117 protein-coding genes and 1 riboswitch (1 of these 118 running past the window's edge) are annotated in these 115,343 nt (G+C 29.3%); of the genes, 75 read left to right on the forward strand and 42 right to left on the reverse strand.

Translation table 11 applies throughout. The annotated features are described in order from the left end of the window. The 3 genes from H6553_00320 to H6553_00330 all read left to right on the forward strand — a co-directional run. Positions 1-1,022: DegT/DnrJ/EryC1/StrS family aminotransferase (locus H6553_00320; protein ID MCB9032259.1), on the forward strand; the 1,022-nt coding region annotated here is incomplete at its 5' end. 7 nt (positions 1,023-1,029) lie between these two features. Continuing rightward, entirely contained in the window at positions 1,030-1,602 is a 573-nt protein-coding gene (locus H6553_00325; GenBank protein ID MCB9032260.1) for an N-acetyltransferase, read from the forward strand. Continuing rightward, on the forward strand, positions 1,599-2,441 hold the full coding sequence (locus tag H6553_00330; protein ID MCB9032261.1) for a Gfo/Idh/MocA family oxidoreductase: 843 nt from the start codon (positions 1,599-1,601) through the stop codon (positions 2,439-2,441). The genes H6553_00325 and H6553_00330 overlap by 4 nt, the downstream gene beginning before the upstream one ends. On the opposite strand, the gene H6553_00335 is transcribed toward H6553_00330, so the two are convergent. Continuing rightward, positions 2,435-5,890, reverse strand: coding sequence for a PKD domain-containing protein (locus H6553_00335; protein ID MCB9032262.1), 3,456 nt, complete (start codon positions 5,888-5,890; stop codon positions 2,435-2,437). The genes H6553_00330 and H6553_00335 overlap by 7 nt on opposite strands. A 167-nt stretch (positions 5,891-6,057) precedes the next feature. Here H6553_00335 and H6553_00340 point away from each other — a divergent pair, with 167 nt between their 5' ends. Genes H6553_00340 through H6553_00445 form a run of 22 tightly spaced genes read left to right on the forward strand, consistent with a single transcriptional unit; the run spans position 6,058 to position 26,456 of the window. Further along, positions 6,058-6,810, forward strand: a complete 753-nt coding sequence (locus H6553_00340) for an ABC transporter permease (protein ID MCB9032263.1) — start codon at positions 6,058-6,060, stop codon at positions 6,808-6,810. 2 nt (positions 6,811-6,812) lie between these two features. After that, positions 6,813-8,090: an ABC transporter ATP-binding protein gene (locus H6553_00345; GenBank protein ID MCB9032264.1), complete on the forward strand. Its 1,278-nt coding sequence runs from the start codon at positions 6,813-6,815 to the stop codon at positions 8,088-8,090. Positions 8,091-8,099: 9 nt separating this feature from the next. Continuing rightward, the gene (locus H6553_00350; GenBank protein MCB9032265.1) at positions 8,100-9,098 is read left to right on the forward strand and encodes a sulfotransferase; all 999 of its coding nucleotides are present in this window, start codon (positions 8,100-8,102) and stop codon (positions 9,096-9,098) included. Continuing rightward, complete coding sequence (locus H6553_00355) at positions 9,092-9,523, forward strand: hypothetical protein (protein MCB9032266.1); 432 nt, start codon at positions 9,092-9,094, stop codon at positions 9,521-9,523. The genes H6553_00350 and H6553_00355 overlap by 7 nt, the downstream gene beginning before the upstream one ends. Further along, a complete protein-coding gene (locus tag H6553_00360) occupies positions 9,516-10,268 on the forward strand; it encodes a class I SAM-dependent methyltransferase (GenBank protein MCB9032267.1) in 753 nt (250 codons plus the stop codon). The genes H6553_00355 and H6553_00360 overlap by 8 nt, the downstream gene beginning before the upstream one ends. Positions 10,269-10,277: 9 nt before the next feature. Beyond that, positions 10,278-11,375, forward strand: coding sequence for a DegT/DnrJ/EryC1/StrS family aminotransferase (locus H6553_00365; GenBank protein MCB9032268.1), 1,098 nt, complete (start codon positions 10,278-10,280; stop codon positions 11,373-11,375). Beyond that, positions 11,372-12,589 (forward strand): glycosyltransferase, encoded by a 1,218-nt coding sequence (locus H6553_00370; GenBank protein ID MCB9032269.1) that lies wholly within the window; start codon positions 11,372-11,374, stop codon positions 12,587-12,589. Before H6553_00365 ends, H6553_00370 begins: the two co-directional genes overlap by 4 nt. A gap of 2 nt (positions 12,590-12,591) precedes the next feature. After that, the gene (locus H6553_00375) at positions 12,592-13,449 is read left to right on the forward strand and encodes a glycosyltransferase (protein ID MCB9032270.1); all 858 of its coding nucleotides are present in this window, start codon (positions 12,592-12,594) and stop codon (positions 13,447-13,449) included. 3 nt (positions 13,450-13,452) lie between these two features. Then, a complete protein-coding gene (locus H6553_00380) occupies positions 13,453-14,373 on the forward strand; it encodes a glycosyltransferase family 8 protein (GenBank protein MCB9032271.1) in 921 nt (306 codons plus the stop codon). Beyond that, positions 14,354-15,082 carry an FkbM family methyltransferase gene (locus H6553_00385; protein MCB9032272.1) on the forward strand — a complete coding sequence of 243 codons (729 nt, stop codon included), beginning with the start codon at positions 14,354-14,356 and terminating at the stop codon, positions 15,080-15,082. Before H6553_00380 ends, H6553_00385 begins: the two co-directional genes overlap by 20 nt. 6 nt (positions 15,083-15,088) lie before the next feature. After that, complete coding sequence (locus H6553_00390) at positions 15,089-15,976, forward strand: alpha-1,2-fucosyltransferase (protein ID MCB9032273.1); 888 nt, start codon at positions 15,089-15,091, stop codon at positions 15,974-15,976. Further along, complete coding sequence (locus H6553_00395; GenBank protein ID MCB9032274.1) at positions 15,960-16,961, forward strand: hypothetical protein; 1,002 nt, start codon at positions 15,960-15,962, stop codon at positions 16,959-16,961. The genes H6553_00390 and H6553_00395 overlap by 17 nt, the downstream gene beginning before the upstream one ends. Beyond that, the gene (locus tag H6553_00400; protein MCB9032275.1) at positions 16,954-17,868 is read left to right on the forward strand and encodes a hypothetical protein; all 915 of its coding nucleotides are present in this window, start codon (positions 16,954-16,956) and stop codon (positions 17,866-17,868) included. The genes H6553_00395 and H6553_00400 overlap by 8 nt, the downstream gene beginning before the upstream one ends. Before the next feature lie 7 nt (positions 17,869-17,875). Next, positions 17,876-18,058 carry a hypothetical protein gene (locus H6553_00405; GenBank protein MCB9032276.1) on the forward strand — a complete coding sequence of 61 codons (183 nt, stop codon included), beginning with the start codon at positions 17,876-17,878 and terminating at the stop codon, positions 18,056-18,058. After that, positions 18,045-18,680, forward strand: a complete 636-nt coding sequence (locus tag H6553_00410; protein ID MCB9032277.1) for a sulfotransferase domain-containing protein — start codon at positions 18,045-18,047, stop codon at positions 18,678-18,680. The genes H6553_00405 and H6553_00410 overlap by 14 nt, the downstream gene beginning before the upstream one ends. Positions 18,681-18,682: 2 nt before the next feature. Then, positions 18,683-19,492, forward strand: coding sequence for a glycosyltransferase family 2 protein (locus tag H6553_00415; protein MCB9032278.1), 810 nt, complete (start codon positions 18,683-18,685; stop codon positions 19,490-19,492). After that, a complete protein-coding gene (locus H6553_00420) occupies positions 19,477-20,400 on the forward strand; it encodes a glycosyltransferase family 2 protein (protein MCB9032279.1) in 924 nt (307 codons plus the stop codon). The genes H6553_00415 and H6553_00420 overlap by 16 nt, the downstream gene beginning before the upstream one ends. Continuing rightward, on the forward strand, positions 20,397-21,512 hold the full coding sequence (locus H6553_00425; GenBank protein ID MCB9032280.1) for a glycosyltransferase family 4 protein: 1,116 nt from the start codon (positions 20,397-20,399) through the stop codon (positions 21,510-21,512). The genes H6553_00420 and H6553_00425 overlap by 4 nt, the downstream gene beginning before the upstream one ends. Positions 21,513-21,530: 18 nt before the next feature. Then, entirely contained in the window at positions 21,531-22,427 is an 897-nt protein-coding gene (locus H6553_00430) for a glycosyltransferase family 2 protein (GenBank protein ID MCB9032281.1), read from the forward strand. Then, on the forward strand, positions 22,421-23,347 hold the full coding sequence (locus H6553_00435) for an NAD-dependent epimerase/dehydratase family protein (GenBank protein ID MCB9032282.1): 927 nt from the start codon (positions 22,421-22,423) through the stop codon (positions 23,345-23,347). The genes H6553_00430 and H6553_00435 overlap by 7 nt, the downstream gene beginning before the upstream one ends. A 21-nt stretch (positions 23,348-23,368) precedes the next feature. Beyond that, positions 23,369-25,234: an asparagine synthase (glutamine-hydrolyzing) gene (gene asnB, locus H6553_00440; GenBank protein ID MCB9032283.1), complete on the forward strand. Its 1,866-nt coding sequence runs from the start codon at positions 23,369-23,371 to the stop codon at positions 25,232-25,234. Continuing rightward, positions 25,227-26,456, forward strand: coding sequence for a glycosyltransferase (locus H6553_00445; GenBank protein ID MCB9032284.1), 1,230 nt, complete (start codon positions 25,227-25,229; stop codon positions 26,454-26,456). Before asnB ends, H6553_00445 begins: the two co-directional genes overlap by 8 nt. Positions 26,457-26,467: 11 nt before the next feature. Here the strand turns inward: H6553_00445 and H6553_00450 are convergent, their stop codons facing one another. The 10 genes from H6553_00450 to H6553_00495 form a co-directional block, all read right to left on the reverse strand. Next, positions 26,468-26,857 (reverse strand): acyl-CoA thioesterase, encoded by a 390-nt coding sequence (locus H6553_00450; protein ID MCB9032285.1) that lies wholly within the window; start codon positions 26,855-26,857, stop codon positions 26,468-26,470. A 5-nt stretch (positions 26,858-26,862) separates the two neighbouring features. Continuing rightward, positions 26,863-28,566, reverse strand: a complete 1,704-nt coding sequence (locus tag H6553_00455) for a hypothetical protein (GenBank protein MCB9032286.1) — start codon at positions 28,564-28,566, stop codon at positions 26,863-26,865. Positions 28,567-28,571: 5 nt separating this feature from the next. Further along, positions 28,572-31,241: a methionine synthase gene (gene metH, locus H6553_00460; protein ID MCB9032287.1), complete on the reverse strand. Its 2,670-nt coding sequence runs from the start codon at positions 31,239-31,241 to the stop codon at positions 28,572-28,574. Position 31,242: 1 nt separating this feature from the next. After that, positions 31,243-32,244: a homocysteine S-methyltransferase family protein gene (locus H6553_00465; protein ID MCB9032288.1), complete on the reverse strand. Its 1,002-nt coding sequence runs from the start codon at positions 32,242-32,244 to the stop codon at positions 31,243-31,245. Positions 32,245-32,294: 50 nt separating this feature from the next. Then, positions 32,295-32,407, reverse strand: a riboswitch (SAM riboswitch). 431 nt (positions 32,408-32,838) lie between these two features. Next, positions 32,839-33,498 carry a hypothetical protein gene (locus H6553_00470; protein MCB9032289.1) on the reverse strand — a complete coding sequence of 220 codons (660 nt, stop codon included), beginning with the start codon at positions 33,496-33,498 and terminating at the stop codon, positions 32,839-32,841. Between the two features lie 427 nt (positions 33,499-33,925). Continuing rightward, positions 33,926-34,678 carry a murein L,D-transpeptidase catalytic domain family protein gene (locus H6553_00475; protein MCB9032290.1) on the reverse strand — a complete coding sequence of 251 codons (753 nt, stop codon included), beginning with the start codon at positions 34,676-34,678 and terminating at the stop codon, positions 33,926-33,928. Between the two features lie 221 nt (positions 34,679-34,899). Continuing rightward, complete coding sequence (locus H6553_00480; GenBank protein MCB9032291.1) at positions 34,900-35,805, reverse strand: glycosyltransferase family 2 protein; 906 nt, start codon at positions 35,803-35,805, stop codon at positions 34,900-34,902. 273 nt (positions 35,806-36,078) lie between these two features. After that, complete coding sequence (locus tag H6553_00485) at positions 36,079-36,651, reverse strand: carboxymuconolactone decarboxylase family protein (GenBank protein ID MCB9032292.1); 573 nt, start codon at positions 36,649-36,651, stop codon at positions 36,079-36,081. Positions 36,652-36,742: 91 nt separating this feature from the next. Continuing rightward, positions 36,743-37,291, reverse strand: coding sequence for a peroxiredoxin (locus H6553_00490; protein ID MCB9032293.1), 549 nt, complete (start codon positions 37,289-37,291; stop codon positions 36,743-36,745). A gap of 33 nt (positions 37,292-37,324) precedes the next feature. Then, complete coding sequence (locus H6553_00495; protein ID MCB9032294.1) at positions 37,325-37,756, reverse strand: DNA starvation/stationary phase protection protein; 432 nt, start codon at positions 37,754-37,756, stop codon at positions 37,325-37,327. 85 nt (positions 37,757-37,841) lie between these two features. Between H6553_00495 and H6553_00500 the strand changes: the two genes are divergently transcribed. The 3 genes from H6553_00500 to H6553_00510 are packed head-to-tail and all read left to right on the forward strand — an operon-like array spanning position 37,842 to position 40,955. Beyond that, a complete protein-coding gene (locus H6553_00500) occupies positions 37,842-38,783 on the forward strand; it encodes a hydrogen peroxide-inducible genes activator (GenBank protein ID MCB9032295.1) in 942 nt (313 codons plus the stop codon). 33 nt (positions 38,784-38,816) lie between these two features. Then, positions 38,817-39,272 carry a gliding motility lipoprotein GldH gene (locus H6553_00505; GenBank protein MCB9032296.1) on the forward strand — a complete coding sequence of 152 codons (456 nt, stop codon included), beginning with the start codon at positions 38,817-38,819 and terminating at the stop codon, positions 39,270-39,272. Between the two features lie 36 nt (positions 39,273-39,308). Next, positions 39,309-40,955, forward strand: coding sequence for a metallophosphoesterase (locus tag H6553_00510; protein ID MCB9032297.1), 1,647 nt, complete (start codon positions 39,309-39,311; stop codon positions 40,953-40,955). Positions 40,956-41,166: 211 nt separating this feature from the next. Here H6553_00510 and H6553_00515 read toward each other — a convergent pair whose 3' ends face one another. The 6 genes from H6553_00515 to lptC all read right to left on the reverse strand — a co-directional run bounded on the left by H6553_00515 (position 41,167) and on the right by lptC (position 48,528). Continuing rightward, on the reverse strand, positions 41,167-41,610 hold the full coding sequence (locus H6553_00515) for an Hsp20/alpha crystallin family protein (GenBank protein MCB9032298.1): 444 nt from the start codon (positions 41,608-41,610) through the stop codon (positions 41,167-41,169). Positions 41,611-41,818: 208 nt separating this feature from the next. Continuing rightward, positions 41,819-42,598: a UDP-2,3-diacylglucosamine diphosphatase gene (locus H6553_00520; GenBank protein ID MCB9032299.1), complete on the reverse strand. Its 780-nt coding sequence runs from the start codon at positions 42,596-42,598 to the stop codon at positions 41,819-41,821. 131 nt (positions 42,599-42,729) lie between these two features. Continuing rightward, positions 42,730-44,223, reverse strand: coding sequence for a 2-isopropylmalate synthase (locus H6553_00525; protein ID MCB9032300.1), 1,494 nt, complete (start codon positions 44,221-44,223; stop codon positions 42,730-42,732). Positions 44,224-44,430: 207 nt separating this feature from the next. Continuing rightward, positions 44,431-46,581, reverse strand: coding sequence for a peptidylprolyl isomerase (locus H6553_00530; protein ID MCB9032301.1), 2,151 nt, complete (start codon positions 46,579-46,581; stop codon positions 44,431-44,433). A gap of 101 nt (positions 46,582-46,682) precedes the next feature. Beyond that, on the reverse strand, positions 46,683-47,939 hold the full coding sequence (locus H6553_00535) for an HlyC/CorC family transporter (GenBank protein MCB9032302.1): 1,257 nt from the start codon (positions 47,937-47,939) through the stop codon (positions 46,683-46,685). A gap of 40 nt (positions 47,940-47,979) precedes the next feature. Continuing rightward, positions 47,980-48,528: an LPS export ABC transporter periplasmic protein LptC gene (gene lptC, locus H6553_00540; protein MCB9032303.1), complete on the reverse strand. Its 549-nt coding sequence runs from the start codon at positions 48,526-48,528 to the stop codon at positions 47,980-47,982. Between the two features lie 164 nt (positions 48,529-48,692). Here lptC and H6553_00545 point away from each other — a divergent pair, with 164 nt between their 5' ends. From H6553_00545 to H6553_00570, 6 genes are all read left to right on the forward strand, one after another. Then, positions 48,693-49,394 (forward strand): type 1 glutamine amidotransferase domain-containing protein, encoded by a 702-nt coding sequence (locus tag H6553_00545; GenBank protein ID MCB9032304.1) that lies wholly within the window; start codon positions 48,693-48,695, stop codon positions 49,392-49,394. A gap of 5 nt (positions 49,395-49,399) precedes the next feature. Next, positions 49,400-50,329 carry an NAD-dependent epimerase/dehydratase family protein gene (locus H6553_00550; GenBank protein MCB9032305.1) on the forward strand — a complete coding sequence of 310 codons (930 nt, stop codon included), beginning with the start codon at positions 49,400-49,402 and terminating at the stop codon, positions 50,327-50,329. 239 nt (positions 50,330-50,568) lie between these two features. Then, positions 50,569-51,012, forward strand: a complete 444-nt coding sequence (tnpA, locus tag H6553_00555) for an IS200/IS605 family transposase (GenBank protein ID MCB9032306.1) — start codon at positions 50,569-50,571, stop codon at positions 51,010-51,012. A gap of 12 nt (positions 51,013-51,024) precedes the next feature. After that, positions 51,025-51,936 carry a helix-turn-helix transcriptional regulator gene (locus H6553_00560; GenBank protein ID MCB9032307.1) on the forward strand — a complete coding sequence of 304 codons (912 nt, stop codon included), beginning with the start codon at positions 51,025-51,027 and terminating at the stop codon, positions 51,934-51,936. Positions 51,937-51,957: 21 nt separating this feature from the next. Beyond that, positions 51,958-52,686 carry a nitroreductase family protein gene (locus H6553_00565; GenBank protein ID MCB9032308.1) on the forward strand — a complete coding sequence of 243 codons (729 nt, stop codon included), beginning with the start codon at positions 51,958-51,960 and terminating at the stop codon, positions 52,684-52,686. A gap of 209 nt (positions 52,687-52,895) precedes the next feature. Further along, a complete protein-coding gene (locus tag H6553_00570; GenBank protein ID MCB9032309.1) occupies positions 52,896-54,551 on the forward strand; it encodes an AMP-binding protein in 1,656 nt (551 codons plus the stop codon). 111 nt (positions 54,552-54,662) lie between these two features. Here the strand turns inward: H6553_00570 and H6553_00575 are convergent, their stop codons facing one another. From H6553_00575 to H6553_00585, 3 genes are all read right to left on the reverse strand, one after another. Next, positions 54,663-56,273, reverse strand: a complete 1,611-nt coding sequence (locus tag H6553_00575; protein MCB9032310.1) for a hypothetical protein — start codon at positions 56,271-56,273, stop codon at positions 54,663-54,665. Between the two features lie 61 nt (positions 56,274-56,334). Beyond that, a complete protein-coding gene (locus tag H6553_00580; GenBank protein ID MCB9032311.1) occupies positions 56,335-57,021 on the reverse strand; it encodes a dienelactone hydrolase family protein in 687 nt (228 codons plus the stop codon). Between the two features lie 2 nt (positions 57,022-57,023). Then, entirely contained in the window at positions 57,024-57,602 is a 579-nt protein-coding gene (locus H6553_00585; GenBank protein MCB9032312.1) for a bifunctional precorrin-2 dehydrogenase/sirohydrochlorin ferrochelatase, read from the reverse strand. Between the two features lie 179 nt (positions 57,603-57,781). On the opposite strand from H6553_00585, the gene H6553_00590 reads away from it, so the two are divergent. The 8 genes from H6553_00590 (at position 57,782) to H6553_00625 (ending at position 64,673) form a co-directional block, all read left to right on the forward strand. Continuing rightward, positions 57,782-58,351 (forward strand): fasciclin domain-containing protein, encoded by a 570-nt coding sequence (locus H6553_00590; GenBank protein ID MCB9032313.1) that lies wholly within the window; start codon positions 57,782-57,784, stop codon positions 58,349-58,351. A gap of 144 nt (positions 58,352-58,495) precedes the next feature. Beyond that, positions 58,496-58,888 carry a cytochrome c gene (locus H6553_00595; GenBank protein ID MCB9032314.1) on the forward strand — a complete coding sequence of 131 codons (393 nt, stop codon included), beginning with the start codon at positions 58,496-58,498 and terminating at the stop codon, positions 58,886-58,888. Between the two features lie 4 nt (positions 58,889-58,892). Beyond that, a complete protein-coding gene (nosZ, locus tag H6553_00600) occupies positions 58,893-60,863 on the forward strand; it encodes a Sec-dependent nitrous-oxide reductase (protein MCB9032315.1) in 1,971 nt (656 codons plus the stop codon). A gap of 74 nt (positions 60,864-60,937) precedes the next feature. Further along, entirely contained in the window at positions 60,938-61,528 is a 591-nt protein-coding gene (locus H6553_00605; GenBank protein ID MCB9032316.1) for a hypothetical protein, read from the forward strand. Further along, on the forward strand, positions 61,525-61,956 hold the full coding sequence (locus tag H6553_00610; protein ID MCB9032317.1) for a nitrous oxide reductase accessory protein NosL: 432 nt from the start codon (positions 61,525-61,527) through the stop codon (positions 61,954-61,956). The genes H6553_00605 and H6553_00610 overlap by 4 nt, the downstream gene beginning before the upstream one ends. Positions 61,957-61,959: 3 nt before the next feature. Further along, positions 61,960-63,213, forward strand: a complete 1,254-nt coding sequence (nosD, locus tag H6553_00615) for a nitrous oxide reductase family maturation protein NosD (protein MCB9032318.1) — start codon at positions 61,960-61,962, stop codon at positions 63,211-63,213. Next, a complete protein-coding gene (locus H6553_00620) occupies positions 63,188-63,889 on the forward strand; it encodes an ABC transporter ATP-binding protein (GenBank protein MCB9032319.1) in 702 nt (233 codons plus the stop codon). Before nosD ends, H6553_00620 begins: the two co-directional genes overlap by 26 nt. A gap of 1 nt (position 63,890) precedes the next feature. Then, positions 63,891-64,673 (forward strand): ABC-2 transporter permease, encoded by a 783-nt coding sequence (locus tag H6553_00625; GenBank protein ID MCB9032320.1) that lies wholly within the window; start codon positions 63,891-63,893, stop codon positions 64,671-64,673. A gap of 112 nt (positions 64,674-64,785) precedes the next feature. On the opposite strand, the gene H6553_00630 is transcribed toward H6553_00625, so the two are convergent. Then, on the reverse strand, positions 64,786-65,115 hold the full coding sequence (locus H6553_00630) for a nucleotide pyrophosphohydrolase (protein MCB9032321.1): 330 nt from the start codon (positions 65,113-65,115) through the stop codon (positions 64,786-64,788). A 62-nt stretch (positions 65,116-65,177) separates the two neighbouring features. Between H6553_00630 and H6553_00635 the strand changes: the two genes are divergently transcribed. From H6553_00635 to H6553_00645, 3 genes are all read left to right on the forward strand, one after another. Then, positions 65,178-65,942 (forward strand): SDR family NAD(P)-dependent oxidoreductase, encoded by a 765-nt coding sequence (locus tag H6553_00635; GenBank protein ID MCB9032322.1) that lies wholly within the window; start codon positions 65,178-65,180, stop codon positions 65,940-65,942. Positions 65,943-65,964: 22 nt separating this feature from the next. Next, a complete protein-coding gene (locus H6553_00640) occupies positions 65,965-66,564 on the forward strand; it encodes a NifU family protein (protein MCB9032323.1) in 600 nt (199 codons plus the stop codon). Positions 66,565-66,638: 74 nt separating this feature from the next. Continuing rightward, the gene (locus tag H6553_00645; protein ID MCB9032324.1) at positions 66,639-67,085 is read left to right on the forward strand and encodes a DUF1761 domain-containing protein; all 447 of its coding nucleotides are present in this window, start codon (positions 66,639-66,641) and stop codon (positions 67,083-67,085) included. Positions 67,086-67,271: 186 nt separating this feature from the next. Here H6553_00645 and H6553_00650 read toward each other — a convergent pair whose 3' ends face one another. The 4 genes from H6553_00650 to H6553_00665 form a co-directional block, all read right to left on the reverse strand. Beyond that, positions 67,272-68,204, reverse strand: coding sequence for a lytic transglycosylase domain-containing protein (locus tag H6553_00650; protein MCB9032325.1), 933 nt, complete (start codon positions 68,202-68,204; stop codon positions 67,272-67,274). Between the two features lies 1 nt (position 68,205). After that, entirely contained in the window at positions 68,206-68,706 is a 501-nt protein-coding gene (locus H6553_00655; GenBank protein ID MCB9032326.1) for a DUF2480 family protein, read from the reverse strand. Between the two features lie 251 nt (positions 68,707-68,957). After that, positions 68,958-69,944, reverse strand: a complete 987-nt coding sequence (locus tag H6553_00660; GenBank protein MCB9032327.1) for a DUF3078 domain-containing protein — start codon at positions 69,942-69,944, stop codon at positions 68,958-68,960. 217 nt (positions 69,945-70,161) lie between these two features. Then, the gene (locus tag H6553_00665) at positions 70,162-72,294 is read right to left on the reverse strand and encodes a DPP IV N-terminal domain-containing protein (protein ID MCB9032328.1); all 2,133 of its coding nucleotides are present in this window, start codon (positions 72,292-72,294) and stop codon (positions 70,162-70,164) included. A 55-nt stretch (positions 72,295-72,349) separates the two neighbouring features. On the opposite strand from H6553_00665, the gene H6553_00670 reads away from it, so the two are divergent. Continuing rightward, the gene (locus H6553_00670) at positions 72,350-73,030 is read left to right on the forward strand and encodes a hypothetical protein (protein MCB9032329.1); all 681 of its coding nucleotides are present in this window, start codon (positions 72,350-72,352) and stop codon (positions 73,028-73,030) included. A 1-nt stretch (position 73,031) separates the two neighbouring features. Here the strand turns inward: H6553_00670 and H6553_00675 are convergent, their stop codons facing one another. Continuing rightward, positions 73,032-73,697 (reverse strand): hypothetical protein, encoded by a 666-nt coding sequence (locus H6553_00675; GenBank protein ID MCB9032330.1) that lies wholly within the window; start codon positions 73,695-73,697, stop codon positions 73,032-73,034. A gap of 121 nt (positions 73,698-73,818) precedes the next feature. Here H6553_00675 and H6553_00680 point away from each other — a divergent pair, with 121 nt between their 5' ends. From H6553_00680 to H6553_00700, 5 genes are all read left to right on the forward strand, one after another. Beyond that, positions 73,819-75,150 (forward strand): OmpA family protein, encoded by a 1,332-nt coding sequence (locus tag H6553_00680; GenBank protein ID MCB9032331.1) that lies wholly within the window; start codon positions 73,819-73,821, stop codon positions 75,148-75,150. Between the two features lie 263 nt (positions 75,151-75,413). Next, positions 75,414-75,887: a hypothetical protein gene (locus H6553_00685; GenBank protein MCB9032332.1), complete on the forward strand. Its 474-nt coding sequence runs from the start codon at positions 75,414-75,416 to the stop codon at positions 75,885-75,887. 145 nt (positions 75,888-76,032) lie between these two features. Then, entirely contained in the window at positions 76,033-76,680 is a 648-nt protein-coding gene (locus H6553_00690) for a hypothetical protein (GenBank protein ID MCB9032333.1), read from the forward strand. Further along, positions 76,680-77,198, forward strand: coding sequence for a DinB family protein (locus H6553_00695; GenBank protein ID MCB9032334.1), 519 nt, complete (start codon positions 76,680-76,682; stop codon positions 77,196-77,198). Before H6553_00690 ends, H6553_00695 begins: the two co-directional genes overlap by 1 nt. Positions 77,199-77,259: 61 nt before the next feature. After that, positions 77,260-78,024 carry an Eco47II family restriction endonuclease gene (locus tag H6553_00700; protein MCB9032335.1) on the forward strand — a complete coding sequence of 255 codons (765 nt, stop codon included), beginning with the start codon at positions 77,260-77,262 and terminating at the stop codon, positions 78,022-78,024. Here the strand turns inward: H6553_00700 and dcm are convergent. Beyond that, positions 78,000-79,235 (reverse strand): DNA (cytosine-5-)-methyltransferase, encoded by a 1,236-nt coding sequence (gene dcm / locus H6553_00705; GenBank protein MCB9032336.1) that lies wholly within the window; start codon positions 79,233-79,235, stop codon positions 78,000-78,002. The two genes, H6553_00700 and dcm, sit on opposite strands and share 25 nt — an antisense overlap. Positions 79,236-79,375: 140 nt before the next feature. Between dcm and H6553_00710 the strand changes: the two genes are divergently transcribed. From H6553_00710 to H6553_00775, 14 genes are all read left to right on the forward strand, one after another. After that, complete coding sequence (locus H6553_00710) at positions 79,376-79,711, forward strand: winged helix-turn-helix transcriptional regulator (protein MCB9032337.1); 336 nt, start codon at positions 79,376-79,378, stop codon at positions 79,709-79,711. A 12-nt stretch (positions 79,712-79,723) separates the two neighbouring features. Further along, positions 79,724-80,350, forward strand: a complete 627-nt coding sequence (locus H6553_00715; protein MCB9032338.1) for a methyltransferase — start codon at positions 79,724-79,726, stop codon at positions 80,348-80,350. 14 nt (positions 80,351-80,364) lie between these two features. After that, on the forward strand, positions 80,365-81,774 hold the full coding sequence (locus H6553_00720; GenBank protein MCB9032339.1) for an MBL fold metallo-hydrolase: 1,410 nt from the start codon (positions 80,365-80,367) through the stop codon (positions 81,772-81,774). 185 nt (positions 81,775-81,959) lie between these two features. Then, positions 81,960-82,268: a rhodanese-like domain-containing protein gene (locus tag H6553_00725; protein ID MCB9032340.1), complete on the forward strand. Its 309-nt coding sequence runs from the start codon at positions 81,960-81,962 to the stop codon at positions 82,266-82,268. Between the two features lie 10 nt (positions 82,269-82,278). Further along, positions 82,279-82,848: a YeeE/YedE family protein gene (locus tag H6553_00730; protein MCB9032341.1), complete on the forward strand. Its 570-nt coding sequence runs from the start codon at positions 82,279-82,281 to the stop codon at positions 82,846-82,848. Continuing rightward, a complete protein-coding gene (locus H6553_00735; GenBank protein ID MCB9032342.1) occupies positions 82,848-83,357 on the forward strand; it encodes a YeeE/YedE family protein in 510 nt (169 codons plus the stop codon). Before H6553_00730 ends, H6553_00735 begins: the two co-directional genes overlap by 1 nt. A gap of 10 nt (positions 83,358-83,367) precedes the next feature. Continuing rightward, positions 83,368-83,553 (forward strand): hypothetical protein, encoded by a 186-nt coding sequence (locus H6553_00740; protein MCB9032343.1) that lies wholly within the window; start codon positions 83,368-83,370, stop codon positions 83,551-83,553. Between the two features lie 27 nt (positions 83,554-83,580). Then, positions 83,581-83,886 (forward strand): rhodanese-like domain-containing protein, encoded by a 306-nt coding sequence (locus tag H6553_00745; GenBank protein MCB9032344.1) that lies wholly within the window; start codon positions 83,581-83,583, stop codon positions 83,884-83,886. Between the two features lie 6 nt (positions 83,887-83,892). Continuing rightward, positions 83,893-84,192, forward strand: coding sequence for a thioredoxin (gene trxA / locus H6553_00750; protein ID MCB9032345.1), 300 nt, complete (start codon positions 83,893-83,895; stop codon positions 84,190-84,192). 189 nt (positions 84,193-84,381) lie between these two features. Then, on the forward strand, positions 84,382-87,237 hold the full coding sequence (locus H6553_00755) for a histidine kinase (GenBank protein ID MCB9032346.1): 2,856 nt from the start codon (positions 84,382-84,384) through the stop codon (positions 87,235-87,237). After that, on the forward strand, positions 87,218-87,964 hold the full coding sequence (locus H6553_00760; GenBank protein MCB9032347.1) for a response regulator transcription factor: 747 nt from the start codon (positions 87,218-87,220) through the stop codon (positions 87,962-87,964). Before H6553_00755 ends, H6553_00760 begins: the two co-directional genes overlap by 20 nt. A gap of 597 nt (positions 87,965-88,561) precedes the next feature. Continuing rightward, a complete protein-coding gene (locus tag H6553_00765) occupies positions 88,562-89,614 on the forward strand; it encodes a hypothetical protein (protein ID MCB9032348.1) in 1,053 nt (350 codons plus the stop codon). A 352-nt stretch (positions 89,615-89,966) separates the two neighbouring features. Then, positions 89,967-91,019, forward strand: a complete 1,053-nt coding sequence (locus H6553_00770) for a hypothetical protein (GenBank protein ID MCB9032349.1) — start codon at positions 89,967-89,969, stop codon at positions 91,017-91,019. A gap of 14 nt (positions 91,020-91,033) precedes the next feature. Further along, positions 91,034-91,495, forward strand: coding sequence for a hypothetical protein (locus H6553_00775; GenBank protein ID MCB9032350.1), 462 nt, complete (start codon positions 91,034-91,036; stop codon positions 91,493-91,495). Between the two features lie 526 nt (positions 91,496-92,021). On the opposite strand, the gene H6553_00780 is transcribed toward H6553_00775, so the two are convergent. From H6553_00780 to H6553_00790, 3 genes are all read right to left on the reverse strand, one after another. Continuing rightward, positions 92,022-92,609, reverse strand: a complete 588-nt coding sequence (locus H6553_00780; GenBank protein ID MCB9032351.1) for a hypothetical protein — start codon at positions 92,607-92,609, stop codon at positions 92,022-92,024. 115 nt (positions 92,610-92,724) lie between these two features. After that, on the reverse strand, positions 92,725-93,111 hold the full coding sequence (locus H6553_00785; protein MCB9032352.1) for a hypothetical protein: 387 nt from the start codon (positions 93,109-93,111) through the stop codon (positions 92,725-92,727). A gap of 28 nt (positions 93,112-93,139) precedes the next feature. Further along, positions 93,140-93,649, reverse strand: a complete 510-nt coding sequence (locus H6553_00790) for a hypothetical protein (GenBank protein MCB9032353.1) — start codon at positions 93,647-93,649, stop codon at positions 93,140-93,142. Between the two features lie 169 nt (positions 93,650-93,818). Between H6553_00790 and H6553_00795 the strand changes: the two genes are divergently transcribed. The 4 genes from H6553_00795 (at position 93,819) to H6553_00810 (ending at position 97,873) form a co-directional block, all read left to right on the forward strand. Continuing rightward, on the forward strand, positions 93,819-94,796 hold the full coding sequence (locus H6553_00795; GenBank protein ID MCB9032354.1) for a hypothetical protein: 978 nt from the start codon (positions 93,819-93,821) through the stop codon (positions 94,794-94,796). Continuing rightward, positions 94,775-95,368 (forward strand): DUF3592 domain-containing protein, encoded by a 594-nt coding sequence (locus tag H6553_00800; GenBank protein ID MCB9032355.1) that lies wholly within the window; start codon positions 94,775-94,777, stop codon positions 95,366-95,368. The genes H6553_00795 and H6553_00800 overlap by 22 nt, the downstream gene beginning before the upstream one ends. A 74-nt stretch (positions 95,369-95,442) precedes the next feature. Then, positions 95,443-96,627, forward strand: coding sequence for an aspartate aminotransferase family protein (locus tag H6553_00805; protein MCB9032356.1), 1,185 nt, complete (start codon positions 95,443-95,445; stop codon positions 96,625-96,627). Continuing rightward, positions 96,614-97,873, forward strand: coding sequence for an oligosaccharide flippase family protein (locus H6553_00810; GenBank protein MCB9032357.1), 1,260 nt, complete (start codon positions 96,614-96,616; stop codon positions 97,871-97,873). Before H6553_00805 ends, H6553_00810 begins: the two co-directional genes overlap by 14 nt. Positions 97,874-98,085: 212 nt before the next feature. On the opposite strand, the gene H6553_00815 is transcribed toward H6553_00810, so the two are convergent. The 3 genes from H6553_00815 to H6553_00825 all read right to left on the reverse strand — a co-directional run bounded on the left by H6553_00815 (position 98,086) and on the right by H6553_00825 (position 102,027). After that, the gene (locus tag H6553_00815) at positions 98,086-98,829 is read right to left on the reverse strand and encodes a PorT family protein (protein MCB9032358.1); all 744 of its coding nucleotides are present in this window, start codon (positions 98,827-98,829) and stop codon (positions 98,086-98,088) included. Positions 98,830-98,894: 65 nt separating this feature from the next. Then, positions 98,895-100,610 (reverse strand): hypothetical protein, encoded by a 1,716-nt coding sequence (locus tag H6553_00820; GenBank protein ID MCB9032359.1) that lies wholly within the window; start codon positions 100,608-100,610, stop codon positions 98,895-98,897. Further along, positions 100,600-102,027: an undecaprenyl-phosphate glucose phosphotransferase gene (locus H6553_00825; GenBank protein ID MCB9032360.1), complete on the reverse strand. Its 1,428-nt coding sequence runs from the start codon at positions 102,025-102,027 to the stop codon at positions 100,600-100,602. Before H6553_00825 ends, H6553_00820 begins: the two co-directional genes overlap by 11 nt. Before the next feature lie 227 nt (positions 102,028-102,254). Here H6553_00825 and recA point away from each other — a divergent pair, with 227 nt between their 5' ends. The 3 genes from recA (at position 102,255) to H6553_00840 (ending at position 104,162) form a co-directional block, all read left to right on the forward strand. Continuing rightward, positions 102,255-103,265 (forward strand): recombinase RecA, encoded by a 1,011-nt coding sequence (gene recA / locus H6553_00830; GenBank protein MCB9032361.1) that lies wholly within the window; start codon positions 102,255-102,257, stop codon positions 103,263-103,265. 88 nt (positions 103,266-103,353) lie between these two features. After that, a complete protein-coding gene (locus H6553_00835; protein ID MCB9032362.1) occupies positions 103,354-103,521 on the forward strand; it encodes a hypothetical protein in 168 nt (55 codons plus the stop codon). A gap of 5 nt (positions 103,522-103,526) precedes the next feature. Next, positions 103,527-104,162: a DUF1801 domain-containing protein gene (locus H6553_00840; GenBank protein MCB9032363.1), complete on the forward strand. Its 636-nt coding sequence runs from the start codon at positions 103,527-103,529 to the stop codon at positions 104,160-104,162. Positions 104,163-104,169: 7 nt separating this feature from the next. Here H6553_00840 and H6553_00845 read toward each other — a convergent pair whose 3' ends face one another. The 7 genes from H6553_00845 to H6553_00875 form a co-directional block, all read right to left on the reverse strand. Then, positions 104,170-105,069: an exopolyphosphatase gene (locus tag H6553_00845; GenBank protein ID MCB9032364.1), complete on the reverse strand. Its 900-nt coding sequence runs from the start codon at positions 105,067-105,069 to the stop codon at positions 104,170-104,172. A 77-nt stretch (positions 105,070-105,146) separates the two neighbouring features. After that, the gene (locus H6553_00850; protein ID MCB9032365.1) at positions 105,147-105,473 is read right to left on the reverse strand and encodes a hypothetical protein; all 327 of its coding nucleotides are present in this window, start codon (positions 105,471-105,473) and stop codon (positions 105,147-105,149) included. Between the two features lies 1 nt (position 105,474). Beyond that, positions 105,475-106,233, reverse strand: coding sequence for a TIGR02757 family protein (locus tag H6553_00855; GenBank protein ID MCB9032366.1), 759 nt, complete (start codon positions 106,231-106,233; stop codon positions 105,475-105,477). After that, complete coding sequence (locus H6553_00860; protein MCB9032367.1) at positions 106,227-106,958, reverse strand: PrsW family intramembrane metalloprotease; 732 nt, start codon at positions 106,956-106,958, stop codon at positions 106,227-106,229. The genes H6553_00855 and H6553_00860 overlap by 7 nt, the downstream gene beginning before the upstream one ends. 18 nt (positions 106,959-106,976) lie before the next feature. After that, positions 106,977-108,224 carry a DUF1015 domain-containing protein gene (locus H6553_00865; GenBank protein ID MCB9032368.1) on the reverse strand — a complete coding sequence of 416 codons (1,248 nt, stop codon included), beginning with the start codon at positions 108,222-108,224 and terminating at the stop codon, positions 106,977-106,979. 3 nt (positions 108,225-108,227) lie between these two features. Next, positions 108,228-109,508, reverse strand: coding sequence for a sodium:proton antiporter NhaD (gene nhaD / locus H6553_00870; GenBank protein MCB9032369.1), 1,281 nt, complete (start codon positions 109,506-109,508; stop codon positions 108,228-108,230). 79 nt (positions 109,509-109,587) lie between these two features. Next, positions 109,588-111,183: a S41 family peptidase gene (locus tag H6553_00875; GenBank protein ID MCB9032370.1), complete on the reverse strand. Its 1,596-nt coding sequence runs from the start codon at positions 111,181-111,183 to the stop codon at positions 109,588-109,590. Between the two features lie 362 nt (positions 111,184-111,545). On the opposite strand from H6553_00875, the gene H6553_00880 reads away from it, so the two are divergent. The 3 genes from H6553_00880 (at position 111,546) to H6553_00890 (ending at position 115,009) form a co-directional block, all read left to right on the forward strand. After that, on the forward strand, positions 111,546-112,541 hold the full coding sequence (locus tag H6553_00880) for a type 2 isopentenyl-diphosphate Delta-isomerase (GenBank protein MCB9032371.1): 996 nt from the start codon (positions 111,546-111,548) through the stop codon (positions 112,539-112,541). A gap of 2 nt (positions 112,542-112,543) precedes the next feature. Continuing rightward, on the forward strand, positions 112,544-113,863 hold the full coding sequence (locus H6553_00885; protein MCB9032372.1) for a hydroxymethylglutaryl-CoA reductase, degradative: 1,320 nt from the start codon (positions 112,544-112,546) through the stop codon (positions 113,861-113,863). A gap of 228 nt (positions 113,864-114,091) precedes the next feature. Continuing rightward, positions 114,092-115,009: a GHMP kinase gene (locus tag H6553_00890; protein MCB9032373.1), complete on the forward strand. Its 918-nt coding sequence runs from the start codon at positions 114,092-114,094 to the stop codon at positions 115,007-115,009. 17 nt (positions 115,010-115,026) lie between these two features. Here the strand turns inward: H6553_00890 and H6553_00895 are convergent, their stop codons facing one another. Together H6553_00895 and H6553_00900 are read right to left on the reverse strand one after the other, a co-directional pair. Then, the gene (locus tag H6553_00895) at positions 115,027-115,284 is read right to left on the reverse strand and encodes a Txe/YoeB family addiction module toxin (protein ID MCB9032374.1); all 258 of its coding nucleotides are present in this window, start codon (positions 115,282-115,284) and stop codon (positions 115,027-115,029) included. A 1-nt stretch (position 115,285) separates the two neighbouring features. Beyond that, positions 115,286-115,343 carry the end of a type II toxin-antitoxin system Phd/YefM family antitoxin gene (locus H6553_00900; protein MCB9032375.1) on the reverse strand. It continues 197 nt past the right edge of the window, so 58 of the gene's 255 nt are visible here — the last part of the coding sequence; its start codon lies beyond the right edge, outside the window — the gene reads right to left on this strand; it ends in the stop codon at positions 115,286-115,288.

Here is a 115,343-nt window from a genome sequence, read left to right on the forward strand (position 1 = left end):
CAATAACAAAATGCTTACAACAAGGACAGTTTATTGGTGGTGAACAAGTACTTAGTTTTGAAAAACAACTTAGCAGTCACTTTAATATTAATCATATAATTTCTTGTGGAAATGGTACTGATGCGTTGCAATTGGCATTAATGGCACTTAATTTACCTAGAGGAAGTAAAATTATGGTTCCTGCTTTTTCGTTTATTGCACCAATAGAAGTTATTGCTTTTTTAGGTTGTATTCCTGTTTTTTATGATGTTCACCTTTCAACATATAATGCAGATATTAATACAATAAAGGCAACTTATACAAATGATGTTAAAGCAATTATTCTAGTACACTTATTTGGCGAAAATTGTCTAACAGAAGAAATTCAACAATTTGCTGATGAAAAAAATATTCCAATTATAGAAGATAATGCTCAATCTTTAGGAAGCCATAATAATTTATCAAACAATAAGAATACAATTACAACTTCTTTTTTTCCTACGAAAAATTTAGCTTGTTTTGGCGATGGTGGAGCTGTTTTGACGAATGATGAAGCAATAGCAAATCAAATCAGAACTATTGCTAAACATGGACAAGCAGATAAAAAATACTATCATGGCGTTGTTGGTGTTAATTCGAGATTAGATACTATACAAGCAAGTATTTTAAGTGTTCAATTAAATTATTTAGATGAAAATATTGCATTAAGACGAAAAAAGGCACTACAATATATCAATGGATTAAAAGAGAACAACAATATTCAATTACCTGTTTTTACTACAACACATTCCTTTAACCAATTTGTAATTCGAGTTAAAGGAAATAAAAGATACAAATTAAAACTCTTTTTGAAAGAGCAAGGCATAGAAACTAATATTTATTATCCAATTCCAGCATATCAACAAAAAGCATATTTTGAAGACATTGTTTTAAACAATACAGCAGTATTATGCAACGAAGTTTTAGCTTTGCCAATATATCCAACATTAAAAGAAGAATCAATATCGTATATTTGCGATAATATAAATAAATTTTTTAATTAAAAAGAAAATGGTTTTTATTCACGATACAAGTATAGTAGATAAATCAAGTAAAATTGGAGACAATACTAGAATTTGGCACTTCTGTCATATTATGCATAATGTTATTATTGGCAATAATGTTATTGTTGGACAAAATTGTTTTATAGCAAATGATGTACATATTGGCAATGGTGTAAAAATTCAAAATAATGTATCGATTTATAAAGGCGTTATCATAGAAAACAATGTTTTTGTTGGTCCATCTGTTGTGTTTACTAATGTTATCAATCCAAGAGCTTTTATTGAAAGAAAAGAAGCCTACCAAACAACGCTAGTAAAAAAAGGAGCAAGTATTGGTGCTAATGCTACCATTATTTGTAGTAATACAATTGGTAATTATGCGATGATTGGTGCAGGAAGTGTAGTTACTAAAACAGTGAAAGACTATGCTTTGGTTGTTGGCAATCCTGCGAAACAAATTGCTTGGGTAAGCAAAGCTGGCAATACGCTACAATTTAACGAACAACAGATTGCTTATTGTGATGAGAGCAAAGAACACTATCAAATAGTTGATAATAATTTGGTAGTTTTACAAGAATGAAGAAGCAGTTTGCCATTATAGGTGTTGCAGGATATATTGCTCCAAAACATTTACAAGCAATTTACGATGTTGATGGCGAATTAATTGCTGCTTGCGATTGCAATGATTCCGTTGGTGTTTTAGACAAGTACTTTCCAGAAACTACTTTCTTTTTAAATGAAACCGAATTTTTTGCTTTCATTAAAAATAAGGTTGATTTTGTAGTAGTTTGTACACCAAATTATTTACACGAACAACACATTATAGAAAGTTTTAAAATTGGTGCTGATGTTATTTGCGAAAAACCATTAACAACTAAGATTCATCGTATAAATACGATTAAAGAAGCTGAGAGTAAATATAATCATCGTGTTTTTACGATATTGCAATTGCGATTAGATGAAACTCTACAAAACATTCAACAAGAAATAGCAAACAGTAATGATTATTATACTGTTGATTTAAACTATTTTACACCAAGAGGCGATTGGTATCAAAAAAGTTGGAAAGGAGACATCGAAAAATCTGGAGGTATTTTATACAATATTGGCATACATTTTTTTGATTTATTGTTTTGGTTTTTTGGTGAATTAAAACAACATCAAATAGAAAAAATAACAACGACAGAAGCTATTGGCGTTTTTGAATTTGAAAGAGCAACAATAAATTGGCATTTAAGTATTGACAAGCATAAGTCTGCAACTAGAAGTTTAACAATAAACAATGCGGACTATTTATTTACGAATGAATTTCATCAATTACATACCAAAAGCTATAAAGCCATTTTATCTAATAATGGTTTTGGTATTGATACGGTAAAGAAATCAATAGCAATAATTGAAGCTATTCAAAATCAATGATCTATTCTCATTATTTTATGATATTTGGTAATTCCATCATATTCTATTGAAGCAACATAAACAGCACTTCCTAAAGGAAACAAATCATAAGAGAAAATATTATAACCAGCAGTACCATTAAATGTTTGTTGTGAATATATTTTTCCTAAATAATCTACAATCTTGATTGTAACAACTCCATCTTCTGGTAACATCACTCCAAATTTTGTATTGCCATATGTTGGATTTGGATAAATAGATAGCACATTAAAATCGCCAATCGTAATTTCCTTGCAATTAGTATTATTGTCTATATTCGTTTCAACAGCATTAATATTTACAGATTCAATGCTTGCACAAATAACAGGCACATCATAGTTTGGATTATAATATATTTGTCCAGTAAATGGATAGTTTATAGTTTCACCTGGATTTAAGTTGCCAGTCCAAATTTCTCTAATAATAGAGCCATTACCCAATTGAATGGTTAATCCAAGTTCATAAATATTAATATTACTATTATTTAATACAGATACATATACTTGATAATAGCTACCATTTTGGACAATATTTACACTTACCATTACACCATCTATATTTGCTTGATCGACCAAGACATATTTTACAACAGAATCTGTACAACCTATTGTATTTATTGCTGTCAGTTTTATTGGATAACTACCTAGTGAATTATATATATGGTTTGGCGAATTATATCCATTATAAGTTGTACTGCCATCACCATAATCCCAAACAAAAGAAGAAGTATTTGGCGATAAGTTAGTAAACGAAACATTTAAAGGAGGCAATCCGTAACTTGGAGAAAAAGAAAAATCGACTTCTGGTTTATCGACTACCGAGATAGTTTTAAACTTAGTTCCAGTACAACCATATTGTGTGCTTGCACTTAACTGAATAGTATAGTTGCCTTGATTATTGAAGGAATAAGTTGGATTTTGTTGATTAGAGGTAGCTTGACCTGCAAAATACCAATTCCAAGTATTCATTTGACTTCCGTCAGTAGTAGAAGAATTATCTGTGAATTGAATATCAGCACCAACGCACTGAGTAGGTGATATATTAAAATCTACACTTGGATTATCATAAATAGGAATTGTTTTTACTACGGTATCTCTACACTGGTTGTTAGCAATCACCATGAGTTTTGCGGTATAGCTGCCTTGCGTTTGATAAGTATGCGAAACATTAAAGTTTGTATTGTTTTGATTGCCATCACCAAAAGACCATAACCATTGTGTTATTACAAATGGATTAGACATTGTGGAGGTATTTGTTAAAGTAATTGGAGTTTGTTCGCAACTTGCCTCAAAATTAAAATTGGCATCTGGAGAAGGATTAACCACCGTTGGTTTACTAATTGTATTGTAGCAACCATTAGAATTTGTTACTGTTAAATTTGTTTGATATGTTCCAACACTTGGAAATACAAATGTAGGATTTTGTTGTGTAGATGTGCCTAAATTATTAAAATTCCAATTCCAGCTACTTAAGCTATCAGCGTTTGGTGATGATGCATCTATGAAAGAAGTTGGATTTCCAGAACAACTTAATAAGTTATAAAAATTAGGTGCTGGCTTTGGATTAATTTGAATGGTTTTTGTGATAGAGTCTGAACAAGTTTTATCTGTAGTCACTTTAAGTTGAACATTGTAACTTTGTGTATTGTTATAAGTAGCAACAGCATTCGTTTGATTTGAAGTATTTCCATTGCCAAATTGCCAATCCCAATTGGTAATAAAATCGCCAGGAGCAGCAAAAGAATAATCTTCAAAATTGATAGGTTGGTCTATACATAATGTGTTAGGAATATTAAAATCAACCGAAGGTTTTTGACCGATGATGTTGATGTTGAAAGAATCTTGATAAACACAACCAATATATGATTTAGCATAAACTTTAACAAATTCGTTTGTGGTAATTGAATAGCTTGTATTTGTTGAATTATCTGACCATAAAATAGAATCAAAACCAACGCTGTTGGTTAAATTAATATTTTCAAACAAACAACCATTAAGCGTTTGGTTATTTGGCAGGTTACTAAGTGTAATTTTATCAAACAATACCGTTATTGTGTCAATTATAGTTTTGTTATTAACATCAGTAATAGAAACGGTATAAGTGCCTTCGTTTTTAATAACAATAGAATCTAGTGTACTACCATTAGACCATATTTTATTTAAACTATTATTTGCATTTAAGTAAATGGTTATAGAATCACCATCACAAATATAAAGCGTATCATTATTTAATCTATTGTAAGGATATACTTGTATTTCGTCTGTACTTGTTCTACCAAAGACATCCGTTGTAGTAACAGAATATGTACCACAACTTTGTACTTGAATGGTTTGTGTTGTATCTCCAGTAGACCAAAGATATTTTATAAATCGATTAGAAGCATCTAAAGTATAATTGTCTGAAAAAGTTGATCCAAAAACAATGTCTGAACCAAGATTAACTGGCGGTGCATATTTGGTAAAGAGGTAATGACTAATATTTGAAACCATTTCATCTTGTAAAATAGTATCATAAATTAAAAACTCAGATAAATATCCTTGAAAGAATAAGGTCAAATTATCTATCCGCGATCCAATTCTTCCAAAATTAATTGGATTTGTTATACTTCCAGAACTTTCAATTTTTAAACCATTTTTATATAAAGTTCTATTACTACAAGTAGATATAGTAAAAAAAGAAGTGTCAATATCATTTTTACCACTAGAAATTCTATTCCCATTTTCTAGTATACCAAAACCAACATTATTAAAATCTCTTTCACAAAAAAACCCATATGCATTATTACCTCCTACAACAAATTGAGAAACAACAGTATTATTATCTAAATATCTATATACGCTTATTACTGTAAATGAGTCAAATGTTTTTAAACTATTAAAATCTAAATATTCTTTTGCTTGGTTGGTTGTATTATCTATGTTAAAGGTCAATACAGATTTATTATTTAGTTTTGGATCATTCATTATAAATTTTGGTCGCCTATTTGTATTGTTTTGGGTTGCAATCAAACTATTGTTTTTAAAGTCTGTCCAAGAATTTACCACTCCATTGTTAGTGAGAACACCAGTATCAGACCTGAACCATATATTTAAATTAGGATTAATATTAATATACTTTACATGTACAGTTTGGCTCCAATTATTTGAATGAATAGGTCTTACTCTAATATAAAAATCACCAAAGGAAGGAAAATTAAATGTATAATTGATTGATGTTGTTGATATATTAATAATTGGAGATAAAAACAAAGTATCATTGTCAATTTGAACTTGATATTTCTCTTGATTTACAACTGTTGATTCCCATTCAAAAGTTAAAAAGCTTTCATCATAGTATGTTGCGTTACTATGAGGGTTTAATATTTCAATAGCAACAACATCTTGTAATAAGCAAAAAAAGAAAATAAAGCAAGCTACCTTAAACTTAGACATTTTTAATTTTTTAATTTCATTAAATTTACACTTTTTTTTATCTTCGTGCGTAAAAATATAACAAATTGGATAATAATTATGAAAATTGGAATTTAGTTATAAATCCAGAAAGGCGTTTTTTTAATTTCAGAATTAAAGAAATATATTCATATTATGATCTTTTAGTAATGTTTGTTAAAAAAGAAATAGCAGTACAGTATAAACAAACAGTTTTAGGACCATTATGGTATTTTATTCAACCAATTTTTACAACAATAATATTTGTGTTTGTATTTGGTAATATAGCAAAAATTTCAACAGATGGTTTACCACAGCCATTGTTTTATATGTGTGGAATTGTTATTTGGAATTTTTTTGCCGATTGTTTTATTAAAACATCAGATACATTTACTCAAAACTCAAACCTTTTTGGTAAAGTATATTTTCCAAGATTAATAAGTCCATTGTCTGTAGTAATTTCAAATTTAATTAAGTTTTTCATTCAGTTTGGTTTATTTATCATTATACTAATATATTATAGCACTCAATTAAATTTTACCATAAAAATTACATATTCTATTTTATTTGTTCCATTTTTAATCCTTATAATGGGAATATTAGGGCTAGGTTTTGGTCTTATATTTAGCTCATTAACCACTAAATATAAAGATTTAAAATTTTTACTACAATTTGGAATTCAGCTCTTAATGTATGCAACACCAATTATTTACCCTTTAAAAAGTGTTAGCAAAAAGATGCAAGAGATATTATTATATAATCCAATAACATCAGTTATAGAAGCATTTAAATACATTTTTTTAGGAGAAGGATATTTTAGTGTTCCTTGGGTTTTATATAGTTTTTTTATTGCATTATTAATATTAATGTTTGGTGTTTTGATATTTAACAAAACAGAACAAACCTTTATGGATATTATTTAAATATGGAAAACATTGTTTTAAAAGTAGAAAATTTATCTAAATTATATCGTTTAGGACAGATTGGAACTGGTACCATCTCTCACGACTTGAACCGGTGGTGGGCAAAAATAAGAGGAAAAGAAGATCCATCTCTTCAAATTGGACAAGTTAATGATAGAAATAAAAAAGCAGAAAGTGATTTTGTTTGGTCTTTAAAAGAAATTGATTTTGAAGTAGAGAAAGGAGAAGTTTTAGGCATTATTGGTAAAAATGGTGCTGGGAAATCAACTTTATTAAAAATTATTTCTCAAATTACATCACCAACCACAGGCAGTATAAAAGCAAAAGGAAGAATAGCATCTTTGTTAGAGGTAGGCACTGGAATGCATCCAGAAATGACAGCAAGAGAAAACATTTATCTAAATGGTGCAATTTTAGGTATGCAAAAAAAAGAAATATCAGCAAAGTTTGAGGAAATTATAGACTTTTCCGGATGTACTATGTATGTTGATACACCTATTAAAAGATTCAGTTCTGGAATGCGAGTTCGGCTAGGTTTTGCTGTTGCTGCTTTTTTAGAACCAGAAATATTAATTGTAGATGAAGTATTAGCAGTAGGTGATGCTGAGTTTCAAAATAAAGCTATTGGAAAAATGCAAGATATTTCCAAAGATAATGGACGAACTGTTTTGTTTGTTAGTCATAATATGGGTAGTATCAAGCAACTATGTAATCGTTGTATTTTGTTAAAAGATGGATATGTAAAAAAAATTGGAGAACCTGACGAAACAATTGAAGAATACTTGAAGTTAAACATAAATACAGTTAATCTTAATGAAAGACTTAAATCTTTTGAGTTTAAAAAAATAAAAATTATTGACATTTTATTTTTCAATATTAGTTCCCCAAATAATAATATAAGTACATTTGATACAATAGCCATTGAAATTAAATACAAAACGCTTGAATATATTCAACATCCAGCTTTTGTAATATCAATAAAAGATAAATATCTAAATGAATTAACCAGAATAAGTACTATGCCTATAAGTGGATATAATATAAACGATTTAGGAAAGGGCGGCAGTATAACATTACAGATTGAAAACATTCCTTTTACAAAAGGAATATATCATGTTGATGTTGGGTTTGTTATGGAAAGAGTTGAATGGTATTTTAATCTAGAATCTATTCTTACTTTTAGAGTAGAAAACTCAACACCATATCCGTCTAAATATGAAATAGATAATTCGAAAGGTTTAATCTGTATAAATCATCATTGGAAACTTGAAACTAAGTAGATTGCATATATGAAGTTAGCATTTATCATTTCTCAACCAAGATCAGGGTCTTCTTTGCTACAACAAATACTTAGCAGTAATTCCAATATATTTTCGGTTCCAGAACCTTGGTTTTTGCTTCCTTTAATATACATATATAAAAAAAACATATCAAGCGTTAATATTGTTTCAGACTTTAATTATCAATTTTACCAAAAAAATTTCAATACATTTTTAAATTATGTTTATTCAAAAACACCAGACTTTAGTATTGAAAAACAGATTCAAAAATTAGCTTATGAGTTGTACTATATGTCTTTTAATCAAGCAGAAGGAAATCCAACATATTTTTTAGATAAAACACCAAGGTATTATCATATTGTTTCAGACATCTTATCTCTTTTTCCAGATGCAAAAGTTATATTATTAGTAAGAAATCCTTTGTCTGTCTTTTCTTCAATTTTAGATTATAATTTTAAAGGCAATATTTCTTTTTTGAGTCAAAAAGACAGACAAGATGATTTATTTAAAGCACCATTAAATATATTGAATGTAAAAGGAAAAAAAAATACAATATTTGTAAAATATGAAGATATCATTAATCAACCAGCCATAACACTTAAAAATATTTATAATTTTTTAGAAATAAATGAATATAATGAAAATGGAAATTATTTATTAGATGAAACCTTTCAAAAAGCATTTAACATTGATAATAAAAGTGTTAAAAAACATAATCAACCAAGCTCAAAATATATTAACTCATGGAAAGAAAGCATTAATAATTCTCAAAAAAAACAGTTAGCATTAGAATATATTAATACATTAGGGAAAGATGTGGTTTTAGAACTAGGATATGATTATGATAAAATAATTACACAAATAAAAGAACACAAGGTTCGTAAAAGCTTTTCTTTAATTTCTTTTAATCACATAAACTCTCCAGACTTTTCATTTAAAAACACATTAAAAAGTTTTCATAAGAGAATATTGTTCTCAATTTACAATAAAACAACAAAAAAATGGTAGAGCAAATACTACATAATAATTTACAACTAGCAATAATTATTCGCAATAATTATAAAAAAGAAGGAATTGAATTCTTTACTAGTGATAAAGACTCTCAGCAACTTGGTTATATGAATAGACCTACGGGATACGAAATCCAACCACATCGACATAATTTAGTGCCAAGAGAAGTACATTTAACCCAAGAAGTATTATTTATTAAATCTGGAATTGTAAGAGTTGATTTTTATGATAATAGTCAAGTATATATTAAAAGTACCATTTTAAATTCAGGAGATATTATACTGTTATCAGAAGGAGGACATGGTTTTAAAATATTAGAACAGGCAGAAATTATTGAGGTAAAACAAGGTCCATATTGTGGCAATGAAGATAAAATTAGATTTAATTCAATAAGTGAAGATAATATAAAATTTAATGAGTAATTTTAATAAAGAATACAGCCAATATTATGATTTATTATATTCAGATAAAAACTATGTTGCCGAATCAGAATATATTTTGAATACTTTAAAAGATCATTCAAAAAGTTTAGACTCATTATTAGAATTAGGTTGCGGTAGTGGAAATCATGCACAACACTTAAGTCATTACTTTAAAAATATTGTTGGTATTGATTTAAGTGAGAAAATGTGTGAAGAAGCAAAAAACAAAAAAGTAAAAAATCTTGAGGTAATCAATAATAGTATTGTAGATTACCGTGTTGATAAAAAATTTAATATTGCAATATCATTATTTCATGTAATAAGTTATATTACAGATAATAATGATTTAATTAATTGTTTTAAAAATACTCACACACATTTAGAAAAAGACGGTTTATTTTTATTTGATGTTTGGTATGCACCAGCTGTAAACTTTCTAAAACCAGAAAACAAAATAAAAAAACTCTCAGATGATAAAATAGATTGTATTAGAATAACAGAACCAATAATTAGATACAACGAAAACATTGTAGATGTTAATTTTAAAATAATAGTTACAAACAAAGCTAATAATCAAACTTCAATATTTCAAGAAAAACACCCAATGAGATACTTTTCTTTACCAGAACTAAATCTCTTAGCTCAACTTACTGGCTTTGAGATTATATTAGCAGAAGAATTTCTTACAAAAAAAGAACTTTCAGAAAATACATGGGGAGCATGTGTTCTAATGAAAAAAGTATAACTTAGCAAAATGATTCCTGTAAATACGCCACTTTTAAGCGGAAATGAACTAGAGTATGTTTCTGAGTGTATAAAAACAAATTGGATTTCTAGCGAAGGTCCTTTCATTAATAAATTTGAAGAAGGATTTTCAAATTACATTGGTATGCAACATGGCATTGCTGTTGCCAATGGTTCAGCTGCTCTAGATATTGCAATTAAAGCATTGAACATTTCAAACGGAGATGAAGTAATTATGCCTACATTTACCATCATTTCACCAGCTCAATCTATTGTTACAAATGGAGCCATACCAGTTTTAGTTGATGCAAATCCTAATACTTGGAATATAGATGTTAACTTAATAGAAGAAAAAATTACACCTAAAACAAAAGCAATTTTAGTAGTACACATATATGGTTTACCTACAGAAATGCAACCTATTGTAGATTTATGTAAAAAATATAATTTACTATTAATTGAAGATGCAGCTGAAATGCATGGTCAAACATATAACGGAAAAATGTGTGGTTCTTTTGGCGACATAAGTATATTTAGCTTTTATCCAAATAAACACATAACAACAGGCGAAGGTGGTATGTTACTAACAAACAATGAAGAACTTGCTGAAAAATGTAGGTATTATAGAAATCTTTGTTTTGAAAAAAACGGAAGAAGGTTTGTACATCATGATATTGGATGGAATTATAGAATGACAAACTTACAAGCAGCATTAGGCGTAGCTCAGTTAGAAAAGATTGAAACACATATTCATAAAAAAAGAGAAATTGGAAACTTATACAATAAACAATTAGCTACGCTAAAAAACTTCCAACTGCCTTTAGAAAAAACCTCTTATGCAGAGAATATTTATTGGATTTACGGTTTAGTTGCTTCAAATGAAGAATTAGCGAATGAAACAATCGAAAAATTAGCTAAACAAAAAATTGGTACTCGTCCATTTTTTTGGTGTATGCATGAGCAACCTGTCTTTTTAAAAATGGGCTTATTTAAAAATGAACAATATCCTATTGCTGAAAAAATTGCTAGAAATGGATTTTATATTCCAAGTGGTCTTGGAATTACAGAAAAAGAAATTAATGAAGTTTGTAATGCTTTGTTATTATGAGAAAACTAAAAGTTGGTGTTTGGTTAGAAGAATATTATAATCCAGAAGAAGGAGGTGCTTTTGGCTATTTTCAACAATTAATTGAAGCGTTAAACAATGCAACATTTAAAGATACAGAGCTTTTTTTTATTACAAAAAAAGAAACAACGATAAAGTATAATTTAAAGAACATATACTACATTAAAACAGAAAAACAAAAAAACAAAAGAAGCTCCCTATTATACAGAATTATGAATAAGCTATTTAAAAGCTTTTTAAATATAACACTTATTCAAAATCAGAATAATATAATTCAAAACTACAATGAGGATATAAAAAAAGAGCTAGCTGATATAATTGACATTATTTATTACTTAAAACCAGGATGTCATATCCCTAACTTTCCATATATATATACTCTTTGGGATATTGGTCATCTTTCAATGTATGCTTTTCCTGAAGTTTCAATGAATGGTGTTTTTGAAATTAGAAAAAAACATCATGAGCTATTCCCTCAAAAAGCATTAATGGTTTTTTGCGAATCTGAGTCAGGAAAGAAAGAGGCCTTAAAATATTTAGGATTAAATAAAAATAGAGTTCAGGTTGTTCCTATGTTTCCTTCAAAAATAATTTCTAAGGAAGTATTAGCACATCAACCAAAAGAAATTAAAAAAGGAGAAATATTCATTCATTATCCTGCTCAATTTTGGAGTCATAAAAATCACTACAATTTATTGCTTGCATTTAAAGAAGTAATAATTAAATATCCTAATCTAAAACTTATACTAACTGGCTCTAATAAAGGAAATAAAGCATATATCATCGACTTAATTAATCATTTAGATTTATCTCAAAAAGTAATAGATTTAGGATTTATTTCAAGAGAAGAACTAAAGTGGTTATATTTAAACTCTTTCGGATTAGTAATGCCAACATTCTTAGGGCCTACAAATATTCCACTTTTAGAAGCCGCAGAACTTAATTGTCCTGTTGCTTGTTCTAATCTAGACGGACACAAAGAACAATTAGGAGACTATGCTTATTATTTTAATCCTCAAAATTATATGGAAATTACAGATGCAATACTAAGCATGATTGAAGATAAAAAGAATGGATCAATCAAAACATATGATTCTATATTTAATATAAATAATGCAGTTACAGCAATAGAAACACACTTAAACAGTATAAAAGGTATAAGATTTTGTTGGGGTTCTGAAGATAAAATATTTTAATAATGCTACCTAAAATATCGATAGTAACACCCAATTATAATGGAGCAAAATACTTAGAAGCATGTATTTTGTCTGTTATCAATCAAAACTATACAAATTTAGAATATATTATTATTGATGGAGGAAGTACAGATAACTCTGTTGATATTATAAAAAAACATGAAAAACATATTACTTATTGGATAAGCGAAAAAGACAAAGGAGTCTTTGATGCAATGAATAAGGGAATAAACATTTCCTCTGGAGGTTTTCTATATTTTTTAGGAAGTGATGATATTTTGTGTCCTAATATACTAAATACTATAAATCAGTATTTAGATAAAGAGAATACAAGTATTGTTTATGGAAAAGTAGTACAAAACAACATAATGTATGGAAAAGAATTTAAGTTAAATAATTTAACTCAAGCAGAAAAACTAAATCCGTTTATTCATCAATATATACATCATCAAGCAGCATTCATTCATAAACAATGTTTTCAAATTTTAGGATTATATGATATTCAATACAAAATTGGTGCTGATGTATTTTTCTTTCTTCAGGCATTAGGAAACAATGAAATAAAAAAAACATTTATAGATATTCAAATTTGTATAATGGGAAACGAAGGACTTAGCACCAAATTTGAAGAAATGAAACTAAGAGATAACTTTCCACAATTAGTAAAGAAATATTTAAATATTGATATTAATAAAAAACTATACTATAGAGAACAAGCTAAATACTATTTAAATGATATTCTAAAAAAGAAATACCTAAAAGGAATGTTTGGACTAACAACATATATATATAGAAGCAGAGAATTTCTTTTTTATCTAAAAAATCTTTTTTATTACACCAAAAAATCTTTTAGTAAATAGAATATGCTTCACCTCGCAATAACATTAGATCAAAATTTATATATACAGCTTTTTGCTTTGCTGTCTTCCATTATTCATAATAAAAAAGATACCACTCAAATTACCATACATTGCATTGCAACAGGACTATCAGAAACTCAGATAAGTACTATAACTAAATATTTAGCAATAAACAAAATTGCAATTAAATATTATGAAATAAACAGTGAACTCACTAGTAAGTTTTACATACATAATACAAAGAGCTTTACCATGGCTGCTTATTATAGATTATTTTTTCCTCAGCTAATAAACCAAAATATTAATCGATTATTGTATATAGATATTGATACTTTGGTATTAAAAGACCTAACAGATTTATACACAACGAATTTAGATGATTTTGTTCTTGGTGCTGTTTATGATAACTATGTAAAGACACAACCTTTAATTGGTATAACAAAAGAAGGGCAATATTTTAATTCTGGCGTACTATTAATAGATTGTAACAAATGGAGAACAGAGGATATTACACAAAAATGTATTGACTATCTGCTACAGAATCCAAAAAACATAATATATGTAGATCAATGTGTTTTAAATGCAGTTATACAAAACAAGTATAAAAAACTAGACATCTATAACAATATGATGTATTCTTATTTGCCTACAAAGTCTACCAAAAAAGAAATGAAAAAATTACAATCAAAAATTACAATACTACATTTCACATTGCATAAACCTTGGAAAATGATGTGCATGAATCCATTTAGAAAACTTTATCATTTCTATTTAAAGAAAAGTCCAATGAAAAAAGAAAACACAATTATTGATTTTGAATACTCTAAACTAATGCCTTATTTAAAATTTAGAATTTTAGAACTATATTTGTTTAGTGATTTACTTCAAAAAATATTATTAAAAAATGAAAAGAATAATAATTAAACTTATTGATTTTTTTGCTCAGCTTGTTTTAAAAAGGTCAAGCATATATATATTCTTAAAGGATCGCTATTTTATAAAAAATGATGACCATATTTTTTTAACACTATATTATATTAAAGAAGTACTTTCATCAAACCCAATAATTGTCGATATTGGTGCAGCAAATGGTTCATTTATAGATGCTACTAAATCAGTATTTAGTAATTTTAATTTAATTGGATATGAACCCTTAGATGATTTCTACAGCATATTGAAAGAAAAATATAAGGATAACAAAAATATTATTATACACAATGCTGTAGTTTCTGATTCTTTTGGGAGTACTATACTTTATAAAACAAATAATAATTATTCCTCCTCTCTTTTAAAACCATCAAATATTGTTTTCCAAAATGTAACTTTAGACAAAGAAATAAATGTTTCTAAAAGACATTTAGATGCAGATTTAAGAGACTTGACCAACATAGATTTAATTAAGATAGATGTTCAAGGTGCTGAAAAACTAATCCTTGAACAAAATATAGACACTTTAAAAAAAACCAAATTTATACTATTAGAAATGTCAATCGTTGAACAATATAGTGAAGGAGTATTATATTATGAACTAGATGAATTCTTGCGTATAAACGGTTTTACTCTAATAAATTCATTTTTCAACAAGTTTGCAATGCCTGAATTTGATGCTTTATATTGTAATAAATTATTATAGAAGTTTATGCTAAAGATTAACTCTAGAGGTCAATTAGGCAATCAACTCTTTCAAATTAGCAATGCAATTAATTTGTCCTTGTTAAAGAAAGATTTTTTATTTATTTATAAATCCGATCATTCCTTTAAAGCATTTAAATATTTTAAATTCAACATAAAGTTTTCTGAAAACAATTGGAAAACTGTTATCTCCATTTGGTTATATAAAGTTATTGCATCAACAAACCTTAAGTTATATTATTTAATTTCAAAAAGTATCTCTTTTCATAAAAACAATGTAGAAATAAATGAAGATTTTTATAATCTTATAGAAAAAGATAATTTATCTTCAAAAAACAACAATATAATTGATGGTTATTTTCAATCGTCTTTTTATTTTAATAACATTAAACATATTATTAAAGACTTACTAGAAATTAAACCTGTTTTTTATTCAAAATTTACAGAAAAATATAATGTATTACTTAAATCTAAATTTTTGGTAATGCATTTTCGTAGAGGAGATTATCTTGTTTCTGGAGATGAAACATTAGGGGGAATTAATTTAACCTTACCATATTCATATTATCATGAGGCACTTAAACAAGTTTCTAACATAGAAGAATATAATATTATAATAATTGGTGATGATTTAAATAATGATATATTAAAAGAATTCAATTATCTTCCTAATGTTTCTATGGTTGAAGATAATGAAATTAATCATTTTCAATTAATCCTGAATGCAAATATTGCAATAATATCTAATAGTTCTTTTGCATGGTGGGCTGCATTTCTAAATAAAAATAATAATATTTTTGTGCCTAAATATTGGTTAGGATTTAAAAAAAGAAAAGAATTTCCAAAAGGAATATTTTATAATTTAAACTGGAAAAAGATTGATTTTGAGAACTAATACTACATTTGTTTTTTTTGCTTATGGTAAATTATTTATCCATCACAGAACTTTATTTTGTATTTATTCTCTATTTGCATCGAATAGCATAAAAGCAACAGATACAATACTAATTTATACAGATGATATTCTATTTTATACCGATAAATTTCCATTTAAAAACATTGAGTTTATTAAAATTGACAAAGAATATATTAATACTGTACTCGGAGATATTGACTTAATACATAAATTTAAAATATTTATTATTGATAATGCATTTAAAATTTTTCCTAATAATAATGTTTTCTATATGGACTCAGATACATTTGCAATGAAAAATTTAAGAAATGTAATTGACTCCATTTCATCAAAATCTTCTATAATGCACCTCTATGAATTTAATTTTTTTGAACACAATACTAATAATAAAAAAGATATTTCCTCATTGTTCTTTGCTAATTTCTATGAAATAATAATTAAAGAACACACTCCTAATCAGAATATAAAAAATATTAACTCTTATAATGCTGGAGTTATTGGAATAGACAGTTCTAATAAAAATATTTTGAAAGAGGTATTTGATCTTACAGAAAAATCATATAAAGCAATCCAACATCATGCCGCAGAACAATTTTCTTTTTCTTATTTGCTTTCAAAATATACAACTATTAATTTTTGTAGTGTAGAAGTATATCACTACTGGCCAAAAGTAGAAAAACAAATAATGGATAAATTCCTAAACCAACTTTTTACCAATACTTTTTTTTCTAGCACAACAGAAAAGCAATTATCTAAGGTAAAGAAAGCAACTTTAATGTTACCTAACTACATAAAAAATCACAAGCTAATGCTAGAAGACAATGCTATTCAGTTTTTTTGTACAAAAGAATATAGCAAAGCATATAAAGAAACAATTAAAGCATTGTTTAAAGGTGCTATCTTTGATACTGTTTTTTTGAAAGATGTTATTTATTATACTAAAAAGAAGTTAACACATGAGTAAAATAATTAAGGTTGGCTATTGTGTTGCTTACGATTGGGAATATTTAAAAATAGCGCTTCCTTTAATATATAAATCTGCCGATTTAATTTGTTTATCAATAGATATTAATAGAAAAACTTGGGTCGGTAATAAATATGAAATAGACAATAATGCTTTTCATAACTTTGTTTTTACAATTGATACACATAAAAAAATTGAAATTTATGAAGATGACTTTTATATTCCTTCAAATACTGCAATGCAAAACGAAGTAAGGCAAAGAAAACTAATTGCAGAAAAAATGGGCAAAGGTGGCTGGCACATTCAATTAGATACTGATGAATACTTTCTAGATTTTGATAAGTTTGTAAATTATCTTTTAAAAATTGAAAAAAATCCATCAGGAAAAAAACGACCAATTAATATAAAAGCAAATTGGATTCCAATTATAAAACAGCTAAACAATGGTTTTTTATATGTAGATTTTGAAGATAAACTAGGTGAAACTTTTTCTGTAGCAACAAATTGTCCGAAATACTTAAATGGTAGAAATAATGATTATTTTAATATCCTTTCACCATTTTATTGTATTCATCAAACACAAGCAAGAAGTCCTGAAGATTTAAAACTAAAATTAAACAATTGGGGACATTCAGATAATGAACTCAAACAATTAGAAGTTAGAGAAAGTCTATTTAATCTATGGAATACTATAGATGAGTTTAATTATAATAGAATTAAAAACTGTCATTTTACCAATCCAAAAACTTGGCCAGCATTACACTATGTTAAAGCAAAAAATATTAATGAACTAATACAAAATATAAAACAGCCAAAATTTCCCTTATCTAAAATCCAACTAAAACTCAAAAACTCCATTTGGTATTCTCGTTTATCTAAAATATTTCCTTTCTTACAAATTAAATAGAATATTTATGCTCTATTGTTATTTTGGTCATCATAAAGCAGCGTCAACTTGGTTAATTCAAATTTCTCATGATATTTGTTCTCAGCTTGGGTTAACCGTTTTAGAAAAACAAATATGTTTAATAAAAGACATAGATGCTGAAATTAATCAACAAAAATTTAATTATTATATTTCTAATGAAGGAGGATAGTCAAGTCCAAAAATTAAAGTCATTTAAAGCATTTCATGTAATTAGAGATCCTAGAGATATTATTGTTTCTGGATACTATTCCCATTTATACACACACAGCACAGAAGGTTGGAGTACTTTAGAGGAACATAGAAAAGCATTACAAGACTTAAATAAAGACGAAGGGCTACTAAAAGAAATCGAGTTTTCTTCCTATTTTATAAATTTTCTAAAAGGTTGGAATTTTAATGATGAAAGAATTTTAGAAATAAAATTTGAACAACTTACTAAACAACCAGAACAATACATAAAAGAAATATGTAAGCATTTAAATATTTATACAAACAAAAAAATACCATTATTCATCTCTCTACTCATAAGATATATCAATCTAGTGCTAAGAAAAACGAAACTAGGTAAAATTCCTTTTCATGTATCAGATAATTATATCAATTATATTTGTAAAAAAAGAAGCTTTAAAAACATGAGTAAAGGAAGAAAAAAAGGCGATGAAAACACCAACTCTCATTACCGAAAAGGAGAATCTGGCGATTGGAAAAACCACTTTAAACAAGAACATATTGATAAATTTAAAGAACTATATCCAAACCTTATAGAAAACTTAGGATATGAACCTTTTTAGTTATGGATCTCTCTATAATCATCATCAATTATAATACTTTTGAACTTACCTCAAAATGTATAGAAAGTTTGTATCAATACAATAGTGGATTTAACTATGAAATTATTCTAGTAGACAATGCTTCTGTTGAGTGCAATGCTGACTTATTCAAAGAAAAATTTCCAAATATTATTTTAATTAAATCAAAAGAAAATTTAGGATTTGCAGGAGGAAATAATTTAGGCATTTCACATGCAAAAGGAGAGTACATTTTATTACTAAATAGTGATACTGAACTCATTGAAAACAGTATCAAAATAAGTTTAGATTTTTATAAATCAAAAAAGAATATTGCTGTCCTTTCTTGCAAACTAATATTTCCAAATGGTAACCATCAATCAGTAGCACAACGATTTCCATCTATAAAATATAAATTGATAGAATTGTTTCGCCTACAAAAACTACTATCAAAACAAAAAGCAAGTAAATTATTATTAGGTGCATTTTTTAACCACAATGAAACCGTAGAAGTAGATTGGGTTTGGGGTGCTTTTTTTATGTTTAAGAAGAGTCTTTTAGATGAATTGCCTAACAAAAAACTAAACGATGACTATTTTATGTATTGGGAAGATGTACAATGGTGCTACGATTTTGTACAATTAGGATATAAAAATTACTATCTTGCAACTACAAAAGTAGTACATAAAATGGGTGGTAGTGCAGGAAAGAAAAATGAATTAATGCTTATGAATGAACAATATTTTTATCAAAGAAATTATAGCAATTTAAAACGATGGTTAATTAATAAATTTGATAAATGGTTAATAATATAAATTTAAGTATTATCATTCCTACAAAAAATCGACCTGAAATTCTTAAACAAACATTAGAGCAAGCACTTATTGCTATTGAAAACACAAATGTTACGGTTTTTGTAATAAATGATGGAGAAGAGCTAAAAAATAAAATAGAAGATCAGCAAATAAAATATTGTAGTAATCCAAAAACTGGAGTTTCTTCTGCAAGAAACTATGGTGCTTCTTTGGCAAATTCAAATTGGTTATTATTTTTAGATGATGATATGTGGATTAGCAAACAATCCGTTGAGGCCTATAAAAATATTATTAAACAAGACGATAGTAACTCTGTCTACTGTTTAAATTGGGAATATCCAAAACAACTTAATAAAAAACTTAGAAACTCAAAAGTTGGCAGATATATTTTAAATGCAGCTTACAATACCATGAAAGGAAGAATTTCTAAAAATCTAGTTTGGAATAATGCTTTTGAACCAATAAATGGAATAGGTAGTGGCTCTCTATTAATTAGTAAAACTATATTTAATAAAGTAAATGGTTATAATGAAAATATAGCATTTCAAGGAGAAGATGTAGACCTATCTTATAAATTAAAAAAAAATAATTTAAACATTAAAACATATACTCCTATAACCTGTTATCACAACCAACAAGACAGATTAGATATAAAAGGATATTTAGATAGAGAATATAATGGATATGTTTCTCAATTAAACTCTGAAAAAGTTGGATATATTCATACTATTCAAAATCTATCTGACAAAAAAACAGCTTTTTACAAAATGCTTATTCCTTTTGAACCAATTTTTCTTTTCCTTTTTACTTTAATGCCAAACATTTCTCTTTTCGATTTTATTTCGTTTCGATTAATTGGTATCTTGTCATCAATTCAAAAGGTTAAAGCAGAGAAAACAATAAAATGACCAAGCACATTTTATACATCATATCACACATAGATAAAGCACTCGAGTTTGAATGGGTTGCTGAGCTAATTGATAAAAGCAAATTTCAAATTTCATTTATTTCTATTAATGATAATGCAGACACTGCTTTACATCGTTTTTGTGAACAACACCAAATTCCTTTTTATTATGTAGAATATCATGGCAAAAAGAACATTCTATCTGCTATTAAAAAAACATATCTACTATTAAAAGAAATAAAGCCACAAGTAGTTCATGCTCATTTATTTGAAGGGGGCTTAATTGGCATTACAGCTGCTTGGTTGGCAAAAATTAAACATAGAATTTATACCAGACATTATTCTAACTATCATCACAAATATGCACCAAGTGGCGTAAAGTTTGATAAATGGATTAACAAAAAAGCTACACATATTGTTTCCATTACACAAATGGTATCTGATATTCTAATACGGCAAGAAAATGTTCCTGCAAACAAAATTACACTCATACACCATGGTTTTCCAATCAATCATTTTTTAACTTGTTCTGAAGAACGCATTACCAATCTAAAAATCAAACATCAAATTCCTTTCGATAAAAAAATAATTGGCGTTATTTCTAGATATACTTATTGGAAAGGTGTTCAAGATATTATTCCTGCATTTCAAAAATTATACGAAAAAAACAAAAATCTACATTTAATTTTAGCAAATGCTAATGGCGATTACAAAAAAGAAATTCACGAATTATTGCTTCAATTACCAAATGATAGCTATACAGAAATTTCTTTTGAACAAGATAATGTAGCATTATTTTATAGTTTTGATGTTTTTGTGCATTGTCCAATAGATGAATATTCCGAAGCATTTGGTCAGATTTATATAGAAGCATTGCTTTGTCAAATTCCATCTGTATTTACAAAATCTGGAATTGGTAGCGAAATAGCAGTTGATAAAGAAACATGTTTAGTGGTACCACATCAAAATAGCGAAGCAATTAGTAACGCAATAAACCAATTATTAAATGATGAAACGCTTTGCAATAAATTAAAAGAAAATGGATTGACTATTGCTAAAAATTTTACAATAGAAAACAAAGTAAATAGCTTAGAAAATTTATATTCCATTTAAATTAACTATTTTCGTTCTATGAGTGAAACATTTATCAGTATTGTTGTTCCAACATATAATAGAGCTCATTTAATAGCTGATACTATTCAATCATTAATTGATATAAATTATATAAATTATGAAATAATAATAGTTGATGATGGAAGTACTGATAATACAGAAGATATTATAAAACCATTTCTAAAAGAAAATATTCATTACTTCAAAAAAAACAACGCCGAAAGAGCAGCTGCTAGAAATTTTGGTGCAAATAAAGCCAAAGGAGAGTACATAAATTTTTTCGATAGTGACGATCTTGCTCTAGAAAATCATCTTTTGGTTGCTAACAATTTAATCGTACAAAAAAATCATCCAGAATGGTTTCATCTAGCTTATGCTTGGGCAGAGACTGATAAAAGTATTAGAAATGTAGTAAATAATTTTAAAGGAGAAACATTAAACAACATTATTTGTAATGGCAATCCATTAAGTTGTAATGGTGTTTTTATAAGAAAAGATATTATCTTAAATCAACCATTTAATGAAACAAGAAGTTTATCTGCATCCGAGGATTATGATTTATGGTTAAAATTAGCAGCGCGTTATCCTTTATACTATTCTAATGAAGTAACTTCTTTAATTATTGATCATGATGCGAGAAGCGTTAGAGTAATGGATGCTCAAAAAATTATTGATAGACTAAAAATCTTTACTGCTTCTGTTTTTGCAGATGAAAAAATCAAACAATCGTTTTCAAAACAATTAAATACAATACAAATGTATGCCGACTTATATATTGCGGTACATTTGGCAACAACACCTAAATACAAATTGCAAAGCATAAAATATTTATGCAAAACAGTATTTACAGATATTGGTGTATTAAAAACTAAAGCATTCTATGCTACAATAAAAAACATATTAATAAAATGGTAAAAATTCTTATAACTGGTGGTGCTGGATTTATTCCAAGTTCTTTAGCAGATAAACTATTGCAAAATGAAAATCATTTCGTTGTTCTTATAGATAATTTATTAACTGGAAATATTCAGAATATTCCAAATAATAAAAACTGCAAATTCATAAAATGTGATGCTAATAACTATAATGAATTAGCTGCAATAATGACCGCCTATCACTTTGATTATGTCTTTCATTATGCTGCAGTAGTTGGTGTACAGAGAACACTACAAAATCCAATTATGGTTTTAGATGACATTAAAGGCATCGAAAATATTTTACAGCTTTCTAAAAATACAGGTGTAAAAAAAATATATTATTCTTCATCATCCGAAGTTTATGGAGAACCTGTTGTCTTACCTCAAAATGAATATACTACACCTTTAAACTCAAGACTACCTTATGCAGTTGTTAAAAACATTGGTGAAGCATATTGTAGGTCTTATCATCAAGAATATGGTTTAGAATATGTTATTTTTCGGTTTTTTAATACCTATGGTCCAAAACAAAGTCAAGATTTTGTAATGTCTAAATTTTTAAATGCAGCACTTAATAATGAAGATATTACGCTGTATGGAGATGGATTACAAACTAGAACTTTTTGCTATATTGATGATAATTTAGATGCTTGCTTAACAACGCTATATGATGATAATTATAATAATGAAGTATATAATATTGGAAATGATGATGTAATAACAATAAAAGAATTAGCAGAAACAATTATAGAGTTGACAAATTCTTCTTCTAAAATTATTCATTTACCACCACTAAAAGAAGGAGATATGACTAAAAGACAACCTGATATTTCTAAAATGAAAGAGCTTTTATCAAGAGATTTATTACCATATAAAGATGGAATTAAAAAGATTTTAGAAACATGGAATGTTAAATAGTTTTTTTAATTTTTAAAATATATGTGTGGCATTGTAGGTTATATTAGTAAAAATCAGATTAATAAAAAACTATTTATTGATACTGCAAATACTATTATACATCGTGGACCGAATGCTACTGGTTTTTATTATAATGATGATAAACACATTGCTTTAGCACATCAACGCTTATCTATCTTAGATTTAAACGAAAGTGCCAACCAACCCTTTTTTTCTGCTTGTAAAAGATATATAATTATATATAATGGAGAAGTATATAATTATATCGATATTAAAAGCAAATACCAAATCTCAACTACAACAACTTCTGATACCGAAGTTATTCTTGAAGCATATATAAAAGTTGGTGCTTCAATCTTTTCTGAACTCAATGGTATGTTTGCCTTTGCTATTTATGATACTGTTGAAAACAAATTGGTCTTAGCAAGAGATCGGCTAGGCATCAAACCTTTATTTTATTACTACGATGGAGATTCTTTTGCTTTTGCTTCAGAATTAAAAGCTATAAAAAAACTGTTTCCTAATTTAGGTCTTAACAAGAGTGTTATTCCTTACTTTTTACAACTCGGATTTATTCCTCAACCAAACACTATATATAAAAATGTATATAAATTTCCTACAGCTAATTTTATAACAATCAATTTAAACAATATTCAAGAAGCATTAAACTTTAAATCGTTTTGGTCTATAGATGAAACACTTCAACAAGAAAAAATTACAGATTTTAATACTGCAAAAACAAAATTAAAAGAGACACTTTTTGAAAGTATAGAACAACAAATGATTGCAGATGTTTCGCTAGGTACTTTCTTAAGTGGAGGAATTGATTCTAGCTTAGTTACTGCTATTGCATCAAAAATTAAAAAAGATAAAATAAATACATTTAGTATAGGTTTTAATTATAATAAATTTGATGAAAGTCAATACGCTTTGCAAGTAGCTAATCATTTGCAAACCAATCATCATCCTTTTCAAGTAAAAGAAAAAGATGCATTAGAACAACTACACAATATTATTGATGTATATGATGAACCTTATGCTGATTCTTCTTGTTTTCCTTCATTGTTGGTTTCGCAGTTAGCTAAACAATATGTAACTGTTGCACTTTCTGGCGATGGTGGCGACGAGTTATTTTATGGCTATGGTGCTTATACTTGGGCAAATCGGTTACAACAATTTCCATATAATATTTTACATCAACCAATTTATGCAATTACTCAACTAAGTAAAAACAATAGAATTAAAAGAGCTGGAAATTTATTTAATTATAAAAATAAAAAACATATTAATAGTCATATTTTTTCTCAAGAACAATATTTTTTCTCAGAACAAGAATTAAATCATTTATTGGTTGATAAAAATTTCAATAATGATATTCTTAATCTGAATGATAATTTCAAAGAAAAAAAACAACTTTCTGCAACTGAGCAACAAGCCATTTGGGATTTACAATTTTATCTAAAAGACGATTTGTTAGTAAAAATGGATAGAGCAAGTATGCAACATGCTTTAGAAGTTAGAGTTCCTTTACTTGACAACCGAATGATTAATTTTGCTTATCAACTACCAGAAAGCTTTAAAATTAGTAATGGCATTCAAAAATATATTTTAAAAGAAGTTTTATATGATTTCGTACCAAAACAAATTTTCGACAGACCAAAACAAGGTTTCGCCATTCCATTAATTAAATGGTTAAAAAACGAATGGCATTTTTTAATTGATAAATATTTGAATCAATCAATAATTGAAAAATATAATATTGTACACTTCTCTTCTGTAAATCAATTGGTGAAAAAATTTAATAAAGGCGAAGATTATTTATACAACCGACTTTGGGTTTTAATTTTATTACATTGGTGGTTAGAAAAAAATCAAACAAATGAGTAATCCTAACACGCTTTACCTTTCTTATGATGGCATGACAGATGCTTTAGGTCAGTCGCAAGTATTGCCTTATTTGGTTGGTTTGAGTAAACACTATAATATTACACTCGTTAGTTTTGAAAAAAAAGACAACTTTGAAAAAAATAAAAATACCATTCAACAAATAGTTGATGCAAATAATATTTCGTGGATTCCATTAAATTATACCAAGCAACCACCAGTTTTATCTACTGTTTATGATGTTTATCGATTAAAAAAAATAGTATTTCAACTCATAAAAGAAAAAAATATACAAATTATTCATTGTAGAAGTTATATTACAGCATTGATTGGTTTACAAGCAAAACAACAATTAGGCACAAAGTTTATTTTTGATATGCGTGGATTTTGGGCTGATGAAAGAGTGGATGGCAAACTGTGGAATCTTAAGAATCCAGTATATAAAAAAGTATATGATTATTTCAAAAAGAAAGAAATAGAATTTTTACAACACGCAGATTATTCCATAAGTTTAACACATAATGCAAAAAACGAAATTTTATCGTGGAAAAAATTTAAAAACAATCCAATAAAAATTCAAGTTATTCCTTGTTGTGTTGATATGGATTTGTTTAATCCAAATAAAATAGTAGAAGCAGAGAAAATAACTTGGAAATCAAAACTAAATATTTCTAATGATGATTTCGTTTTGTCTTATTTAGGTTCTGTTGGTACTTGGTATATGCTCGATGAAATGATGCAGTTTTTTGTACTGTTTTTAAAGCAATATCCTAATGCAAAATTTTTATTCATCAATAAAGATGAAAAAGAAAAAATTATTGCTTGTGCGACAAAGCATGGCGTAGCAGACAAAATTGTAGTTCAAGGTGCAAATAGAAATGAAGTGGCTACTATATTGAGTTTGTCACAATTGTCTGTCTTTTTTATTTTGCCAGCGTATTCTAAAAAAGCAAGTTCGCCAACTAAGCAAGGCGAAATTATGGCAATGCAAATTCCTTTGGTGTGTAATGCAAATGTTGGCGATACTGATTTTGTTGTAGAAAAATACAATTCAGGAATTATTGTTGATGATTTTTCTACTATGGAACAAATCATTAAAAAAGAGCTAAATCGTATATTGCAAATAAACGATTTAGCTTATTTAAGAGTTGGTGCTGAAGATTATTTTTCACTTGAAAAAGGAATTGAAAACTATTTGAAAGTATACCATACAGTTTTAGAGTAATAAAGCATAGACTATAACTCAATAATTTTAATTGGTTTTTTGTTGTCGTCAATGGCTACAAAAGTAAAAATACCACTAATGGCTTTTTCTCTGTGTTCGGCATACATTTGTTCTATAAATATTTCTACTTTTACTTCTAAACTGGTGTTGCCAATTTTGCTCACTTTACCTTTCAGTTCAATAATGGTTCCTGCTGGAATTGCTTGTTTAAATTCAATTTTATCTGTAGCTACGGTTACGCATTTTTTTCTTGAAAAACGAGTAGCCGTAATAAAAGCCACTTCGTCCATTAATTGCATAGCAGTTCCACCAAATAAAGTATCGTAGTTATTGGTAATATTTGGAAAAACTGCTTTAAAAATTCGTGTTTCTGAGTTGTTGATTCTTTCTTCTAATGTCATTTGGTTTATGAATTTAATAGATAAAAAACATCTTTCAATATGTTATTTAAAATTTTAGGGTATTTTCTTTTTCCCAATTTCTTTTCTGTTTTCTTTGAAATAAAAAGACTAAATGGTTCTGTGTTGTTTGTATATTTTTGAATATAATCATTTAAATCAATAGTGTCTTCTTTTTTTATCTTTTTATTTATTTGTTTGTTGTATTTATTTAATAAGATTTCAAAATCAAAATGCTTATAATTTTTCAAATAGTCTTGGTATACAATGAATGCATCAATATTAATCAAGGTAATTGGTTTAATATTATTTATATTATCATACTTTAATAATTCCTTTTCAAAATAAATATTAAGAATATTATTTAATCCAACAACATCTAACTGTCTATTATGTGTAATGATAATTGGATATATTTTTAATTTATTTGTGTTCTTAAAACTATCATAAGGTATCTCATTCTTAATGATTTTTTCTATATTTTTTAATAGTTGAGGAATTCCCTTTTTTTCTATAAAGGCATCCTTTATTTTTTCTAATATAATGTCATAATTATATGATCTTTTAACATCTCCTTTAATTAAAATATCTTTACTTTCAAACAAGTAAATAGTATTATTCTTACGGATATAAAAATCTGATCCTCCTTTAAAATTATAACATTCTTCTATTTCTTTTCCACTTTTTTTATAAAAATTTTTATCTCCAAAAATATAATTTAGAACAGTATATAAAATTCTTTTTTCAGAAATATCAGTTGTAAAAAAAGTTCTATATCTATCTTCAATTTTACTTCTTTTATTTTCAGTTATATTGGTTTTTAAATATATGCCTTGTAACATAAAATATATACTGGTATATATTTTATCAATTAAGAACAAATCATAAATTAACCAATAATCATTTTCTTTTTCTGGATCTTTATATAGCGGTCTATCTCTAATGAGTCTAAAATCAATATCACTTTCTTTTTCGACTAAATTTACAGTCATTCTATTTATTAATTTTTCAAGTGTATTTTCTATTTTTAAGATTTTATGTTCTTTCTTTTTTTCTTTTAGAACTAACATGCACAAACTAACAGTATGTTTTATATAGCTATATTTATCTACTAAACCAAAATCCTTAAGAAACTCTTCTAATAAATTACAATCGTATTCTTCTAAAAAGTCAAATAATAGTTTAGCTTTATATACTTGAGCTATAAAAGAATCTATTTTGTCTATATTGTAAAAATCATTTTGTGCAAAACTTAAGGTAAATAATATTTTTAAAGTATCATTCTTATATTGCTCATTGTTTTTAACCTGTAATTCAGTTAGATACTCTGATATACTTAAATATACTTTAAATAATAAAACTTCAATTTGACTATCAGTTAAATCTATAATTGGCTTATGTTGCTCAACTGAATATATAATTTCAAATAATTGAAAAGAAGTTTCTAAGTTTAATAGAAAATATTCAGTGTTTTCTATTTTGTTTAAATTCTCTACTTTTTTAATTAGCTCATCTTTCAATAATGATAAATTATTGTTAAAGAAATTTAATATTATGTTTTTTGCACTTTCATCAATCTCTCTACTTATTAAAACAATAGCAATTTTAAATAAGGTATCTTTATTAACAATACTTAGTTTTTCTTTAATTTCTTCAATTGAAAATGCTTTTTCTTCTGGAAACAAATGTTTGTATGATAAAAATAAATTCATTTCCATCAATAATTCAAATTGCTGCTTAGCCAGCGTTCCATTTTTTCTACTGAAATGTCTTTTCTTTTAGCATAATCTTCTAGTTGGTCTTTGCTAATACTACCTACACCAAAATATTTACTTTCTGGATGCGAAAAATACCAACCACTTACACTCGATGCTGGATACATTGCCATGTGTTCGGTTAATTCTATTGCTACATTTGATTTTGCGTCTAATAATTCAAACAGTGTTATTTTTTCGGTATGGTCTGGACAAGCTGGATATCCTGGTGCTGGTCGAATGCCTTGATATTTTTCTTTAATCAATTCGTCGTTACTTAGCGTTTCTGCTTTATCATATGCCCAAAATTCTTTTCGTACTCTTTCGTGCATGTGTTCTGCAAATGCTTCTGCTAATCTATCTGCTAATGCTTTTAACATAATAGCATTATAATCGTCGTTTAAGTCTTTAAAATACTGTATCCATTTTTCAATTCCAATACCAGAAGTTACAGCAAAAGCACCAATATAATCTGTTTTGTTTTGGTCTTTTGGTGCTATAAAATCGCTTAGGCAATTATTTGGCAAATGACTAGCTTTTTTTAATTGTTGTCTTAAATGATGTAGCATAATATTTTCATCATTGTGTTTGATTTCAATATCATCTACAATACTATTGGCTTCAAAAAAACCAATAGCAGCATTGGCAATCAACCATTTTTCATTAATCATTTTATCTAATAGAGCATTGGCATCTGCAAATAACTTTTTAGCTTCTACACCTACAACTTTATCTGATAATATATTTGGATATTTTCCGTGCAATTCCCAAGAAGAAAAGAAAGGTGTCCAATCAATATAATTTCTAAGTACCGATAAATCGTATTCTTTAAAATATTTTACACCCAAAAAACTTGGTTTTGGTGGCGTATAGTTTTGCCAATCTATTTGAATTTTATTATTTCTAGCAGCGTCAATAGCAATATAGTCTTTTACATTGGCTTTGTTTTTATGTCTGAGTCGCATTTGCTCATATTCTGCTTTAGTTTCTGCTAGTAATTTTTCTTTTTGATCACCTTTAGACACCAAAGCTGTAGAAACAGGCACACTTCTAGAAGCATCTAAAATATGAAGTGTAGCACCAGAATAGTTTGGCTCGATTTTTACAGCAGTATGCATTTTAGAAGTAGTAGCACCACCAATTAGCAAAGGTGTTTTCATGCCTTTTCGCTCCATTTCTTTCGCAACAAAAACCATTTCATCTAAAGAAGGTGTAATTAAACCACTCAAACCAATAATATCTACTTGCTGTTTTTCTGCTTCGGCTAAGATTTGTTCGCAAGGAATCATCACACCTAAATCAATCACTTCAAAATTATTACAAGCCAATACTACACCTACAATATTTTTGCCAATATCGTGAACATCGCCTTTAACTGTTGCTAATAATATTTTACCTAATTTCTGCGAAGCACCTTCTTCTTTTTCTGCTTCGATATATGGTTGAAGAATAGCTACTGCTTTTTTCATTACTCTGGCACTCTTTACCACTTGTGGCAAGAACATTTTTCCAGCACCAAATAAATCGCCAACAATATTCATTCCATCCATTAATGGTCCTTCAATCACTTCTAATGGTCTAGCATATGCTTGTCTTGCTTCTTCGGTATCTTCATCAATAAACTCTACAATTCCTTTTACCAAAGCATATTCTAATCTTTTTTGAACCGTTTGGTTTCTCCACGACAAATCTTCTTCTTTCTTTTTAACATTGCCTTTTACTTTTTCGGCGTAGTCTAACAATCGTTCTGTAGCATCATCTTTTCTGTTGAGTAATACATCTTCAACATATTCTAATAGTGTTTTGTCAATGTTGTCATAGACTTCTATCATAGAAGGATTGACAATACCCATATCCATTCCGTGTTGTATGCCATGATATAAGAAAGCCGTATGCATTGCTTCTCGTACAACATTGTTTCCTCTAAAAGAAAAAGACACATTACTAACGCCTCCACTAACATGAGCTCCTTTTAGATTCTCTCTTATCCATTTTGTAGCTCTAAAAAAATCAATGGCATTGTTTCTATGTTCGTCCATTCCTGTTGCTACTGGAAATATATTTGGGTCGAAAATAATATCGTGTGGATTAAAATGCACTCGATTAACTAAAATATCATAGCTTCTTTTACAGATTTCTATTCTTCTTTCGTAAGAATCTGCTTGACCAGCTTCATCAAAAGCCATGACTACAACAGCAGCACCATATTTTTTAACCAATTTTGCTTGATGAATGAACTCTTCCTCTCCATTTTTTAAGCTAATAGAATTGACAATGCCTTTTCCTTGTATGCACTTTAATCCAGCTTCAATAATTTCCCATTTAGAAGAATCTATCATAATAGGAATTTTGGCAATTTCTGGTTCGGCAGCAATTAAGTTTAAAAACTTCACCATAGATTCTTTACCATCAATCATGCCTTCATCCATGTTTATATCTAAAACCTGAGCACCACCTTTTACTTGTTCTAAAGCAACCGACAAAGCATCGTCGAAACGATCTTCTTTAATCATTCTAAGAAACACTTTGGAACCAGTAACATTGGTTCTTTCGCCAACATTTATAAAATTAGATTGCTCCGTTGCAATTAATGGTTCTAAACCAGACAGTTTTAAAGTAGCGTGATTTGTCATCTTAAACAGTTGTTGTTATATTTCTTGGTTGATAGTCTTTTGCTAAATCGGCCAATGCTTTAATATGCTCTGGTGTAGTACCACAACATCCACCTAAAACATTAATTAAACCTAAGTCTAAAAATTCTTTTACTTGTTGAGCCATTAGCTCTGGAGTCTGGTCGTACTCGCCAAACTCATTTGGTAAACCAGCATTTGGATAAGCACTAATTAAGAAGTCAGCATTATCAGACAATACTTGTAAGTATGGTCGTAGTTCTTTTGCACCCAAAGCACAGTTTAATCCTACAGAAAATAAAGGCACATGAGCAATAGAAATTAAAAACGCTTCGGTTGTTTGTCCACTTAGTGTTCTTCCACTAGCATCTGTTATAGTACCAGAAACCATAACAGGATATGTTTTTCCAATTTCTTCAAATAGTGTTTGAATAGCAAATAATGCAGCTTTAGCATTGAGTGTATCAAAAATAGTTTCTACTAGTAAAATATCTACGCCACCATCTATTAATGCTTTGGCTTGTTGGTGATAAGCCGTAACCATTTCATCGAATGAAATAGCTCTATAACCTGGATCATTTACATTAGGCGACATAGACAGCGTTTTGTTGGTTGGTCCCATTGCACCTGCAACAAATCGTGGTTTATTTGGTTCTTTAGCTGTAAACTCTTGTGCGACTTCCTTTGCAATTTTTGCTGAATAATAGTTGATGTCGTAGACTACATCTTCTAAGTGATAATCTGCTTGAGCAACCGTAGTTCCACTAAATGTATTGGTTTCTACAATATCTGCACCTGCTTCAAAATACTGAGCATGAATTGCCTTAATAATATCTGGTCGTGTAAGCGATAATAAATCGTTATTGCCTTTTAATGGATATGGATGATTCTTAAAACGAACACCACGATAATCTTCTTCTGTTAGATTATATTGTTGAATCATAGTACCCATAGCTCCGTCGAGTATTAAAATTCTTTGTTTGGCAAGTGTGTTAATATCTGTCATTGTAATTGTTTATTGGTTCTTTTATTACGAATGACTGGTATAGGATATTGAACTTATCTTTCTTTGAAACCTCAAAGTAGGAAGTAGCACCTTTTTCAAATTTTGGTTTGACTGGTTGCCAAGACATCATAGAGCCTAATCTCTCCGTCTTTCGTAATAAGTAAAGTTTTTTTATTAAATGTTATCGTCATAGTGAGTTTACGAAGCTATTTTATTTCAACGCAGCGTCCTCTACGAGAGACACTGCTTGGAAAATAATTCTGTAATGGCGACTTAACCTGTTAATAAAAAACTATTTTAAAGAACTAGTACAAAGATAGTAAAAAGAAAAAGAAACAAAGATTGTCTTGTGGCAAGAATTGAAAAGAATGTGGTTTTTGGTGAGTGTTTAAAATTAAATTAAAATTAAACACTAAACAAACTCAATTCTATTATTTAATTTTTTTGAAGATGCTGAAACAAGTTCAGCAAGAGTTATTGTTGAAGCGAATTTAATAATATTGGAGATACTTTATTTTGAATAGTCTACCTCTTGTGGCAAGAAAAAAGGAGAACAATTTGTTCTCCTTTAAATTTCATGTTATATAAATCTTACTACCATTGTTTCTTTGTAGAAGATAACCCTTGATAAAATGCATAGCCATCAAATGTGTATGGTAAATAAGAAACATCTCCATCTTCATAATAATATTCTTCTCCAGTTAAAGCGGTCCATAAACCACCAACTCGAACTGATACTGGTTTATAAAAACCAATATATGCCATATTGGTAGTTTTAGCACTAGCTCCTTTTAAAAGGAAACACTTTGTTCCAGCACCAACATGTTTTGGTAAAGTAGTTACATTTGTAAATAAAGTATCGTTTCTACCTTCTGCTATTTTTATTTTATATCCAGTAACCGTATCTGTAGATATAAGCTTATATTTATATGCAAACAAATAAGAGTTACTTGGTAATGGATAACCTATATTTGAAAGCGTAAAAGCATGAAATCCTGATTGATTTTCTACTGCATCAAAAAGCGTTTCTGTTGTTCCTGACTTTGTAGTGTTATTTAAGTTGTTTGCTAATAACTCGTATTCTGTTTCTGTGATTTCAATCCAAGTTCCGTTAGATGCAGCATCATAAGTTGCTACTGAAGTTGACAAATTCTCTCTCAGATAATCTACAGACTCTTCCTCATCTTTCTTACATGATACTACTAATACCACTAGCGAAATTATCGCAATAAAATTCAATTTTAGACTTTTCATACATTATTTTTTTTGCTAATATATAGCAATGCAAGCGAAATGTCAAAAAAAATGAGTGAAATGACCAAATAATGAGTAAACGGGAAGTTTTTTGTGGTAAGAGTTGAATTTTGTTTTTTGGAGTGACTATGCTTTTACTTACTTATTGTATTTTTAATAAGATTAAACGCTATGCAATTTTAATTCTATTATTTGGTTTTTTTGAAGATGCTGAAACAAGTTCAGCAAGAGGTTGTTGAGACAAGTTCAGCAAAATTAAAAATGTATCTTATTTTCTTTTATGGTTCGTGAGACACGAACCATGGCTTGGTGCTAACAAGTGGAAATATAATAGCTACTTAAATCTACCTGTTCGATACCATGTTTACCAACAGGTAGAGACAGGTAAATTCAGCAAGGTACAGAATATACTAATAAATATAAATAATTAAATTCTCTGTAAGCTATCTAATACTGCCATTGCTGTTGTTTCGTTGGTCTTTTTAAGTATGGCTGATTGCTTTTCGTAGGTGTTGGTTGGATGATAGATGAAGAAACACGATCCTCCTTTTACAATATTGATGATTTTTTGATTGGTTTCTATTGGTAATGCTGGACATCCTTGACTTCTGCCTAAACGACCATTGGCTTGAGCGAATGCTTTACTTACATAATTTGCCCCATGAACTACTACGCCTCTGCTTCTTGCATTGCTGTTAAAGTTAGCTTCTAATCCATCTAGTCTTAATGAGTAACCTTTGCTACCATTATAAGTTTCTGCTGTTACATAAAATCCTAAACTAGATTGATAAGAGCTTGGTTCGTTTGAGAATTTTGTAGCATAGTTATCGCCAGAGTTTTTACCATGTGCTACTAAACTTTTTAATACTAATTTTTGTTTTTTTACATCAATTATAAATAACCTTTCTTCGGTAGATGCTTTGCTAAAATCAACAATGGTTAAATATTGACTATTGTTTACTTTATGATGCTCGCATAAATAAGCATATCCTTTTAATCCTTGAATTATTGCTTCTTTATTGATATAATTGAATTTTTGTGTAAACTCGTCTATTAAGTTGGCTTGTTTTTCTTCTGAAGCGACATCTTCATCTAAAGAAAAGACTGTTATTTGTGGCACATTTGTTGTTATGTTTACTGTAGATGCTGTTAAGTCTACATCGGTGTCGCTACCAAGCATAATGTAACTATTAATTGGCAAAATCATTACGCTCAATGCCAAAAACAATGTTCTTTTATTCATTATCAACCCTTTTTTTATTTGATGCAATTTGGATAAATGTCTACCTCAAAAAAATTGCGTCCATAAGATAGCCATTTAAACTGTTAAAACGAAAAAAGGAGTGCTATTTATTGTGAAAACATAGTTTTTATGTCCTTTTTTACCAGTTTTTTAAGAAACTATAATTTAAATCCTTCAAAAAATGAAATATTTAACAACTTGAAAGTCTTGAAATTAACACGATATTTTCCACTAAAAAAGAATCTTAAATGTTCTCTAAAATAAAAAATAAATATATTTAACCAAGACCAAACCGTGTTTTGTTTTCTTAGATAATAAACAAAATTTCTAGTTACTAAGTGAATATAAAAATCGTTGAATTTGAATTTTTGTGCTGTGCCTTTTCGCATGTTGGATAATCCGCCTACTTTATGATAAAATTGTATGAATGGATAGTAGAATAGCAAGTGTTTTTTTTGCTTGTAAATTCTATAAAAGAAATCGGTATCGTCGTAGTAAGCAAAATATTTTTCGTCCATTAATCCAACATCATCAATCACTTCTTTTTTTAGCAATACACAAGCCGTTGGTGCATAGTCTACTTGGCAAATAGTATCGTACTGACCTTTATCTTCTTCTTGAATGCCAATGTGTTTGGTTTTATTGCCATTGTATTTGTTAAAATGCGTTCCTGCCCACCAAATTAAATGCGTTTCTGGATGATACATCATTTTTGGTGCGATGAGCGAACAATCTAATGCTTGCATTTGAAACAATAGTTTTTCAAACATAGTATATTCAAATTCTACATCGTTGTTGATAATGAGTATATAGTTACAATTATCTTGTAATGCTTGTTTAATGCCTTGATTATTGCCTGCTGCTACGCCAACATTTTTTTGATTGGCAATGATTTTAATTCTTTCGTCTTGGTATTGGTTGATGATTTCTAGTGTATTGTCTTTAGAAATATTATCGATGATGTACAATATAAAATTAGTATGTGTTTGATTAAGCGTACTGTTTAAGAAGCCATCAATTACTTTTGCACTATTGTAAGTTATGGTAACAATACCAATTTTCATGATGTGTGAAGATAAGAAAAGGTTCTTTTGTTTTGGTTATAAAAAAGACTTCTTATTAATTGAAAAGAACAAATGTTTAATAAGATGAAACAGCTACGCTGTTTTGTAGTTTTAGTTTTAGTATTTCTAATTAGGTTGAAGTGCTACGCACTTCTTTTTTAAAACAGCTACGCCAAAGTGTTAACACTTTGGCGTAGTGAGCGTTTTTAGTTAGTAGATGCTTGTATGATTTAAAACAATTTCAAAGTTCAAAACTTTGAAATTGTTTAGTTTTTAATTGACTATTTTTCCTAAGCTAGTAATTACACTAGCAATTTTAATAGCGTCCCAAATTTGGTTTTCGTTCATTCCTGCTTCTAGCACAGACTGTTCGTGCGATTTTACACACATTTCACAACCATTTGTTGCTGAAACTGCTAAGCTAATTAATTCAAAAAATGCTTTTCCTAATGTTGGATTCATCATTATGTTCATTCGCAATCTTGCTGGTGAATTGTCGTACACTTCTTTGCTTACAAAATGTCTGAATCTATATAAAATGTTATTAGCACTTAGCAAAGATGCACATGCTTGAGCTTCTGCAATTTCTGCATCAGTTGCCTCTAGTGTTTTAGCTTTTGCTACAAATGCATCTACCAAAACTTGATTGGTATTATTGGTTGCAATTGCCAATGCTAGTAAATGTGTTTCTTTTTCAGATAAGTTATCTGCTTTTAAAACTGTTTTTACATTGAGTTTTAAGTCTCTTAAATATTTACTGTCTGCAATAGCTAGTTGTTCTAACACTTTGGTATTGCTTGTTTCAATACCTAATTCTTCTAATATTTCTTTTGCTGTATCGTTCATGTTTGTTTTGTTTGAAATTTGAAATAAAAAAGCCAAGTCACAAGAAAAATGACTCGCAACTTGGCTATAAAAAAATTAAAACTATGAAAAACTACACTTTTAAAGTGTCTTGTCCTTTTTCCCAATTACATGGACATAATTCGTCTGTTTGTAATGCATCTAATACTCTAATTACTTCGTGTACATTTCTACCAACAGATAAATCGTTTACTGCCACCCAACGAATAATGCCTTGTGGATCTACTATAAAAGTTGCTCTATAACAAACTTCTTCGCCTTCTGTTAAAATACCTAATTCTCTTGATAACGATTTAGAAGTATCTGCCAACATAGGAAATTTAAGATCTCTTAAATCATCGTGATGTACTCTCCAAGCATGGTGTACAAATTCGCTGTCTGTGCTTCCTCCAATTAACACAGTATCTCTATCTGCAAATTCGCCAGCATTTTTGTTAAACTCTGCTATTTCTGTTGGACATACGAAAGTAAAATCTTTTGGCCAAAAGAAAACCACCATCCATTTGCCATCTTTAGTGTGAATGCTGTTGTCTATTTCTTGAAATTCTTTTCCTTTTTCTAAGCTTACTACTGCTGTTTTTTTAAATTTAGGAAATTGTTGTCCTACTGTTGCTAATCCCATTGTTTTTTTATTTTAAAGTTTATAATTGTTTTTTTATCCTAACCAAGCATTAAACATCCACAGTGTTTTTTCGTGGAATGCAATGTATTGTGTCATCATGTCTTCAGTTCCTTTGTCGTCAACACTTGCTGCCTGTTCCAAAATTTGGTTCTGCAAAGTTACTAAATAAGACATATTTTCAACAATACATTGCATACACTGTTGTGCTTCTGACACATTTTTAACCTCTTTTAAGTTTGCATGTTCTGTATAATCAGAAAAAGAGTGTAGTGGTCGTCCTTTTAATGTTAGTATTCGTTCTGCTATTTCGTCTATTTTTAATTGTGCATCGTTGTATAGTTCTTCAAATTTTGCATGTAATTCAAAAAATTTAGGGCCTTTTATATTCCAATGAAAACCTCTTAAGTTTTGATAATGTATTTGATAATCAGATAATAATTGATTGAGTAGTGCTGTTGTGTTCATGGTTATAAAATTTTTACGATACAAAGATATCTTATTTTTCTTATAAAGAAAATTGATTATATTTATAACCTAATAGTTTTTATCTATGGATATAAGTTTAACACAATTAGAATATGCTATTGCATTATCTAACTACTTGAATTTTGCTAAAGCAGCTGAAGCATGTTTTGTTACTCAACCAACATTGAGTATGCAAATAAAAAAGCTAGAAGAAACGCTTGGTGTTGTTTTATTTGATAGAACGAAACATCCTATTGTTGTAACGCCAATTGGAGAATCGATTATCAATCAATCGAAAATAGTGATACAAGAGTTGAAAAAAATTGAACGATTGATTCAATCAGACAAAGACAAAGTTGAAGGACAGTTTAGCTTGGCTATTATTCCTACGATTGCTCCATATTTATTGCCTTATTTTGTTGGTAGTTTTATTGAAAAATATCCAGCAGTACAATTAAAAATTACAGAGTTAAAAACCGATGAAATTATTTTAGCACTACAAAAAGATGAAATTGATGCAGGCATTCTTTCAACACCAATTAATGAACCTAATATTATAGAAGAAAAATTATACTATGAGGAAATAAGTGTATATGCTCACATCAAACACCCATTGCTAGAAAAAAAAGCGATAAACAGTAAAGATATTTCAAGAAATGATATTTGGCTGTTGAGTGATGGCAATTGTTTTAGAAATCAAGTAATTAATATTTGCAATAAAAAAGTTCCCATACAAGAGCATCTATTATATGAAAGCAGTAGTATAGAAACGCTAAAAAAAATGGTAGAAGTTGAAGGTGGTTTTACACTGCTTCCTGAATTGGCTGTGTTGGAAATGAATAAACACAAAATGCATTTAGTAAGACGATTTGAAAATCCGAAACCAATAAGAGAAATTGGCATTGTTTATAGTAGGTCTGTTTTAAAAAAACAAGTAATAGATGCTATAAAAGCAGAAATTATTGACCAAGTGCCTATTGAAATGTTAGAAAATGACAATCAGAAGTTAGTTGAATGGAAATTTTAGAATAGTTATTTACAAAATTTCTACCTTTACCTTATGAAAACTATTTTGTTTGCTTTTGTTGCTGTTTTATTGTTGTTTACTGCTTGTAAAGATAAATATTATTATAGTGATTATCAATCTATAAAAAATCAAAGTTGGCTAATAAAAGATACATTGACATTTAGCAAAACTATTGAACAACCAAGCAATACACCACATCAAATATTATTAAGCGTAAGACATGATAAAGATTTTGAGTTTAGCAATTTATGGTTACAAGTTGATGTTAGCTATAATGGAAAAACAGCATCAAAAAAACAAGAAGTGGTTTTATATAATAAACTAGGCAAACCTTTTGGTAAATGTACTGGTAGTATTTGCACGCAAACGATTCCTATTGTAAACAATATTTCGTTTGATAAAAAAGGAATTGTCCAAATAAAAATCACACAATTAATGCGAAAAAATCCAATTGAAAACATAAAAGATATTGGCGTTATTATTGAATAAACATACATTTATTCTTATATTTATAAAAAATTGAGCATGAATAAGTATGTCTACCTTTTAAGTTTTATTTTATTTTCTATTGTTGTAAATGCTCAACAAATTGTTCGTGGTCCATATTTGCAAAGTGCTACACCAAATAGTATAAAAATAATGTGGCGAACTGATAGTGCTACTACATCAACTATAAATTTTGGCAGTACTATAAATAATTTGAGCAACATAGTAACTGATACCAATTTAGTAACCGACCATATTGTTTTGATAGAAGGACTTTCTCCAAAAACAAAATATTACTATGCTGTTTCACTAAACGGAAATATTTTAGCAGGCAATAATGAACAACATCACTTTGTTACCAATCCAAGTAGTAATGATACAAGTAAAGTAAGTTTTTGGGTTACTGGTGATTTTGGAGCTAAAAACAACGATCAAATCTCTGTAAAAAGATGGTTTCAAAATTACTTGGTAAACAATACTGTAGATGCATGGCTTTGGTTAGGTGATAATACTTACGATAATGGAAAAGATTGGGAATACCAACAAAAAGTATTTAGTAGCGATTTTGGTTACGATTCTATTTTTAGATTTTTACCTTTTTATCCAATTCCAGGCAACCACGATTATGGAAGTATAAGTAGAAAACCCAATCCTAAAAACGATGCTGGACCTTATTATAATATTGTAGAAGTACCTAAAAATGGAGAAGCTGGTGGTATTGGTTCTGGAACAGAAACTTACTACTCATACGATTATGGTACTGCTCACTTTTTAGCACTAAATTCTGAGCCAATGCCTTATGTCTTCTACAAACCATTCTCAACAGAGCTTGTAAATAAAGACATGTACAATTTTGCTATCGCAGATTTACAAGCTAGTACTAAAAAATTTAATATTGCATATTGGCATCAACCACCATATTCTAAAGGAAGTCATGACTCTGATGATGGTTGGGAACTTTTTATGAAAGGAATGAGGGAAGAATATTTACCTATTTTAGAAGAGAATGGCATTGATTTAATTTTGAATGGACACAGTCATGTTTATGAACGCTCGTTTTTAATAAATGGACATTATAATTATTCATATTATTACGATTCTACTACTATGTTAATTGATGGAAGTAGTGGTAATCCAGATTTAGGAGAAGCTTATCACAAAAAAACATATGGTGTAAGTGCTAACAAAGGAACAGTATATGCTGTTGTAGGTAACTCTGGAAAAAAAGAAGGCGACAATGGAGAACATCATCCTGTAATGTTTACTGATTTATCTGATGCTGTTGGCAGTATGATTTTAACCATTGAAGGAAATGTGCTGACTGCATCTTATTATACAGCAGCTGGAATTTTATATGATAAATTTCAAATTATAAAACAAGATACTACTATTGTTAATGGCATTAAACCAATAGCAAGTATAGAAAAAATAAATGTATATCCAAATCCAAGTACACAAACCTTAGTACTTGATATTTATGCTAAACAAAATGATAATATTAATATTGATATTTTTAACATTAATGGTAGTTTAATTAAATCAAATATTTGGACAAACACTATATATAGTGGAAAAAACACTATAAACTTAACCAATAGTTTTAATGAACTAAATGCAGGAATATACTTACTAAGTATAACCAATGCTAACAACGGAAAGGTAGTACACAAAGTAGTAAAGCAGTAATACCATTTATAATTATAAAATAGTCTAATTTAAAATTAGGAGTTAGTATTATAATGTAGATACTTTTCTGAATTTATTTCAGACTCTTTTATAAGAATAGATTCCGAAACAAGTTCGGAAAAATTGGGCTAATTTTTATTGAGTAATAGTATAAAATAAAAAATCCTGCCTATTGCAGGCAGGACGACTACTAACTAATATTGCCTTGAGGTTACGCAATATTTATTTTTATAAATTTTGCTTCTTTTTCTTTTTCACCAATTTTCGGTATATGCAAATATAGCAAACCTTTTTCATATTTGCCAACAATTTTAGAGGTTTCTACATTTTTTTCATCTAATGTAAAACTTCTTTTAAAGCCAGAGTAGCTAAATTCCTTTCTTAAAAAGGTTTCTTTTTTATCTGTTTCTTCTTCGTTAACAGTTTTTTCTGCACTAATGTTTAAAATATTTTCATTTAATTCTACTTTAAAGTCTTCTTTTTCAAAACCTGGTGCAGAAAGCTCTATTTTGTAGGCATCTTCGGTTTCTTTAATGTTTACTGCTGGTTGTTTTTCTGCCTGACGATTGCTTAAATTAGCCAATTCTCTTCCAAAAAAATCATCAAAAAATAAATTTGATAGATTGCTGTTTGATTTTCTTCTTACGAGTGTCATAATATTTGTTTTTAATGTTTATAATTCTATTTTATAAAGCATTAAACAAATTATAGACCAATGTAGTTATTTTAAAAAAACGCATTACAATAAGCCACTTTGTCTTATTTTTAACATAAAAACAGACAGTCTGTCTTGTTTTTTCAAAACAAGCTGCTTTTTCACTACAATACTAAAAAATAAGTGTTACTAGTCTTAGTATATAAAATTAGCTTCTATCAATATCTTTGAATTGTAAGTCGTGCCAGTAATAAAAAATTTCCCAATTGCCGTTATTGTATTCTAATGCTGTGAGATTTTCTACCCAATCGCCACTATTTAAATAACGCACACTGCCTTCATCATTGGCAACTATTCTATCTTGTGGTTTATGAATGTGTCCACAAATAACACAATCGTATTTTTCTTTAATTGCAATTTCTAGTGCTACATCTTCAAAATCTTGTACTTTTGATTTTACAAAACTTTTTACTTTGTCTTTTATTAGTTTAGAAAGATAAATTCGGTCTTTACCTAATTTCATTCTAATTTTATTGATGTAACGATTGAGTCTAAAAATTTGGTCGTATGATCTACCACCTAATTTTGCTAACCATCTTGCAGAACCACCAACCGATAAATCGTATTTATCGCCATGAAAAACCCAGTGTTTTTTTCCATCTAGGTCTAAAAAAATTTCATCTTTAATTTCTATAGTATCAAATTTAAAATCTAAGAAATCTCTAATCGTATCATCATGATTTCCTGCAATGTAGTATACAGGAATGCCTTGTCGAGCAAAATCAAGTACTAGAAATACATTTTCAATATGTTCTTTTGGAAAATAACCAGCACTAAAATGCCAAATATCTAACCAATCGCCGTTAATAATTAACATGTTTGGTTGTATACTTTTTAAATAGCGATTGAGTTCTTTAGCATGACAAGCATGCGTTCCTAAATGAACATCTGAAATGATACAAACTTCTATTCTTCTTTTTTCTGACAAGTTGAGTTTTTCTACTTCTTGAAGATAAGAGATATTTTTTTGAAAAACATAAAATGTTTTTAAGAATCAAGATTTTTAGATATTAGACTCAATTAGACAATCTTAGCTATGCTCAAATTAACTCAATTAAATTATACTTTATTTAAAGCATCAATATATGCTTTTGCAGAAGCGAAAACAATATCAGTATCTGCACCAAAGCCATAGTAAAAAGCACCATCTTTAGATAGTTGTATATGTACTTTTCCTATATCATTACTTCCACCAGTAATGGCTTGTACTAAATATTCTTCTAGCTTGTTCTCTATATTTATAATTTTATCGATTGCTTTTAAAGAAGCATCTACTGGTCCATTGCCTTCTGCTGTAGCATTAAACGATTCGTTGTCTTTAGTTAATGTAACCGTAGCTTTTGAGTTGCCATTAGTACCACAATACACTTCTAAGTCTTTCACTTGATAGATTTTTCCACTAATGCTAGAACCCATCATTTCTAATAAGTCTTCGTCGTATACTTCTTTTTTTCTGTCGGCTAATTCTAAGAACTTAGTATATGCATCATTTAATCCATCAACATCTAAAGAAAAACCAATTTTTTCTAGTCGATGTTTTAGTGCAGCTCTTCCACTTCTTGCTGTTAATACAATTAAAGACTCTGGAATTCCTACATCTTTTGGATCAATGATTTCGTAATTTTCTCTATCTTTTAAAACACCATCTTGATGAATACCAGATGAATGTGAAAAGGCATTTCTTCCAACAATAGCTTTATTTGGTTGAACTGGCATTCGCATCAATCGTGTAATTAATCGTGATGTTGGATAGATTTTCTTTACATCAATATCTGTATAAACATTAAGTGTTTCTTTGTGCGAACGAATAATCATAGCTACTTCTTCTAGTGAAGTATTTCCTGCTCTTTCGCCAATACCATTCATTGTAACTTCCACTTGTCTTGCTCCATTTCTAATACCAGCCATAGAATTTGCAGTAGCCATTCCTAAATCGTTATGACAGTGAACAGAAATAATTGCTTTATCAATATTTGGAACATTGTTCATTAAGTACGCAATTTTTTCGCCGTATTGGTCTGGCAAACAATAACCTGTTGTATCTGGAATATTAACTACCGTTGCTCCGTTGGCAATTACTGTTTCTACCATTTTAGCTAAAAATTCTATGTCTGCTCTACCTGCATCTTCGCAAAAGAATTCTACATCATCTACAAAATTTCTAGCATATTTAGCTGCCCAAGCTGCTTTTTCTAATATTTTTTCTCTAGTAGTTCTTAATTTATTGTTGATATGAATATCAGAGCTGCCAATGCCTGTATGAATTCTGCCTCTTTTAGCAAACTTTAAGGCATCTGCGGCACATTCAATATCTTTATCTACAGCTCTTGTTAAAGCACAAATAGTTGGATTACTTACATTTTTAGATATTTCTACTACAGAATTAAAATCGCCTGGCGAAGAAATTGGAAAGCCAGCTTCTAAGACATCAACACCTAATTGCTCTAGTGCAATAGCGACTTCAATTTTTTCTACTGTGTTTAATTGGCAACCAGGAACTTGTTCGCCGTCTCTAAGTGTGGTGTCGAAAATGTAAACCTTATCCGTATTCATAATTATTGTATTATAAAAAATCCGATAAAAAATATCGGATTAAACTACTAATATATGAAATAGTACAAGTACTAGTTTTAAGCTAGTATTAAATGCTACAAACCAGTTATGGCAATTAAAGAAAGCAATTATACTAAAACCTCTTCAAAAACAAAAAATGCTTAACCAATATAGTTAAGCATTTTTGATATCATTGTAAATATACTTTTAGTATACGGTGTATCTTAAGTCTTCTACTTTGGCATTTTTAAGAATTGCATTTAGTAGTTGTTGGAATTGCATTTGATTGGCATAGTTGGTAGTAAATTGCTTTTGATAGTTGGCAATTTGCTCTTTGTCTGTTGCTGGTACTTCTCCAAATGTAGTTGGTTGTACTATAAAGACACCCATATTGCCTTTTACTGGTGTAGATAGTTTGTTTTCTTTTACTCCAAATGCTGCACCAACTGCAACTGGCTCATTTCCTGATGTGCCTAAAAATCCGCTTGAAAAACGAACCGCTACATCACTATTAACAGCAGCGTCTTTTACTTTTGTAGCAATAGCATTTAAGTCTGTTGTTCCTTTTGATGCACTGTTTAATTGTGTAGTAATGTCTTTTGCTTTTTTATCGTTGATTAAGATATAGCTTACTTCATCTTTAACATCTGCTACCGTTGCTAAACCTTCTGCTGTAATTTTATCTAGTTTTGCTACTACAAATTTATCGCTTAAATCAAAGAAATCTATTTTATCTGCTGCTTCTTGTTCAAAAGCCCATTGTACTACTTTTCTAGCTGCTCCAAGATTTTGAACATTTACATCGTTTTGCTGAACAGTAATGCTTCTTAATGCATTTTTTGTTTTGATTGCTTTATCAAATTTATCAGCAGTATTATTATTTTGTTGGAAAGCAACGGCTTCGTTATAAACTTTTTTCTGCGTTTCTTTTCCTGGTAATATTGGTTGAACAAAGTCTACTACTTGAACCAATTGTTTTGGACTTCTTGCATCTATTAATAAAATGATATGTAATCCAAATTGAGATTCTACTTTTGCAATTTGTCCTGGAACCATTCCGTAAAACACTTTATCGTTGAAAGGTTTAACCATAGTATTTCTTCCGAAGTAACCTAAGTCTCCACCTTTTTGTTTTGTGCCTTCGTCTTTAGTATTTTGGAAAGCAACATCACCAAAATTTGCTTTTCCTGATGCTAGTACTTGTATTAAACTGTCTGCTAGTTGATTTGCTGCTGCTTTTGCTTCGTCAGAACCATCGCCAAGTGATAATAAAATATGAGCCGCTCTAACTGTATCTGGTGCTACTCTTCTGTTAATTACTTTAGAAAAGACATATGCTCCGTTAGTAATATAAATGTCTGATGTTGCACCTGTAGCAATTGAGTTGAGTTTGTCCATATCTCTACCTGCTTGTTGCAATTCATCTAAAGAAAAATATAAATCGTTTGGTCCTTGAATAGAATTTCTTGCTAAGAATGCAGAATCATTAGGATCTTTATCGTACTCTGTTCTTAGTTTTTCAATTCTTGTAAGTGCTTCGCTAGAGTCATCTTTTGATGGTAAAATATCAAATACTACCATATCTAGTGTTCTAGTAGCTTTTTGCTCATATTGTTTTTTGTGCTTATCAATATACTCTTGAATTTCTTTGTCTGTAACTTTATATTTAGCATCGTCTAAGCTAGTATATGGTACTTCTAAGTAGTTAATTGTAGCAGATTGATTTGATTTTACGATGTCTTTCACCAAAAATTTTGGCAAATAATATGACTTAGCTACTAAGTTTAAGTACTTTGACTTAATCGTTTCTTCTTTTACTAAAGTTTCTATTTGTTGTATGGTTTGTCTTAGATTATTTGTTCCATCTGGATCATATTTGTCAATATTGGTCATTATTTCACGAGCTTTCGCTTCATCAATTTGACCAGTTCCTTGATCTACAGCTCCAAGTTGCATTAATAATCGTTGTGCTAATGGATGTGCTTTTTTAGAAGTCATTAACTGACCAATTTCTTGAAGCGTAACACCAATACCTAGTGATTTTAATGTCTTGCCAAGTATAGCTTGCATGGCAGTATTGTACCATACTTCGTCTCTAATTTGGCTACGCATTTCGTCATCTACTTGTATTTGTGGATTAATGAGTTTTAATCCATCTTCATAGTCTGTAACTTGTTGACTGTACTCTGTAGCAGAGATGTTGTGTCCGTTGATTTTTCCTACTGAATTTTTCTTACCACCTCTTAATGAATTAGACGGACTTTCTAAAGCTGCCTGTACTAAAAAGATTAACATTGCTAAAGCAATGAAAGTAAGTAATATCCATGATCTTTGTCTTATTTTACTAATAATAGCCATTCGTGTTGATATTTAAAGCGTTGCAAAAGTAATTGTTTTTTGTTTAATAATATAGATTGCGGTTAAAAATGTGGTTAAAAACGATATCAAATAAAGATAACTTAAGATTCCTTTTCTTCTAAAACCACCAATTTTACGGTTTCTATTTTGGTTTCAGAAACATCTAGTATCTTAAATTGATACTTGCCAATGGTAATCGTTTCATCTTTTTCTGGAATGGTTTCGGAGTGAGAAATAATAAATCCAGAGAGTGTTTCGTAATCTCCTTCAGGAATATTTAAATCGAACTCTTCGTTTAAATGGTCAATTTCTGTTCTTCCAGACAATAAAAACTCATTCTTTGCCAATTGGTTTTCTATGAGCTCATCTTTATCGTATTCGTCGTCAATTTCACCAAAAATTTCTTCTAAAATATCTTCTAAAGTAATTACACCAGCAGTGCCACCATATTCATCAACTACCCAAGCAATGTTTTTATGTTCTTTGATGAACTCATTCATTAGTTTCTGAATAAAGGTAGTTTCATTTACAATTTTAATTGGCATTAGTATATTGCTAATGTTCTTTGGATTTTTATGTAAATCGAAGTGATGTATATATCCTACAATTTTATCGATATTATCATCGTACACTAAAATTCTAGAATGATAGGTTGCTACAATTAAATTTTTTAATTCTTGAATAGATGCATTGATGTCTATTGCTGTAATTTCTCTTCTTGGCACCATGCAGTCTCTTACTCTGATGTTTTTTAAGTCGAGTACATTTTCAAAGAGTTCTTTGTCTACTTCGTGATGTTCTTCATCATCGTCTGACATATTTTCTTTTACATATTGTTCTAAATCTACAGTAGTAAATTCCATGCTTTTTTCACTGACTTTTACACCAAATAAATTGAGAAATGATTTGGTGATGAAGTTGATTAAAAGATATCCTGGATATAATAACCAATACAAGGAATTAAAAGGCAATGCAGCTACAGGTAAAATGGTATCGGCAAATGCTTTAAACATTACTTTTGGAATATATTCGCCTAAAAACAAAACAATTGTTGTAGAAATTAGTGTTTGTAGCAGCAAAATAATAAAATGTGATGCAATGAATTGTGCCAACCATGGTTCTATGATTTTAGCAAACACAATACCAAATACAATTAATACAATATTGTTACCTAGTAGTACCGTTACTATAAATTTTGATGGTTTTTTTACAAAGGTGTTCAGTATTTTTCCGTAGAAAGTTCCTCGTTGGTAAGCTAACTCTATTTTTAACTTATTGGCAGATAAGAAAGCAATTTCCATTCCTGAAAAAAATGCAGACAATGACAAAAGTATTACTATTAACAAGAATGAAGTCATATTGTAAGTGCTAAGTTACTATATCTTTTTAATTTTTATATCATCTAAAAGATTCGTCTTCGTTATAAGAAACAATGCCTGTAACTCTTTTTATACTATAGTTAGAAAAATCTTCTTTGGCATTTAAACCATAACCTGTAATAATATCATATGGTGTTTTTATACTTATTTTATCTTGGGCGTAAATAGTTTTGTTGATTAAATTCCAAACTAAATTTTCGGTTTTAAGTACTTCATGTTTATAGTTTTGCATAACGATATTGCCTTTAACTTCTATCGTTTGTTTAGTATCATCTAGAATACCATAATCTGCTGTAAGTACCGAAGTTAGTTTAAGTCCTTCATAAAACTTAACGACCATACCTTTTGTAAACTCTAGTTTATTTTGACTCTCAATATATCGTTTTACTGTTTTGGTAGTAATTTCTGCTCTTATAAATTCGTTTTCTTTATAAATTAGTTTTACACTATCTGCAATTTCTACACCAACCTCATCATCTTTAATCAGTGCATTAATAGTAGCAATATCATTTTCTTGGCAACTGATGCACATTATCAAAACAAAAAACAAATAAAAGTATTTTTTCATTATAATTACAAATGCAAAAGTAGAAATTAAACATTAAAAAGTGTTGAAATACAATGATATTCTCTACAAAGTTAGAAATCAGAGATTTGGTTACAACACCATTTCATTTGGCTACAACTACTTATGTTTGATGTTATACCTTTGTATCAACAAAAAGAAATAACATGAATGCAATTAAAATTTTAATCATTGTAACGAATATTAACCAATATGCTAGTGGAAATTTAGAAACTGGTTTGTGGTTGAGTGAGCTAACACATTTGTATCATGCTGCCGAAGCAAAAGGATATGACATTACTATTGCAAGTCCAAAAGGTGGCAATGTACCAATCGATCCAGAAAGTTTAAAAAAGATGATGCTCGACAAAGTTTCTGAAAATTATTTGAACGATAGCTCTTTTATGGATTTATTAAAAAACAGCAAAAGTTTAAAACAAATAGAAAACGAACAATTTGATGTGGTGTATTTAGCAGGTGGTCATGGCACGATGTACGATTTTCCTAACGATACTACCATGCAAAACATCATTGCAAAACAATATGAAGATGGAAAAATTGTATCGGCTATTTGTCATGGAGTAGGTGGTTTGTTGAATGTAAAATTATCTAATGGCGATTATTTGATAAAAAATAAAACGATTACAGGATTTAATTGGTTTGAAGAAAGCTTAGCAAAAAGAAAAAAAGAAGTGCCTTTCAATTTAGAAGCTGGTTTAAAAGAAAGAGGTGCTGATTATAAAAAAGCATTTATTCCAATGACTTCTTATGTAAAAGTTGATGGCAATTTAATTACAGGTCAAAATCCATTTAGTTCTAAAGAAATGGCAAAAGTAGTAATGGCAGAAATACTAAAACAAGTGAAGTAAAAACAATGCAAGTAATACTAGGAGCAAACGGACAAATTGGTGAAGAAGTAGCCAGAGAACTAAAACGAAACCATACTTCAGACATTCGTATTGTAGGCAGAAAGCCAACAAAAATAAATGATACAGACACTATTTTTGCTGCCGATTTAAGCATTAAAGCACAAGCCATTGAAGCAATAAAAGGTTGCGACATTGCTTATTTTACTTTAGGATTACCAATAAATACTGATTTATGGGAAGCACAATTTCCGTTAATACTACAAAATGTAATAGACGCTTGCAAAATCAATAAAACAAAATTAGTCTATTTCGATAATACTTATATGTATCCACAGAATGATAAAATACTAACAGAAGCTACTGCATTTGCACCAGTTGGCAGAAAAGGAAAAGTAAGAGCAAAAATGACACAATTATTGTTAAACGAAATGCAAGCTGGAAATATAGAAGCAGTCATTTGTAGAGCACCAGAATTTTACGGACCAGCAAAAACACAAAGCATCACCAATACATTAATCTTTAATAATATAAAAAACAATAAAAAATTAAAAGTACCATTAAGCGATAAAAAATTACGCAGTTTAATTTGGACACCAGATGCTAGTAGAGCAACAGCTTTAATTGGCAACACACCAAGTGCGTATAATCAAACATGGCATTTACCAATAGATAACAATCGATTGACTTATAAACAATTTATAGATTTAGTATCAAAAGCATATGATAAAAAATTAAGTTATATAATAATACCAAAATTTGTATTTAAAATAGGAGCAATGTTTAATCATAAGACAAAAGAATTATTAGAACTGTTGCCAAGATACGAACACAATAATATTTTTGATGACACAAAGTTTAGAAAACAATTTCCCAATTTTGTAGTTACTACTTACAAAGAAGGAGTGCAACAAATAAGAGATGAGCAATTATTATAATTACATATTTAATTATTCAAGTCCTTCGGACTTGTGCGTAATAGACTATCACAATGCCTCGAGTTACACACGAGGTTACTCACATTATAGTTCTTCGGACTATTATACCAATCAACTCGAAGAGTTGAACATCAGTAACCTGCAGTGCAACTGCAGGTATAAAGAACTACAGTTACAACCTGAAAGGTTGAATAAGCATAACCTACAGTGCAACTGCAGGTAAAACAAAAAACCAGAACATGAGTTATTATAAAATATATTATCATATTATTTTCGGAACCAAGCATAGAAAAATGACTATTTCAGAAGAAAACAGTCAAGCACTCTATAAGTATATACATGGAATAATCAAGAATAAAAAATGTAAACTATATCGTATCAACGGCATAGAAAATCATATTCATATATTAACAGATTTACATCCTACAATAGCTTTGTCAGACTTTGTAAAAGACATAAAAGTTGCTAGTAGTGTTTGGATGAAAAGCACTAATTTATTTCCAGATTTTGAAGGATGGCAAGAAGGTTACGGAGCATTTACTTATTCTTCCAATGAAAAAGATAAAATAATTAATTATATAAAAAATCAAAAAGAACACCATCAAACAAAAACATTTATAGAAGAGTATAAACAACTATTAATTGAAAACAATATTGATTTCGATGAAAAATATTTACTTTAATATCAACAAACAATGAATCAACCTATACACATAAAATCAATAACTGTACTACACGAATTATTGCAGATAGAAAAACCAAAACATCCTTTAATTAGTGTATTTGATTTTTCGAGTATTGTATCTAATGTAAGCAATTATTCCAACTTACAATTTACTTCAGATTTTTATGTGGTTGCTATAAAACAAGAGTGTACAGGAAAATTTAAGTACGGACAAAACTACTACGATTATGATGATGGTGTGATGTATTTCACAGCACCAAACCAAGTAGTACAATTTGAAGATATGTTGTTAGAAGTTATCAGAAGTAAAGTCCTAGTCATTCATCAAGATTTTTTATATGGATATACATTGGCTGCTACTATAAAAAACTACGGTTATTTTTCTTATGCTACCAACGAAGCACTTTTTCTATCAGTACAAGAAGAACAAGTAATTTTAGATATATTTGAAAATATCAGCAAAGAAATAAATGCTAATATAGATTCCTTTACACAAGATTTATTAATTTCTAATATAGAATTATTATTAAAATATAATGATAGATTTTACAACAGACAATTTCTAACAAGAAAAAAAGTCAATAGCGATTTATTCATTAAATTAGAAAGTTTATTAGACAATAGTTTTAAAAATGAAAATTTAGAACAATATGGCATTCCAAGTGTTCAATATATTGCCAATGAATTAAATTTAAGTCCAAATTATTTAAGTGATATGCTACGCGTTCAAACAGGACAAACAACACAACAACACATACAAAATAGACTAATTGATAAAGCAAAAGAATTATTAAGCACTACAAATTTATCGGTATCAGAAATTGCATATCAATTAGGTTTTGAACATTCGCAATCCTTTCATCGTTTATTTAAAAATAGAACAAACATTGCACCATTAGAATTTAGACAATCATTTAATTAATAAGATAAAAACAAATATAAAATGAATTTAGAAGAAGTATTAAATCACAGACGCTCAATTAGAGTGTTCGACAAAACAAAACCATTAGATACAGCAAAAGTAAAGCAATGCTTAGAATTAGCTACACTAGCACCAAACAGTTCTAATATGCAATTATGGGAATTTTATCATGTAACAGATGAAAAGTTAATGAAAGCAATTTCTCACGCATGCTTAGATCAAACAGCTACACAAACAGCTACACAAATTGTAGTCTTTGTTACCAGACAAGATAAACATAAGCAACGCTCTAAATTTGTTTTAGAATACGAAAGAGACAACATACTACGAAACAGTCCAAAAGACCGACAAGAAAAACGCATTAAAGACAGAGAGTTATACTACGGAAAAATTATGCCTTTATTATATACTAATTTTTTTGGTGCATTAGGCACCTTCAGAGTTGGATTAACCAAAGGTATTGGTTTGTTTAGAACCATTACCAGAGAAGTATCTGAAAACGATATGCGTGTAGTCGTACACAAATCAGCAGCTTTGGCAGCACAAACTTTTATGATAGCAATGGCAAACGAAGGTTACGATACTTGTCCATTAGAAGGATTTGACAGCAGAGTATTAAAGAAAGCATTAAAATTACCTGCAGGTGCAGAAATTAATATGGTAATGGCTTGTGGTATTAGAAAAGGCGAAGAAGGAGTTTTTGGAGATAGATGCCGAGTACCATTTGACGAAGTGTATAAGCAAATATAATATTGTATAGTTGGTCGTCATTCCAAAAAATTTCGTAGTACCACGAAGAAATTTATTTGGAATCTATTGTGTTACATGATTAAAATACAGCGTTATTCATAATGAAAACAACTACAAAATTTCTATTACTGTATAAATCTAAAATTTAAATTCATTAATGTTTTGATTATAGAATGGCATGTGTTATTTTAGTAACATAATATTAACACATGAAATATATCTCTCCACTAGAGCAATTTTATAAATGGGAAAAAGAACAAGCCGATAAATCGTTTTTTAGACAAGCATACAATGGCGAATGGCTACATATTAACTACGCAAATGCTGGACAAGAAATTAGAAAAATAGCCAACTATTTAATTAGTTTAAACTTACCTAAACAAAGCAAGATTGCTATCATTTCTAAAAATTGTGCTCATTGGGTGATGAGTGACTTAGCGATTATGATGGCTGGTCATGTGTCTGTGCCATTATATCCAACTATTACAGCAGAAACTATACAATATTGCTTAGAACACAGCGAAGCCAAAGTTTGTTTTGTAGGAAAACTCGATGAATGGCACAAACAACACAGTGGTGTTCCTAGTAGCGTTCAAGTAATTACATTTCCATATTGGGAAGAAAAAGGTGATGGTTATATTAATTGGAATACTATTTTAGACCAAACAGAAGCACTAAAAGAGCGTCCAATTTTACAACCAGAAGATTTACTAACTATTATTTATACTTCTGGAACAACAGGAATGCCAAAAGGTGTAATGCACAATGTACATGCCTTTGCTTTTGCTATTGATAATGCATTAAAAACCATAGGCGACCTTGGTCAAAATGATAGATTTTTCTCGTATTTGCCATTATCGCATATTGCAGAACGCATGTTGGTAGAAATGGGAGCAATTTCTACAGGTAGTTCAATTTCTTTTGCAGAATCTTTAGATACTTTTGCCAATAATTTACAGGAAACACAACCAACTATCTTTTTTGCTGTTCCTAGAATTTGGACCAAATTTCAAATGGGAATATTAGCTAAAATGCCACAAAACAGATTGAATATTTTACTAAAAATTCCAATTCTAAATAACATCATCAAAAATAAAATTAAAGCTGGATTAGGTTTAGATAAAGCCAAATACATTTTTAGTGGAGCAGCTCCTTTGCCTAAAGCAACATCAGATTGGTTTGAAGCGTTGGATATTGTAATTAATGAAGCGTATGCTATGACCGAAAATTGTGCTTATTCACATATCAATTTACCTAATAAAAGAAAAGTTGGTTCTGTTGGTACTTCTTTGCCTTTTAACGAAGTAAAATTAACAGAAGAAGAAGAAATTTTAGTAAAAAGCGATGCTGTAATGATTGGCTACTACAAAGATGAAGAAAAAACCAAAGAAACAATTACTGCTGATGGATTTTTATGTACTGGCGACCAAGGCAAAATTGATGCTGCTGGATTTCTAACAATTACTGGTAGAGTTAAAGATATTTTTAAAACCGATAAAGGAAAATATGTTGCTCCAGCACCTATTGAAAACGAATTATCTAAAAACACATTGATAGAACAAGTTTGTGTTGTAGGTGCTAATTTACCACAAACTATTGCTTTAATTGTTTTGGCAGAAGATGCCTTGCACTTAGATAAAAACGATATTGCCAACCAATTACAATCAACCATTAAAGAAGTAAACACACAATTAGACAAACACGAAAAAATGAAGAAAGCAGTAATTATGCGAGAAGCATGGACTGTAGAAAATAATTTATTGACACCAACACTTAAAGTAAAAAGAAATATATTAGAAAAAGCAAAAGAACAACATTATCAAACATGGTATGAACATACAGATGTTGTTGTTTGGGAAGTGTAGAAATAAGTTTTTCGTCTTAGCGAGTTTACGAAGCTATCTATTATTAGATTACCACACTTTTTTGTTCTCCGAAAATGTGGCAATCTAAAACAAACAATCTATTAGAACAGCTTACTGTATATGATAAATACCTAATCGTGGATTTTTCTCTTTAAACTTTGCAAATGGTTCAAAATTGGAATATATAAATAAAATATTATCATTTATATAAGATCTGCTAGTATATAATAGCGATTTTTCTCCTTCGTTTTTAAATGCTTCTTTTATTTCTATTTGTTGATTTGGTGTAACTTTCATTTGATAGCAAGTCGCATCTTTAAAATCTTTAGCAGAGAGTATGCCCATAAAATATTTACTGAATCCTTTTTTAACATTGCCATTAGTAAACAAATACAAATCATTATCAATAGTAGTATAAATACAAGAAATAAATTGAGCAACTGATGATGTTTGTTCTTTTGGCAAATAAGAAATGCCTTCTAAGCTTAATGAGTCATCAAAACTAAAAACAACATTAGCATACGAATTATAAATAACAGATGTATTACCAAATCCACCACTATGATAACCACCACCAATTGCTCCACCAAAAAAACCACCAGAAGTATAGCCACCAGATTCTATTTCTTTAAAATATTCTAATACTAAATAAAAACCATTGTCTTTTCTTTGTTTAGTGTAGTTAATTTTAAAACTAGGGCTCATATGCTTTGTATTGGCAACTTCATTCACCTCTTTTTTATGAAACTGTTCCAAAGTAGTTTGGTTAATTGCAAAGTTTCTATTAGTAATTACATCTCCGTTAGTATTTAAAATTAAAGCACCAACACCTTTAATGTATTCTTCGCTAGAAAAAATGCTTTTAATTGTATATAATACATTTAATTTGTCATTGTTGCTTTTTGTAAAGTAGACTTCGTTATAGTAATAATTTGGATTGAGTGTATGTAACTTCTTTAATTCATTATTTTTAACTGTATATATTGAATATTTATATTTTGGAACATAAGCAAAATAGTTTTTTTCTTTTGGATTTTCTGGTTCTACAAATTCTTTCAAAATAAAAAATACTTCATTATCAATAGAGGTGATAGACACCCAATTAGTTGTTCCATAGTCATTGTCGTAATTATAAAATTCTTTTTTTATTAATTTGAATTTTTTATCAAAGTAATACAACATTAATTCTTTATGGTCATCGTTTTTATACGCATATTTATCGCCTTTAAGCGTTCTTTCAATTACTAATACTATTTGATCTTTTAAATACACAAATTTTGCTAGATGATATTCAAAAGTTTCATCTGTAATATTTTCAAAAACAGTTTGATTAACTTGCTCTAATGATGTATCTAGTGTAACTAAGCTTAACTCATAATTGTCTTTTTCAGTTTCAATACTTGCCATCATCACAAAAGTATTATTGTAAAAAGCAATATCAGACAGATTATATTCTTCTTCAAAAGTGATGTCTCTTTCTATCGTTCTTTGGAAGTCGGTAGTAGTTCGAGAAATACTTTTTAGTTTTAAATCTCTGTTGATATAACCATATCCTTTTAATGGTTCAGATACATTATAATAGTATATAAAACTACTATCTGCATATAAAATATCATAAATTTTATCTGTTCTTTTAGAGTCCATTTCATCACTCCACAATAATTGAGCTTCAACAGTTATAAAACTCATTACTAATAAAAACAATAGGATAGTATATTTCATTTAAGCAATTTTTATAATTTGACAAATATAAACAAAACAAATGCCAAATTATATACGCTCTTTACTTTAACTGTGTTTCAAAATAAGACATCATTCTATCAAAAGCTGTTTTTGCTTGTTTATTTCTAAAAAACAAATGCGGAATTCCATGTGGCAACCAATATTTATAATCTTCTAGCTTATCGCCTAATTCTTCTTCTAGTGCTTTAATTCTTGATGCTGGACAAAAAGGATCTAAGTGTACAAAGTGTCCTTGTATTTTATTCTGCACCAAAGCAGCACAACCTTTAGGAAAACCACTGCCTTTTCTTCCAAAAGAATGATGAAAAACTACTGGTGCTTTTACTTCTGGTCTAATAGCTGCATGCAATACAAAACCACCAGTAAGACATTGGCCAATAACGCCCATTTGTTCTTCGTCTACTTCATCAAATGCTTTGAACTGATCTAGTATTTCAAAAAACTCATTTAATGGAGCATTGTTCGTAGCATGATTATTTCTAATGGCTTCATCAATTAAAAAACGCACACAATATTTTTGCATATTAATGCTACCAGAATATAAATCAGGAATAATGACATTAAAGTTACCTTCTGCTGCAATTATTTTTGCTGATTGATGTGTTGCCTCTTGTATTCCTGTTAAATCTGGAAGAAAAATAATACCAGGTCGTTTTTCATTGCTATTAGCTTGATAATAATAGCACGACATATCTCTGGTCATTAATGGAAGTGTAATTTTTTTCATTGTTAATCGTTTTTATTTAATATTGATTTTGTTAAATCATTTAGCGTTTCTACTTTAGTTTTAAAATCGCTTTGTAGTGTTTTTCTATACGCATTCATGTTTTGTAGCAAGTCGTCTATTTCCTCTGGAATAATCGCTTCAAAAAACTGTCGCAGTTGCTTTGCCATAGTTGGTGATTTTCCGTTTGTAGAAATAGCCAATTTTAAATCGCCTTTAGTTACAATTCCACCTAAATAAAAATCACATAGTGCTGGCGTATCTGCTACATTTACTAATATATTATTTTGTTTTGCTGCTTGATATATTGTTTGATTCACTACAGTATCATTTGTAGCAGCAATAATTAGTTGATACTGTATAATATCAGATACTTCAAATTGTTTTATATTTGATTTAACTTTATCTTTATTTTTTATAAGTGAAAGAATATCATCACTAATTGTTTTAGCTACAATAGTAATATTCGCTTGTGGCGAACTCTTTAGTAAGAAAGACAGTTTTTCTAAAGCAACGCTTCCTCCACCAACAACTAGAATTCTAATATTTTCTGTTTTAATAAATATTGGATAAAGTGTATTCACACAATAAAGAACGATATTTTATTTCAAAATAATGACATAATTCACTCAAAAATTAGTTCTCGTATAAAGTATTTGTAAAATAAATTTTATATTTCGGATATTTTTATCTGAATATGATATTTATCATGGATTTTAAATAAGAAGTAGTATAAATTCAACAAAAATTAAATCAATTTGTTATGAGAAATTATCATTTATTTATTCTTATCATAATTACATTAGCATTTAGTGCTTGTAATAATAAGTCATCAGAAGAAGGAAATAGCAATACAAACACTACTACATCAGAAACAAAAGGACAGTCTGCTGTCGTAGATGAAGTTTCAGATCCAAATGCATTACAATTAGCAGAGTCATTAGAAGATTTTTCTAGTTTGGTACAAGCTATTAAAAAAGCAGGCGTAGAAGATGCAGTAGTAAACGCTGGACCACTAACTATTTTTGCTCCAACAAACGAAGCTTTTGCTAAACTACCAGAAGGTACGGTTGATGAATTATTTAAACCAGAAAACAAAGCAAAACTAGCTCATATACTAACCAATCATGTTGCACCAGCAAATTATCCAATTGAGCAATTAAGCAAAGAAGCAGAGAAAGGAAGAAAATTGTATATGGCCTCTGGTAATTATTTAGATGTTGTAGAAAAAGATGGTAAAATAACAGTAGGTGGATTTGAAATCGTAAAATCTGTAAAAGTAAGTAATGGCTGGATACATGTAATAAATGATGTAATTGTTCCTAGCAATTAATAAATATTTCTAATATAATAAATCAATTAAAAAATGAAAAAATTAATTAAACAAACACTAGACAAGAGTATTTACCTGCTTGTCTTAACAATTTCACTAGTAGTATTTAGTTGTAGTAGCAACAAAAGTAGCGAAGAAGATGCTATGTCTGACTACTCTACCGAAGAAAGTAGCGATGCCGTAACTGAAACCACTACCGATGGTGTAGACAAAGGCGTTGGTCCTATTACAAGTCTTTCTTTAGAAGATATTAACGAAACTATGGCTCATGAAGGAGAAGAATTATTTACTACAAAATGTTCAGCTTGTCATAAAATAGATAAAAGATTCGTTGGTCCTGCTTTAGCTGGAGTTACCGAAAGAAGAGCTCCAGAGTGGATTATGAATATGATTTTAAATCCAGAAGTTATGGTAGAACAAAACGAAGCGGCTAAAGCTTTATTAGCAGAATATTTATCTCCAATGGCAAATCAAAATCTTACAGAAGAAGAAGCTAGAAAGATTTTAGAATATTTTAGATTAACTGATAAAAAATAATCATATGAAAACAATAAAAATATTATTGCCATTTTTAACACTAATATTGTTATTTGGCAGTTGTAGTAAAAAAGGTAAGAAGAGTGGTGGTGCTTTAGCTGGAGATGTAGCAGAAAAAGTTTATGTTGCTCCTGGAGAACACGACGAATTTTATGCTTTCATTTCTGGTGGATTTAGTGGTCAACTATCTGTTTATGGTTTGCCTTCAGGTCGTTTATTTAAAGTAATTCCTGTTTTCTCTTTAGATGCAGAAAAAGCATATGGCTTTAATGAAGAAACGAAACCTATGTTAAATACTTCTTTTGGTTTTGTGCCTTGGGATGATGCTCACCATCCAGATATTTCTCAAACAAATGGAGAGTTAGACGGAAGATGGTGTTTTATAAACGGAAACAATACACCAAGAATAGCAAGAATAGACTTAAGTACTTTTGAAACAGCAGAGATTATTGAAATACCAAATAGTGCTGGTAACCATAGTTCTTCTTTTATTACAGAAAACACAGAATATGTAGTAGCTAGTACTAGATTTAGTATTCCAATTCCACAAAAAGATATGCCTATTAGCGAGTACAAATCTAACTTTAAAGGAACAATGAGTTTTATTTCTGTTGATAAAGAAACAGGAAATATGGACATCAAGTTTCAATTACTAATGCCAGGATTTGACTACGATTTATCTCATCCAGGTAGAGACAAATCTCATGGTTGGTTTTTCTTTACTACTTATAATACAGAAGAAGCTAACTCTCTTTTAGAAGTAAATGCATCGCAAAACGATAAAGATTTTATTGCTGCTGTAAATTGGAAAAAAATTGAAGAATATGTAAATAATGGTGGTGGTAAAAAAGTAGCTGCTAAGTATGCTCACAATGTTTATAATGATCATACACATACTGCTACAAGTACAATAAAAGATCAAGTAGTAATGGTAGATCCTAGAGATGTTCCAGGTGCTATTTTCTTTTTACCAACACCAAAATCGCCTCATGGCTGTGATGTAGATCCTTCTGGAGAATATATTGTTGGTAGCGGAAAACTAGCAGCAGAACTTACAGTACACTCATTTTCTAAAATGCTTAAAGCAATTGAAGGCAAAAAATTTGATGGTGAAGCATATGGTATTCCTATCTTAAAATACGACGAAGTATTGGCTGGTGTGGTTAAACAACCAGGTTTAGGACCATTACATACAGAGTTTGATGGTAAAGGATACGCTTATACTACTTTCTTTATTTCTTCTGAAGTTGTAAAATGGAAATTAGGTACTTGGGAAGTTGTTGATAGAAAACCAACTTATTACTCTGTTGGTCACTTAATGATTCCTGGTGGTAATTCAAGAAAACCATTTGGAAAATATTTAGTAGCAATGAATAAAATTACTAAAGATAGATATTTACCTACTGGACCAGAAGTTAATCAATCAGCACAGTTGTATGATATTTCTGGAGATAAAATGGAATTATTATTAGATTTTCCTACTATTGGAGAACCACACTATGCTGCAGGTTGTCCTGCGAGTTTATTAACCGATAAATCTAAAAAAATATATAAATTAGAAGATAATAAACACAAGTATGCTATTACTAAAGAAGCAGATGCTAAAGTAGTAAGAAGTGGCAATGAAGTACATATATATATGTCTATGATTCGTTCTCACTTTGCACCAGATAATATAGAAGGTATTCAAGTTGGCGATAAAGTGTATTTCCATGTAACTAATCTAGAACAAGATTATGATGTGCCACATGGTATTTCTATGATTGGAGCAAATACTTCCGAGCTATTAATTATGCCAGGACAAACCGAAACATTTATTTGGGAACCAAAACAAGTAGGTGTTTGGCCATTTTATTGTACCGATTTTTGCTCTGCATTACATCAAGAAATGCAAGGTTATGTAAGAGTTTCTCCAAAAGGTTCGAGTACACCAATATCCTATACTTTGGATGGTGAATCAACCTCAGGTAAATAGTTTTTTCATTTTCAATGTAAGGGTGTAATAGTATTTATTGCATCCTTACTTTTTTTAACTTAAAATTTTATCAGATGAAAAAGTCTAAAATCATAATGCTTATAGCAGCAAGTTTACTGCTAACATTATTCATCTTTCCATTATGGAACATTACACTAGAAGCACCTCAATATCCTGACCCTATTGGTATGAATATTCATATTAATAAAATTGCCGACATGAATCCTCACGATATTCAAAATATCAATTTAATGAATCACTATGTTGGCATGAAAGATATTCCAGAAAACATGTTAGAGTTTTCAATATTTCCAATTGTAGTAGTAACGATGTTTGTTTTGGGTATTTTATTTGCCATTACAGGAAATTATAGACTCTTTTTAATTTGGTTTGTGCTAATGAGTTTATTAGGCATTGCTGGTATGGTCGATTTTTATATGTGGGAACATGACTACGGAACTAATCTTAGTCAAACAGCAGCTATAAAATTTACCAATGAAGATGGAACACCAATGGCTTATCAACCACCACTATTTGGAACAAAAACAATACTAAATTTCGTAGCACATTCTTATCCACGACTTGGTGCTGTTGCATTAATCTTATCTATAGGATTATCTTTAGTAGCGTTTATATTTGGTAAAAATGAAAACAAAAAACTATGAAAAACTTTTTATTTATAACTACTATTACTGCTTTATTAACAGCGTGTACGGTTAAACCACAAGCTATTGATTATGGTAACGACCAATGTTCTTACTGTTCTATGAACATCGTTGATAATACTCATGCATCTCAAATAGTAACAGATAAAGGCAAACAATACAAATATGATGCTATTGAATGTTTAGTGAATGATATGCTTAATTTTGATGAAGCAAATTTAGCTTATATTCTAGTAGCCGATTATAATAATGCAGGAAAAATGTTGAATGCAAAAGAAGCAACTTATTTAATAACTAAATCTATTAAAAGTCCAATGGGTGCATTTTTATCTGGATTTAAAAACAAAGCTGAAGCAGAAAAAGCATTGGCTCAAAATGAAGGTTCTTTTTATAATTGGACAACTATCAAGCAAGAAATCCAAAGATAAAACATGAAAATAATTATAAGTATTATTTTTATCTTTCAATTGTATTGTCTTCAAGCAAAAACAATTACAGTAGGTAAAACATATACTATTAAAACACTTTCAAATGCTATAGCTATTGCAAATCCATCAGACACTATTAAAATAAAAAAAGGTACTTATCAAGAAAAGACAATAGTTATTACTAAGCCAATTCATATTATTGGAGAACAAGGTGTTATTATTGATGGAAACAATATGGAAGGCATATTGGTTAAAAATACCAATAATTTTAGTATTAAAAATATACATATAAAAAATATCAAAGTAAGTTATGTGAAAGACTTGGCTGCAATAAAAATTAACCATTGCAATAATTTTACTATTGAACAAGTAACTATTACCAATACTTTTTTTGGTATACATATAGAAAAATCTAAAAATGGAGTAATAAGATATAACACGGTTTCTAGTAAAAAAACTAAAAATGAAGCAGGCACAGGAAATGGTATTCATGCTTGGCATTGCGATAGTATAGATATTTACAACAATAAAGTATTTAATATGCGTGATGGTATTTACTTTGAATTCGTTACCAACAGCAAAATATATAATAATAACAGTTATGATAATATAAGATATGGTTTGCACTATATGTTCTCTAATGATGATGTATATTACAACAATACTTTTAAAAACAATGGTGCAGGCGTAGCCGTAATGTTTTCTAAGTATATAAAAATGTACAACAACGCATTTATTAATAATTGGGGACCAAATGCCTACGGCTTGCTACTAAAAGAAATTTACGATGCAGAAATTTACGACAATCTATTTGAAGAAAACACAACTGCTATAAATATTGAAGGAAGCAACAGAGTCAATTATAAAAAAAATATATTTAAAAATAATGGTTGGGCTGTAAAAATTGTAGGTGCTTGTTATGCTAATAAATTTAATTATAATGATTTTTTAAATAATGCTTTAGATGTTTCTTACAGTTCTAGAATTAATGACAACCAATTTGCTAAAAACTATTGGAGCGATTATTCTGGTTATGACTTAAATAGAGATGGCATTGGAGATGTTCCTTATAGTCCAGTAAAATTATTTTCATATATTGTAAGCGAAATTCCACAGGCATTGGTTTTATTGAGAAGTTTATTTATAGACATTATCAATTTCTCAGAAAAAATTTCGCCCATATTTACACCAAAAAATGTAAAAGACAATGAACCTATTTTAAAACCAATCAATGATAAAAATACAGCACTTAAATAAAAAGTTTGATAAACTAGAGGTTTTAAAAGACTTAAATTTAGAAATACAACAAGGTGGTATTTTTGCAATTTTAGGACCAAATGGTTCTGGCAAAACAACGCTTATTAAATGTATTTTAGGTATGGTTATTCCAAATAGTGGTACTATCTTATATCAAGATAAAAATATAATTGGCGAATGGAACTATAGAAAGAACTTATTGTACTTACCACAAATTGCTAATTTTCCACCAAACCTAACCGTACAAGAAATAATTAATATAGTAAAAAATATTAGAAATACAAATAGTAATGAAAAATATTTAATTGAACAATTTGGCATAATTCCTTTCTTAAATAAGAAACTACAACATCTTTCTGGAGGAACTAAACAAAAAGTAAATCTAGTACTTACTTTTATGTTTGAAGCCGACTTAATTATTTTAGATGAACCTACAAGTGGTTTAGATCCAATAGCACTCATTCAGTTGAAAAAAATAATTCAAGAAAAAAAAGACAAAGGCAATACTATTTTTGTTACTTCACACATTATGAGTTTTGTAGAAGAAATTGCCGATAATATTGTTTTTCTTTTAGATGGAAATATATATTTTAAAGGGAATATTATAGAACTTAAAACATCTACACAATCAAACACATTAGAACAAGCTATTGCTACACTATTAAGTAAAAATTAAAATGATAAAAATATTAAAATATAGTTTATACGATTTACTTCGAAGTCATTGGAGTTATGTTTATTTTGGTTTTTATTTATTATTAGGATTCGTATTACTTTTTCTAAACAACGATGTTTCTAAAGCAGTAATTACACTCATGAACATAATTGTAGTATTAACACCATTAATTGCTACAATTTTTGGCGTAATGTATTACTACAACTCCAAAGAATTTACAGAACTCTTACTAGCACAACCCATTACTAGAAGAAAAATTATACTAGGACAATACATAGGCGTAGCATTGTCATTGTCGTTGAGTTTATTACTTGGCTTAGGCATTCCTTTTATTATTTACGGATTGTTTAACTCTAGTGCATTAAGTAATTTTTTATTATTGATATTGGCTGGTTGTTTCTTAAATTTTATATTTGTAGCAATAGCATATAATATTGCATTATCAAACGACAACAAAATTGTTGGTTTTAGTTTTGCCATATTATTATGGTTGATTTTTGCTGTAGTCTACGATGGTATATTTTTAATTTTACTTTTTGCATTTAACGAATATCCATTAGACAAATTTTCTTTAGTTGCCATGATGTTTAATCCAATAGATTTATCTAGAGTATTAATTTTATTAAAGCTAGATATTTCTGCATTGCTAGGATATACAGGAGCAGTATTTAAAAAGTTTTTCGGAACACCAATCGGATTAATAATACCTATTATAGTTTTATCACTTTGGATAATACTACCAGTTTGGCGATTATCTTATAAACTAAAAAAGAAAGACTTTTAAATTTAATCTATAATAAATATTATATTTTATAATATAACTATGGTGTTTGTTGTGTTAAAAAAATAAATATTACCATTTCATTTGGGTTTATCTTTTCACAAAATAACGAGGGTCAATTTTTTAACTTTTCATTATTTTGATGTCGCTCTACATCTCTTTTGGTTTTCTTCTCTAAGTTTTTCTTTAATGTATCAGTCAAATCAATATTGGTCTGATTGGCTATACAAATCAACACAAATAAAACATCTGCTAATTCATCTGCTAAGTTTTTGTCTTTATCACTTGCTTTAAAAGATTGTTCACCATATTGTCTAGCAATTATTCTTGCCACTTCGCCAACTTCTTCTGTAAGAATTGCCATATTGGTTAACTCATTAAAATATCGTACACCATTTGTTTTTATCCAATTGTCTACTACAGATTGTGCTTCTTGAATTGTCATATCCATTAAAATTATAAAAAAGGGTTTAATTTCTGTATTTTTGAAACCATCAAAACATAAAAATGAACAAAATTATATTAATAACAGGTGCAACTTCTGGTTTTGGTAAAGCAACAGCCGAACTTTTTGCTAAAAATGGTTGGCATTGCATCATTACAGGAAGAAGACAAGAACGATTGAATCGGTTAGAAAAAGAATTAATAGAACAATATAATATAAATGTATTATCTTTGTGTTTTGATGTTAGAAATCTCGATGAAGTAAAACAAGCCATTAATAGCTTATCTGATGATTGGAAAAAAATAGATGTTCTAGTAAATAACGCTGGATTGGCTGCTGGAAAAGGACCAATTCAAGAAGGCGCATATGATGATTGGGAACAAATGATAGATACCAATGTAAAAGGTTTGTTGTACATGATGAGAGAAGTAGCTCCTTTAATGATTACTAGAAAACAAGGTCATATTATTAATATTGCATCTTTAGCTGGTTGGGAAGCTTACGGTGGAGGCAATGTGTATTGTGGTACAAAACATGCTGTTAGAGCTATTTCTAGAAGTGCTAGAATAGATTTACTACAAGACAATATAAAAGTATCAGTGTTAAGTCCTGGTGCTGCAGAAACAGAATTTTCTCTAGTACGATTTAAATGGAACGAAACAAAAGCAGCTTCTGTTTACGATGGATTTAAACCATTAGAAGCCATAGATATTGCCAATGGTATTTACTACATCGCTACACAACCAGCACATGTTTGTATAGAAGAAGTTTTTATGTTGCCAACAGCACAAGCAACAGCAACTACTGTAGTAAAAAACAATTCCTAATTAAAATTGTTATTTTTGTAGCATGGAAAATTCAACAGTAAAAGTGCCTGTTATGATTTATAACGAGGCAACACCAAATCCAAATACATTAAAATTTGTTCTAAATAGAATTATATACGATAAAGGAAGTGCCGAGTTTAACGACAAAGCAGCAACGGAAAAATCTGACTTAGCTAAAATTTTGTTTGATATTGATGGCATTACTAGTGTTTTTATTAGTGGACAATTTGTTACTCTTGGAAAAGAAGAAAATTTAGTTTGGGCAGAATTAGTACCTACTATTAGACAAACACTAACTACCTTTTTTAGTAATGATGATGCTAAAGCCATTGCTGATGATTATGTAAAACCAACACATGTTGCTAGCAACGAAATTACTACTGACGATAATGAAGTAGTAGTAAAAATAAAAGCAGCACTAGACAAATATGTAAAACCTGCGGTAGAAATGGATGGTGGAAACATTAGTTTTGTTTCGTTTAACCAAGGCATACTTACCTTACAATTACAAGGATCATGTAGTGGTTGTCCATCTTCTAGTGTAACACTTAAACAAGGCATTGAAAATTTACTACAAAAATTTGTACCAGAAGTAAAAGCAGTCGTTGCAGAAAACGAATAGACAGAACGCATTTGTTTTTTTAAATAAATAGTTTAAATTTAAGTACTATATTGTTTCACTTAAAAAAATAAACTATGGTTATCAATTGGCTTTCAGTAGTATTAGCAGCTTTTTCTACATTAGTAGTTGGCTTTATTTGGTATGGTCTTTTATTTAAAAATGCATGGATACAAGCATCTGGTGTTACAGAAGAAAAAATGAAGCAAGCACCACATCCTGCAATAATATATGGAATAACATTTGTTTTAGCACTAATTATTGCTGTTGGTTTACAAAAACAAATTATTGGTTTACATTTATTTATAGATAAAATGAAAGGCGGAAATGGCATTATTTCAGAGCAACCATTTTTTCATGGTGCTTGGCATGCTTTTCAAAGTGCTTTTTTCTATGGACTAATACCTGCACTTGTAATAAATGCTTTGTTTGATATAAGAAATTGGAAATATATTTTAATTAATGTAGGATATTGGCTTGTTGCTGTTAGTATAATGGGCGGTATTATCGGAATAATGGGATAAAAGAGATATTCTAATTTGTCAGTCTAGACTATTTTCCATATCTAGAAAAGAGCGTAATCGTTTACTGGTATTAGTTTGTATTATTGGTCAGTTTGTTTTAATCGGACTTAGGTTGATAAAGTTAAACGACTCTACCATTTTTGTTGTATTTTTTTAGATTATACTAAATAAAAACTGGTATATATATTATTTTGGTATTTTAACAGCGTATATTTCTCCTGTTTTATTGTAGAGTTTGTCGTTGCGTATCCATTGGTTATAATGTCTAATCATTTTATAGGAAGTTCCGTATGACTTAGCAAAGTCTACCCAATTAACACTACTATCTACATTTACAGTATAGTATTCTAACTCTGGATATTTATCTTCTTCTAGTAAGCTAAAGCCAAATCCTTCTGGATTTTCATATATCATTTTAAGTGCTAAGATTCTAAATACATATCTACTAGTTTCGCTATTCAAATATAAATCGTAGTAACTCATTTGTTGCTGACTGCTTAGTCGACTTGTTACTCCAGCAGTTCCCATGTTGTAACCAGCAGCAGCAGCTGTCCATGTACCAGTAGTTTCTAATGCATTTTTTAAGTACTTACATGCTGCTCTTGTAGATTTTTCTAAATCGTAGCGTTCATCAACATCGCTATTTACTTTTAAGCCATATTGTGCCGCTGTTGTTTTCATGAATTGCCAATAACCTGCGGCTCCAGCACTAGAAACCACTTCATCTAAACCACTTTCTGCCATACATAAGTATTTAAAATCGTCTGGAACGCCTTCTTCTTTTAAAATTTTTTCTATGGTTGGAAAAAATCTTTTGCTTCTTTTCAACATCAAAAGAGTAGATGAATGCCAATTAGCATTTACGATTAATTCTCTATCTAGTCGTTCTCTTACTTCTATATCATTTAACGGCACTGGTTCTCCTGCAAAATCTAGCTTGGTTGGCAATTTTACTGCGTAATGTTGTGCACCTTTAAGTGGTACTTCTTGCATATTGGTATTGCCTTTGCTTATAAACGGCACATAAATTCCGTATTTATCTGCTGTTGACCTTATAAATAAAAAAGCGACTATTGCTAATGCAAATCCGAAAAATATATTTTTTATGTTTTTATTCATTTTATTTTTTCTTATAAATTGGTACTGTAGAACACGCTTCGCCAAAAAACAAACTCTTTACTACAGGAATTAATTTCTTACTAATCTCAATAAACGCTGCTTCCTTTACTTTATTATTGCCACAACCTTTTATTACAATTCTTTCATCGATAAAATTTGTAGCATTTATTGATTGTATATTTTGTAGCAACAATTTTTGTTCCAAACTTTCTTTGGTATCAAAATAAATTTGAGGCGTAACTTTTATTAAGTATTGTGCTACTAGCATATACGCCCATTTTGGAATGATGGCATCTGTAGAACAAAATACAGCTACTGTTTTATCTTGATATTGTGTCCAGTTGTGTTCTTTTAACTGTGTTCTAAATTCTTTTTCTTTGAGTATAAGTTCTTTAAACAGAAATGGCTTCATATCAAAAACTACAATCTCTTGCTGCGACAAATAGTCTTCGAGATTGATAGTAATGATACCACTTTCTGCTACTTTGTTTAATAAACTCATTATTTTACAATGATAATAATAAAATTGAGAAAAAGAAACGATTGTAGTGATATTGTATTTGAGTTTATTATTTCGGTTGGTGAGGACACACAACCGATAAGAAAGATTTTTTATTATTTCGATTGATGATGACACACACCGATAAGAAAGATTTCTGTTTTCGCAGGAATGACGAGTGCAATCTAAACAAATAAAAAAGTCCTTCATCAAAAAAAGATAAAGGACTTCAATATATATTAAAATCTATGTTGTTAGAACTTAATTGCTTTTTGGTCTTTTGCTTTATACCAATTTGCAGTATATCCTAAGTTAACACCAATTACATCTCTAAACTGAACTTTTTCTGTAATTGTACCATCATCTTCTGTAAACTTGGTATCATAATCCCAAACTAATTGAGTAAATATATTTGCAGATAACCAAGAAGTTACTTTTAATCCAATAGTAGTTTGCCAATCGATATCTATGTTTTTTCCTGGTTTTGGATTTAAATAATCTTTATACGCTTTAAATATAGAGCTAAGATTAATTCTGTCGATAAAAGTTTGATTGTAAGTTGCAATTAAAACAGCACCTAACTCTTTTTTTACTTTTTCTGGATAAATATTACCATAAGTATTGGTCATTGCAATAGCATCATCTGCTACAAAAACAAATTTGGTTGCTAATGGCGAAAGGAATAAAGAGAAATATTGATTTGGTACATAATCGAAACCGACAGCCCATTCTAAAGTCATAGGAGAACCCATTTTAGATACTACAGAATCTTGATTAGCATCTACAACACTTGGTACTTTAGTTGGAGCAAACTGCGAACGCAAATCTACATAGGTAGAAGCATACCATTTTTTAGATATTTGATAGCCATATTTAGAAAATAATTCCCAACGGTCGGCACTTTTAGAAAGTTCCCAATTTTTATCATCATTTTTTAAAAACTGAATACCATATTCTGCTGCAAACCAATTTTGCATTAAGTGTTTGCCTCTTTTATAATCAGCATATACTCTACCATTAAACAATAAAGATACTGCTGGCGTTCCACCTGCAGCCCAATTTACAAAACCCGCTTGATTAAAATTAATACCACCTGTTTCACCAATTTTCCAACCTTCTAAAGTATCGGTTAATTTTTTCTTGTCTTCATCGGTCATTGCTTTGCCTACAATTTCTTTCTCTATTTGTGCATAAGTAGAAAAAGAAATTAATACCAATAATAAAAACGCAAATTTTTTCATTCTTAATTTTTTTGAGATGCAAAGCTACACGATTGTTGCTAGTAATGCTTAAACTTATTGTTATGAATATGACAAAAAAGTATTATTTTGCTAAAAATCAGTGCGTTAGCTTTTTTAATACTATGAATTTTACACTTATGATTTCTTGGTTGATTTGTGTGGATACAAACCAAGGCACAGAGATAGCTTCGTCGTATCTCCTTGCTATGATGAGATATTACAAATTTTTCAAAATAAACTGTGTTATCTTATTAAATAAATCATAACGCGTATTGCCTCCACCAATGCCATGATCTTTGTCTAGATAGACTAATAGTTGATATTCTTTTTCTTGGATGTTTAATGCTTTGACTAACTCGTAAGTATTTTGTATGTGTACATTATCATCGGCAGAACCATGTATGAGTAATAAATTGCCTTTTAATTGGTCTGCTAAGTTCATCAAGTTGCTTTGTTCATATCCATCTGGATTATCTATTGGTCGTTGCATATATCTTTCGGTATATACATTGTCGTAAAATTTCCAATTGGTAACCGATGCTACTGCAATGGCTGCTTTAAAAACAGTATTGCCTTTTAACAAACACAACGCACTCATAAATCCACCATAACTCCAACCAAAAATACCTATTCTGCTACTATCAATAAAAGGTAATTTACCAAAATATTGAGCCGCAGCAATTTGGTCGTCGCTTTCGTATTTCCCAAGTTGTTTATAGGTACATTTTTTAAAATTGGCATCTTTTCCTCCAGTGCCTCTTCCATCTACACAAGCAACAATATATCCTATTGAAACTAAATAGTAGACATATCTTTCGGTGCTTGTATTAAATTCATTTAGTACATCTTGATAACCTGGACCATTATAAACATACATAAGTAATGGATACTGTTTAGTAGAATCAAAATCTTTTGGTTTTAATATCCATGTAGCTAAATTTTGATTGTTGACAATGATTGTTGTAAATTCTTTTTGTGGAAAATCTTTTACATAATCTCGTAGCACATGATTGTCTTGTAGTGTTCGTATAGTATTGTTTTTATTGTCTATTATACTATACACTCTTGGATGTGTTTGACTTTGATTGTTATAAAAACAGAATCCAAAGTTTGGAGAAAATTCTGCCTCGCTAGTGCCAACATCATCTCGTAATAAAAATAATTGATTGGTTTTTGTGTCTAATACTTCAATATATTTTTCATAAGTATTTTTTAAATTAGACTGAAAGTATATTTTTTGATTGGCTTCATCAAATCCATATAATTTTGTAATATTATATTTGTTATTAGTTAATTGTTTTTTTAAGTTGCCTTCTTCATTGTACCAATACAAATTGTTGTATCCTTCTTTTTCTGAAGTTATAAAAAATGAATTGTCTTTTAATATCTGAAAACCAACTGGTATTTCTACATAAGTATTAGACTGCTCGTGATATATTGTTTTTATTTTATTATTTTCTACATTATAGCTTATAATTTTGAAGTCGTTTTGTAATCTATTAAATAAAAACAGATAAACACTATTGCTATTATCCCAATAAATTCTCGGAATATATTCGTAGTCGTATTTCTTTAAATTAACTTCGATATTTTTCTTTTTGTTTGTGTCGTAAATCCATACACTTACTTTTGAGTTTTCTGCTCCTGCTTTTGGATATTTATAAGAAAAAATTTGTGTGTACGCATTGTTGTTGTAAAATGGTAAGTAGTATTCTTTCACTTGGCTTTCATCAAACTTTAAATATGCCAAATATTGTGCATTGTTGCTCCAAGCAAATGCATTGGTCATTTCCCATTCTTCTTCGTAAGCCCAATCACTTTTGCCATTAATAATATTATTCCATTCGCCATCTGTAGTAACCGCAGTCAATTTTCCATTAGGTATTTTTTTATAGTATAGATTATTGTCTTTTACAAAAGCCACTTGTTTGTCATCATTAGAAAATGTAGGAAAATAAATGCGTTCTTCATCTAAAGGAAAACTGGTTTTTTGTTTGGTATCATAGCAATAATAAAAAGAAGCACCAGACCTTCTATACATTTTTAAAACATCAGATTGCAGTAATAAATATCTATCGGTATTAGAAAACTCAAAATTGTAAAAGCTAGCATCAACATTGCTTAAGTCTAGTGTAGTTTGTTTTTCTGCTTGTGCATTATAAGTAGTAATTTTTCTATCGCTAAGTGTAGCATATGCTTCTTGTTGATTTAAAAAAGCATGGCTTTCAATACCAACACCATAAAACTTATTATCTATAAAAATATCTGCTAATGAGATTTTTTGTGCATGAATTGTTAAATAAACTATTGAACAACAAATAAATGCAACTATATTTAAGTTTTTTTTCATCTTTGTTTAATACTATTTGCAGTTAAAAGTACATTATTATTAAGAAATTTACGGCATGAAATTAACACCCATATTATTAACGCTTGGAATCTTATTTTGCGTATCTGCAAAAGCACAAGAAGAACAATATAATGAACCTAATTCTGTTTACGATACTTTAAGACAAGAAGTAGTAAACGACAATCCTTCTTATTACAATAATAATGATGACAACAATAATAATAACGAAAAAGAATCAAAAAATTCTAAAGTAGATTTATGTAATTTATATATTGGTGGTGAATTCTCATTACAATTTGGAAATTATACTTCAATAAACTTAGCTCCAACATTAAGTTACTTTTTTATTCCAAATCGACTACAATTTGGTGTTGGTCCAATATTACTTTTTCAAAGTATAAGATTAAATAATGGAAGTAGACTAAAAACTACAGCATATGGAGGACAACTTTTTTTAAGAGGTTATGTTTGGAATGGTCTTTTTTTACAAGCAAGATATGATATGGTCAATAAAGAATCCTATTATAAATATCCTGAAAGAATTAATGTTAGTCATCTTTTAATTGGTGGAGGATATTCTACTTCAATAAGTAATGTTGGAAGGTTTTATGTAAGTGCTTTAATTGATGTAATAAATGATAATGAATCTGTATATCAAGGAACTTTTGGCGATTTTCCTCTAATGCTTATGACTGGTTTCGAATTTTCTTTATGTGGAAGAAACCGACGACAGTAAACTACACTTTTAAATATTTTCTACAACCTTGTGCTACATACATTAAAGAAAAGCATAGCATATAAACAATTACCTTTTGAGCTATTGGTTGAAAATAAATATTGTCTGACATTTTAGGACCATAAAATAAAATATAAATATATCCTAAAAGAAATAAGCTTACTACTAACAGTAAACTAAAATATCTATTAGGCAAAATAGCATCTTTAAAAATTAAAAAACTAAAACTCCAACACACAGGAACCATTGTTATAAAACAAGTTCTTACAAAAAACATATGTCCACTTTTAGTTAAATCATATGGTGTTAAAGCAATGCCAATTTGTAAAACACCATAAGCAACAGCACTTATAATAGCAATAGTTTGTACTATTTTATATTGTTTTTTATCGTGAATAGATTTTAGAAACTGAAATATAAATCGAATGATAGATAATGCTAAAACCACCATAGCTGTAATAAATAAAACCATAGAGATATATTTTGTACCACCATTAAAAGTTCTAAATCTGCCCAAATCACTAAAAAAGTTTTCTATAAACGCATAACCTACTGAATTATGATTAGCATATTTTCCTCCAGGATAAAACAACATTGCCAAAGCTGTTAGTGAAATAAACAACCAACAAGCATAATACAAACCATCAAAAGCATTTATTTTTTTCATTTTTTCAAGAATTGGCATCAAAAATACACAAAAAATGACCGTTCACTCAGAATTTCGTCCGTTCACTCATTTTTTTTGACAATATAAACTTTATAAATCAACTTTACATAAACAATAATTCATGAAACAAATTATTATAACACTATGCTTCTTTATTTCGATAAACGGATTTTCTCAATGGGGAAATTTCGGAAACAAAATCAAAAATAAAGTCATCAATAAAACACAAGACAAAATCTTAGACGAAACAGATAAAGCTTACGACAAAACTTATAACAAAACCAAAGAAGGTGTAAAAGGCGATAATAATAAAAATGACAAAAACCAATCTACTAATACTAATAACGGAGATGCTAGCAATAGCACTGCTTCAACAAAGTCATCAGAAAATGCTACAACTCAAAATCAAAAGTTGAGTGCTACAAGCAAATACGACTTTGTTGCTGGCGAAAAAGTTATTGCTACAGAAGAGTTTACTAAAGATGCCATTGGCGATTTTCCTATAAATTGGAATACCAATGCTGGTGGCGAAATGGTAAACATCAATCTCAAAGATGGTAAATGGTTACAAATTACACAAGATGGTAGTTTCTTACCAGAAAAATTTGTAACCAACTTACCTGACAATTTTACTTTCGAGTTTGATGTATATAGCAGTCAACCGTTTAGTTATTATAGTGGAGCATTGCATTTTTGTTTTACTCAAATGAAAACACCCAATACAGAATTTATTCAATGGGCAAGATTTAAAAAAGGAAAAGAAGGTGTAATTATTGGTTTAGATCCTACAGATGCTGGAAATAATGGAGGAGATATATCCTATGAAATTTATACCAAAGGTAGTTTCTTTATGGATAATAAGAAAATGAGTACTCAATTTCATGCTACTACAAAACCAATGGTGCATGTTGCTGTTTGGCGACAAAATGGTAGATTGAGATTATACTTAGATGATGAAAAAGTGTTTGATTTACCAAAAGCGTTTCAAACTGGTGTAAATTATAATGGTATTGTTTTTTATACAGATGGTTTGAGTGAAGAAAACTACTACGGAATTAGCAATTTAAAATTAGCTGTTGGCGAACCAGATACTAGAAGCAAATTAATTACAGAAGGCAAATTTTCTACTAGTGGAATTTTGTTTGATGTAAACTCAGCCAATATCAAGTCTACCTCTCATGGTGTAATTAAAGAAATTGCTGATGCATTAAAAGAAAATCCTAGTGTAAAAATTAAAATTATTGGACATACAGATAGCGATGGTGATGATGCTACTAACTTAGCACTTTCTAAAAAAAGAGCTGATGCTGTTAAAGATTATTTGGCTTCGGTTTTTGGTATCGACAGAAGCAGAATGGAAACCGAAGGCAAAGGAGAAACACAACCTGTTGATAGCAACAGCACCAACGAAGGAAAAGCCAATAACAGAAGAGTAGAATTTATAAAACTGTGAAATACAAAAAACTAAAACTATGAAACGAAAGTCCTGTAATAAAATGCAGGACTTTTTTATTTTAAGGTCTGATTTTTTATAATGAATGCAACAAGACTCAACGCAAAAAACATACTTTAGATAATTTTTTATGTTAAATTTTAAGGATTACTTGTTTTGTATTATCATAATATATATTTTTGAGAATAACAATAAAAAAGTAGACTTGATTAATATGTCATTCTTGTCTATTCTTCAGTTGTTATAAATTTTAAATTATATTTATGAAACATATAATTATTATAATATTAGCTACTCTTACATTTACCTCTTGCAATAAACTTTGCTCAGTAGCACCAATGACTTTTGGTTTTAATATCCAAGATTTAGATGGAAATGATTTACTAGATACATCTTATCAAAATGCAATTCCATTAGACAGTATTCGTTTTTATTATATTGAAAACAATACAGAAAAGAATTTACATTTTCAAGTCTGGGATAGACTTTATATGGGAAACAACTATAATTTTTTATATGAATTTGATTTACAAGAATATGCTGTAAACAAAGGAATACAAACCTATTATTTACAATTAAGCACTAATGAAATATACACTTTTACTATAAAAGCAAGTAAAAATGGTAGATGTGCCAATGTTCATACTGTGGACGAGTTTAAAATAAACAATACAGATATGTTGCATACTTCTTCTGTAGATATAGGCGATAAACGGTTTGTAGTATTTCTTGAATGATATAACTCATCTTACTAAATTCTCTCAATATAATAGGTGTATGAGTATTTGTTAATAACTATTTTCTTTATAATAGCATATTTTGGATTAAATTCCATTCATCAGTTCAAACAAATATCACTAAATTTGTAGCTGATTATATTTTATGAGAAGATTATTTGTGTTATATCGATTTTATGCTGCGTTTGCTTTAATAGCTATTGGCTTAATTATTCAGTTTACCGTTTACAAAGGTGGACAGTGGTCTTGGATTTTTTATGTACTAGGTGCAGTAACTATACTTTGGGATATTTTTATTGGTCCAATGATGTATTTACAATCACTAATTACTAAAGGCGATGTAGATGGTGCAAAAGAAATTTTAGCATCTATTCGATTTCCAAACTTGCTAATAAAACCAGTGCGTTCTTCTTACTATATGCTAAAATCAAATTTTGATATGGCAGATCAAGATTTAGACCAAGCAGAAGCTAATATTAGAAAAAGTATAGCAAACAATAGTAAACTAATGCCACAACAAGAAGGAAGCTCTTACTTACAGTTAGGCACTATTGCAATGCAAAAAGGCAACTCTAAAGAAGCATTGAAAAATTTAAAAATAGCACTTAGCAAAGGTTTGCCAGATGATGATAATTTAGCAACTGCTTATTTACAGTTGTGTAGTATTTATGCTCAGCGAAGAGAAATCAAAGCAGCTAAATCGTTTTTAATGAAAGCGAATAAATTAAATATTAAAAATGATGAAATAAAAAAACAATTGAAAGAAATTAATAAACAAATGGCAAGAGCTTAATGAAAGACTTAGTACAACAATACAACAAGATTCAGACAGTAAAACAATGGTACATTGATTCGATTAAAGACCTAAGCGAAACTCAATTTCAAGACAAAAAAGATGAAAAAACATGGAGTATTGCAGAAGTTTGTTATCATATGTATTTAGTAGAAAACGGAACCATAAAACTCATCAACAAAAATTTAAAAGAGCAGAAAGTAAACAATAAATCTACGCTAGAAAATTGGATTAAAAACAAACTAACAATATTGGTATTACAATTAGGTATAAAATTTAAAGCACCAAAAATTGTAAGTGAGTTTCCAAGTAATATTACTCAAGAAGAAATTATAACACTGTTTCAACAAAATACCAACGACTTCACTTCAATACTAGAAACACTACCAAAAACACTGTACGACAAACAAATTTTCAAACATCCAATGGCTGGTCAATTTAACATACAACAAACACTAAATTTTTCCTTAGAGCATTATCAACATCATCAAACACAAATAAAAAATTTATTGAGATAGATGCACTAGTTTAAGCTTTATAAAGCTAATATTTGTAACTTAGCAAAAGCTTAATTATAATATGAGTAATAAGTATGTAAATTTTATTTCTGATGATCATTTACTAAGTTGTATTGACAATTTATATCATGCTTATTTAAAAGCAAAAAACAATATCACCAAAAAAAGTTTTTATAGCAACAAAGTAGATACTTTCAAACTTACTTTTGATGCTAAATTCAACAATATAAAAGAAGAAGAACTAATTGAAGCAGAAATACTTCGCCAAATTGATAAGACTATCAATAATTCTATTGGAACTTTTCATGAACAAATTTTAGGTGGAATTAATGGCTACGAAATTGGCAATTTAAGTGGATTTGATATAAAGGCAATTGACAATACTTTATTTGCTGATATAAAAAACAAGCACAATACCATGAATAGTAGTTCGGCAGAAGCACTATTTCAAAAACTTGCTCGTTATGCTGATGATTACAAAATAGCAAAATGTTATTGGGTACAAATTTTAGCGAAGAGTAGTTTTAATGAACATTGGAAAGGCGAAATTAATAGCAAAGAATATAGTCATAGTAGAGTTTTTAAAATTTCTGGTGACCAATTTTATGCTTTACTTTCTAAACAAGACGATGCACTGTATCAGTTATATAAAGTATTGCCTTTAGCTATTGATGATTATTTGAAAAACTCTAAATCACTACATAAAGACAAAGAAAGTTCTGCTTTAAATGAACTTTTATCAGCAACCAAAAAATCAAATCGTACTATTCTTAATCAAATTACTTATGAAAATTTTAGTTATTACTTAGGTTTTGATGATTTATAATAATCATTTAAAAATTTTACAATAGAATAGCCAAGTTCACATGCTAAATTAACAGGAACAGCATTGCCAATCTGTTTATATTGTTGTGCTAAAGAACCAACAAATTCCCAATCATCAGGAAATGTTTGAATACGAGCATATTCACGAACTGTAAAAGGTCGTGTTTCATCTGGATGACATCTTTCTGTTTGCTTTTGAGCAGGACTACAAGTTAAAGTAAGACAAGGTTCGTCCCATCCAATTCTTCTTGCCATTCCAGTTTTTCCACCACTTAAATAAAAACTACCACCCATATATTCTTTCTGAACTTCAATTGGCAAATCTCTCCAATAACCTTTTGGAGGAACCAAATCTAAAACAGCTTTTTTGCTTGTAGGATATATAGCTCCTTTTGATTTTGGCACTTTACAATCGTATAATGATCCTTTTTTCAAAGCATCTTTTAAAGTATATATTTTATTATGTATTTTAGGATATTTAAATGTAATATTAATATCTTTTCTAATTCCCACAATAATTAATCGTTCTCTTTTTTGAGGAACTTTATAATTTATTGCCTTTAAAACTTTAACAGGAACAACGGTATAACCTATCTCATCTAAAATAGAAATCATACCTTGCAAAGTTTTTCCACTATCATGATTTAATAAACCACGCACATTTTCACCAATACATATTGGCGGATTTACTTCCTTAACAACACGAGCAAATTCATAAAAAAGAGTTCCTCTAGCATCTTCAAAACCTAATCTTTTGCCTGCATAACTAAATGCTTGACAAGGAAATCCACCAGTAACAACATCTATATTTTTATAATTAGAGAAATCAAAGTTTTTAATATCTCCTTCTAATACTTTCCAGCTAGGTCTATTTTTTCTTAAAGTCTGACATGCATATTTATCAATTTCATTGAGTGCTTCACACTTTAATCCTGCTTTCTCCAAACCAACAGCTAAACCACCTGCACCTGCAAATAATTCTAACACTTTATATTCATGCTCAGCTTGTACAAAATTAGATGCCGTTTCAATATTTTCTTTATTTATAAAATCGACAAACAGTTTTTCTACTTCTGTTTTTTTATATACACGATAATTACTCATGGGTTCTCTAACGGCAATAAGCTTACCTTCTTCATCCCATCTACGCAAAGTTTTTGTACTTTTGTTAAGTAGTTTCGCCGTTTCTGATATTGTTAAAAAATCATTCATAACCAAATTATACAACATTAGACATTGGTTACAAATTTAATATAATTTCTTGCATTTTTTCATCCTTTCAAAAAAATTAAAACCGTATCCATTTTCAAAAAAATGTTAAAAAAACAAACAACACTTGTAAATATGAAAATATGTTCATATGTTTGTGTCATCATATGAATAATACAACAGAAATATCATTAGTAGAAAAGTTTGAAAAAGCAGCTGTTATTTTAAAAACAGTAGCACATCCAGCTCGTTTAGCAATTATACAAATGCTTAAAGGTGGAAAAACTAAAATGTCAGTCAACGAAATTTGCGAAGCGTTAGAAATGGAACAGTCTCTTGTTTCTCATCACCTAAACAATATGAAATTAAGAGGCATTTTGGCTTGCGAAAGAGATGGCAAACAAATTTTATATCATTTAAAAGAAAAAGATGTTTATAAAGTCATCAATTGTATAGAAAGTTGTAATTGTAATATGTAAAAAAATAATAAAATGAATTGTTCTGGAAATACATGCAATATTACTACCATTCCTTTAGATGCTAACTTTTGGAATGAACGATGGATTAGTCAAGAAACTGGCTGGGATATTCAATCTGTATCACCACCACTAAAAAACTATATTGATACTATTACTAACAAAAATGCTGCAATTTTAATTCCAGGTTGTGGCAATGCTTACGAAGCACAATATTTATTAGAAAATGGGTTTGCCAATATCACAGTAATAGATATATCTGCACAACTATGTCAAAAAATAATTAGTCAGTTTGAACAATATATAGGCAAACAACTAACCATTATTTGTGGTGATTTTTTTAATCACTACGGAAAATATGACTACATCTTAGAACAGACTTTTTTCTGTGCTTTAAATCCAACATTACGAAAAAACTATGTAGCACACATGCATCAACTATTAAATACTAATGGAAAATTAGCTGGTGTATTATTTAATACTTCTTTTCCTAATGTAGATTTGCCTCCTTTTGGTGGAAACAAAGAAGAATATATTGATTTATTTCAAAATCAATTTCAAATTAAACATATGGAAAATTGCTATAACTCAATTGAGCCAAGAAAAGACAAAGAGTTGTTTGTAGAATTAATTAAAAAATAATAATTAAATATAAAATGAAAGTAGAACAAATTTACACAGGATGTTTAGCAGAAGCTGCTTATTACATCGAAAGCAATGGTGAAGTAGCCATTATCGATCCATTAAGAGAAGTACAACCGTACATAGAAAAAGCAAAGGCAAACAATGCTACAATTAAGTATGTATTAGAAACACATTTTCATGCAGATTTTGTTTCTGGTCATATCGACTTAGCAGAAAAAACTGGTGCTACAATTGTTTATGGTCCAAACGCAGAAACTGGTTTTGATGCTCATGTTGCAAAAGACAACGAAATCTTACCTTTAGGCAATATCAAAATTAAAGTATTGCACACACCAGGACACACGATGGAGTCTACTTCTTATCTTTTACTAGATGAAAACGACCAACCTTTTTGCGTATTTACTGGCGATACTTTATTTATTGGAGATGTAGGACGACCTGACTTAGCAATCAAAACTAATTTAACAAGAGAAGACTTGGCTGGTCATCTCTACGATTCGCTACACAACAAAATTATGGTTTTGCCAGATGATGTAATTATTTATCCAGGACATGGTGCTGGTTCTGCTTGTGGTAAAAATATGAGTAAAGAAACTTTTAGTACACTTGGCGAACAAAAACAAAACAACTATGCACTTAAAGCCGAAAATAAAGCAGCATTTATTAAAGAAGTTACTACTGGTTTAACTACACCACCACAGTATTTTCCAAAAAATGCCATGATGAACAAACAAGGTTACGAAAGTATTGACAGCGTTTTTAATAAAGGACTCAATGCTTTGTCTGCTGATGAGTTTGAAAACATAGCAGAAGAAACACATGCCTTAATTTTAGATACAAGAAATCAAGATAACTATGCTCAAGCACACATTCCACAATCTATTAATATAGGAATTGATGGACAGTTTGCTCCTTGGGTTGGTGCATTAATTACAGATATTAAACAACCTATTTTAATTGTGTGTGATGAAGGCAGAGCCGAAGATGTAATTACTAGATTGGCTAGAGTAGGTTACGACAATACATTGGGTTACTTAGATGGTGGAATTGACGCATGGAAAGCAGCCAACAAAGAAACAGATGCAGTAGATACTATAAGTGCAGCTGATTTAGCTTCTTTAGTTGCAAATAATAACAATATTTCTATTCTTGATGTTAGAAAACCAAGCGAGTATGATGCAGAACATATTGTAAATGCAGAAAACAAACCATTAGATTATATCAACGATTGGATGCCAAACATAAATCACAACGACACTTACTATATTCACTGTGCTGGTGGTTATCGTTCTATGACTGCTGCTTCTATTTTAAAAGCAAGAGGTTTTCATAACTTAGTAGATGTTACTGGTGGATTTAATGCCATTGCTAGCACTGATATTCCTAAAACAGCATTCGTTTGTCCATCAACATTAAAATAAAAAAGAAAAAAATTAATGTTATTGGCAAAAAGAAGCGTAGGATGAAAAAATGCGGCGGCTAAGCGTAGCTACAAGCGTGGAGCGATCATTTTTTCTTGATTTTTGCTCCACTTTGTATCAAGACAAAGTGGAAAAAACACAACTAATTAATTTTAAAGTAGAACATAAATTTCAAATAAAAAAACATGATAAATTTTATAAAAAACATATTTAAAGATAACAGTGTTAATCTAAAAGAAACTTTAAATAACGGAGCCATTATTATTGATGTAAGAAGTAAATCTGAATTTGCTAGTGGACATGTTCCAAAATCAATTAATATTCCATTAGACCAACTACAACAAAATCTAAAGAAGCTTAAAAAAGACGCACCAATAGTAGTATGTTGCAGATCTGGAAATCGTAGTGGTATGGCGAAAAACATTTTACAAAAAAATGGATTTACACAAGTATATAATGGTGGAAGTTGGCAAAATGTAAAAAATAATTTATAAATTACACTATATGTTAGAATTTTTAAAGCAACCTTGGGCTTGGTATGTAGCAGGTCCACTCATCGGATTAGTCGTTCCAACACTTTTAATCTTAGGCAACAAACACTTTGGTATTTCGTCGTCTATGCGACACATTTGTGCAGCGTGTTTACCAGCAAAAATTCCATTCTTTCAATACGATTGGAAAAAAGAAATTTGGAATTTATTCTTTGTAGGTGGAATTTTAATGGGTGGCATTATTGCAGCAACACTACTTAAAAATCCAAATCCAGTCGACATCAATCCAAAAACATTTTCTATGTTACAAACTTGGGGCGTTAAAGATTTTTCTGGTTTATTGCCTTTAGATATTTTTGGTACAGACAAAATTTTATCGCTTACTGGTTTAATCTTTTTAGTAATAGGTGGATTTATGGTTGGCTTTGGTACAAGATATGGTGGTGGCTGTACGAGTGGTCATGCTATCATGGGTTTATCTAATTTACAATGGTCATCATTAGTTGCCACTTGTTGTTTTATGATGGGCGGAATTTTAGTTTCTAATTTTATTTTACCACTTATATTTAAAATGCTACAATAATGAATACAATTAATAATAATTTACAAGAAGAACAAGACTTAGAACTCAGAGAATTAGATGCTGTCTGTGTAAACGAATCGCATTTACAACATCCTTGGTGGTACAACTTAAAATACACTGTGGTTGGTATATTATTCGGAATTATATTTGTAAAAGCCGAAGTTGTTTCTTGGTTTAGAATACAAGAAATGTTTCACTTTCAATCGTTTCATATGTTTGGTATAATAGGAAGTGCTGTTGTTGTTGGAGTTATTTCAGTTGCTTTGATTAAAAAATTTCAAGGAAAATCTATTTATGGTGAACCAATTGAGTTTAAAGACAAAGTGTTTAATAAAGGAAATATATTTGGAGCATTAATATTTGGAGCAGGTTGGGCAATTACTGGAGCATGTCCTGGACCATTATTTGCACAAATTGGATTTGGCTATTTTTCAGCAATCATTACTTTATTAAGTGCTATTGCCGGAACTTGGGTGTATGGTTTAATACGAGAAAAATTACCACATTAAAAAACACATTATGAAAGAACGCCTATTACAACAATGGAATTTTGTTAGAGTTTTAAGATTAATCTTAGGACTAATCATTACCATTTCATCTATTCAAACAACCGATTATATTTTTATTGTACTAGGAGCAATTTTATCACTCATGGCAATATTTAACATAGGAAGTTGTAGTAATGGTTCTTGTAATATAAATTAGTATATTCACATCGTAAAATAACATACTATGTATCAAGATTTAGAACCAATTGCCTTTAAACAAGCATTAGAAGAAAATAATAATGCTATATTAGTTGATGTAAGAACACCAGCAGAAATTGCAGAAAATAGTATTGAAGGACATATTGCCATTAATTTTATGGATCCAAGTTTTCCGCAAAAAATTCTAGAATTAGATAAAGACAAAACACTTTTTATTTATTGTAGAAGTGGCAACAGAAGTGGACAAGCTTGCAAATTCTTATCAAACAAAGGATACGAAAACTTAGTCAACTTAAAAGGCGGAATGCTTGCTTGGGAAGATGATTTTTAAAGTAAGATGAAAGACAACTTCAATAATATCATTAGTAGTAATCAAGCAGTTTTAGTAGATTTCTTTGCAACTTGGTGTGGTCCTTGTCAACAAATGCCACCAATACTCTCGCAGTTAAAAAAACTTACTGGCGATAAACTACGCATCATTAAAATTGATATAGATAAAAACCAACAGTTAGCACAACAATATCATGTTATGAGTGTGCCAATGTTAGCACTATTTAAAAATGGAAAAATGCTATGGAGAAAAGCAGGAGCAATGCCAGCAAATGTAATTCTCAACGAAATCAATCAGTATTTATAATAAACTTGTCATTCCTGTAAAAACAGAAATCTAATTCATCTCACACAAAACACCATAAAGTAAAAATATAACTGCAAGGATTACATTTACAAACGAGTGCTAAGCATTTATAACTGATTTTTTCAAAAATTATAGTTTAATAAATTAAACTAAACCACTTTCTTTACTTAGCTTTAATAAAAAAACCAAATGAAACGGCTGTTCTTTAGCTGTATCTTAATATATTACTGCTTTGTACTCTTTGCTCAAACAGATCCGTTTTATATAAATTATACTGCCAAAGATGGTCTGCCAACAGACAATATCTATTCTGTATTTTATAACAAAGGCATTATTTGGTTTACTACAGGACTTGGCGTTGTAAAATACAATGGAAAAGATTTTCAAACTTATAATACTAGTGATGGCTTGAGTAGTAATGAAGTCATTAAAATGCATAAAGATAGCAAAGGCAGAATTTGGCTATTAACACTAAACGGAAAACCATCTTTATTAATTAATAATACTTTTTATAGTTATAAGAATAGTAAATTGCTTCAGCAAATAAATGGCACTGGCTATATATTAGATTTTACTGAAGATGACAACCAAAGCATTAGTTTATCTTATCGAAATGGAGAAGTTTTTGAGATTGATAAAGACAATATAGTACGACATTGGAATTCAAACCTTCAGAGTGCTTGGGGAATTTGGAATGAAGACCAACAATATTTTGTTATATCAGAAGGTTTAATTTATGAATATCCACAAAAAATATATCATAAAATATCAGACATTAAAGTTCCTATCAGAACATTCAAACACAATAAACAAATATATGTAACAGGAAAAAACAGTATTTATATAGCAGATAAATATAATTTAAAACTACTGTATACACTACAAGAAGATGTAGAAATTACCTATCTATATTTTGAAGATGATATTATCTGGATTTGCACTAAAAAAGGATTGTATAAACTAAAACAAGGTACCATACAACAACATTATTTTAAAGAAGATATTATTAGTGGAATTGTAAAAGACATAGAGAACAATTATTGGATTACGACACTAAATAGAGGTGTTCTATTTATTCCAGCTATGGATGTCATTAACCATCTGAAGGACATCAAGATAACTTGTCTGTCAGTTATCGATAATAAATTATGGATTGGATCTTACAATAATGAATATTATACTTTATATAATAATTTAATTAATACATATCAATTAGACAATGCCAATAAACGAAAAGACCGAATTTGTGCTTTTAGAAAAATCAATGATGCTATTTTTGTTGTAGGAAAAACAGGACTACAAATTATAGGAAAAAATAAGCATTCTTTCATTGAAGTAAGTGGTAACGACATCCTTGCTTTAAATAATAATTTTTACTACGCAACTACTTCCTTGTCTAAATTTCCATTAAACCAACTCAATAAAACATTTCCATATAAAATAATAAATAATATTATATTAAATAGAAAAACGAATGTATTGTGTGCCGATAACAAACAACAAATTTGGATAGGTACAAACAATGGTCTATACTACAAACAAGCAAACGATAGCATTATTTTCTTAGGAAAAAACTCCGAAGCACTTTCCGATTTAATCACTACACTATACTACGATAGTACCACACAAACGCTCTTAGTAGGTACAGAGTCAAACGGAATATTATTAATAAAAAATAATAAAATTATATTAAATATTAATGAATCAAACAATTTAAATAGCAACAGTATTTATTGTATAACTCAACTTGACAGATTGACTTATTTAGTTGGAACAATAAACGGATTAAATAAAATTTCGATTAATACTAATTTATCCTTGCGTAGCGTAGAGAGTTACAATTCTAATTTCGGATTACAAAATCAATCTATTAGAGCAATAGAAGTATTTAACAATAAAATTTACTTAGGAACAAATGATGGTTTAATAAGTTTTCCTATTGTACTACTACAAAAAAATTATACTAAGCCAATCTGTATAATAAATAATATACTAAACAACGGAAAACCAATTAAAAACAATACACTTAAATACAATAATAATAATATTTATATTGAATATTCTGGCATATCTTATAAAGACCATGGCAATGTTGTATATTACTACAAATTTAAAGAAGACAAAAACAACTGGACATCAACCAATAGCAACACGATTAACTTTAAAAAACTACCGTTTGGCAACTATACCTTTCAAATTTATTGCGTTAATAGTCAAGATATAAAAAGCAATATTCAATCTGTTAGTTTTAAAATACTACCAGCTTTTTGGCAAACAATTTGGTTTAAAATAATAACTATATCACTAATATTATTAATTATTTTTTGGATGTTTAAAATCAGAATAAAGCAAATCAACGAAAAAAATAAAATAGAAAAAGAAAAAATACAAGCAGAAAAACAAATTATAGAACTAGAACAAAAAGCATTGCGAATGCAAATGAATCCACATTTTATTTTTAATGCACTCAATACCATTAAAGGATATTATGCAGAAGGCAATGCTACAAAAGCCAACGATTTTATAGCCAAATTTTCAAAACTACTCAGAAAGCTTCTAGAACAAGAAAATCAATACAGCTCGCTTCAAGATGAAATTGAAATGTTACAACTATACTTATATCTAACAAAAATAAGATATCAAAACAAATTTGATTTTAACATTACTATAGATAAAAATCTTAATAGTAACGAAATTGCCTTTCCATTTCTATTAATTCAACCAATTGTAGAAAATGCAATACTACATGGCTTAGCTCCAAAAACAGAAAAAGGAAATTTAACGATACAATTTATTAAACAAAACAACCATTTACTATGCACTATTCAAGACGATGGAATAGGAAGAGCCAATGCAGCATCACGACAACAAAACAAACAAAGCACTTCAAAAGCTATTGATATTGTAAAAGAAAGATTACAACTTTTTGACAGCAGTAGTACATTTATTATTACCGATTTAATGGAAAAAAACATTGCTACAGGAACAAAAGTGGATATTATAATACCAATTAAAAAATTAAATTATGAAAACAATTATAATTGATGACGAAATACAAGCAATTTCTGCATTAAAATCAGACATAGAAAAACACTGTCCAGAGTTAAACATCATCGCATCTGCCAATAGTGTTGCCACAGCAATTAGACTAATAACCGACTTACAACCTGATCTCATTTTCTTAGACATACAACTCAACGATGGCAATGGTTTCTACATTTTAGATGCAGTAAAACACATTCCACTACAAGTAATATTTACTACAGCATACAGCCAGTATGCCATAAAAGCAATAAAGCAAAGTGCCTTAGATTATTTACTAAAACCAATCGATGCAGAAGACCTAATTGTAGCAGTAAACAAAGCATTAGAGTTGCCCAAACAAAATTATTTACAACAACAAGTAGAAATTCTAAAACAAGAAATCAATCAAATTCATACAGACAAAAAAATCGTATTAAAAGATAACAAATCTATTTATTTTGTAAAAACCAGTCAAATTATTCGCTGCGAAGCCAACGGAGCATATACCATCATTCACTTACACAACGAACCAAAAATTGTAGTCAGCAAGCTACTCAAAGAGTTAGAGCAAATGTTGCAAACACACAGTTTCATCAGAACACACCACTCGCACCTAGTCAACCTACAGTACATCAAACAAATCGATAAACAAGATGGCGGATTTATCATACTTTCCGACGGAAGCGAAATACCAATAGCACAACGCAAAAAAGAATTCGTTATGCAATATCTCATCAATAACCATTGACTAATTTTTTTCTTATGGCATAACCTTCGGTCGGGCTATCACTACAAGTCCTCGTTCGTTTACAACTTCACTGTGGGCTTTCCGTTCTATCCCTTATGCAAAAGTCTGCTATAAAACACTATCAAAATTTTAAATATTACAAATATTAATTAAAATAATATACTACTCTATTCTGAACTTGTTTCAGAATCTGTTTTTAAAAGATTCCAAAACAAGTTCGAAAAAAATAAGAATATTTTATAAACAAATTTAGCATAATATATAATTATATCATTAAAAAACGGCGTATCAATTTAACTTTATTAGCAATAAAAATACACTTCAAAAATACAGCGTAGCTTATCTAAAAAAATTAAGTAAAATATTTTCTCATCACTTATAAAATAAATGACATTCCTTTCCAAGCAGTGTCTCTCAAAGAGGACGCTGCGTTAAAAGCTATACTTTGTTTTGTGTCTTCACAAACCAAAACACTAAAATCATTTCACTTCACCTATAAAATAAATAGTAGCACTTATAAATACAAAAACAGCACTTAAAAAATTACGACAAAAAAGGTAGTTTTTTTAATCACTTTTAACAGTAAAATACTACAACATGAAAAAAATATTTTTAGTATCCGTTTTATTCATATTATTTCAATCACAAACTTTTTCACAAATGAATAGTCCAGCAAAAATTCAAATTAATGGTTTCGAACAACAATTAAAAACAGCCAACGAATCTTTAGACAAAGGTTTATATAAAACAGCCGAAGCAAAAATAGCAACACTAGAAAAAATGTTAGAAACCATAAAGAAAAAAGATCCAAGCTACAATACAGCCGAGTTAGAACAAAAATTAAACGATTTTAAATCAAAATGCAGTAAAGAATCAACAGAAGCACAACAACTAAAAGCAGACACTAAAGAACAATACTACAATAATATAAAAATTAAAGATAAGTTAGAAATTATTAAAAACACAAAAAGCTTAGACGAAGCAACTGCAAAAGAATTGTTAGCACTAGATATTTCAACAATAGACATGAGCAATTACCAAAAAGTAGTAGAAGAATATGCCGCAACTACTATAAATAACGATTTACCTAATATAAAATCATTAATGACAGAAGTACCAATTGTACAAGAAGCACTCATTCACTATAACAAATTCGTAAATCAAAAAAGATATTGGCAAACAATGTCAACACTAATACCAAATTCTACTATAATAAAAGAAACCTATTCAAAATTTGACGCATTAGACAAAGAAATTGGTGGCGAAGCAGGAATTAAAGCCAATGCAAAAGCTCAGTATGCTGAATATCTAAAAAATAAAAAAATGCCAAGTGCTGTAACTAAAGATGTAACAGCAGAAAACATCATTAAAAAAGCATACGAAGACGAAGGCAAAAAACAAGGTTATAATAGAACACTACTTAAAATAAATTTGTTAGAAAACGATTGGACAATACTTACCAATAAATACACTAGTGTTATTGTAGGAAGAAAACGAGCAGCAGCCATTGCTTTTAAAGACAACAACACAGGCGAGTGTTACTTGTATCGTTTCTTTGAAGTCTATCAACAATACAATGGTTCTGGTTACAGTAATGGCGAAGGTACTTCTACTACAGAAGAACTAATTCCTTGCGAAAATGTAAAATAATAAATTACACATTAGGTACTTTTTATACTATGAGTTACACATATGGTTACTCCAATTGAAGTATTTCATACTGCTAGTTCTAAATAGGAAGTGCGTAGTACTTCAACTTTATTGGCAATAGCTTTTAAGTAGTAAAGCGTGGCGTAGCTACGCCACCTTATAAACAAACAAAATGAAAACCTATTTTTTCTACTGCGTAATTTGGGTTTATAGCAAAATTTCGTAGCAGAAAAAGCTAATGTTATATACTTACTAGTTTTTTTCAAATCACTTATAAACTTAAAATCATCACTTATAAAATAAATTTAAATTTTAAAGCGGTCGTATTTAATTTTATTTATAAAATAAAACAATGAAAAAAATATTAACTATTACATTGTTGATTTGTTGTATTCATCTTGGATACACGCAAAGCAATCTAACAGGAGCATCTGCTGTTTATTTAAAAGCGTATGAAACGAGTAAAGCAAGTGCAGAACAATATTTAGAAGCAGGCAAGTATACTATGGTCAATGCTAAAATCAATGCAATGATTAATAATCTAGAAAAACTAAAAAAGGCAAATCCTAGTGTAGATTTTTCTAGTAAAGAAAAAGAAATTGCTACACTTCAACAGAAAGCAGAAAGTGGTATTAATCAAAAAGCTACAAATTATCAATCTGCAAACGATGCCTATTATCAAAAAATAGAACTCAATCAAATTGTTAGCGAGTTTGTCAATTCACAAGAACCAAGTCAAGAAACAATTGATAAAGTCAAGAACATAGATTTAAATTTGGTCGATTTAGAAAAGCACAAGCCAACAGTACTTTCTGCTGCAGACAATATTGATTTTACAGTTAAAACACTTAAAAAAGATTTAGATTTTGGATTAGATGTAGCTTACGACAGATATACTGCTATCAATCAGTATTGGCAAATTTGTTCAGCGTTTTATCCAAACGAAACTAAAGTGCAACAAGCTAAACAAAAGTTAGATGCTATAACAAGTCAATACAAAATATCATCTAAAGAAGCATATAAAAAAGAAGTTAGTACAAAAGCAGATGCCAAAATTGCAAATAAAACAATGTTGCCAGCAGTTAGAACAGATAAAGCAACGGAAACACTATTTATACAAGCATTCAACAAAGAATCTACAACAAAAAAATGGGACAGAACACTACTAAAAGTCAATTTAATTAGCGATGATTGGAAAATAAAATATCATGAAGTTACAGGTAAAATTTTAGGCAGAAGACAATATGCTTGTATTGTTTATAAAGACAATTCAACAGGAAATTGTCAGATGTCTAAATATTATGAAATTTATCAAGAATATACAGGCAGTGGTTATTCTACAAATACTATCGGTGGATATGGAACTTCTTTTGAAGCATTTCCTTGCGAAAATATTAATAAATAAAAAAATATAAAATTATGACAAACGATAAAAAATTAAAAATTGGAGGTATTGTTATTGGCTTACTCTTTTTTTGCTTCTTTGCTTTTGTAGCACTACAAAACGGACAGTACAATAAAAAATTGCGTAAGGAAGGCATTAAAACCAAAGCACAAGTCATTGCTAAAGACAAACTAGTTACCAACAAAGGAAAAACCAAAGAAAGGTATTTAACTTTGGCAGTATTTGAAGATACTACAGCAATAGTTCAACCGAAAGAAAAAATCAATCCAAAAGATGCCAAAAATATTGATGATAAAATTGATGCTATTTTTGATAATTTGAATACTTCAGCTAGCAAACCAATTGGCAACTATACTACAATAACCATTACTGTGCCAAGCGAAGAATACAACAGTGCTAATATGAATGATTTTGTTGATTTTGTATATTTAAAAGACGAAATTAAAAAAGGCAAATTATATAGTATGATAGATTAAGCTAGAATCTCAAGTTGTTATAAGAGAAAAAATCTATTACAAAACATGGATTTTCTGTTTAGTTAATACTCACAAAGTAATAGGTTTAATACAAACAAATAAGTTCTATTAGCATTCAAAGCAGAGTCTCCTAAAAGGGACTCTGCGTTAATAATAAAACTTGCAAAGCTTATACGGTTGAATTAAAATACAGGATAACTCTTCTCAAATAAGAATTAAAAGAAAAAATCTATTACAAAACATGGAGTTTCTGTTTAGTTAATACTCATAAAGTAATAGGTTTAATACAAACAAATAAGTTCTATTAGCATTCAAAGCAGAGTCTCCTAAAAGGGACTCTGCGTTAATAATAAAACTTGCAAAGCTTATACGGTTGAATTAAAATACAAGATAACTCTTCTCAAATAAGAATTAAAAGAAAAAATCTATTACAAAACATGGAGTTTCTGTTTAGTTAATATTCACCAAATAATAAGTTTAATAAAAACAAATAAGTTTTATTTGTATAATTTTATATATTACTGTGTTATTGACTTATTTCTAAATAGTAGTTATACTTATCAATCGTTTGTTGCATTATTGCTTCAGCTTCTTCTTCAGCCATTGCAGTATCATAATCTCCTAAAAATTTGTAATTAATTAACTGATTATCTCTGATAAATAGTTGTGTTTGAAAAATTTCAGATTTTATATTTTCAGCATCTGAAAGATAAATTGGCTGACTATACTGCTCAAGTATTTCTCGATAAAAAATCAACTTCCATTTTTCATCAGCATAATAATAGCTATCCTTTTTTCCCATTTCACCAAAATGATGTGTTTCAATTTTAATTAGTCGATTTTCATAATAGTAAAAAGTTGCTTCTCCACCTTCTGTTGATTCCTCTAATTCTATTGTTCCTTTGTTAGCCATTGGCTTTATAGAATCAATATATTTTACGCGTTCATCTATCTGCTCTTCTATACTTTTTTCCTTGTACTGTTGTACTTTTTGTTTTTTGAAATCTGAAACTGAATCTACAACTGTTGATGAATTAGAATCAATTTTAGTTGTTTTATTTCCCTGACAAGAACTTAATAAGAGTACAAAACTCAAAAGAAATACATTGCTCATATTAGTGATGTTTTTTATTAGCCAATATTTATTTTTTCTGAAAAATTTAAGAATGTAGCCAAAATAGTTGTTAGAATAAATCATTTGTTTAATAAAATTAAGTTTATATAAAATATTATTTTTTAATTAGTAATACTTTTTGATTTTCCAAGTTTAGTTCAAAGAATTGTTTGTTCTCATTACGAATAATTAGAACAGTATCTCGAAGATAAAGAGAGTCAATATGAATGTCTTGAACATCTCGCTCAAGATCTTCCACATAGTGAATTGGATAAATTTCCTTTTTCCAATATATTGCTCGAGTTTTAGGATTAGAAGCAATTACTTTATTGATAGCTACACTATATTCAATTCCATTTACTACTATTGGATTAACAACTACAGGTGCTACGCGTTTTGCAGAAAAATTTTCGTTCTTAGTTGCATTAGTGTTTGTACCTCTCCAACATTGAAAAGAAAATAAAGACAATAGTATAAGAAATATTTTTTGAAATATTTTCATAAAAAATATGTTTTTATATATTCATATTTTAAAACCACTTAGTATTAATATACTCTTGATTGACTTGTTCAAATAAAACAAGACCATCATCTGCTAGTTTTTGAAGATTGTGAAACAAAATCTCACGCTCAGTAAAAAGCTGTCCTTTTCGTTGCTTTTCATCGTATTCATAGGTAAAATTAGGTAGTCCTTTAGTAGATACTAACCAAGAGCCATCTTCTTGTTTACTAGCTGCCACCATTTTTGATGTACCATGTTTTGTAGCTTTAATGGTTGTTATAAATACAAGTGCTTTATTTTTATCTTGATTCATAATAATCACTTCATCTAAATTTGTAGCATGCGTTTTCCAAAACAAATAACTAGGATTTGTTTCTGACAAATAAAGTAATGTTTTTGTTACAGCTATTTGTAATGCTTCTCTATCTTTCTCTGATGTGTTATTAAGAGCATATTGATAAATAGTTTTTACACTAGGAGTATAAAAGTTGTATTCTATTTCATTTAAATTTATAGTATCTTCTTTGCTATGCTTCATAGATTGATTGCATGAAAGTAAACAGCAACTAGACACCACTATAAATAGAAAAAAACGATATATGGCTTCTCTTAAAAATATACGCACTAGCTAGACTTTCATTATTGTTTAATTTTAAGTATATTCAAGCACAGGTTCTAAGATAAGTAATTTTAATGAATTAGACATAATGATTGACAAAGAGGTTGATAGACAAGCAAGACGATTTATCTATAAAACTTGGGATTTTTTTCAATATCGTTCTAGTCATAAGTGCATTATAGAGTATGTAGACTATAGTCAAATAGTGACTAACATACACCAAGAGATTTGGAATAATGCTAGTTTTGATGATGTAAAAAAACGCATTCAAAAATGTTTGCATGCTAGTACTATTTACGAAGATTTTAAGCATCGAATAGATCAATGGTATGAAAACCTAGAGCGTGTTACTGGAAATAGTCAACATCCTTTTTCTGGACAATATGTAATCAGTCATGTAATTGATGACATTAAAACCGTTCAAAAATATTTATTTCCAGAAGAGAAAATACTAGCACAAATAATTGAGTATGGTGAAGAGAAGCTAACTCAAATAGAAGAAATGCACAAAGTTGCTAGGAAAAATAAGCAATGGTCTTCAGTACACCAAAATCATTTGTTTGAAGTAATGTATACGAATAAAGGAAATATAAATCCTAGCACAGCTCAACTATCAGATTATCAATATACATTCAATCATAAAGACGAAATTTTTGCTGTTTTCTTTACTGATCGTCCATTAACAACTTCCTTAATAGAGCAATCTAAAGCCAAAACTGAATTGTTTGAACATCGACATTGGAATTGCGATCCATACACTACCAAGATTGCTGAAAATATGTTATCCATTATACACGAACAATATTTTATTATCATTCCAATTGTTGTCCATTTTGAAAGATTACTGACTTATTCCGAAGAGCAACAAGCTAGCGTACTTCAACATATGAATTATATAGAAAAATGGCAAAGAGAGAAACATTATATCACGCTTTTTTTCGGCAATATGGAACTTTTATCAAATCAATCATTTAAACAACAACAACCTTTTATTCTTCATCGACCACCTAGACTAAAAAATCGAATTAAAGAAACTATTCAGAAATGGAAAAATTACCAGCAATGAAATTCACAAAACTTTTTTCTATCTTTTTATTTTTAGGAGCTATATTCTTGCTATCTATAGCTTATCGTAGTTGGACTAAAAACAAAAAAACACAAATATTTAAAAAAGCATTAGACCAAAAAGGCATCACGGTTAAAGGACAGATTATAGGTTTCACCAATCGTCCAACAAGAAGCGTACAGCATCCTGGAGGAAAACCAACCATTTATAATAAAACAGATTATTGGATGCAGATTGCCTATCACGAAAAAGATACAGTAAATAGATTTCAGGTTTCATTTGAAGACATGCTTAATGATACAGATTCAAGTGTATTGAAAACAACACCAACTCAAACACATCAATACTTTACATTTGATGTACCTATTAGTCGTTTTGATCGTGAAAAATATAAGTTAAATGACTATGTTACTTTAAAGTATCTTCCAGACAATCCTGAACTTGCAGTCCTTGTTCAGTCAAATGGAAAATATCTGCTTACAAATTATAATTTTTTAATGTATTTATTTAGTATTTTGGGAATCATAGCATTGATTATAAGTGTTTTTTATTGGCTGGGTTATAAGATATAAATAATAAACAACAAAAAATCTAATAATATAATTCTATTCATAAAGAGATATCTAAATCCTCTATCTTTGCAACAATGAATTTACGACAGCTTTTTTTACAACACATTGCACCAACATCACCAAATCCGCTGGCTTTACAAATTAGCAAAGCACAAGGTGTTTATCTCTACGATGAAAACAATAAAGCATACCTCGATTTAATTGCTGGTATTTCCGTAAGCAATGTTGGTCATTGTCATCCAAAAGTGGTTCAAGCGATACAAGAACAAGCAGCGTCGTATATGCATACACTCGTTTATGGCGAAATGATTATGAGTCCACAAGTGCAATTAGCTAAGTACATTTGCGACTTACTACCAAACTCATTAAACAGTGTTTATTTTACCAATAGTGGAGCAGAAGCTACCGAAGGTGCTATGAAATTAGCCAAACGATACACTGGCAAAACAGAAATCATTTCTTGCTACAAATCGTATCACGGAAGTACTCAAGGTGCATTGAGTATTTTAGGCGATGAATATTTTAAACAAGCATTCCGACCATTAGTTCCAGATTGCAATCAAATTACATATAATAATTTTAAGGATATTGATAAAATCACTACAAAAACAGCAGCAGTTTTTATAGAGTTGGTTCAAGCAGAAGCTGGTGTAATTGTTGGTGATACTGCATGGATAAATGCACTACGAAATAAATGTAACGAAACAGGTACACTTTTGGTTTTTGATGAAATACAAACAGGTTGTGGTAGAACTGGTAGTATGTTTCGCTTAGATGCAATTGGCGTTGTTCCAGATATTTTATTGTTGGCAAAAGGATTGGGTGGAGGAATGCCTATTGGTTGTTTTATTGCTAATAAAAAACTAATGGATAGTTTTACCAATAATCCAGTGTTGGGACACATTACAACTTTTGGTGGAAATGCAGTCTGTTGTGCTGCTGCTTTGGCTAGTTTAAAAGTTATTGTAGAAGAAAAATTATATCAATCTGTTGATAATAAAAATAAGTTATTTCTAGAATTGTTACAGCATTATCAAATACAAAAAATTACACATTGTGGTTTGATGATGGCAGTACATTTAAACAATTTTGAAGCAGTACAACAAGTAATTCAATATGGTTTAAATAATGGTTTGGTTACCGATTGGTTTTTATTTGCCGATAATTGCCTACGCATTGCTCCACCATTAATTATTACAGAAGACGAAATTAAACAAGCTTGTACTATACTTTTAGCTGGATTAAATGAATTGGATTAAAAAAAATATCAACAATAAAAATATTATTTGGAATATTATTTTTTTACTATTCGTTAATTTATTAGTAAAACCATTCTGGATTTTTGGTATTGACAGAACTGTTCAAAATCAATTAGGCGAAACTGTTTACGGAACTTATTTTGCGATACTCAACTTTTCTTATCTGTTTCAGTTTCTGTTAGATTTAGGCATACAAAACTATAATGTAGTAAAAATTGCCAAAGGTGAAAAAACAATCGACAATCTGTTACCACAATTATTATCTATCAAATTAATTACAGCTATACTTTTTTTCGTAGTAAGTTTTATCATTGCATTGCCATTACATTATACTCATCAAAAAATATTTTATTGGATATTAATTAATCAAATTCTATTGTCTTTTATTATTTATTTTAGAAGTAATGTAAGTGCTAATCAACATTTTTTTAAAGACAGCTTACTTTCTGTTTTAGATAAATTACTCATGATTTTTTTTGTAGGAATGCTATTGTGGTTTCCTATAATAAAAATTCCATTATCTATCAATAGTTTTGTAGTAGCACAAACCATTGCTTATACTATTACATTATTGGTAAGTATCATCGTAATTAATCAATATAGAAAAGAAAAAATATTATTTATAGATATTTATCAAATCAAACCAATACTAAAACAATTGTTGCCTTATGTTTTTGTGTTTTTTTTAATGAGTATTTACTACAGAATAGATAGTGTAATGCTACAACAAATGCAATCAGATTATGATGCTGGAATTTATGCTCAAAGCTATCGACTAATAGATGCATTTAACAATTTTGCTTATCTCATTGCTATAATTTTGTTGCCATTCTTTGCTAAAAATATCAATAATAAAAAAACTAATCATAAAGTTGTATTACAACTGTCTCTTGCTATGATTTTATTTACAGCTATAGTCATTTTTATTACAAGAATGTATGCTACGAATATTGTTCAATTGCTTTATCATAATTCCGATTTAGTGTATTCGTCAAATGTTTTATCAATTTTAATCATCAATATTTTACCTATTGGATTATTATATATTTTTGGAACTTATCATACTGCAAGAGAAAATTTTAAGATGATGTTGCCAACATTATTTATAGCAACACTTTTAAATATTGTGTTGAACTATATCTATATTCCAAATTATGGTGCAGTTGGTGCAAGTTTTGCTACGGTTATTACACAGTTTTTTGTACTAGTAATTTATTTATGGTCGTATTTTAAACATAAGAATTAAAAGTTGTCGTCCTTACCAAATTTGTGAGTTTAAACACAGATTATCTCAAACTTATAAATTACAAAAAATATAGATTGATTAGCATATAAAGAAACTAACTTGCTTAGTTATTGATTCATAACTCATTTACATTAATTAGAATTAGGTTTAAATTCAACCTACTAATAACGAATTCTTTTTTTTCGTAAGAATGAAAAAAGAACAACAGCGTATTACAACCCAGTTATGGCAATACCAAATGTTATTGGATGCATTTGTGGTCCTTTGTCTGTTTCAAATAAAGAAGAAATAGAGTAATTGGCAAATACATTGATTAAGCCATAACCAAATCTTAGATAAGTACCGTATCTAATTTTGTTCATGTTGTCTACTTTAAACTCTTTAAATTTAACTTCGCCAGTTCCTGTGTTTAAGTCTTCTCCTTTGTATTTCCATTTGCTTCCTAGTAAAAAGCCAACTTTAAAACCTGCTGCTACTTTCCAAGAAGCTCCTTTTTTGTTTGGCTTAGAACGATATCTAAATTCAATAGGAATATCGAAATAAGTTAATCCTAACTTAGATTTTTTCACATTGATAGAGTCGTTTAATCTAGGAAAACTAGTAATTGAATCATACAATTGTGTATTGCTAGACCAAGCAATTCCATTTTTTTTGTGATAATAGTTCTCTGTGCCAATTCCTGCACCTGGTGCTATACTAAACTGCGATTTTCCTAATACTACATCGTATAAAAAATAAGCATTAAATCCTCTTGATAAAGCACTTAGTTTAAAGTCTTTTGGTTTGTTGGTTAATTGATTTAATGTAAACTCTAGCAATATTCTATCTTTTGCTTTATTTACTTTTTCTTTTACTTCTGGCGAAATGCCTTTGGTTGTTTCTGTTTCTACTGTTTCTTGAGCAAAAGAAAAGCTTACTAATACAACGAATACAATTGATAAAAGATATTTATACATAGTGTTTTACTTTAAAAGAACAAAAGTAAGTAATTTAAGTATAGTGTAAAAGAAATTTAGAAAGTTTAATATATTATTGGTAAATCGTAATACTTATTAAAGATGTTGGTGCTTAATGAAAATCCGAAAGAATTGTTCTTAAAACTGTCAAATAATGGATTGTTGAATTTGTAACTTCTTAATTGTAGTTTGGCTTCTACTACTAAGTTTATTTTCGGATTTAAAATATAACCTACTCTAACTTCATTATCAAAAATAGAGTAACGATCGCCATTAAACTTGCTTACATCATTTGGATTGCTGGCTTGTGTATACGATTTTAATATGTTTGCACCATAGTTATTATCATCTGGAGTATTGTCTACTAAATCGTAACCTGCTTTGGTAAAACTCATTTTGTATTTAGCATACACTCTTTTCCATTGATAGCTTATGTTTGCCAAAAACTCATTAAAATTTGCACCCATTGGATGTGCAAGCGATTGATTGTAATGCGAATAAGAAAGTGTGCTGTCTTTTCCTTGATACATATACGGTCGTACACTATTAAATTCTAACTGTAAGTTTAAGTTTGCGACATTGCCTACATCAAAATATTTCCAGCCAACTTGATAGCCCAATCTCTTGTCTACACTATTTGATTTTCCCCAACTATTTATCGCCAACTGACCGTATAATACATTGTACTTTGGAAGCGTTACTTTTCCGTTAAAACCATATATTTTATTGGTATGCTCGTCTAATTTCTTTTGAAAAGCACGAACACCTATTATTGGATTTAAGTAATTATAATCGAAAAAAGTGTTTCCATCTGCTGTAGTTCTTTTCCACATAATGCCTTCAAAAACACCTAATTGTAGCCATTTTGCAGCATCTATACTTAGATAATTATAACTTGCTAATTTTTTTGGATAACCTAATGTAAAGTCAGTACCTCTTCTTATTGTGTTAAGATGTTCTGCATAAATTACCGTATATTTTATTCGCCAAAAGTTAGTGCTAAGTTTTGCATATGGAGAGTTATAAGCATTGTCTGATAACAATAAGGAACGATAACCATCGCCAATAAAGTGTTTGCCTTGACCTATTTCAAAATTAAGTTGCTTTATTGGTGCATAGTTAATGTAAGCAATTGCAGAAGAAAAATCTAGCGTTCCGTTTGTGGTAGGACGAGACCTTGCTTCGCCTGGAATTGCAATTGTTTGAAGATTGTATACATGAACATATCCTGGAAATTTAGCAACTGTATTGGTAAAAGCAGTATATAGCGACACTTTTTTACCTATGTTTGCTTTAATTTCTCCACCGATAGTTCTTGTGTAAATGGTATTTTTTCCTAAAAAGTCATAGCCAAAACCTATATTTACAATTGGATTGATAGCAATATAAAATTTTCTGTTTACATAGCCAGTGTCTGTAACTACACCATCATAAGTAACGCCTTCTTCTACTTCTGTTGGTCTCCAATATTTAACAAAGCCATGTTCATCAAAAGCCAAAATATCTTCGTAACCAATATCATTTATCATTTTAGAAAACCAGTCTGATTTTTTTAAACGCGTATACTGTATTGCTGTATCTGGATAGACAAACTGATAGACTTCTGCTGCACTATAAGGTTTTATAGCAGAGTGAAAACTAGCTTTATCAAAACCATTTAACTGCTTTTCATAAGTTAATACTTTGTCTTTATTAAGGTAAAGCTGTTCTTGCTGAGCTTGTAAGAAGAAAGAGAGACCAAAGGCAAAAAGGAATAATAAAAAAGACTTGTTAATATGCATTTTTATCACCAAAGGTACTAAATATAGTTTTAAAAATAATCTCTATATCTAATTTTAACGACCAAGATTCTAAATATTCTACATCTTTCAATACTCTATTTTCCATGTCTTTTGGGTCTTTGGTTTCGCCTCTATATCCACTCACTTGTGCCAATCCTGTAATTCCTGGTTTAATTAAATGACGCACCATAAACTTATCTACTATTTTTGAGTATTCTTCGGTATGTTTCAACATATGTGGTCTTGGTCCTACAATAGACATGTCTCCTAATAATACATTATAGAATTGTGGCATTTCGTCTATATTATATTTTCTAAGAATTTTACCTATTGGTGTAACTCTAGAATCGCCTTTAGTTGCTTGTTTAGTATCTGACTCATCATTAACATACATTGTTCTAAACTTATATACTGTAAATGCTTGATTTCTTACGCCAGACCGTTTTTGTTTAAATAAAACTGGTCCTTTAGAACCTAACTTAATCAATAAAGCAACTATCGGAAAAATAAAAAGTGTAAAAACGAATAAAAACGAAATAGAAAAAACAATATCAAATACTCTTTTTATAATTTGATTGATAAAGCTTTCTAATGGTTCTTCTCTAATGGTTAAAACAGGAACACTTCCATAGTAATCAATATCTACTTTATTAAAAGAAGTAGGTAAATAACCACTAAAGTCTGGAATAATTTTAACTCTGGTTAAATTGTCTTCTGCCAACTCAATAAATTCTTGAATCGTATGATTTTCATCTTTAGGAATGGCAATAAACAATTCTTCTACCATATTTCTTTGAATGTATACTTTAGCATCTTCTAGGTTGCCTTTAATTTCTTTTTGTACATAGTTTGGATATTGTTTTGGATTATCATCAAAATAACCAAAAAAAGCATAACCAAATTCTAAACGATGTTCTAGCATTTCTCTAAATCGCTGAGCACTTTCAGAAGCACCAAGTATCATCAAGTTTCTATTATTATGACCTCTTGCTCTATAAAATCTAGCAATTTTAATAAAGCCAAATCGCCAAAAAGTAGTTAGCGGAACTGCAATTAAAAAGTTAATAAAAATTACTTGTCTAGATAATTTAAAAGTAGCAAAAAAGTCTTTAAAGGTTACGATATAAGCAAAGTTCAATAAAATTTGAATAATAAATAGCTTGAATAAAGCACCAACTAAATCATAGAACTTAGTATTTCTAAAAATGTTAAATGTATTAGAAAAATGGGCTGCAATTAAGTAATTGACATTTAAAAACAGCCAAAAAGTAAAATATTTTGGATCTAAAATTGTTTTATACTCAGAATTTAAACTCAACAAAATACCAATAGCATAGCCAAAGTTGAGAATAAGCATATCGCCAATGGTGTTTACTAGGATATAGATGCTAGTGTATTTTTTTACACGACTCTTCATTTTAGGTAATGTTTACATAATATAGTTGTAAGAATAGCCCACAAAGTTGCAAGATTTTATTGTTTTTTTAAAATTTTTATCTAAAAATTAAGTTAATTAATATTCAACTTTAATATTTGATTAAGCAAGAAACAAAAAATTATGCATTTCTACATAAATTTTATGGAAAAACTTAAGAATATGCGTCTAAATAAATATAACTTTGTTCAACGATAAAAAATACAAAAATGGCAGCGAAAGAAAACAACGAGAATAAATTAAAAGCACTACAACTTACATTAGACAAGCTAGACAAACAATTTGGCAAAGGAACAGTAATGAAATTAGGCGATAGCAATGTTATTGAAGCAGAAGTAATTTCTACTGGTTCATTAGGATTAGACTTAGCATTAGGCATTGGTGGACTACCAAGAGGTAGAATTGTAGAAATATATGGTCCAGAATCTTCTGGTAAAACAACAATTGCAATACATGCTATTGCAGAAGCTCAAAAACAAGGAGGTATTTGTGCTTTTATTGATGCAGAGCATGCTTTTGATAAAAAATATGCAGAATCATTAGGCGTAGATACAGATAATTTATACATCACTCAACCAGATGATGGTGAGCAAGCACTAGAAATTGCAGAGCAGTTAATTCGTTCTGCTGCTATTGACTTATTAGTTGTCGATTCTGTGGCGGCACTTACTCCAAGAAGTGAAATAGAAGGAGAAATGGGCGACAGTAAAATGGGTTTACATGCACGATTAATGTCTCAAGCTATGAGAAAGTTAACAGCATCAATTAGTAAAACCAGTTGTTGTTGTATTTTCATCAATCAATTAAGAGAAAAAATTGGTGTAATGTTTGGCAATCCAGAAACGACTACTGGTGGAAATGCCTTGAAATTTTATGCTTCTATTCGTTTAGATATAAGAAGAATTGGTGCTATAAAAGATAAAGAAAGCAATGTAATTGGTAATAATACAAGAGTTAAAGTAGTAAAAAATAAATTAGCACCACCTTTTAGAACAGCAGAATTTGATATTTTCTTCGGAAAAGGTATTTCTAGAGAAGCAGAAGTAATTGACATAGGTGCAGATTTAGGTATTGTACAAAAAAGTGGTTCTTGGTTTAGCTATGATGATCAGAAATTAGGTCAAGGCAAAGACACCGTTAAGCAAATACTATTAGACAATCCTGAATTGAAAGAAGAAATAGAAGCTAAAATAGTGGAGCGATTAAAAGATAATGCTTAGTAAAACGAGCATAAACAATATTTTATTTTGGATAGCCATTTTGTGTGCTATATGGTTCGCAATTTTTGGTCTTGTTTGGTTTTATTTAATGGCATTAGTTATTGCTTATCCTGTAGGTGTGGTAAGTTTATTAATTTGGTTTTATATAAAAAGAGACCAACAACCAAGAAATAAAGCTATTCCAATTATTTTAGGTGTAGGATTAGCAATGTCTTTAATTGCACTGCTTTGTTTGTTTATCATTACAAATATCTAAATTAAATGATAGCTTCTGTTGATGAATATTTAGAAAAAGGTTGTTTTAGATGTAAACTTGGAGGAACGCCAGATTGTAAAGTACATACTTGGACAGAAGAGTTAAAGTTGTTAAGAGCCATAGCACTAGAAACAGAATTAACAGAAACTATAAAATGGAGTATTCCTTGTTATACTTACAAAGGAAAAAATGTATTGTGTATTGCTGCCTTTAAAAACTTTTGTTCCATTAGTTTTTTTAAAGGAGTGCTTTTAAAAGATTCAAAAAAGTTGTTGGTAAAAGCTGGCGAAAACACTCAAGCCAATAGACTTTTAAAAGTTACTACTGTAGATGAAATTCTTAAAATACGAGCAACGATTAAAGCATATATTAATGAAGCAATTGCTTTAGAAAAAAACGGACAACAAGTTGAGTTTAAAAAAACAAAAGAAAATATTCCAGTAGAATTAGCAGAAATGTTTAAAGTAGATAAAAAACTAGAAACTGCTTTTTATGCATTAACACCAGGAAAACAAAGAGGATACTTATTGTACTTTAACGAACCCAAGCAAAGTAAAACCAAAGTTGCTAGAATAGAAAAAAGTATAGAAAAAATACTTAATAATGAAGGACTACACGACCAATATAAAAATTGTAAGTAAGTATATACTATTTATTGTGTTTTCGGTTTTTCTTATAGTCATCATACAGTAAGTGTACCATTCCATCGCCTAGACCTACTTTTGGTACAATTAGGTTTTTAATGTTGAGTTCTTTCATAATGAATTTAAAAATTTGTAGTGCAGGTACAATTACATCTGCTCTGTCTGGTTTAAAATTATAAGTTGCCATTTTTTCTTCTTGCGACATTTTACTCAATGTTTTATAAGAAGATTTGACTGTTTCGTAAGACACCTTTTTTTCAATGGCATTTGTAAAAGTATTGAGTACTGCATTTATATTTCCGCCAACACCTATGCCTTTTATTTTATTATACTCTTTTTTTATAGATTTTAACCAATTTTGTAAATTGTTCCAATCTTTAGTTTTAACATCTTCTACATTTAATCGTATTGTACCGATATTAAAAGATTTTTTGGTAATTGTTTTTCCTCTGCTTATTAAAACTAACTCTGTGCTTCCTCCACCAACATCTATGTACAAATAGTTTTTGTTTTCATTAAGTCCAAATTTTTCTACATGATTGTGTAGTACTAAAGAAGCTTCTTTTTGTCCGCTTATCACTTCAATATTAATACCTGTTTTAGCTTTTACCAAAGCAACTACTTCTTTGTTGTTTGATGCATCTCGCATAGCAGAAGTAGCACAAGCCATTATACTTACTGGTTGATGCACATTAATTAAATGCTGATATGCTTGCATGGTGGTTACAATTTGTTGCATTTTCTTTTTAGTAAAAAAACCATATTGAAAAGATTCTTCGCCTAAACGAAGTGCTACTCTATACATGGCATCTTTAATAAAAACTGGACCGTTTTCTGTTTGTATTACATTAATAAATATTAATCTTACTGCATTAGAACCTATGTCAATTGCTCCAAATTTCATAGTGTTTTTATTTTACTACAAAAATAAGCAATTTTTAAGAATTCATTTTTATATGTGTATAAAACAGATATTATTTTCTACCACTTTTCACAATCATCGTTTGGTGTTAAATTGGTTTGTTTAAACATTGCTCTGGTTTTTACTTTTTGTTTTTCTCTTGCTATTAGTAAGTCTGCTATAATATCTCCTGCATTGCTTTCGGTTTCCTCTAACAACATTTGTCTTACTTTGTTTTCGGCAACATCTATTCTATATAAAATGCTGAGTAACTTTTCAAAATCGGTATTGATTAAGTCGTTAATTTCACTACTTAACCATTTTTTTAATGCTTCATCGTTTTCAAACGATTGACTGTCTTCTCTAAATAATTGTACTATATTATTGTATTTAATTACATCGCTCATTTTATAAAACTACTTTTTCTATTCCCATGCCAAACAAAGCATAATCGTATTTTATTGGATCTGTTGGACAAATCTGCTTTAAGTTATCACTTAATTCTACAACAGTCAACCAATCTTTTTGTTTTCTTGCAATTAAATTTAATTGTCGTGCATAATTTTCTACATGCACATCTAAAGGACATAACAAATTTGCTGCATCAATAGTTTTCCAAATACCAAAATCAACACCATTATTGTCTTGTCTTACCATCCATCGCAAATACATATTTAATCGTTTACAAGTAGATTTTTTTATTGGTGATGCGATGTGTTTTCTAGTTCTTTCGCTTATTGGTTCATACGAAAAAATAGTATTGTGAAAATCTATCAATCCTTGTTGAATGGTTTTATTAGAAAAGAGTTTTTCTAAACTATTGTTTTGAATATATATTTCTTTTAATGAAGCAATTAAATATAATAAATCTGTTGCATTAAATGTACGATGTACGAGATCTTGCATTGGTTTTAAATCCTTTGTTGTGTGATTAACGATAAAATCATACGGTTGATTGTCCATCATCGTAATTATACGATTGGCATTTTTAATAATTGTTTTCCGATTTCCCCAAGCTAAAATAGCAGCAAAAAATCCAGCAATTTCTATGTCTTGTTTCTTTGTAAAACGATGTGGAACACTTATTGGGTCATCATCAATAAAATTAATATTGTTGTATTTATCATGATAAAAGTTTAATAAATCTATTATTGTTTGATTTACCATATTTTTCGTTCTTCATCTGTAGTATTATCTATTTGATTGCTTGGATTAAATGGAGATTTTGTGGCAGTTTGATGCATCAATTGTTTAGCTCCTTTTATACTTTTATATAAAGCATACATGGCTAACAAACCTAAAAATGGAATGGTATTTTGCATTAAACAAAAATCGTAAGCACCATGTAAAGCCACAGGATACAACCATGCTTTAGTCATTAATTTAGTTCTAATAATTGGATTTTGTTCAAACTTTGCCAATCCTAAATGGAAACCCATAGTTACACCAAAAATAGCATGTGCAGGAACTGCCGTAAATATGCGTAGCAAGCCAACAGCAACGCCACCTTCTGCTACATACATGATATTTTCAAAGGTAGCAAAACCCATTCCTATAAATACTGCGTAAACAATACCATCATAAGCTTCGTCAAATTCTCTTCTACGAAAAAAGAAAAATCTTAAGAAAATAAACTTAGCAGTTTCTTCTGTAATGGCAACAATTATAAAAGCATAGATAAAATGTTGTATAAATGTTTTTTCTTTTGGTAATGGCAAAATAGAGTCGAAAAAACCATAACCAATCATTGTAGGAATGATACTAAATACGCCTAGTAAGAAAGCGAAAAATAAATATATAATTGGTTCTTTTTCGTAAAGATCTTTTTTATAGGTGTAATACGCAATGGCTAATCCAGGAAAAATAGCTAATGCAATTAAAAACAAACTCATTGAGTAAATATAATTTATTTATTGTAATAAATTAACTACTAAACCTGTTTTTAGTTTTGGTTCGAACCATGTTGATTTTGGTGGCATAATTTCTCCACTGTCTGCAATATTCATAAGTTGCTCAATACTTACTGGATATAGTGCTATTGCTAATTGGAAATCGCCATTTTCTACTTGATCTTGTAGTGTTTGTAAACCTCTAATGCCTCCTACAAAATCTATTCTATCATCTGTTCTTTGGTTGGTGATATTTAAAATTGGTTCTAAGATGTATTTACTCATCACTGTAACATCTAAACAAGCAATTGAATCAGCATCATCGTAAGTGTGCGATTTAGCTTTTAATGCAAACCATGCTCCACCTATAAAAATAGAAAATTCGTGTACTTGTTCTGGTTTGTATAAAGTTCCTTTATTAACAATATCAAAATTTTCTGATAATTTTTGTAAAAAATCTTCTACGGAATAACCATTTAAACCTTTTACTAAGCGATTGTAATCTAATATTTGTAATTGATTACTCGGAAAGAGACAGGACAAGAAATAGTTATAGCTTTCTGTTCCATTATGATTTGGATTTTCTTCTCTTAAAAGTTGCCCTACTTTAGCTGAAGCAGCAGAACGATGATGTCCATCGGCAATATACGATAAAGGAACGGTTTCTTTAAATAATTGTGTTAATTGTTCTATTGTAGTGCTATCATCAATCACCCATAATTCATGTTGAACTTCTTGGCTATCTATAAAATCATTTTCTTTTTCGTGTGTAGCAATATAGTTATTTATCAATGCATCAATTGCCTCCACAGATTTATAAGTTAAGAAAACCATTCCAGGTTGAGCCAACTGCGTTTTCATGTGTTTGATTCTGTCGTTCTCTTTTTTAGGCAATGTTAGCTCGTGTTTTTTTATTTTATCGTCAAAATAATCATCAATAGAAGAAGCTGCGACCAAACCAATTTGCTTTCTGCCATTCATCGTTTGTGCATAGATGTAATAACTTGGTTTTTCATCTTGTTGTAGCCAAGTTTTCTCTATGAATGATTGAAAAATTGCCTTTCCTTTTTGATAAACTTCATCGGCATACATATCTATACCATTATCAAAATTGATTTCTGGCTTAGAAATTCTTAAAAAAGAATACGGATTGTCTTTTGCTTCTGCTTTAGCTTCTTCGGTATTTAAAACATCATATGGTTTACAAGCAATTTGTGCTACGAGTTCTTTTTGAGGTCTTAATCCTTTAAAAGGTTTAATATTTATCATATTTTATGGAATTATATTTTTCATTAAGACAATATATATTGCACCAGCAGCATATCCTAAAAATGCTAACCAGCCAATTCTTTTAGCATACCAAATAAAGTTGAGTTTTTCTATTCCCATAGCTGCTACACCTGCTGCTGAACCTATTACTAAGATACTTCCTCCAACACCAGCACAGTAGGCAATAAAATGCCAAAAATGACTGTCTACTGCAAATTGTTGTATGCTATACATTCCTTGTGTTGCTGCTACTAATGGTACATTATCTACAACGGCAGAAAGTAATCCGATGATGAAAGTAATTAAATCGTAATTACCAATATGTGTGTCCATCCATTGTGCCATTGCTCGTAGAATGCCTGCTTCTTGTAAAGCTGCTACTGCTGATAAAATTCCGAAGAAAAAGATAACACTTGGTAAGTCTATATTTTCTAAGGCACGATAAACAGACAACTCTTTTTTTGTTGCTGTTTCGCTTTTTTTATGTAATAAATCTGTAGTAAACCAAAATATACCTAGAGAAAAAAGCATTCCCATAAATGGTGGTAAGTGCGTTAAGGTTTTAAATATTGGTACAAATAATAATAATGCTACGCCATACCAAAAAATAAAAGTGCTAGTTTTTGTTGAAATGTTTAGATTTTCTCTTTCTACTTTTAATTCAATATTCATCTTTCCTTTAAAAGAAAAAGACAGTACAAAAACTGGAACTACTAAACAAATTAATCCTGGAATGAAGTTTGCCAAAAATACTTTTAATGGTGTAATTTGACCACCAACCCAAAGTAGTGTTGTAGTAACATTTCCTATTGGTGAAAAAGAACCACCTGCATTAGCTGCAATAACAACAATACCTGCAAGTAACATTCTTTCTTCTTTGTTGTCTACAATTTTTCGTAGTAATGACACCATTACAATTGCAGTTGTAAGGTTATCTAAGATTGCTCCACATAAAAAAGAAATGATAGCTACAATCCACAAGAATTTCTTTTTACTATCTGTTTTGATGAAGTTGGTAATAACGATAAATCCATTGTGTAAATCTATAATTTCAACAATGGTCATTGCTCCAATAATAAAAAATAAAATTCCTGCAATTTCTGGAATGACATGTTCAAAACGATGTGTTACTTCTATGCCTTCTGAAAATACCATAAGTGTCCACATAGCAACACCTGTAATTACAGCAGCAGCAGCTTTGTCTATGCCTATATTATGCTCGAAAATTATTGCAGCATATCCTACACAAAATATTAAAAGTAGCAATATAATTTCAACACCCATAAAACTCGTTTAAGCCAAAATTACACAAATAATAGATTATCTCCATATTTAGAGTAATAACGCACTATTAAATGTCTGTTTATTTTCTAAATGGTTTGTCTTTGCTAACAATTTTATGTTCTTTAAACGCTCCATTTGAAAATGACTCTATTGCTTTTCTATAAATATCATCTTGAATATTTATAATTTTATAATAAATATTATAATTAAATAAATTTTGACCAATCAATGCTTTTAATTGTAAGTCGATTAGTGGTTTAACTTCTTCCATTGTTTCGGTGCTATCTATCGTTGCTTTCTTTTCTTTTGCAAAATCTATAAACGCATCAAATAGTGTTTTATCAATATTAAATTTGTCTATGTATTTTTCTTCTGTTGAATATTTATCCGACAAAGTATTTCTGTTGTCATTAACATACTTTAAAGCGAACTGATTAAAACTTCCTGTTCTAATTAGCTTGTTATAAAACTTCACTGAATTGGTGGTATCTATTGGCACAAAAATATCTGGAATAATGCCTCCGCCAGCATAAACAACTCTTTTTGCATTGGTATAATATTTTGTACTGTCTTTTATTGGAATTTTAGTCGCATCAAACAACTCTCCGCTTTTATATCTTTCGTTGATGTCTTCATAGTATTCATCTTTTCCTTTTTCATAACTTCTCTGAATATTTCTTCCGCTTGGTGTATAATAATGTGCCATTGTTAAACGAACAACTGATTTATCTGGTAAGAAATATCCTTTTTGTACTAAACCTTTACCAAACGACCTTCTGCCTATTACCAAACCTCTGTCCCAATCTTGAATAGCACCAGAAACAATTTCACTAGCAGAAGCAGAACTTTGGTCTATCATTACAACTAACTGACCGTCTTGAAAATTGCCTTCTGTTGTAGAAACTAAATCTTGTCTTTCTTGTGATTTTCCTTCAGAATATACTATTAGTTTTCCATCGTTTAAAAATAAATCGGACAATGCTTGTGCTTGGCTCAAATATCCTCCACCATTGCCTGTTAAATCTAGAATAAGCTTGGTCATGCCTTTGTTTTTCAAACTATCAATTGCAGCTTCAACTTCTTCGGTTGCTGTAGCAGAAAATCTTGATAGTTTAATATAGCCAATTTCGTCATCTACCATGTATTGTGCTGTTACTGCATAAATTGGTATTTTATCTCTAATAATTTCAAAGTCAAGTAATTCTTGTTCTCCGTATCTTAAAACTTTTACTGTTACTTTAGTTCCTTTTTTTCCTTTTAAATATTTAAACACATCTTCATTGTTTATTCCAACACCAGCAATTAAAGTCGTGTCTACATAAATTATTTTATCGCCGTCAAGCAATCCTACTTTTTGTGATGGACCACCATCTATAACATGAACAACAATTAAAGTATCTTCATAAATTTGAAACTGAATGCCAACACCTTCAAAATTTCCTTCTAATGGTTCATTGGCTTTTGCATATTCATCTGCTGTAAAATAAACAGAGTGTGGATCTAATTGCTTTAGAATGTGTTTCATTCCAACATCTACCAAAGAATCTGCATTTACATCAGATACATAGTAATTGTCTAATAACTTTAAGAATGTTGCCATTTTTTGTTGGTACATCTGTGCATTAACACCCAACATTGTTGCAGCAAAAAAAGTAAAGAGTATAAGCTTTTTCATGAGATAAAGAAACAAAATAAAATAAACTTTTAACGGTAAAAAGTCTTATCGTTTCTTAATATATACTATTCAACAATTATACTTTAGTGATAATTGCCAAGAGCAAAATTATACTCAACCAAAATAAATATTTTACAATATGTAGATATTCTGTCATAAGCATTGTTATAAAGTAAATATAATCAAATGCACACATATTGTCAAATTAAATAATATGATTTGGTGTGGTGTATTTGTGGAAAACTATACTTTGCAACAACACAAAAAACCATTTTAGAACAGATAACATATTAAAATGCTAATTACATTTTGTTTGATTAACTTTGTACCGTTATTAGACAAAAAGCATATTGTAAACAAAGATGACTAAAGAAAGAAAAAGCGACCATATTGAATTAGCATTTAATGCTCAAGAAAATACTGTTGATAATCGTTTTTCTTTTGAACCATTTTTGGCAGCTCATCCTAATGAAAAGTTAAAACCAATTCCCTTTCTTGATAAAACGCTACAAACACCAATTTGGATAAGTAGCATGACTGGTGGAACTGAAAAAGCATTTCATATTAATGAGAATTTAGCTAAAGCTTGCAAGCAGTTTGGAATGGGAATGGGTTTAGGTTCGTGCAGACCTTTATTAGAAAGCAAAGACAGACTGGCTGATTTTGATTTTAGAAAAACAATTGGCAACGATTTACCTTTTTTTGCTAATCTTGGTATTGCTCAAATAGAATATTTATTAGATAATAATGCTACTAATAAAATTGTAGATTTAGTCAATCTATTAGAAGCAGATGGTTTAATTGTTCATGTAAATCCGTTACAAGAATGGTTACAACCAGAAGGCGATGTAATTCTTCATCCACCAATAGAAACCATAAAACGATTAATAGAAAAAGTCAATTTTAAAATAATTGTAAAAGAAGTAGGACAAGGTTTTGGTTATGAAAGTTTAAAACAACTGATGTTATTGCCTATTGATGCTATTGAATTTGCGGCACATGGTGGTACTAACTTTGCTAAATTGGAACTACTACGAACTACTACTCAAAATCAAAACACCTATGAAGCATTGGCATATATTGGTCATCAAGCTAATGAAATGACTGTTTTTGCAAATACTCTTATAGACGAATTAAAAGACAAAGCACTGTGTACTAATTTCATTATATCTGGTGGTATTAAAAACTTTTTAGATGGTTATTATTACACTCAAAAATTGAATAGCAATGCCATTTATGGTCAAGCAAGTACATTATTGAAATATGCAGAACAAAGTTATGAAGCTTTGGAAGCATACATCATATCACAAATAAAAGGACTGCAATTGGCAAATGCATTTTTAACAATAAAAAAATAACTATGGCACAAGTTGAAGGATTTTCTAAACTAAGCAAAGCACAAAAAATAGATTGGTTAATAGACAATTATTTTCAAGGAGATGAAAGCGTAAAAGAAGAATTGACTGGTTATTGGCATCAAAGCAAAAAAGTGCAAAACAGCTTCGATGAGTTTACCGAAAATACAATTACCAATATGTATATGCCTTTTAGCGTTGCTCCAAACTTTTTAATCAACAATAAATGGTATGCATTGCCAATGGTTATAGAAGAAAGTTCTGTGGTTGCTGCGATGTCGAAAACAGGTAAATTTTGGAGTGAAAGAGGTGGTTTTCATAGCAAAATTATAGATACTCAAAAAGTTGGACAAGTACATTTTTTATATACTGGTGATAAAAATCAACTCAAAAATGCTTTTCCTAATTTAAAGAAAGAACTACTAGAAAATGGCAGTTATCTTACAGTAAATATGGATGCTCGTGGTGGTGGTGTTTTAGATATTGAACTGGTAGATTTAACACACGAGGAACCTAACTATTATCAACTAAAAGTAAGTTTTGAAACTTGCGACTCAATGGGTGCTAATTTCATTAATACCGTTTTAGAAGAGTACGCAACTTATCTCAAAGAAAATATCAATTCAAATAATAGTTATGATGGAAGTTTAACCATCATCATGTCAATTGTGTCTAACTATACACCAAATTGTTTAGCTAGAGCTTGGGTAGAATGTAAAGTAGAAGATTTAGGAAGTCAAGCTGGACTAAGTGCTGAAGAATTTGCAGAAAAAATTAAAATGGCTGTTAGAATTGCAGAAGTAGATCCACACAGAGCAACAACACACAACAAAGGCATTTACAATGGAATTGATGCTATTATTATTGCTACTGGAAACGATTTTAGAGCAGTTGAAGCTTGTGGTCATACTTACGCTTCTAGAAACGGAAGATATAGTAGTTTAACTCATTGTAGTATTGACAATGGCATTTTTAAGTTTTGGATAGATTTACCTTTGGCTGTAGGAACTGTTGGTGGATTAACACAATTGCATCCATTAGTAAAAAGAAGTTTGCAAATTTTAGGCAATCCAAATGCACAAGAATTAATGCAAATTTGTGCTGTTGCTGGTTTGGCTCAAAATTTTGCAGCATTAAAAGCACTAACTACTGTTGGCATTCAGCAAGGACATATGAAAATGCACTTGCTTAATATTTTAAATCACTTAGAAGCAAACAAACAAGAAAAAGAAGTTGCTTTAGACTATTTTAAAGACAAAATTGTGTCGCATACCACTACAAGAGTGATGTTAGAACAATACAGAAAAGCTTCCAAAAAAGTATAAGATAAAATTCGTTTTTCCTTAAAATTTTATAGTGTTGAAAAACGACCTTCAATAAATTTAGCGAGAACTAATAAAAAAGCGTAAAAAATCTTGCTGTTTGAGTTCCGAATATTTTTTCGGAACGAGTTTCAAGATTTTTAGTTTTTTTAAGCAGTTCAAGCGTTAAGAATTTATTGCAGTCTTGATTTTTTGCTACTTTTGTATCAAGACAAAAGTAGTTATAAAATAATGTTACTGTTTGATGAAAAAGCCAATGGTAAAATATTATTAACAGCAGAATATGTTGTATTAGATGGTGCTTTGGCTTTAGCATTACCAACCAAATTAGGTCAACAATTAAAAGTATATCAAAACGATACAGATATTATTACTTATACTGCTTATAATTTCAGAAATGAAAAATGGTTTGAAGCAAAGTTTGATATAGCTTTAAACTTACTCAACAAATTTCCAACGCTAGAAGAAAAAAAACTACAACAAATTTTTAAAGCTATTGCTTCATTAAATACAAATGTCAATTTTATCAACTATCGATTTGAATCTTATTTAGAATTTCCAAATAATTACGGTTTAGGTAGTAGTTCTACCATAATTGCTTTGTTAGCAAAGTTTTTTAAAGTAAATCCATATCAATTATTAGCAAAAACATTTGGTGGTTCTGGTTACGATATTGCTTGTGCCTTTCAAAATCAAGCTATTTTATATCAATTAATAGACAACAATAAAGAACAACCGAAAGTAGAAACGGTAGATTTTAATCCAAGTTTTATTGATAAACTGTTTTTTGTACATCTCAACGAAAAACAAAACTCGCAAGAAGCTGTTGCTAGATATAAAAATTTGAAAATCAAATTAAAAGAAGACTTAATCAAAGCAATCAATGAAATCACCAATAAAATATTAAACAGCAATAACCTTGTTGAATTTTGTAATTTATTAGAAGCTCATGAACAAATTATTTCTATTGCTACAGAACAAGCTACTATAAAATCTGTTTTGTTTGATGATTTTAATGGCACTATAAAATCGTTAGGCGCTTGGAATGGCGATTTTATTCTAGCAGTTGGAAATGAAAATGAAGTATATAATTATTTTCAACAAAAAGGATTTTCTACTATTATTCCTTACAAAAAACTTATTTTATAATATTATATAAGATTTTTTTAGTCGTAATGAAATCTACATTTAGCAATTAGAATTTGGTCTTCTTCATATTTGTAAATCAGTCTGTGTTCTTCATCTATTCGTCGCGACCAAAAACCAGCGTATTTATATTTTAAAGGTTTAGGTTTTCCAATTCCTTCAAAAGGATTTCTTGAAATATCTTTCAGTAAATCATTAATTCTTTTTAGTTTCTTTTTATCCGTTTTTTGCCAAGACAAATAATCTTCCCAAGATTCATCTACAAAAACATATTTCATTTTATTCTTCGATTAATTGTTTTTCATAAGATTTTCCTTTCTTCAATTTTTCAATTGCA

The sequence above is a fragment of the Chitinophagales bacterium genome, assembly GCA_020636535.1.
GTDB lineage: Bacteria > Bacteroidota > Bacteroidia > Chitinophagales > JADIYW01 > JADJSS01.

Excerpts from the sequence above, each read along its gene's own strand:
- H6553_00490 (MCB9032293.1), bottom strand. The coding sequence starts at position 37,291 with ATGGGATTAGCAACAGTAGGACAACAATTTCCTAAATTTAAAAAAACA.
- recA (MCB9032361.1), top strand. The coding sequence starts at position 102,255 with ATGGCAGCGAAAGAAAACAACGAGAATAAATTAAAAGCACTACAACTT.
- H6553_00535 (MCB9032302.1), bottom strand. The coding sequence starts at position 47,939 with ATGACTTCATTCTTGTTAATAGTAATACTTTTGTCATTGTCTGCATTT.
- H6553_00350 (MCB9032265.1), top strand. The coding sequence starts at position 8,100 with ATGAAGTTAGCATTTATCATTTCTCAACCAAGATCAGGGTCTTCTTTG.
- H6553_00610 (MCB9032317.1), top strand. The coding sequence starts at position 61,525 with ATGAAAAACTTTTTATTTATAACTACTATTACTGCTTTATTAACAGCG.
- H6553_00390 (MCB9032273.1), top strand. The coding sequence starts at position 15,089 with ATGCTAAAGATTAACTCTAGAGGTCAATTAGGCAATCAACTCTTTCAA.
- H6553_00365 (MCB9032268.1), top strand. The coding sequence starts at position 10,278 with ATGATTCCTGTAAATACGCCACTTTTAAGCGGAAATGAACTAGAGTAT.
- H6553_00570 (MCB9032309.1), top strand. The coding sequence starts at position 52,896 with ATGAAATATATCTCTCCACTAGAGCAATTTTATAAATGGGAAAAAGAA.
- H6553_00895 (MCB9032374.1), bottom strand. The coding sequence starts at position 115,284 with ATGAAATATGTTTTTGTAGATGAATCTTGGGAAGATTATTTGTCTTGG.
- tnpA (MCB9032306.1), top strand. The coding sequence starts at position 50,569 with ATGAGTTATTATAAAATATATTATCATATTATTTTCGGAACCAAGCAT.
- H6553_00670 (MCB9032329.1), top strand. The coding sequence starts at position 72,350 with ATGAAATTAACACCCATATTATTAACGCTTGGAATCTTATTTTGCGTA.
- H6553_00505 (MCB9032296.1), top strand. The coding sequence starts at position 38,817 with ATGAAAACTATTTTGTTTGCTTTTGTTGCTGTTTTATTGTTGTTTACT.
- H6553_00380 (MCB9032271.1), top strand. The coding sequence starts at position 13,453 with ATGCTTCACCTCGCAATAACATTAGATCAAAATTTATATATACAGCTT.
- H6553_00485 (MCB9032292.1), bottom strand. The coding sequence starts at position 36,651 with ATGAACGATACAGCAAAAGAAATATTAGAAGAATTAGGTATTGAAACA.
- H6553_00605 (MCB9032316.1), top strand. The coding sequence starts at position 60,938 with ATGAAAAAGTCTAAAATCATAATGCTTATAGCAGCAAGTTTACTGCTA.
- H6553_00700 (MCB9032335.1), top strand. The coding sequence starts at position 77,260 with ATGAGTAATAAGTATGTAAATTTTATTTCTGATGATCATTTACTAAGT.
- H6553_00635 (MCB9032322.1), top strand. The coding sequence starts at position 65,178 with ATGAACAAAATTATATTAATAACAGGTGCAACTTCTGGTTTTGGTAAA.
- H6553_00340 (MCB9032263.1), top strand. The coding sequence starts at position 6,058 with ATGTTTGTTAAAAAAGAAATAGCAGTACAGTATAAACAAACAGTTTTA.
- H6553_00800 (MCB9032355.1), top strand. The coding sequence starts at position 94,775 with ATGGAAAAATTACCAGCAATGAAATTCACAAAACTTTTTTCTATCTTT.
- H6553_00375 (MCB9032270.1), top strand. The coding sequence starts at position 12,592 with ATGCTACCTAAAATATCGATAGTAACACCCAATTATAATGGAGCAAAA.
- H6553_00325 (MCB9032260.1), top strand. The coding sequence starts at position 1,030 with ATGGTTTTTATTCACGATACAAGTATAGTAGATAAATCAAGTAAAATT.
- H6553_00385 (MCB9032272.1), top strand. The coding sequence starts at position 14,354 with ATGAAAAGAATAATAATTAAACTTATTGATTTTTTTGCTCAGCTTGTT.
- H6553_00420 (MCB9032279.1), top strand. The coding sequence starts at position 19,477 with ATGGTTAATAATATAAATTTAAGTATTATCATTCCTACAAAAAATCGA.
- H6553_00875 (MCB9032370.1), bottom strand. The coding sequence starts at position 111,183 with ATGAAAAAGCTTATACTCTTTACTTTTTTTGCTGCAACAATGTTGGGT.
- trxA (MCB9032345.1), top strand. The coding sequence starts at position 83,893 with ATGAAAGACAACTTCAATAATATCATTAGTAGTAATCAAGCAGTTTTA.
- H6553_00885 (MCB9032372.1), top strand. The coding sequence starts at position 112,544 with ATGGCACAAGTTGAAGGATTTTCTAAACTAAGCAAAGCACAAAAAATA.
- H6553_00470 (MCB9032289.1), bottom strand. The coding sequence starts at position 33,498 with ATGAAAAGTCTAAAATTGAATTTTATTGCGATAATTTCGCTAGTGGTA.
- H6553_00720 (MCB9032339.1), top strand. The coding sequence starts at position 80,365 with ATGAAAGTAGAACAAATTTACACAGGATGTTTAGCAGAAGCTGCTTAT.
- H6553_00370 (MCB9032269.1), top strand. The coding sequence starts at position 11,372 with ATGAGAAAACTAAAAGTTGGTGTTTGGTTAGAAGAATATTATAATCCA.
- H6553_00805 (MCB9032356.1), top strand. The coding sequence starts at position 95,443 with ATGAATTTACGACAGCTTTTTTTACAACACATTGCACCAACATCACCA.
- H6553_00330 (MCB9032261.1), top strand. The coding sequence starts at position 1,599 with ATGAAGAAGCAGTTTGCCATTATAGGTGTTGCAGGATATATTGCTCCA.
- nhaD (MCB9032369.1), bottom strand. The coding sequence starts at position 109,508 with ATGGGTGTTGAAATTATATTGCTACTTTTAATATTTTGTGTAGGATAT.
- H6553_00625 (MCB9032320.1), top strand. The coding sequence starts at position 63,891 with ATGATAAAAATATTAAAATATAGTTTATACGATTTACTTCGAAGTCAT.
- H6553_00725 (MCB9032340.1), top strand. The coding sequence starts at position 81,960 with ATGATAAATTTTATAAAAAACATATTTAAAGATAACAGTGTTAATCTA.
- H6553_00400 (MCB9032275.1), top strand. The coding sequence starts at position 16,954 with ATGAGTAAAATAATTAAGGTTGGCTATTGTGTTGCTTACGATTGGGAA.
- H6553_00455 (MCB9032286.1), bottom strand. The coding sequence starts at position 28,566 with ATGAATTTATTTTTATCATACAAACATTTGTTTCCAGAAGAAAAAGCA.
- H6553_00580 (MCB9032311.1), bottom strand. The coding sequence starts at position 57,021 with ATGAAAAAAATTACACTTCCATTAATGACCAGAGATATGTCGTGCTAT.
- H6553_00660 (MCB9032327.1), bottom strand. The coding sequence starts at position 69,944 with ATGAAAAAATTTGCGTTTTTATTATTGGTATTAATTTCTTTTTCTACT.
- H6553_00665 (MCB9032328.1), bottom strand. The coding sequence starts at position 72,294 with ATGAAAAAAAACTTAAATATAGTTGCATTTATTTGTTGTTCAATAGTT.
- H6553_00640 (MCB9032323.1), top strand. The coding sequence starts at position 65,965 with ATGGAAAATTCAACAGTAAAAGTGCCTGTTATGATTTATAACGAGGCA.
- H6553_00710 (MCB9032337.1), top strand. The coding sequence starts at position 79,376 with ATGTTCATATGTTTGTGTCATCATATGAATAATACAACAGAAATATCA.
- H6553_00550 (MCB9032305.1), top strand. The coding sequence starts at position 49,400 with ATGCAAGTAATACTAGGAGCAAACGGACAAATTGGTGAAGAAGTAGCC.
- H6553_00530 (MCB9032301.1), bottom strand. The coding sequence starts at position 46,581 with ATGGCTATTATTAGTAAAATAAGACAAAGATCATGGATATTACTTACT.
- H6553_00465 (MCB9032288.1), bottom strand. The coding sequence starts at position 32,244 with ATGACAGATATTAACACACTTGCCAAACAAAGAATTTTAATACTCGAC.
- asnB (MCB9032283.1), top strand. The coding sequence starts at position 23,369 with ATGTGTGGCATTGTAGGTTATATTAGTAAAAATCAGATTAATAAAAAA.
- H6553_00415 (MCB9032278.1), top strand. The coding sequence starts at position 18,683 with ATGGATCTCTCTATAATCATCATCAATTATAATACTTTTGAACTTACC.
- nosD (MCB9032318.1), top strand. The coding sequence starts at position 61,960 with ATGAAAATAATTATAAGTATTATTTTTATCTTTCAATTGTATTGTCTT.
- H6553_00475 (MCB9032290.1), bottom strand. The coding sequence starts at position 34,678 with ATGCTTGGTAGCGACACCGATGTAGACTTAACAGCATCTACAGTAAAC.
- H6553_00645 (MCB9032324.1), top strand. The coding sequence starts at position 66,639 with ATGGTTATCAATTGGCTTTCAGTAGTATTAGCAGCTTTTTCTACATTA.
- H6553_00450 (MCB9032285.1), bottom strand. The coding sequence starts at position 26,857 with ATGACATTAGAAGAAAGAATCAACAACTCAGAAACACGAATTTTTAAA.
- H6553_00860 (MCB9032367.1), bottom strand. The coding sequence starts at position 106,958 with ATGAGTTTGTTTTTAATTGCATTAGCTATTTTTCCTGGATTAGCCATT.
- H6553_00760 (MCB9032347.1), top strand. The coding sequence starts at position 87,218 with ATGAAAACAATTATAATTGATGACGAAATACAAGCAATTTCTGCATTA.
- H6553_00855 (MCB9032366.1), bottom strand. The coding sequence starts at position 106,233 with ATGGTAAATCAAACAATAATAGATTTATTAAACTTTTATCATGATAAA.
- H6553_00790 (MCB9032353.1), bottom strand. The coding sequence starts at position 93,649 with ATGAAGCATAGCAAAGAAGATACTATAAATTTAAATGAAATAGAATAC.
- H6553_00735 (MCB9032342.1), top strand. The coding sequence starts at position 82,848 with ATGAATACAATTAATAATAATTTACAAGAAGAACAAGACTTAGAACTC.
- H6553_00780 (MCB9032351.1), bottom strand. The coding sequence starts at position 92,609 with ATGAGCAATGTATTTCTTTTGAGTTTTGTACTCTTATTAAGTTCTTGT.
- H6553_00715 (MCB9032338.1), top strand. The coding sequence starts at position 79,724 with ATGAATTGTTCTGGAAATACATGCAATATTACTACCATTCCTTTAGAT.
- H6553_00785 (MCB9032352.1), bottom strand. The coding sequence starts at position 93,111 with ATGAAAATATTTCAAAAAATATTTCTTATACTATTGTCTTTATTTTCT.
- H6553_00500 (MCB9032295.1), top strand. The coding sequence starts at position 37,842 with ATGGATATAAGTTTAACACAATTAGAATATGCTATTGCATTATCTAAC.
- dcm (MCB9032336.1), bottom strand. The coding sequence starts at position 79,235 with ATGAATGATTTTTTAACAATATCAGAAACGGCGAAACTACTTAACAAA.
- H6553_00880 (MCB9032371.1), top strand. The coding sequence starts at position 111,546 with ATGACTAAAGAAAGAAAAAGCGACCATATTGAATTAGCATTTAATGCT.
- H6553_00840 (MCB9032363.1), top strand. The coding sequence starts at position 103,527 with ATGATAGCTTCTGTTGATGAATATTTAGAAAAAGGTTGTTTTAGATGT.
- H6553_00820 (MCB9032359.1), bottom strand. The coding sequence starts at position 100,610 with ATGCATATTAACAAGTCTTTTTTATTATTCCTTTTTGCCTTTGGTCTC.
- H6553_00755 (MCB9032346.1), top strand. The coding sequence starts at position 84,382 with ATGAAACGGCTGTTCTTTAGCTGTATCTTAATATATTACTGCTTTGTA.
- H6553_00850 (MCB9032365.1), bottom strand. The coding sequence starts at position 105,473 with ATGAGCGATGTAATTAAATACAATAATATAGTACAATTATTTAGAGAA.
- nosZ (MCB9032315.1), top strand. The coding sequence starts at position 58,893 with ATGAAAACAATAAAAATATTATTGCCATTTTTAACACTAATATTGTTA.
- H6553_00655 (MCB9032326.1), bottom strand. The coding sequence starts at position 68,706 with ATGAGTTTATTAAACAAAGTAGCAGAAAGTGGTATCATTACTATCAAT.
- H6553_00630 (MCB9032321.1), bottom strand. The coding sequence starts at position 65,115 with ATGACAATTCAAGAAGCACAATCTGTAGTAGACAATTGGATAAAAACA.
- H6553_00595 (MCB9032314.1), top strand. The coding sequence starts at position 58,496 with ATGTCTGACTACTCTACCGAAGAAAGTAGCGATGCCGTAACTGAAACC.
- H6553_00730 (MCB9032341.1), top strand. The coding sequence starts at position 82,279 with ATGTTAGAATTTTTAAAGCAACCTTGGGCTTGGTATGTAGCAGGTCCA.
- H6553_00690 (MCB9032333.1), top strand. The coding sequence starts at position 76,033 with ATGAGAAGATTATTTGTGTTATATCGATTTTATGCTGCGTTTGCTTTA.
- H6553_00360 (MCB9032267.1), top strand. The coding sequence starts at position 9,516 with ATGAGTAATTTTAATAAAGAATACAGCCAATATTATGATTTATTATAT.
- lptC (MCB9032303.1), bottom strand. The coding sequence starts at position 48,528 with ATGAAAAAATACTTTTATTTGTTTTTTGTTTTGATAATGTGCATCAGT.
- H6553_00565 (MCB9032308.1), top strand. The coding sequence starts at position 51,958 with ATGAATTTAGAAGAAGTATTAAATCACAGACGCTCAATTAGAGTGTTC.
- H6553_00355 (MCB9032266.1), top strand. The coding sequence starts at position 9,092 with ATGGTAGAGCAAATACTACATAATAATTTACAACTAGCAATAATTATT.
- H6553_00425 (MCB9032280.1), top strand. The coding sequence starts at position 20,397 with ATGACCAAGCACATTTTATACATCATATCACACATAGATAAAGCACTC.
- metH (MCB9032287.1), bottom strand. The coding sequence starts at position 31,241 with ATGACAAATCACGCTACTTTAAAACTGTCTGGTTTAGAACCATTAATT.
- H6553_00590 (MCB9032313.1), top strand. The coding sequence starts at position 57,782 with ATGAGAAATTATCATTTATTTATTCTTATCATAATTACATTAGCATTT.
- H6553_00745 (MCB9032344.1), top strand. The coding sequence starts at position 83,581 with ATGTATCAAGATTTAGAACCAATTGCCTTTAAACAAGCATTAGAAGAA.
- H6553_00765 (MCB9032348.1), top strand. The coding sequence starts at position 88,562 with ATGAAAAAAATATTTTTAGTATCCGTTTTATTCATATTATTTCAATCA.
- H6553_00825 (MCB9032360.1), bottom strand. The coding sequence starts at position 102,027 with ATGAAGAGTCGTGTAAAAAAATACACTAGCATCTATATCCTAGTAAAC.
- H6553_00815 (MCB9032358.1), bottom strand. The coding sequence starts at position 98,829 with ATGTATAAATATCTTTTATCAATTGTATTCGTTGTATTAGTAAGCTTT.
- H6553_00835 (MCB9032362.1), top strand. The coding sequence starts at position 103,354 with ATGGCATTAGTTATTGCTTATCCTGTAGGTGTGGTAAGTTTATTAATT.
- H6553_00620 (MCB9032319.1), top strand. The coding sequence starts at position 63,188 with ATGATAAAAATACAGCACTTAAATAAAAAGTTTGATAAACTAGAGGTT.
- H6553_00680 (MCB9032331.1), top strand. The coding sequence starts at position 73,819 with ATGAAACAAATTATTATAACACTATGCTTCTTTATTTCGATAAACGGA.
- H6553_00560 (MCB9032307.1), top strand. The coding sequence starts at position 51,025 with ATGAATCAACCTATACACATAAAATCAATAACTGTACTACACGAATTA.
- H6553_00430 (MCB9032281.1), top strand. The coding sequence starts at position 21,531 with ATGAGTGAAACATTTATCAGTATTGTTGTTCCAACATATAATAGAGCT.
- H6553_00545 (MCB9032304.1), top strand. The coding sequence starts at position 48,693 with ATGAATGCAATTAAAATTTTAATCATTGTAACGAATATTAACCAATAT.
- H6553_00675 (MCB9032330.1), bottom strand. The coding sequence starts at position 73,697 with ATGAAAAAAATAAATGCTTTTGATGGTTTGTATTATGCTTGTTGGTTG.
- H6553_00515 (MCB9032298.1), bottom strand. The coding sequence starts at position 41,610 with ATGACACTCGTAAGAAGAAAATCAAACAGCAATCTATCAAATTTATTT.
- H6553_00795 (MCB9032354.1), top strand. The coding sequence starts at position 93,819 with ATGATTGACAAAGAGGTTGATAGACAAGCAAGACGATTTATCTATAAA.
- H6553_00435 (MCB9032282.1), top strand. The coding sequence starts at position 22,421 with ATGGTAAAAATTCTTATAACTGGTGGTGCTGGATTTATTCCAAGTTCT.
- H6553_00510 (MCB9032297.1), top strand. The coding sequence starts at position 39,309 with ATGAATAAGTATGTCTACCTTTTAAGTTTTATTTTATTTTCTATTGTT.
- H6553_00480 (MCB9032291.1), bottom strand. The coding sequence starts at position 35,805 with ATGAAAATTGGTATTGTTACCATAACTTACAATAGTGCAAAAGTAATT.
- H6553_00405 (MCB9032276.1), top strand. The coding sequence starts at position 17,876 with ATGCTCTATTGTTATTTTGGTCATCATAAAGCAGCGTCAACTTGGTTA.
- H6553_00810 (MCB9032357.1), top strand. The coding sequence starts at position 96,614 with ATGAATTGGATTAAAAAAAATATCAACAATAAAAATATTATTTGGAAT.
- H6553_00575 (MCB9032310.1), bottom strand. The coding sequence starts at position 56,273 with ATGAAATATACTATCCTATTGTTTTTATTAGTAATGAGTTTTATAACT.
- H6553_00845 (MCB9032364.1), bottom strand. The coding sequence starts at position 105,069 with ATGAAATTTGGAGCAATTGACATAGGTTCTAATGCAGTAAGATTAATA.
- H6553_00890 (MCB9032373.1), top strand. The coding sequence starts at position 114,092 with ATGTTACTGTTTGATGAAAAAGCCAATGGTAAAATATTATTAACAGCA.
- H6553_00525 (MCB9032300.1), bottom strand. The coding sequence starts at position 44,223 with ATGAATACGGATAAGGTTTACATTTTCGACACCACACTTAGAGACGGC.
- H6553_00740 (MCB9032343.1), top strand. The coding sequence starts at position 83,368 with ATGAAAGAACGCCTATTACAACAATGGAATTTTGTTAGAGTTTTAAGA.
- H6553_00775 (MCB9032350.1), top strand. The coding sequence starts at position 91,034 with ATGACAAACGATAAAAAATTAAAAATTGGAGGTATTGTTATTGGCTTA.
- H6553_00335 (MCB9032262.1), bottom strand. The coding sequence starts at position 5,890 with ATGTCTAAGTTTAAGGTAGCTTGCTTTATTTTCTTTTTTTGCTTATTA.
- H6553_00865 (MCB9032368.1), bottom strand. The coding sequence starts at position 108,224 with ATGATAAATATTAAACCTTTTAAAGGATTAAGACCTCAAAAAGAACTC.
- H6553_00345 (MCB9032264.1), top strand. The coding sequence starts at position 6,813 with ATGGAAAACATTGTTTTAAAAGTAGAAAATTTATCTAAATTATATCGT.
- H6553_00445 (MCB9032284.1), top strand. The coding sequence starts at position 25,227 with ATGAGTAATCCTAACACGCTTTACCTTTCTTATGATGGCATGACAGAT.
- H6553_00695 (MCB9032334.1), top strand. The coding sequence starts at position 76,680 with ATGAAAGACTTAGTACAACAATACAACAAGATTCAGACAGTAAAACAA.
- H6553_00495 (MCB9032294.1), bottom strand. The coding sequence starts at position 37,756 with ATGAACACAACAGCACTACTCAATCAATTATTATCTGATTATCAAATA.
- H6553_00685 (MCB9032332.1), top strand. The coding sequence starts at position 75,414 with ATGAAACATATAATTATTATAATATTAGCTACTCTTACATTTACCTCT.
- H6553_00410 (MCB9032277.1), top strand. The coding sequence starts at position 18,045 with ATGAAGGAGGATAGTCAAGTCCAAAAATTAAAGTCATTTAAAGCATTT.
- H6553_00770 (MCB9032349.1), top strand. The coding sequence starts at position 89,967 with ATGAAAAAAATATTAACTATTACATTGTTGATTTGTTGTATTCATCTT.
- H6553_00650 (MCB9032325.1), bottom strand. The coding sequence starts at position 68,204 with ATGAATAAAAACATAAAAAATATATTTTTCGGATTTGCATTAGCAATA.